General features: G+C 48.6%; 85 protein-coding genes and 1 riboswitch (1 of these 86 running past the window's edge). Of the genes, 59 read left to right on the forward strand and 26 right to left on the reverse strand.

Features of this window, described 5'->3' with window-relative positions; all coding sequences use genetic code 11:
* Positions 1-514: 514 nt before the first annotated feature.
* From B5G27_RS12680 to B5G27_RS12695, 3 genes are all read left to right on the forward strand, one after another.
* A complete protein-coding gene (locus B5G27_RS12680) occupies positions 515-1,189 on the forward strand; it encodes a DUF1287 domain-containing protein (RefSeq protein WP_087179237.1) in 675 nt (224 codons plus the stop codon).
* 137 nt (positions 1,190-1,326) lie between these two features.
* Entirely contained in the window at positions 1,327-2,508 is a 1,182-nt protein-coding gene (locus B5G27_RS12685) for an ABC transporter substrate-binding protein (RefSeq protein ID WP_087179238.1), read from the forward strand.
* A 410-nt stretch (positions 2,509-2,918) separates the two neighbouring features.
* On the forward strand, positions 2,919-5,990 hold the full coding sequence (locus tag B5G27_RS12695; RefSeq protein WP_242958320.1) for a family 20 glycosylhydrolase: 3,072 nt from the start codon (positions 2,919-2,921) through the stop codon (positions 5,988-5,990).
* Positions 5,991-6,363: 373 nt separating this feature from the next.
* On the opposite strand, the gene folK is transcribed toward B5G27_RS12695, so the two are convergent.
* From folK to B5G27_RS12720, 5 genes are read right to left on the reverse strand one after another with little or no spacing between them, the layout of a single operon-like run.
* A complete protein-coding gene (folK, locus tag B5G27_RS12700) occupies positions 6,364-7,242 on the reverse strand; it encodes a 2-amino-4-hydroxy-6-hydroxymethyldihydropteridine diphosphokinase (protein ID WP_087179240.1) in 879 nt (292 codons plus the stop codon).
* A gap of 41 nt (positions 7,243-7,283) precedes the next feature.
* Positions 7,284-8,102 carry a dihydropteroate synthase gene (gene folP, locus B5G27_RS12705; protein ID WP_087179241.1) on the reverse strand — a complete coding sequence of 273 codons (819 nt, stop codon included), beginning with the start codon at positions 8,100-8,102 and terminating at the stop codon, positions 7,284-7,286.
* Positions 8,099-8,590, reverse strand: coding sequence for an HD domain-containing protein (locus tag B5G27_RS12710; protein WP_087179242.1), 492 nt, complete (start codon positions 8,588-8,590; stop codon positions 8,099-8,101). Before B5G27_RS12710 ends, folP begins: the two co-directional genes overlap by 4 nt.
* A 2-nt stretch (positions 8,591-8,592) precedes the next feature.
* Positions 8,593-9,153, reverse strand: coding sequence for a GTP cyclohydrolase I FolE (folE, locus tag B5G27_RS12715; RefSeq protein WP_087179243.1), 561 nt, complete (start codon positions 9,151-9,153; stop codon positions 8,593-8,595).
* The gene (locus B5G27_RS12720; protein ID WP_087179244.1) at positions 9,150-10,541 is read right to left on the reverse strand and encodes a bifunctional folylpolyglutamate synthase/dihydrofolate synthase; all 1,392 of its coding nucleotides are present in this window, start codon (positions 10,539-10,541) and stop codon (positions 9,150-9,152) included. The genes folE and B5G27_RS12720 overlap by 4 nt, the downstream gene beginning before the upstream one ends.
* A 239-nt stretch (positions 10,542-10,780) precedes the next feature.
* On the opposite strand from B5G27_RS12720, the gene B5G27_RS12725 reads away from it, so the two are divergent.
* From B5G27_RS12725 to B5G27_RS12735, 3 genes are read left to right on the forward strand one after another with little or no spacing between them, the layout of a single operon-like run.
* Positions 10,781-11,173, forward strand: a complete 393-nt coding sequence (locus B5G27_RS12725) for a GntR family transcriptional regulator (RefSeq protein ID WP_087179245.1) — start codon at positions 10,781-10,783, stop codon at positions 11,171-11,173.
* Positions 11,151-12,053 (forward strand): ABC transporter ATP-binding protein, encoded by a 903-nt coding sequence (locus B5G27_RS12730; RefSeq protein WP_087179246.1) that lies wholly within the window; start codon positions 11,151-11,153, stop codon positions 12,051-12,053. Before B5G27_RS12725 ends, B5G27_RS12730 begins: the two co-directional genes overlap by 23 nt.
* Positions 12,028-14,220, forward strand: coding sequence for a DUF6449 domain-containing protein (locus B5G27_RS12735; protein ID WP_087179247.1), 2,193 nt, complete (start codon positions 12,028-12,030; stop codon positions 14,218-14,220). Before B5G27_RS12730 ends, B5G27_RS12735 begins: the two co-directional genes overlap by 26 nt.
* Before the next feature lie 12 nt (positions 14,221-14,232).
* On the opposite strand, the gene B5G27_RS12740 is transcribed toward B5G27_RS12735, so the two are convergent.
* A complete protein-coding gene (locus B5G27_RS12740; protein ID WP_087179248.1) occupies positions 14,233-14,811 on the reverse strand; it encodes a biotin transporter BioY in 579 nt (192 codons plus the stop codon).
* Between the two features lie 219 nt (positions 14,812-15,030).
* On the opposite strand from B5G27_RS12740, the gene B5G27_RS12745 reads away from it, so the two are divergent.
* From B5G27_RS12745 to B5G27_RS12795, 11 genes are all read left to right on the forward strand, one after another.
* Positions 15,031-16,191: a phosphopentomutase gene (locus B5G27_RS12745; RefSeq protein ID WP_442911430.1), complete on the forward strand. Its 1,161-nt coding sequence runs from the start codon at positions 15,031-15,033 to the stop codon at positions 16,189-16,191.
* A gap of 28 nt (positions 16,192-16,219) precedes the next feature.
* Positions 16,220-17,071, forward strand: a complete 852-nt coding sequence (locus tag B5G27_RS12750; protein WP_087179250.1) for a DUF5685 family protein — start codon at positions 16,220-16,222, stop codon at positions 17,069-17,071.
* The gene (locus tag B5G27_RS12755) at positions 17,052-17,729 is read left to right on the forward strand and encodes a J domain-containing protein (protein WP_087179251.1); all 678 of its coding nucleotides are present in this window, start codon (positions 17,052-17,054) and stop codon (positions 17,727-17,729) included. Before B5G27_RS12750 ends, B5G27_RS12755 begins: the two co-directional genes overlap by 20 nt.
* Complete coding sequence (locus tag B5G27_RS12760; protein WP_087179252.1) at positions 17,720-18,253, forward strand: hypothetical protein; 534 nt, start codon at positions 17,720-17,722, stop codon at positions 18,251-18,253. The genes B5G27_RS12755 and B5G27_RS12760 overlap by 10 nt, the downstream gene beginning before the upstream one ends.
* A 562-nt stretch (positions 18,254-18,815) precedes the next feature.
* Positions 18,816-23,681, forward strand: coding sequence for a sialidase domain-containing protein (locus B5G27_RS12765; RefSeq protein ID WP_087179253.1), 4,866 nt, complete (start codon positions 18,816-18,818; stop codon positions 23,679-23,681).
* 127 nt (positions 23,682-23,808) lie between these two features.
* Complete coding sequence (locus B5G27_RS12770; protein ID WP_087179254.1) at positions 23,809-30,012, forward strand: endo-alpha-N-acetylgalactosaminidase family protein; 6,204 nt, start codon at positions 23,809-23,811, stop codon at positions 30,010-30,012.
* Between the two features lie 171 nt (positions 30,013-30,183).
* Positions 30,184-31,539 carry an ATP-binding protein gene (locus B5G27_RS12775; RefSeq protein WP_087179255.1) on the forward strand — a complete coding sequence of 452 codons (1,356 nt, stop codon included), beginning with the start codon at positions 30,184-30,186 and terminating at the stop codon, positions 31,537-31,539.
* A gap of 101 nt (positions 31,540-31,640) precedes the next feature.
* Positions 31,641-31,775, forward strand: a riboswitch (FMN riboswitch).
* A 172-nt stretch (positions 31,776-31,947) separates the two neighbouring features.
* Positions 31,948-32,514, forward strand: coding sequence for an ECF transporter S component (locus B5G27_RS12780; protein ID WP_087179316.1), 567 nt, complete (start codon positions 31,948-31,950; stop codon positions 32,512-32,514).
* A 257-nt stretch (positions 32,515-32,771) separates the two neighbouring features.
* A complete protein-coding gene (locus B5G27_RS12785; protein ID WP_087179256.1) occupies positions 32,772-33,476 on the forward strand; it encodes a cell wall hydrolase in 705 nt (234 codons plus the stop codon).
* Between the two features lie 176 nt (positions 33,477-33,652).
* Positions 33,653-34,795 carry a glycerate kinase family protein gene (locus B5G27_RS12790; RefSeq protein ID WP_087179257.1) on the forward strand — a complete coding sequence of 381 codons (1,143 nt, stop codon included), beginning with the start codon at positions 33,653-33,655 and terminating at the stop codon, positions 34,793-34,795.
* 20 nt (positions 34,796-34,815) lie between these two features.
* Positions 34,816-35,307, forward strand: coding sequence for a GNAT family N-acetyltransferase (locus tag B5G27_RS12795; RefSeq protein ID WP_087179258.1), 492 nt, complete (start codon positions 34,816-34,818; stop codon positions 35,305-35,307).
* A gap of 95 nt (positions 35,308-35,402) precedes the next feature.
* Here the strand turns inward: B5G27_RS12795 and B5G27_RS12800 are convergent, their stop codons facing one another.
* Together B5G27_RS12800 and B5G27_RS12805 are read right to left on the reverse strand one after the other, a co-directional pair.
* Positions 35,403-37,043, reverse strand: a complete 1,641-nt coding sequence (locus tag B5G27_RS12800) for a hypothetical protein (RefSeq protein ID WP_087179259.1) — start codon at positions 37,041-37,043, stop codon at positions 35,403-35,405.
* 171 nt (positions 37,044-37,214) lie between these two features.
* Entirely contained in the window at positions 37,215-38,057 is an 843-nt protein-coding gene (locus B5G27_RS12805) for a YitT family protein (protein ID WP_087179260.1), read from the reverse strand.
* Between the two features lie 231 nt (positions 38,058-38,288).
* Between B5G27_RS12805 and eno the strand changes: the two genes are divergently transcribed.
* The 3 genes from eno (at position 38,289) to B5G27_RS12820 (ending at position 41,943) form a co-directional block, all read left to right on the forward strand.
* Positions 38,289-39,629 (forward strand): phosphopyruvate hydratase, encoded by a 1,341-nt coding sequence (gene eno / locus B5G27_RS12810; RefSeq protein WP_087179261.1) that lies wholly within the window; start codon positions 38,289-38,291, stop codon positions 39,627-39,629.
* Positions 39,630-39,823: 194 nt separating this feature from the next.
* Positions 39,824-40,306, forward strand: coding sequence for a PH domain-containing protein (locus tag B5G27_RS12815; protein ID WP_087179262.1), 483 nt, complete (start codon positions 39,824-39,826; stop codon positions 40,304-40,306).
* Positions 40,303-41,943, forward strand: coding sequence for a PH domain-containing protein (locus B5G27_RS12820; RefSeq protein ID WP_087179263.1), 1,641 nt, complete (start codon positions 40,303-40,305; stop codon positions 41,941-41,943). Before B5G27_RS12815 ends, B5G27_RS12820 begins: the two co-directional genes overlap by 4 nt.
* Positions 41,944-41,994: 51 nt before the next feature.
* Here B5G27_RS12820 and B5G27_RS12825 read toward each other — a convergent pair whose 3' ends face one another.
* The gene (locus B5G27_RS12825; protein ID WP_087179264.1) at positions 41,995-44,211 is read right to left on the reverse strand and encodes a DNA topoisomerase III; all 2,217 of its coding nucleotides are present in this window, start codon (positions 44,209-44,211) and stop codon (positions 41,995-41,997) included.
* A gap of 232 nt (positions 44,212-44,443) precedes the next feature.
* Between B5G27_RS12825 and B5G27_RS12830 the strand changes: the two genes are divergently transcribed.
* A complete protein-coding gene (locus B5G27_RS12830; RefSeq protein ID WP_087179265.1) occupies positions 44,444-47,479 on the forward strand; it encodes an insulinase family protein in 3,036 nt (1,011 codons plus the stop codon).
* A gap of 54 nt (positions 47,480-47,533) precedes the next feature.
* The gene (era, locus tag B5G27_RS12835; protein ID WP_087179266.1) at positions 47,534-48,430 is read left to right on the forward strand and encodes a GTPase Era; all 897 of its coding nucleotides are present in this window, start codon (positions 47,534-47,536) and stop codon (positions 48,428-48,430) included.
* Between the two features lie 130 nt (positions 48,431-48,560).
* Here the strand turns inward: era and B5G27_RS12840 are convergent, their stop codons facing one another.
* The 3 genes from B5G27_RS12840 to B5G27_RS12850 form a co-directional block, all read right to left on the reverse strand.
* Positions 48,561-49,229, reverse strand: coding sequence for a DUF2812 domain-containing protein (locus B5G27_RS12840; protein WP_087179267.1), 669 nt, complete (start codon positions 49,227-49,229; stop codon positions 48,561-48,563).
* A gap of 105 nt (positions 49,230-49,334) precedes the next feature.
* Entirely contained in the window at positions 49,335-49,646 is a 312-nt protein-coding gene (locus B5G27_RS12845; RefSeq protein WP_087179268.1) for a PadR family transcriptional regulator, read from the reverse strand.
* 194 nt (positions 49,647-49,840) lie between these two features.
* Complete coding sequence (locus tag B5G27_RS12850) at positions 49,841-51,220, reverse strand: IS4 family transposase (RefSeq protein WP_087179269.1); 1,380 nt, start codon at positions 51,218-51,220, stop codon at positions 49,841-49,843.
* Positions 51,221-51,571: 351 nt separating this feature from the next.
* Here B5G27_RS12850 and B5G27_RS12855 point away from each other — a divergent pair, with 351 nt between their 5' ends.
* Positions 51,572-53,008, forward strand: coding sequence for an ISLre2 family transposase (locus tag B5G27_RS12855; RefSeq protein WP_162611232.1), 1,437 nt, complete (start codon positions 51,572-51,574; stop codon positions 53,006-53,008).
* A gap of 275 nt (positions 53,009-53,283) precedes the next feature.
* On the opposite strand, the gene B5G27_RS12860 is transcribed toward B5G27_RS12855, so the two are convergent.
* Together B5G27_RS12860 and istA are read right to left on the reverse strand one after the other, a co-directional pair.
* The gene (locus B5G27_RS12860; RefSeq protein ID WP_087179270.1) at positions 53,284-54,021 is read right to left on the reverse strand and encodes an ATP-binding protein; all 738 of its coding nucleotides are present in this window, start codon (positions 54,019-54,021) and stop codon (positions 53,284-53,286) included.
* Positions 54,008-55,621 (reverse strand): IS21 family transposase, encoded by a 1,614-nt coding sequence (gene istA / locus B5G27_RS12865; RefSeq protein WP_143449723.1) that lies wholly within the window; start codon positions 55,619-55,621, stop codon positions 54,008-54,010. The genes B5G27_RS12860 and istA overlap by 14 nt, the downstream gene beginning before the upstream one ends.
* A gap of 295 nt (positions 55,622-55,916) precedes the next feature.
* On the opposite strand from istA, the gene B5G27_RS12870 reads away from it, so the two are divergent.
* The 3 genes from B5G27_RS12870 to B5G27_RS12880 are packed head-to-tail and all read left to right on the forward strand — an operon-like array spanning position 55,917 to position 63,600.
* Positions 55,917-61,976 carry a hypothetical protein gene (locus B5G27_RS12870; protein ID WP_087179271.1) on the forward strand — a complete coding sequence of 2,020 codons (6,060 nt, stop codon included), beginning with the start codon at positions 55,917-55,919 and terminating at the stop codon, positions 61,974-61,976.
* A gap of 15 nt (positions 61,977-61,991) precedes the next feature.
* Positions 61,992-62,579, forward strand: coding sequence for a hypothetical protein (locus tag B5G27_RS12875; RefSeq protein ID WP_087179272.1), 588 nt, complete (start codon positions 61,992-61,994; stop codon positions 62,577-62,579).
* A gap of 16 nt (positions 62,580-62,595) precedes the next feature.
* The gene (locus B5G27_RS12880) at positions 62,596-63,600 is read left to right on the forward strand and encodes a DUF2971 domain-containing protein (RefSeq protein ID WP_087179273.1); all 1,005 of its coding nucleotides are present in this window, start codon (positions 62,596-62,598) and stop codon (positions 63,598-63,600) included.
* 281 nt (positions 63,601-63,881) lie between these two features.
* On the opposite strand, the gene B5G27_RS12885 is transcribed toward B5G27_RS12880, so the two are convergent.
* The 6 genes from B5G27_RS12885 to B5G27_RS12910 all read right to left on the reverse strand — a co-directional run bounded on the left by B5G27_RS12885 (position 63,882) and on the right by B5G27_RS12910 (position 69,794).
* The gene (locus B5G27_RS12885) at positions 63,882-64,769 is read right to left on the reverse strand and encodes a radical SAM protein (protein WP_087179274.1); all 888 of its coding nucleotides are present in this window, start codon (positions 64,767-64,769) and stop codon (positions 63,882-63,884) included.
* Positions 64,753-65,445 (reverse strand): dTMP kinase, encoded by a 693-nt coding sequence (tmk, locus tag B5G27_RS12890; RefSeq protein ID WP_087179275.1) that lies wholly within the window; start codon positions 65,443-65,445, stop codon positions 64,753-64,755. The genes B5G27_RS12885 and tmk overlap by 17 nt, the downstream gene beginning before the upstream one ends.
* Positions 65,411-65,773, reverse strand: a complete 363-nt coding sequence (locus B5G27_RS12895; RefSeq protein WP_087179276.1) for a MazG nucleotide pyrophosphohydrolase domain-containing protein — start codon at positions 65,771-65,773, stop codon at positions 65,411-65,413. Before B5G27_RS12895 ends, tmk begins: the two co-directional genes overlap by 35 nt.
* A complete protein-coding gene (locus B5G27_RS12900) occupies positions 65,770-67,608 on the reverse strand; it encodes a metallophosphoesterase family protein (protein ID WP_087179277.1) in 1,839 nt (612 codons plus the stop codon). Before B5G27_RS12900 ends, B5G27_RS12895 begins: the two co-directional genes overlap by 4 nt.
* 5 nt (positions 67,609-67,613) lie before the next feature.
* A complete protein-coding gene (locus B5G27_RS12905) occupies positions 67,614-67,988 on the reverse strand; it encodes a hypothetical protein (RefSeq protein WP_087179278.1) in 375 nt (124 codons plus the stop codon).
* 426 nt (positions 67,989-68,414) lie between these two features.
* Positions 68,415-69,794 (reverse strand): IS4 family transposase, encoded by a 1,380-nt coding sequence (locus B5G27_RS12910; RefSeq protein WP_087179269.1) that lies wholly within the window; start codon positions 69,792-69,794, stop codon positions 68,415-68,417.
* 626 nt (positions 69,795-70,420) lie between these two features.
* On the opposite strand from B5G27_RS12910, the gene B5G27_RS16070 reads away from it, so the two are divergent.
* The 7 genes from B5G27_RS16070 (at position 70,421) to ppdK (ending at position 78,851) form a co-directional block, all read left to right on the forward strand.
* Positions 70,421-70,558 (forward strand): hypothetical protein, encoded by a 138-nt coding sequence (locus B5G27_RS16070; protein ID WP_162611249.1) that lies wholly within the window; start codon positions 70,421-70,423, stop codon positions 70,556-70,558.
* A 20-nt stretch (positions 70,559-70,578) separates the two neighbouring features.
* Entirely contained in the window at positions 70,579-71,295 is a 717-nt protein-coding gene (gene recO / locus B5G27_RS12915) for a DNA repair protein RecO (RefSeq protein ID WP_087179318.1), read from the forward strand.
* 269 nt (positions 71,296-71,564) lie between these two features.
* Entirely contained in the window at positions 71,565-72,965 is a 1,401-nt protein-coding gene (locus tag B5G27_RS12920; RefSeq protein ID WP_087179279.1) for a glycine--tRNA ligase, read from the forward strand.
* A gap of 108 nt (positions 72,966-73,073) precedes the next feature.
* The gene (locus B5G27_RS12925) at positions 73,074-73,841 is read left to right on the forward strand and encodes a transposase (protein WP_162611250.1); all 768 of its coding nucleotides are present in this window, start codon (positions 73,074-73,076) and stop codon (positions 73,839-73,841) included.
* 103 nt (positions 73,842-73,944) lie between these two features.
* Positions 73,945-75,333, forward strand: a complete 1,389-nt coding sequence (locus tag B5G27_RS12930; RefSeq protein ID WP_087179281.1) for an aminopeptidase — start codon at positions 73,945-73,947, stop codon at positions 75,331-75,333.
* 189 nt (positions 75,334-75,522) lie between these two features.
* The gene (locus B5G27_RS12935) at positions 75,523-75,987 is read left to right on the forward strand and encodes a DUF1307 domain-containing protein (RefSeq protein ID WP_087179282.1); all 465 of its coding nucleotides are present in this window, start codon (positions 75,523-75,525) and stop codon (positions 75,985-75,987) included.
* 230 nt (positions 75,988-76,217) lie between these two features.
* On the forward strand, positions 76,218-78,851 hold the full coding sequence (ppdK, locus tag B5G27_RS12940; protein WP_087179283.1) for a pyruvate, phosphate dikinase: 2,634 nt from the start codon (positions 76,218-76,220) through the stop codon (positions 78,849-78,851).
* Positions 78,852-79,099: 248 nt separating this feature from the next.
* Here ppdK and B5G27_RS12945 read toward each other — a convergent pair whose 3' ends face one another.
* From B5G27_RS12945 to B5G27_RS12960, 4 genes are all read right to left on the reverse strand, one after another.
* Positions 79,100-80,854: an IS1182 family transposase gene (locus B5G27_RS12945; RefSeq protein WP_087177592.1), complete on the reverse strand. Its 1,755-nt coding sequence runs from the start codon at positions 80,852-80,854 to the stop codon at positions 79,100-79,102.
* A gap of 259 nt (positions 80,855-81,113) precedes the next feature.
* Positions 81,114-81,464: a P-II family nitrogen regulator gene (locus B5G27_RS12950; protein WP_087179284.1), complete on the reverse strand. Its 351-nt coding sequence runs from the start codon at positions 81,462-81,464 to the stop codon at positions 81,114-81,116.
* 75 nt (positions 81,465-81,539) lie between these two features.
* Positions 81,540-82,778 (reverse strand): ammonium transporter, encoded by a 1,239-nt coding sequence (locus tag B5G27_RS12955; RefSeq protein WP_087179285.1) that lies wholly within the window; start codon positions 82,776-82,778, stop codon positions 81,540-81,542.
* Positions 82,779-82,927: 149 nt separating this feature from the next.
* Positions 82,928-83,203, reverse strand: coding sequence for a helix-turn-helix domain-containing protein (locus B5G27_RS12960; protein ID WP_087179286.1), 276 nt, complete (start codon positions 83,201-83,203; stop codon positions 82,928-82,930).
* Positions 83,204-83,315: 112 nt separating this feature from the next.
* Between B5G27_RS12960 and B5G27_RS12965 the strand changes: the two genes are divergently transcribed.
* The 23 genes from B5G27_RS12965 to feoB all read left to right on the forward strand — a co-directional run bounded on the left by B5G27_RS12965 (position 83,316) and on the right by feoB (position 112,202).
* Positions 83,316-83,855 carry a hypothetical protein gene (locus B5G27_RS12965; protein WP_087179287.1) on the forward strand — a complete coding sequence of 180 codons (540 nt, stop codon included), beginning with the start codon at positions 83,316-83,318 and terminating at the stop codon, positions 83,853-83,855.
* 62 nt (positions 83,856-83,917) lie between these two features.
* Entirely contained in the window at positions 83,918-84,478 is a 561-nt protein-coding gene (locus B5G27_RS12970) for a TetR/AcrR family transcriptional regulator C-terminal domain-containing protein (protein ID WP_242958315.1), read from the forward strand.
* A gap of 136 nt (positions 84,479-84,614) precedes the next feature.
* Positions 84,615-85,760, forward strand: coding sequence for a lactaldehyde reductase (gene fucO, locus B5G27_RS12975; RefSeq protein WP_087179288.1), 1,146 nt, complete (start codon positions 84,615-84,617; stop codon positions 85,758-85,760).
* A 128-nt stretch (positions 85,761-85,888) separates the two neighbouring features.
* Positions 85,889-86,182 (forward strand): HPr family phosphocarrier protein, encoded by a 294-nt coding sequence (locus tag B5G27_RS12980; RefSeq protein WP_242958316.1) that lies wholly within the window; start codon positions 85,889-85,891, stop codon positions 86,180-86,182.
* A gap of 14 nt (positions 86,183-86,196) precedes the next feature.
* Positions 86,197-86,745, forward strand: coding sequence for an inorganic diphosphatase (locus B5G27_RS12985; protein WP_087179289.1), 549 nt, complete (start codon positions 86,197-86,199; stop codon positions 86,743-86,745).
* Positions 86,746-86,749: 4 nt separating this feature from the next.
* On the forward strand, positions 86,750-87,127 hold the full coding sequence (locus B5G27_RS12990) for a phasin family protein (RefSeq protein WP_087179290.1): 378 nt from the start codon (positions 86,750-86,752) through the stop codon (positions 87,125-87,127).
* On the forward strand, positions 87,124-88,707 hold the full coding sequence (locus tag B5G27_RS12995; RefSeq protein WP_087179291.1) for an ABC1 kinase family protein: 1,584 nt from the start codon (positions 87,124-87,126) through the stop codon (positions 88,705-88,707). Before B5G27_RS12990 ends, B5G27_RS12995 begins: the two co-directional genes overlap by 4 nt.
* 79 nt (positions 88,708-88,786) lie before the next feature.
* Positions 88,787-89,167, forward strand: a complete 381-nt coding sequence (locus tag B5G27_RS13000; protein ID WP_087179292.1) for a diacylglycerol kinase family protein — start codon at positions 88,787-88,789, stop codon at positions 89,165-89,167.
* A gap of 73 nt (positions 89,168-89,240) precedes the next feature.
* Positions 89,241-90,011: an SseB family protein gene (locus B5G27_RS13005; protein WP_087179293.1), complete on the forward strand. Its 771-nt coding sequence runs from the start codon at positions 89,241-89,243 to the stop codon at positions 90,009-90,011.
* 104 nt (positions 90,012-90,115) lie between these two features.
* Entirely contained in the window at positions 90,116-90,535 is a 420-nt protein-coding gene (locus B5G27_RS13010) for a GNAT family N-acetyltransferase (RefSeq protein WP_087179321.1), read from the forward strand.
* 653 nt (positions 90,536-91,188) lie between these two features.
* Positions 91,189-93,423, forward strand: a complete 2,235-nt coding sequence (locus tag B5G27_RS13015) for a PTS transporter subunit IIABC (RefSeq protein ID WP_087179294.1) — start codon at positions 91,189-91,191, stop codon at positions 93,421-93,423.
* An 80-nt stretch (positions 93,424-93,503) separates the two neighbouring features.
* Complete coding sequence (locus tag B5G27_RS13020; protein WP_087179322.1) at positions 93,504-94,337, forward strand: PRD domain-containing protein; 834 nt, start codon at positions 93,504-93,506, stop codon at positions 94,335-94,337.
* 82 nt (positions 94,338-94,419) lie between these two features.
* On the forward strand, positions 94,420-95,097 hold the full coding sequence (locus B5G27_RS13025) for a response regulator transcription factor (RefSeq protein ID WP_087179295.1): 678 nt from the start codon (positions 94,420-94,422) through the stop codon (positions 95,095-95,097).
* Between the two features lie 71 nt (positions 95,098-95,168).
* A complete protein-coding gene (locus B5G27_RS13030) occupies positions 95,169-96,167 on the forward strand; it encodes a sensor histidine kinase (protein ID WP_087179296.1) in 999 nt (332 codons plus the stop codon).
* A gap of 107 nt (positions 96,168-96,274) precedes the next feature.
* Positions 96,275-97,402 (forward strand): GmrSD restriction endonuclease domain-containing protein, encoded by a 1,128-nt coding sequence (locus tag B5G27_RS13035; protein ID WP_162611251.1) that lies wholly within the window; start codon positions 96,275-96,277, stop codon positions 97,400-97,402.
* Positions 97,377-98,330 (forward strand): ATP-binding protein, encoded by a 954-nt coding sequence (locus tag B5G27_RS13040; protein ID WP_087179298.1) that lies wholly within the window; start codon positions 97,377-97,379, stop codon positions 98,328-98,330. The genes B5G27_RS13035 and B5G27_RS13040 overlap by 26 nt, the downstream gene beginning before the upstream one ends.
* Positions 98,331-98,340: 10 nt before the next feature.
* Positions 98,341-99,129, forward strand: a complete 789-nt coding sequence (locus B5G27_RS13045) for a hypothetical protein (RefSeq protein ID WP_087179299.1) — start codon at positions 98,341-98,343, stop codon at positions 99,127-99,129.
* Between the two features lie 129 nt (positions 99,130-99,258).
* The gene (locus B5G27_RS13050) at positions 99,259-100,023 is read left to right on the forward strand and encodes an ABC transporter ATP-binding protein (RefSeq protein WP_087179300.1); all 765 of its coding nucleotides are present in this window, start codon (positions 99,259-99,261) and stop codon (positions 100,021-100,023) included.
* Positions 100,020-102,086: an ABC transporter permease gene (locus B5G27_RS13055; protein ID WP_087179301.1), complete on the forward strand. Its 2,067-nt coding sequence runs from the start codon at positions 100,020-100,022 to the stop codon at positions 102,084-102,086. The genes B5G27_RS13050 and B5G27_RS13055 overlap by 4 nt, the downstream gene beginning before the upstream one ends.
* 197 nt (positions 102,087-102,283) lie before the next feature.
* Complete coding sequence (locus tag B5G27_RS13060; RefSeq protein WP_087179302.1) at positions 102,284-102,913, forward strand: cytidylate kinase-like family protein; 630 nt, start codon at positions 102,284-102,286, stop codon at positions 102,911-102,913.
* Between the two features lie 389 nt (positions 102,914-103,302).
* A complete protein-coding gene (locus B5G27_RS13065; protein ID WP_087179303.1) occupies positions 103,303-109,662 on the forward strand; it encodes a discoidin domain-containing protein in 6,360 nt (2,119 codons plus the stop codon).
* A gap of 270 nt (positions 109,663-109,932) precedes the next feature.
* Positions 109,933-110,160 (forward strand): FeoA family protein, encoded by a 228-nt coding sequence (locus B5G27_RS13070; RefSeq protein WP_087179304.1) that lies wholly within the window; start codon positions 109,933-109,935, stop codon positions 110,158-110,160.
* Positions 110,157-112,202, forward strand: a complete 2,046-nt coding sequence (gene feoB / locus B5G27_RS13075) for a ferrous iron transport protein B (protein ID WP_087179305.1) — start codon at positions 110,157-110,159, stop codon at positions 112,200-112,202. The genes B5G27_RS13070 and feoB overlap by 4 nt, the downstream gene beginning before the upstream one ends.
* A 57-nt stretch (positions 112,203-112,259) precedes the next feature.
* Here feoB and B5G27_RS13080 read toward each other — a convergent pair whose 3' ends face one another.
* Complete coding sequence (locus tag B5G27_RS13080) at positions 112,260-113,024, reverse strand: tRNA pseudouridine synthase A (protein ID WP_087179306.1); 765 nt, start codon at positions 113,022-113,024, stop codon at positions 112,260-112,262.
* Positions 113,025-113,259: 235 nt separating this feature from the next.
* On the opposite strand from B5G27_RS13080, the gene B5G27_RS16505 reads away from it, so the two are divergent.
* Together B5G27_RS16505 and B5G27_RS13090 are read left to right on the forward strand one after the other, a co-directional pair.
* Positions 113,260-113,886 (forward strand): hypothetical protein, encoded by a 627-nt coding sequence (locus B5G27_RS16505; protein WP_242958317.1) that lies wholly within the window; start codon positions 113,260-113,262, stop codon positions 113,884-113,886.
* Positions 113,887-113,890: 4 nt separating this feature from the next.
* Positions 113,891-114,373 (forward strand): acyl-CoA thioesterase, encoded by a 483-nt coding sequence (locus B5G27_RS13090; RefSeq protein ID WP_087179307.1) that lies wholly within the window; start codon positions 113,891-113,893, stop codon positions 114,371-114,373.
* On the opposite strand, the gene B5G27_RS13095 is transcribed toward B5G27_RS13090, so the two are convergent.
* Positions 114,374-114,859 carry a DUF5721 family protein gene (locus tag B5G27_RS13095; RefSeq protein WP_087179308.1) on the reverse strand — a complete coding sequence of 162 codons (486 nt, stop codon included), beginning with the start codon at positions 114,857-114,859 and terminating at the stop codon, positions 114,374-114,376. It lies immediately after the preceding gene.
* Positions 114,860-115,084: 225 nt separating this feature from the next.
* On the opposite strand from B5G27_RS13095, the gene B5G27_RS13100 reads away from it, so the two are divergent.
* Positions 115,085-115,343 carry the 5' portion of a GDSL-type esterase/lipase family protein gene (locus B5G27_RS13100; protein ID WP_087179309.1) on the forward strand. Its footprint extends 497 nt past the window's final position, so only the first 259 of its 756 coding nucleotides appear in the window; its start codon is at positions 115,085-115,087; the stop codon falls past the right edge of the window.

Raw genomic sequence — 115,343 nt, forward strand, 5'->3', positions numbered from 1 at the left:
GAGGTAGATAGGGCAGAGGTGGAAGTGCAGTAATGCATGGAGCTGACTGTTACTAATCGGTCGAGGGCATAACCAAAAGCAGAGCACTTAGGGAAGGCAAGCGAAGCGCAGGCTGAGCTTAGTGCGAGCTTTGTTCGAAGGAGCTTAGCGAGGTTCTTTCGAGCTTAGCGATCCGAACTTCCTTGTGTGCGGAACGCACGGTGATAGGTAAGATGGATGATGATTCTTTGTATGTAGTTTTGAAGGTATACGGATAATTTCACAGGAATGAGAGGGAGCGCCCGGAGGAGAAATCTTCCGGGCGCTTTTATCATACTGCTTTTCCATACTGTTGTTGACAGGGATATCCTTTCTTCCTAAAATATAGATGCGATTATTGTCAGACAGCCATACCGAAAGGGATTCTGTTCCGGTAATCTATAGGACTGATGAAAAAATCCCGGTGGGAATATTTTCCGGAGGGCTGGCAATTGATCTATACAATAATATGGAGCTGTAAAGGAGTTGATACCCCATGACAAAAAAGAAAATTATTATTTCAGCAGTTATCCTGATCCTGCTGGTCGTGGCCGGATGCATTGCATGGCGCTGCCGGTTCTATTTTATCGGAACAAGCAGCGCGCCGGTCCAGGCGAAAGAGAATGAAGATTTCGGTATAGCCGACTTCCACAGTTCTGTGGACAGGGACGGGGACGGGATAGACGATCAGACGGATATCCTGCAGGGAGCGAGAGCCTATATTGACACGATGCCGGTCTATAAAAGTAAATACTATCCTGCAGGATATCCTGACGACCAGTATGGAGTCTGTACGGATCTTGTGGCAAATGCACTGAGGGGTGCCGGCTATGATCTTATGGAACTGGTGAATGAGGACATTAATGCGCATCCGCAGGATTATGATATTGAGAAACCGGACATTAACATTGATTTCCGGAGAGTGACTAATCTGAAAGTATATTTCGCCCATACGGCGGTGCCGCTCACAACGGATATTTATGATATCAGCCAGTGGCAGGGCGGTGATATCGTGATCTTTGAAAACCATATCGGAATTGTTTCTGACAAGAGAAATGATGACGGTATCGCTTATGTGATCCATCACAATAGTCGTTTCCAGAAGTCTTATGAGGAAGATATCCTTGAGAAAAGGGATGATATTACAGGGCATTACCGCATTAGCGAATAGAGAGGCATGAAGAAAAGCTGAAAGAAAAGCTGCGAGGAAAACTGCAGAAATAGAGCGCGATCTGTTTTTGCCCTTGACAAATGCGCCCTCTGAGGTTACCATATTAGCGTTAGCATTTTAGTTAGGAGGAAGTTATTATGAAAATGTTAAAGAAGGCAGCAAGCCTTGCACTGGCATCAGCTCTCGTATTTTCACTGGCTGCATGCGGAAGTGAAGGCGGCAAGAGCGACAGCGGCTCATCTGATTCCGATGTATTCAGGATTGGCGGCATCGGGCCCACGACCGGAGACAACGCGATCTACGGGACAGCTGTAAAGAACGGGATCCAGCTGGCGGTTGATGAGATCAACGCAGACGGCGGTATCAACGGCTATCAGATCGAGTACTCATTTGAGGACGACCAGTCTGACTCCGAGAAGGCAGTCAACGCGTACAATACGCTGAAAGACTGGGGGATGCAGATGCTGGTAGGTACGGTTACTTCCACACCGTGTACAGCGGTTGTAGAGGAGACACATGCTGATAATATGTTCCAGCTCACACCGTCCGCTACGGCTGTAGAGAGTATCCAGTATGACAATGCATTCCGTATGTGCTTCTCCGACCCGAACCAGGGGAAAGCATCCGCTGACTATATCTCAGAGAACGGACTTGCATCCAAGATCGCAGTGATCTACAACAGCTCTGACACATATTCATCAGGTATCTACCAGAGATTCGTGGAAGAGGCTGAGTCAGTAGGGCTTGAGATCGTCGCTGCAGAGGCGTTTACGGCAGACAGCAAGACAGACTTCTCCGTACAGCTGCAGAAGGCAAAGGATTCCGGCGCTGAGCTGGTATTCCTTCCGATCTATTACCAGGAGGCATCCCTGATCCTTGCACAGGCTGACAAGATGGGATTTGCTCCGGCATGGTTCGGATGCGATGGTATGGACGGACTTCTCGCACTGGATGGATTTGACGCATCCCTTGCAGAGGGACTGATGTTCCTGACACCGTTCACCGCTGACGCAGAGGACGAGGAGACACAGACATTTGTCGCAGACTTTGAGGAAGCATTCGGAGATACTCCGAACCAGTTCGCGGCAGACGCTTATGACTGCATCTATGTGATCAAGGCAGCGGCTGAGAAAGCAGAGCTCACACCGGATATGGATATCTCCGAGATGTGCGACGCTATGAAGACAGCGATGACAGAGATCACTATCGACGGGCTGACCGGAAAACAGATCACATGGGGCGAGGACGGTGAGCCGTCCAAACAGCCGACAGTTGTGGTTGTTGAAGGCGGAGCTTACAAAGTGCTCCAGGCTGAGTGATCCCGGCAGAGAACACGGCGGTCCTGACCCGGTCAGAGTCAGGAGATGACGTATCCGGAATATGAAAAAAAACAAGAGAAGGCTTTGAGTCCGGAGAGGATTTCAGAGCCTTCTTTTTTGCACAAAATACAAATTAATGACATGTTTGTATTTTTTAGTAATGTTGCTGTCTGTAAGTTTACAGGTGGCATATTTTGTTTTAATTTTAAAGGTGGGAAAGTGGACCCAAAGATGCTGCGGTCCTGACGGTCACGCGCATGGCCAGACCTGGTCTGTGCACATTTAAACAGGTATCCATCAGAGAGAAAGGAGGGAGAGAGGATTCAGATTTTAAGATTTTCTAATCTTTATACAGGAAAGGAGAAAAAGTAACATGAAGAAAAAGGCAAGCAGATTTTTCAGAGCTTTTCATCCTCGACGTAGGCAGGAAGACATTTACATTAGACTATCTTGAGCAGGTCGTAAAAGAAATGTCCTGGTATAAGATGAATGACTTCCAGGTGCATCTCAATGACAACCTGATCGGACTTGAAAACAAAGAAGACCCGATGACAGCGTACTCTGCATTCCGTCTGGAAAATGACACAGTGAAAAAGGGCGGATACCTGACAGACGCAGAGGGGAATATCCTCGAAGTGGACGGCGAGCAGCTCCAGTACGAGCAGGATCTGACAAGCACAGACCTGTGGTACACAAAGGAGGACTTCAAAGATTTTATCCAGGAGTCCCGTGAGCTCGGCGTCAACATCGTACCGGAGATCGATACGCCGGCGCACTCCCTGGCTCTGACCAAAGTGCTCCCGGAGCTGAGATACGGCACGAGCGGACGGAATAATGACCACCTTGACCTGGTAGATTCCTATGACCAGTGTGTGGCATTCGTACAGGAGATCTTCAGCGAGTACCTGGATGAAGGGGTGTTTGACGAGGATACGATCGTACATATCGGAGCGGATGAGTACAATGCATCCTCAGAAGCATACCGTGCATTTGTAAACGATATGCTCGACTTCGTGGAAGGCACAGGAAGAAAGGCGCGTGTATGGGGAAGCTTCACACAGGCGTCAAAGGGGGAAGAGATCGACGCTGAGGGCGTACAGATCAACCTCTGGAACTTCGGTTATGCGAACATGGATCAGATGTACGAGGACGGCTTCGACCTGATCAACTGCAACGACGGAAACTACTACATCGTACCGAACGCAGGGTACTACTATGATTATCTGAGCGACGGCACAATGTACAACCTGGCGATCAACAGCATCAGCGGCGTGACGATCCCTGCCGGAGACGAGCAGATGGTCGGAGGGGCATTTGCGGTATGGAATGATATGACAGACTACCTGGACAATGGTGTCAGCGAGTATGATGTCTATGACCGTATCAAAAACCTTCCGCTCTTTGCGGCGAAACTCTGGGGCAAGGGAGAGCTCGACCTGGCAGGCGCACAGGAGCGTTCCGGCGAACTCGGAGATGCTCCGCGCACCAACTTCGGCTATGAGGTGGACAGCCAGACAGAAGAGTACATGAATGTACCGATGGATGAGCTGAAAGATACTTCTGCAAACAATTTCGCTGTGAGCGAAGGCGAGAATGCTGCGATCACAGAGGTTGACGGCAGGAACGCGCTGGAACTCAAAGGCGGGAAGAGCTACATCACGACCGGCCTTGAGACGGCAGGACTTGGAAATGACCTCCGTGTGAAAGTAAAACGCACATCCGACAGCACGGATGAGCAGATCCTGTTCGAGAGCCCGTATGGAAGCATCAAAGCTGTACAGAAGGGAACCGGACAGGTCGGACTCTCAAGAGAGATGTTTGACTATTCATTTAACTACACACTTCCAGTGAACGAGTGGGTAGAACTTGAATTCAAGAACCAGCAGAACACGATCTCACTCTATGTGAACGGCGAGCTGGTGGATACGCTGGGCGACGGCGAGCAGATCGAAGGACGCCCGATGCTGGCGACGATGATGTTCCCGATGGCAAAGATCGGAAGCGGGTCAAATGCATTCATCGGCTATGTGGACGATGTACGCCTCGGTGTGAACGATGACTTCGCAAGCACCATGGAGCTGGATTACGCACTGTGGACCGCATCCGCTGTCCTGGATGCGGATGATCCGGCAGTGGCTGAGCTGATCGCTGAGGCAAAGGCTGTGACAGCGCAGTACGATCCGTCTGCGGACGACATCACAAGGCTGACAGCAGAACTGAATGAGGCGATCGCAGGTGCGGGTGCGCAGAGCGCGGATTACAGCCGCATCGAAGCATACAAAAACCTCGTTTCGGATCTGTCCGCATTTACGGAAGAGAGCGCTGCAAATGTAACGCGCGTGCTTGATTCCATCAGATACGGGCTCCCGGCAGAACTGCAGGATGTTGTGGACGGATATGAGAGCGCCCTGGTAGCGGCGATCGACGCACTGGAGACAAAACCGCTCACAAACCTTTACTATGTGGACCAGTCCACAATGACTGCGACAGCTTCCAGTTATCAGCAGGACGGTTCGGGTCCGGCCAATGTACTGGACGGCAATCCGTCAACCATGTGGCATACAGACTGGAATATCACCACAATGCCGCACTGGATCGACCTGGAGATGAGCGGGCCGACTGAGATCAGCGGCATCGTCTACACACCGCGCCAGACCGGTTCCAACGGAAATGTCACGAACTACACGATCCAGGTAAGTGATGACGGTACAAACTACCGTGATATTGCGACAGGAACACTGGCAAATGACTCTACAGTGAAGACGATCAGCTTTGACCCGGTAGTGACAACGCATGTGCGGATCCAGTACAATGCGGCAGTCAACAACAACGGTTCTGCGGCAGAGCTGCAGGTAGTCCTGGCGAATATCGAAGTGGATCTGGACGGGCTTAAGGCAACAGTCAGCCAGGCGAAGGGCGTACTGGGCAGCCTGGATCAGGACGACTATACAGCTGAGAGCTGGGGTGCGGTTACCGCGGTGATCGCAGAGGCGGAAGAGCTGCTCGCACAGCAGGATCCGGATGCAAATGCGGTTGCCCAGATGATCTATGATATCCAGAAAGCGCTCACAGAGCTCCGCCTGAACGATGAGGCGGATACTGTGGACAAAGATGAGCTCTATGCCCTTCTCAACAAGTATGCGGGATACAATTCTTCCGATTATACAGCAGAGACATGGGGCCCGTTCTGGGAGGCTTATGAGCATGCCAAAGACGTATATGAGGATGCGGCTGCTGACCAGGCTGCAGTAAACGCGGCAGCGAAGGCTCTGGATGAGGCTGGGGAGGCTCTGGTAAAAGCTTCTGAGCCGACGGATCCGTCCAAACCATCAGGAAATGACGGACAGACAACAGAAAAGCCGCCGGTGACAGCTGTACAGACAGGCGTGACTGAGACTTACGGAATAATCTATGCAGCAATGCTGCTCATATCATCAGGAGTGGCCAGCGCTGTGATATGGAGAAAACGTACAGAAAGATAAAATCTGTATTTGCGGGGGAACAGGCCGATGGCTGAACGTCCGAAAACCGCCGGTTTGTTGCAGGATGTTTTCGCGGCGGACGGGGATATGGCTCAGGTTCCGGTTCCGTAATCTGGGAAAGACGTAAAAGGGAGAAAGCATGGCTAAAAGCAATTGTCCGGCGGAAGATTCGGCTCCGCCTCAGGCATCCGCCGGACAATTAACGCCACGCTTTCTCCCTTTAAGTCTTTCCGGCAGATTACTCCAAGTCACCGTCGCCATATCCCCGTCCGCCGCGAAAGGCGCATCAAAGGGACCTTCCGGCTTGAGTAAACCAGAAAACAGCGGAGCCCCGGAGCCGAAGCCACCCACACACCCGTGCTGAATACGTCTTCTATAACCGCGCTTCACTGTTTTCGGACGTTTTACTCTGACAGTAGCTCCCCCGCAGATCCAGATTTAACTCGTACACGGTCTTCCCATACACGGGATGCCTTTTATACGGCGCAATCTCGCAGAGCGGCTCCAACACGAATTTCCGCCTGTGCATATCCACATGGGGGATGCAGAGCGTATCCTCCTCTGAGACGAGATCGTCGTAGAAGATAATGTCCAGGTCCAGCGTGCGGGGACCCCAGCGCAGGATCCGTTCCCGCCCGGCGTCCTGTTCGATCCGGTGGAGCTCTTCCAGCAGTTCACCGGGAGTGAGGAGAGTCCGGAGTTCAAGGCAGCCATTGAGGAAATCAGCCTGGTCCGTCACCCCGTACGGAGGCGTTTCGATGAAGTGCGAGATTTTTTTTACAGTGCATCCCCGGATGGAGTCCATAGCCCGGACTGCATCGTCCAGGTATTTCTCCCTGTCGCCCATGTTCGAGCCGAGGGCGATGTATGCTGTATGCCAGCCGCGCTCGATTTCCACGCTCACAGTTTTTAAGGGGAGCCCGATCGGAGCCCAGGGCTTTTTGATCTCCAGCCGGATCTTCCTGAGCCCTTCTGTCGCGAGGAGAAGTTCTTCAGCCAGGGTTTCCGCAGCCCGTTCCAGAAGGCAGAAGGTGTGTCCCCTGAGATAGCGGTCGATAAAAGCGCAGACTTCGCCGTAATGGACAGAAGCGGTGAGGTCATCGGTCAGCCCTGCCCTGCGCGTATCGGTATAGAGGACAGCGGATACGAGGAATTTCTGCCCGAGTGTATTTTCCTCCGGAAATACGCCGTGGTTTGCAAATACTTCCAGATCTGTTATCTTAATCTTATCGAAATGCTCTTTGCCATACATGATGATTCTGTTCGTCCTTTCTTCCGGGCTTCTGCCGGATATCAGAGAAAGCGGTGTTCGTGCATCAAAGCCTGTGTCATACGGATGGCGCGCAGGTTTTTCGCCACATCGTGGACCCGGACAAAAGCGCAGCCCTTCTGCACGGCGTATACTGTGGTGACGAGAGTCCCCTCCTCGCGCTGGTCTGCCGGGAGGTCAAGGGTCAGTCCGATCACAGATTTCCGGGAGGTCCCGAGGAGGATCGGAAGCCCGAGTGTATGCAGAGTTTCCAGCCGGTTGATGACTGTCAGGTTCATCTCGTAAGTCTTGCCAAAGCCCACACCGGGATCCAGGATGATCTTATCCCTGGGGATGCCCGCCTCTTCCGCCAGTTTTACGGATCCTTCCATGTCTTTTGTAAAATCTGCCAGAAAGTCATTGTACTGCGCCTGCTGGCGGTTGTGCATGAGGCAGCAGGCAGCGCCGCTTTCCGCGATGACGGACGCCATCCTTCTGTCGTATTTCAGCCCCCAGATATCATTGACCAGATCAGCCCCTGCGTTGAGAGCGGCTTCGGCCACCGCGCTTTTGTAGGTATCGATGGAGACGGGGATATCAAACTCGCGTTTCAGCTGTTCGATGACCGGGACTGCCCGGCTGATCTCCTCCTCGTCGGAAATCTGTGTGTGGCCGGGGCGGGTAGACTCTCCGCCCACATCAATGATATCCGCGCCTTCCGCGATCATGGCGGCGGCGTGGGAGAGCGCGGCGTCCGGCGCATTGTGCCGCCCGCCGTCTGAGAAAGAGTCCGGCGTCACGTTAAGGATGCCCATGATGTATGTGTGGTTTTCTGTGTCAAATTCTCTGGCGCCTATGATCATAGTTGGATCTCCTTGTTTTTCTTTTCTTCATCCCAGCTGCATTCAGGTTCCGCGGGGCAGGCAAAGCACGCCCTGGAAGCTTTGTCGCTTTCGTACAGGAGACGTTCCAGGAGCTCCGGCTCCTTCCTGAGCCTGCGGTGTCCCCGGATCGCGGTGAGGATCTGCTCTTTTTCTGCCTCAGAGAATGCAGCCTCCGGGGGCAGAGTGCCGAGTATCTCAGCCGCGATCACGCAGCCGGATATCTCGTGCGGGATTTTCTGTTCATATTGGAGAGACTTCCCGATATCGTGGAGAAGGGCTGCCGCATAGACGACTTCTTTATCCAGGCTGCATCCTTCTTCCAGGCATCGGATGTAAGCGATCCGGGCTACATCGAGGAGATGCCCTGCCTGGTGGCGGCAGAAGGGGCGGTCCTGCTCCAGCTTTTCCAGACGATGGTAATAAGACTGATATACAGGGTGTCTGAGGATTGCGTTTACCCGTTCCATGATTACCTCCTGTCCATCATGCGGAAAAACCGTTCTTCCAGAGCTGGGTCCGTCTCAAAGACGCCCCGTTTTGCCAGGGTCACGGTCTGGCTGCCAGGCTTTTTGATCCCCCGCATGGTCATGCACATGTGCTCCGCTTCGATGAGTACCAGGGCGCCTTTTGGCTGCATGTATTCCATCAGCGCGTCCGCGATCTGCCCGGTGAGCTGCTCCTGGATCTGGAGCCTGCGGGCGAAGACTTCCACTGTCCGGGCGAGCTTGCTCAGCCCCACGACCTTCCCGTCCGGGATATATGCGATATGCGCTTTTCCGTAAAACGGAAGGACGTGATGTTCGCACATGGAATAAAAGGTAATATCTTTTTCAATCACCATCTCACTGCTGTCGGATGTGAATGTGCGGGACAGATGTATGCCCGCGTCATCTGACATCCCGCCGTACAGTTCCGCACACATCCTGGCGATCCTGGACGGGGTGTCTGCGAGCCCTTCCCGGTCCGGATCTTCCCCGATCCCCTCGAGCATAAGGCGCACTGCCTGTTCGATCTTCTTCTCATCTATCATAAAAGTTCCCTCCCTCTCGTACTATACGGGCGGGGTGAGCCGCCCTCTGTTCCTGTATGTGCCAGTGTGTGGAAATATGTATCCACTGTATGGGCATACGCATCTCTTACCTGGTGCAGATAAGACAGCGAGCCGAATGCCAGGATCACATCGTCAGGAGAAGCGGCGCACAGCGCATGTTCCACCGCCCTTCGGATCCCGTCTGCCTGGTCTGTACCCCCGGGGAAAGCGGTGACCTGCGGACAGTATGCGCGGGCTTCTCCGGCGAGAGCTTCGGCCGGGAGCCCACGTCCGCGGTCGGGCAGGTCCACTGTATATACAGCGGCGGCGAGAGGGCACATCGTCTCCAGGATCGCTCTGTGGTCCTTGTCCTGAAATACGCCGATGATAAAGAAAAATCTCCGGCGGGGGAAATAGCTCTCCACGGACTGCCTGAGGCGCAGCGCGGCGTCTGCGTTGTGGGCCCCGTCCAGGATAAAGACAGGCCTCTCCCCGATGCAGGTGAACCGTCCCGGCCAGGATGTCCGCTCTGTCCCCCGCCGTACTGCTCCATCGCTTATACAGTACCCCTGGGCCCTGAGCGCGCGGATGACTTCCAGCGCGGCGGTCAGGTTGTCGGTCTGGTAACTGCCTGCCATAGAGGTGCGGATATTGGAAAACTCCCTGTAAGAGAGGGAAGAGCCCTGACAGCCGGAGCTCAGGATGTGCGCCTGTTCCGGGGCTGCCTGGAAAAAGGAGCAGGAATTTTGCGTTGCCCGCTCCCGCAGGATCCTGGTGACAGCGGGGACCTGCGCTGCGGAGACTACGGTGCAGCCAGGTTTGATGATCCCTGCCTTGTTTTCTGCGATTTCCTCTAGCGTGCTGCCTATGACTCCGACATGGTCCAGGCTGATCGAGGAGAACACAGCGCAGACAGTATTAGTTATGATATTGGTGGCGTCCAGGGCGCCTCCGAGCCCTGCTTCCAGGACTACGAGGCTGCAGCACATTTCCCGGAAATATAAAAAGGCTATCGCCGTCTCAGCCTCAAAGACTGTGGGGACCGGCTTCCCGGCTCCCTCTAAACGGGCGATAGCATCTCTTACCTGTTCTGTCAGTTCTGCGAACATCTCTTCGGATATCCACTTTCCATCGACCTGGATCCGTTCCAGATAGGAGATGACTGTGGGTGATACATACCGCCCGGTCCTGTATCCTGCCTCACTTAAGATCGTTGAAGTGTATGCAAGCACAGATCCCTTGCCGTTCGTTCCTGCGATATGTATGAACCGAAGGCTCTCCTGTGGATCACCGAGTTCACGCAGCAGACCTCGAATCGCATCTAAGCCAAGTACACTTCCGTATTTGGACAGCTCGTCCAAATATACCCTTGCTTCTTTATAGGTCACGCTTTTTCTGTTCCTTTCCTGTCAGTTTCTTTCTGTCTTCTTATAAACAGAGATATCATAGCACTAAAAGAAAAGATGTACAAGCTTTTTCTTTCCCGGGGAAATTAAAATTAACCTTTTCTGAATGGCGCGGGCCGGACTGTTACTTAAGTATTGACAGCAGCGTGCTTTTATGATAGTTTAAGTGTACTACATGAAATAATACACTTAATACACACAGGACAGAGAAGAGGGATGCCATGATTTCAATTGATTATCAGAGCAAGCTGCCGCTCTATGAGCAGGTCGCACAAAGATTCCAGGCGCTGATCTTAAAGGGCGCTCTGCCGCCGGATACGCAGATGCCCTCAGTGAGGTCGCTGGCGGTGGAGCTGTCGATCAATCCCAACACCATCCAGAAAGCATACGCCATGCTGGAACAGCAGGGGTATATCTATCCTGTAAAGGGCAGAGGGAATTTTGTGTCAGACAGTTCCGCACTCATCCGGCAGAAGAAGCAGTCGCTTCTGGAAGAGGCGCTGCGACTGATCAGAGGCGGAAAAGAACTGGGGATCCGGCGCGGTGAATTTATCCGGGTGATCGACCGGATCTATCAAAAGGAGGATGCAGATGATCGAACTGAAGAATGTTGATAAAAAGTTTCGGGATATCCAGGCCGCGGACCATATTACCGCGTCTGTAAGAGAAGGGATGATATTCGGGCTGGTCGGTTCCAACGGCGCGGGGAAGAGCACGCTCCTTCGCATGATCTGCGGCGTCATAAAACCGGACAGCGGCGAGGTGCTGGCAGACGGCGCGCCCGTGTATGAGAATCCGGATGTGAAATCGCAGATCTGTTTTCTGTCGGATTCGCCGTATTACTTCGCCAATGCGGACATTGAGGAGATGAGGGATTACTATATGACGCTGTATCCTTCGTTTGACAGGAAGCTTTTTGACTCTCTGGTGAAGAAATTCGGCCTGGAGCCGAAGCGGAAGATCAGCTCCTTTTCAAAAGGAATGAAAAAGCAGGTTTCGATCCTCCTGGGGCTGTGCGCAAAGACGAAATATCTCCTGTGCGACGAGACGTTTGACGGCCTTGACCCCGTGGTGCGCCAGGCTGTAAAGAGCCTGTTCGCCTCGGAGATCATGAACCGCGACTTCACCCCTGTGATCTCCTCGCATAATCTCCGGGAGCTGGAGGATATCTGCGACAGCGTTGGACTTCTCCACAGAGGGAAGCTCCTTCTGACCCAGGAGCTGGACCAGATCAAGGCGAATATCTGCAAGCTCCAGTGCGTGATACCGGATCCGCACAGAGAGCAGGAGATGATCAGTGCGCTCCACATTATCAGGATGGAACGGACGGGGTCCCTGCTGACCATGACTGTGCGGGGCCCGAGGGAGAAGGCGCTCGCCCTTGCGCAGGACAGCGGGGCTGTATTTGCGGAGACTGTCCCGCTGACCCTGGAGGAGATATTTATCAGCGAAACGGAGGTGGCAGGTTATGACATCAAAGATTTCATATATTAAACTGATCCGGGCGGATATCCGCCACAGGGGATGGCTCGCCGCACTCACCGGGATCGGGCTGTTCCTCGGGATGCCTGTATTTGCGCTTCTCGATATAGACAGCCGGTCCGGAGGCACAGCGGTGGCAGTGGACGGCAGCGCCGCAGCGGATGCGAAGCTGTACATGCTGGAGCAGCTCCGCGGCCGGTTCCCGGGATTTATCAGCGGGAGCGCAATGCAATACCTGGCGGCTGCGATCGTTATCTGCGCTGTACTGTGCGCCCTGACCGGGTTCGGGTACATCCACTCAAAAGAAAAGCTGGATTTCTACCATGCGCTCCCGGTGAAACGAGTGCAGTGGTTTACAGTGAGGTATGTTTCGGGTCTTCTGATCTTTCTGGTGCCTTATGTGATCTGTTCCGGGCTTGTGGTCGCTGTGGGAGGAGCAAACGGGATCTTGAACGGAGAGGTGGCAGCAGAGTCAGCCATGGCAATGCTGGGCGGGATCCTGGGATTCCTGCTCATATACCATACGTGTATCCTGGCGGCGTCGCTGACAGGCCAGACAGTGACAGGACTCCTGGCATCCCTGGTGATCGCGGTATACCCGGCGGTCGTCGCCTATATGTATCCTGCGCTGCAGGGGACGTTCTTTGAGACTTATACCGGAGTGGGAGGAGATATCACTACTGCGCTGGCAGAGCGCCTTTCCCCGGCGGGAATGTTTGTCCGCCTGACAGAGGCGTCAGGAGCGGGGATGGCAGGAGCCGGAATGTTTATTTCTGCGGCAGTCCTTGCGGCTGTTCTCCTGGCAGGAGCCTGCATCCTCTATCGGATCTACCCGTCAGAAGCAGCGGGGAATGCGCTTGCGTTCCCACGGACAGCGCCTGTGTTTAAAGTGATGATCTGTATCCCTGCCGCACTGTTCTCCGGCTTTATCGTAAAGGCATTTATGGGGATAGCAGGCACGAGATGGATCGTTGTACTGAGTCTGCTCGCGGCGGTGCTGCTGTGCGTGCTTATCGAGTTTATCTACCAGCAGGATATGCGGATGCTGCTGAAAGGTTGGGTGTCTTCTGTGGTCTCCGTGGCTGGCGTGCTCATCATACTCTGCATCTTCAGTCTGGATCTGTTCGGATATGACACATGGATGCCTGATGAGAAAAAGGTCAGCAGCATCGCGTTCAATCCGGCTTCATTTGACGTGTATTTTGAATATCCGGAATATTATGTCAAGGGCGGGAGCCCGATGGTGCTTTCCGGCGGCAGCAGCTCTGATGAGGAGAAGGAAGTGCTGTACCGGCTGGCACAGACCGGGGTGGAAAACCTGCGCGGAGGCATGACGCCCGGTGAGCTGGATCTGGCGGACTCAGACAGTGAGATCGCGGAGGAGTATGTGAATACGGTGTTCCGTTACCAGATGGGCGGAAGAGAAGTGTACCGCAGATACTGCCTGGGTCGGGAAGACCTGCGGGAAGCGCTGGATGAGCTTGGAAAGAGCGAAGAGTTCCGAAAAGGGATATTCCCGGTCTTCCATGTAGACAGTTCCAACGTGGAGTCAGTGTCATACCGTGATCTGTACGGGATCCCGGCTTCGGCTGAACTCAGCGGAGAGCAGATCGGGAAACTCCTGGACGCGTACAAAAAAGACGTGCTGGCAGCAGATATGGATGTCTTTATCGACGGGGATCCTCTCGGCGAGATCATACTGGATATCCCGCAGGGAGCAGGAGATGAGATCCGTGATACGGTTGATGCCGCGGACGCAGACTGGCAGTGGGGAATTGCAGGAGAGAATGGCACGGTGAGTGTGGGAAGTTTTTACGTCTACGGAAGCTTTGCCAATACTCTTGAGTGCATGGAAGGATTTGGATATACGTTCAGGACGGAGATCGCGCCTGAGGACGTGACTGCGGTTGATCTACATTTCTCGGGGGAATCCATGCGAAGCGGAAGGTATAAAGAACTGCTCTCAGCGCTCCCGCAGGATGTTGAAAGGATAAGTTATGAGGATGGGGCAGAAGATATCACGCTCTGGTCTCCCGAGGACATCCGCGCTGTGCTTGGGAGCCTGGAACCGTACAATGCAGGATTGCTGGGCAGCCAGAGATGGACGGGAGATTATGCGGATATCCAGTTCGGAGAGGGAGTCAGCAGCTATTCATATGAGATCAGAGAGGTGCCTTGACGAAGCTGCCGTTCAATATGGCAGTCCGGAGTTCCGCTGTATGGCAGAGACCAGCTTCGGGCCTGCGGCAGCAGCGATGGCGATCTTTATCCCATCTCCCGGAAGGTAAGGCAGGGCGCCGGCCGTCAGGGCAGCGGGAAATGTGAGTTCCATCTGGAAAGCGAGCCAGGCTGTGCCGAAAAGATAGCACACAGCCATGCCGAGGACCATGCCGGCGACAGCGGCAGCGGTTTTCCCGGGGAAACATTTCATCAGGAAGCCCTGGATCAGGGCGAGGAAAATAAATCCTATGAGATATCCCCCTGTGGGACCGGCAAGTTTGCCGAGCCCGCCGCTGAAGGAAGAAAATACCGGGAGCCCGACGGCGCCGAGACAGAGATACACAAGGAGGCATACAGTGCCTCCTTTTATTTTGAGCAGATATACAGCGAAGAAGACAGCGAGGTTTGTAAGTGAGATCGGCACCGGGCTGAACGGCAGGGGGATGGATAATGGCCCCAGGATGCAGAGCACGGCAGTCATAAGCCCTGCCAGAGTGAGACGGCTGATCCTTGTTCCTGTATTTTGCTGCGGGTTTTCTGCTGGTTTCATAATGAGATCACTCCTCTTTCAGTCGGATTTTACATACCGGGTCATGGGTATGTCATGCTCAGAGTATAAGCCGGGGATGGACGATTGTCAACTTGAAAATTATATTAGTTTACAATTGTGGCTGATATCACAGGATGATATGCTTGCATAAGTGAACAGCCTGCGGTAAAATAATGGGAAACTTAGAGGTGAGTTTAAAGGAAAGCAGTGGTCGGAATGATGAAACGTATATTTTTGATCGTCCTGGACAGTTTTGGGATCGGCGCGGCTCCGGACGCCGCAGACTTCGGGGATGAGAACACCAATACATTAGGCAGCGTAGTAAAAAGTGAAAAGTTTTCCTGCCCGAACCTGCAGGATCTGGGACTGTTTAATATCGATGGCGTGACCTGCGGGACGCCGGCTGACAGGCCGAAGGGCAATTATGGGCGGCTCAGGGAAAAAAGCCGGGGCAAGGATACCATTATCGGACACTGGGAACTCGCGGGGATCATCAGCAATCAGGCAATGCCCGTATTCCCGGATGGGTTTCCAGAGAGATTCGTAAAAGAGTTTGAGAAGAGGACCGGGAGAAAGTGCATATGCAACAAGCCTTATTCCGGGACAGAAGTGATAAAAAAATACGGAGAGGAACATTTAAAGACCGGTGACCTGATCTTGTATACAAGTGCTGACAGCGTGTGCCAGATAGCGGCTCATGAGGCAGTTGTCCCTGTGGAGCAGCTGTATTCGTACTGCGAGACAGCGAGAGAACTGCTGACCGGTGACCTGGCGGTGGGTCGGGTGATCGCGAGACCGTTTACAGGGACGTCAGCGGATAATTTTAAGCGTACATCCAACCGACATGATTTCGCTTTGTCGCCGCCGTCGCCTACGATGCTGGATATATTGGAAAAGCATGGGAAAGATGTCATCTCTATCGGGAAGATCCGTGATATATTTAACGGGAAAGGGATCACCTGCTCCTATAAAACGACGGGGAATGCAGATGGTATGGACAGGATCAGGGAAATAAGCCGGAAGGATTTTTCAGGACTGTGCTTTTTGAACCTGGTCGATTTTGATATGCTGTACGGGCACAGGAGAGATGTAGACGGATACGCGCAGGCTCTGACAGATTTTGACAGGTTCCTGGGCGGTTTTATGGAGGATATGAAGCCGGATGACCTGCTGATGATCACTGCGGATCATGGATGCGATCCGGCATATATGAAGACGACCGACCATACAAGGGAAGATGTCCCGGTGCTGATATATGGCAAAAGCATTCCGGGCGGAAGAGATTACGGCGTCCGGGATGGCTTTACCTGTGTGGCAAATACAGTATGCCGCCAGTCCGGGCTGGAAAGTGATTTTTACGGAGGTGCGTTAGAGTTATAGCATCCCGCTTTATTGACAGGAGAAAGAGATGTTTGGTTATGTGACGATCTATGAGCCGGAGCTGAAAGTAAAAGACCTGAAGAAGTACAGGGCTTACTACTGCGGGCTGTGCCGCACGCTCAAAGAAAAATATGGATCCATGGGGCAGATGACGCTGACATACGATATGACATTTGCGGTGATCCTGCTGTCATCCCTGTATGAGAGCGCTGCCGGGACAGAGCGGCACCGCTGCAAAGTGCATCCTGTTAAAAAGCAGACGATGCTCAGAAATGAGATCACAGATTATGCTGCGGCGATGAATGTCCTGCTGGCATATCATCATATGGAAGACGACTGGCAGGATGACAGGAAGGTCACGAGCCTCATGACGAAAAGCCTGATACGCGGGAAGGCAAAACAGATCGCAGCGGCGTATCCCAGGCAGAGCCGGGCGATACGGACAGCGCTTGCTGAGCTGTCCGCCTGTGAAAAAGAAAAGAGTACGGATATCGACCGGACAGCGGGATGCTTCGGCAGGCTGATGGAGGAGCTCTTTGTATACAGGGAGGATATCTGGGAGCGGGGTCTCAGGAGGATGGGGTTTTTCCTCGGGAAATTTATCTATATCATGGACGCCTATGAAGACCTGCCCGAAGATATGAAAAAGGACAGGTATAACCCGCTGCGGGGGATTTACGGGGCGGAAGATTATGAGGAGAGGATGAAGCAGATCCTCTGTATGATGATCGCGGAGAGCACGGCGGAGTTTGAACGGCTCCCGTGTCTTCTTGATGTGGACATTTTGCGCAATATATTGTATGATGGAGTCTGGAATCGTTATAATAAGATACAGATGAAGAAAAGTGAGGATCAGAATAATGGCGAAAAACCCATATGATGTGCTCGGCGTATCGCCCAGCGCGTCGGATGATGAGATAAAGAAGGCATACCGTGACCTGACGAGAAAATACCACCCGGATGCCAATGTAGATAACCCGCTCGCAGACCTGGCTGAGGAAAAATTCAAAGAAGTGCAGGAAGCGTATGACACGATCATGCACGAGCGCCAGGCAGGCGGTTCCGGAGGGTATTCATACGGCGGGTCATCCTATGGCGGCTCCGGCGGATACTCGGGATACGGGTACGGCGGGTCATCCGGCGGCTATCAGAACGCTCAGGCTGATCCCAGGCTCCAGGCGGCGGTGAATTATATCAACAGCAGGAGATTCCGCGAGGCGCTCAATACCCTGGATCAGGTGCCGGAGAGATCCGCGCTTTGGTACTATCTGAGCGGCTGCGCCAATGCCGGTCTGGGCAACAATGTGCTCGCAAGGGACCACGCGGCGCAGGCAGTCAATATGGAGCCGAATAATCTCCAGTACAGACAGCTCTTAAACCAGCTTGAATTCAGCAGCCAGAGATACCGGAACAGCGGGTACGGCTCAGGCTATGGCATGGGCGGCGGTTCGTGCGGTACAGGGAACCTGTGCTGTGACCTCTGTATAGCGGACCAGCTCTGCGAATGTATGGGAGGGGATCTTTGTTCATGCATGTAAAAGCGAGGACACTGGCATTCGGCGGACTGCTTCTGGCTCTGACAGTTGTTTTCATGGCGCTGGGAAGCATTATCGAGACGAGTACACTATTTCTGCTCGCAGCAGCGTCCTATTTTGTGGGGATCGTTGTCCGGGAATTCGGCCTGAGGGCAGGCGCGGCGTTTTATATCGCGGCGGTGCTGCTCGGCTTTATTACAGCGCCGAATAAGTTTTATGTGCTCACATTCGCGGCGATGGGATTTTATATCTGGGGGATCGAAGCGGTGTGGAGATGGTTGGAGAAGCGTCCGCAGTACAGGAACCGCCGGATGATCTTCTGGATCTCCAAATATGTCATTTTTAATATCGTCTATATCCCAATTGTGATCGCTTTCCGGGAGATGCTCTTTGCCCGGGCGGTTTCGGATACAATGATGATCATCGTAGTCCTCGGCGGACAGATCGCTCTCTTCATATATGACAGGGCGTACGATTACGTGCAGGCCCATCTGTGGGGGAAGCTGCGCGGGAGGATGATGGGGTAGACCAGATCATAAAAGGGGTAGACCAGATTATAAAATACGGATCATAAAGACAGGGATCAGATTCTGTAAAAGGAGTCTGATCCCTGTTTTGCTCTGGCGAAAATGGGCGGAAACATCATCTATTTATATAGAAAGAAAACTTTTTACTTATATAAAAAGGAAGAGTCACGTAAATTAACGTGACTCAAAGGGGGAAAAAGTTTATGAAAAAGTGTTCTTCTTCAAGAACAACTTTAGTATAAGGAAGAGTTGTGTAAAAAGTGTGATGAAGTTTTGAATGGATTATGAACAAATAGATAAAAAAGTATGAATCCGGTTTCTTTGTCGTACAGAGATGTATTTTGGCGAAAACATGCGGAGTGGGAGAAAATTATTTTAGATATATTTTGGACTTTTTGCAAATTATAGTCTTTTTGACAATATTTACAAAAATCCCATTGTTAATAGTATTTGGATAATATATAATAACTAAAAATAAGGGGAAATAAAATTTCAATGCCAGAAAAATAGATAAATATAGGGAGTGCTGGAATCGGTATTGGAGGAAAGGTGGAAAAAGCAAGTGAAAAAGAAACGAAGAAAACTGCTGGCGGCGATACTTGCTGCGGCAATGCTGGTTCCGCAGTCGATCCTTCCGGCCAGTGCGGCGGATCTGTCAGCCGCAGAGCCGGTATATGAGGTGAGCGGTCTGGAAGCTGCTGATGTGCAGGATGTGTCTGCTTCGGTTGAACGTGTTTCCGCGCTGGAGCATGGCACTGTCAACATCCGGTATCGGATGGCAGCGCCTAATTCAGGCCTGACAGCGCTCTATTCAGTGTCGGATCAGTCTGAGGGAGCCTCGTATGCTGCGTTCTATGTGAATAACAGCACAGTAGGGCTGGAACTGAGGAGCGGCGGGTCACAGCTCAACACATTTACAGCAGCAGACCAGGATGTCAATGACACGGACTGGCATACACTGACATGGGTGTTCGGAGATACATCTACTATATTATATGTAGATGGAGCCAAGGCGGCGGAAGCATCCACTACAGCATTTTTCTCATCCATCGCGGGTGCGGATGCAATGGCAATCGGCGGATTGCTGCGGAGCGGGACGAACTGGCATCATGATCTGAGCATAAGCGAGATTTCTGTTTATGAAGAACAGTTTACAGCTGAAAATGTGACGGAATATGTGGATGCATTTGACCAGACAAAGGCGGATACAGCTTATGAGGTCCGGGGAGTGGATCTCACGGCAGGAGCGCCGCAGGATGTATCAGAGGGGCTGTCAGATGTCGCCGGACTGTCAAACGGAACAGTGAATATCCGTTATCGGATGAATGCGGCTGACAGCGGCCTGACAGGGCTCTACAGTCTGTCAGACCGTTCGACGGGCACAACCGATGCGACTTACGCGGCATTTTATGTAAACAATAATACCGTGGGATTAGAACTCAGACAGGCGAATGCCCATCTTAACAGTTTCTCTGCGAGTACTTATGCGGACGGGGAAGCGATCAGTATCAATGATACATACTGGCACACACTGACATGGGTGTTCGGCGAAACAGATACAAAGCTTTACGTAGATGGGAAGCTGGCGGCTGCGTCAGCGAAAACAGAGTTCTTCGCCTCGCTCAGTGATCTGGATACGATGACACTGGGAGGAGTTATCAGAGACAGTGTGAGCGGAACCTGGTATCATCCCTGTGTAATAGACGAAGTGTCTGTTTACAGCGAAGTGTTTACGGCAGAGACTGTTGAAAAATATCATGCGGCTACCCAGTGGACCGCAGAACCGGAACTGGATATGGAGAACGCGTACAAGTCTGAGACGATCGACCTGTTCTACCCGGGATATAAAAATTCCCAGTACAGGATCCCGTCCCTGCTTACCACGCAGGAAGGGACCCAGCTCGCGTTTATAGATGAGAGGAATTCAGGGACACAGGACGCCGGAAATATCGATGCTGTGGTGCGCAGGAAGGAAGCGGGGGAAACTCAGTTCGCGGATTCGGTTACCCTGATCGACCTGCCGAATAACGGAGGTTCAGCCGCATTTACGATAGATATGGCGACAGTGCAGGAGCAGGAGTCGGAAAGGATCTTTGCCTTTGTGGATATGTTCCCGGAGAGCAGCGGCCTTATGAATACAAACCTGATCCAGCCGGGGGTCGGCTATAAAAAGGTGGACGGCGCTGACTGTCAGATCCTGTATACAAACCCGGAAGAAAAAGAAGAGTATGGTTATATTTCCGATGTGGAAGACGGGATCGGCCATGTGCTGGACAATAACGGAGAGGATACAGGCTATACGGTCATCGTATATCCGTATGCCGCAGGAGTCTCCCTGCAGGAGAAAGGCAATCTCTATAAAGACGGTGAGTATCGGGGCAATATCTATATGAAGAGCGGTCCGGATGCCGGGGAACTCAGAGTGCTGAATACGAGCTATCTCTGGCTGGTTACTTCGGACGACGACGGTAAGACCTGGTCAGACCCGGTGGATATCACACCGCAGGTAAAACCGGAATGGTGCGTATTCTTCGGCACAGGCCCCGGAGTGGGAATCCAGCTCCATACAGGGGACCATGAAGGCAGGCTGGTAGTGCCGGTCTACACAGCAAATAAAAATGTAGGAAGTTCCCAGTCGTCTGCAGTAATATACAGTGACGATAACGGACAGACATGGCATCTGGGAGAATCACCGCAGACTGTCAAAGGGAATGACCGTGCGACGATGAACAGCGGCGGTATGCTTACGGAATCGCAGGCGGTCCAGCTGGATAACGGCGATGTGCTTCTCTTTATGAGGACAAACTGCAGCGGCAGCAAAGTATACGTGGCGGTCAGCAAAGACGGCGGCGCGACATGGGCTTCCGCAGATACGATTGAAATCAAGGAAAACTATTGTCAGCTTTCCGTGATCCATTACACCAAGGCGGACGGGACCGAGTGGGTGCTCCTGAGCAATGCAAGCGGCAATGGACGTATGAACGGAAGGATGTATCTCGGACAGGTACAGGCTGACGGAAGCATCAGCTGGGATTACAACCGCGAGATCAACGGCGCGGATGAAAAATTTGCGTATTCCTGCCTGACGCTTACAGACAGCGCGGCAGATCCTGAAAATCCGAAATTTGCCATTATGTATGAGGATGATACAGACGGGTCAATGCGCCTGAAATATTTCGAGTTTGATGAGAATTATCTCAAGGCAGGCACAGTGACGCCTGAGGAGATGGATGCCCCGCAGCTCGTATCGCATGACGTACAGATCAGAGGGGAAGGCACGGCAGAGATCGCCCTGACATTTGACCAGGTGATCATGGCAGCCGGAGAACCGCAGCTCACTCTGACAATGGGATCAGAGGAGATCACAGCAGATTATGTCAGCGGATCCGGTACGGATACGGTAGTATTCACAGCTGCGGTGCCGGCAGGAACTGTCGGCATCCTGAGGCTGACAGGGCCGGACCTGGAGAACGGAATGCTTGAAAATATCCAGGGTATGAGCCCGGCGCTGACAGCGATGGTCCTGTTTGCCAACACGGAGATCGATCTTGCAGGGACAGAGGTCACATATACTACACAGCACAGCAGCAGCACAGCGGAAAATACTGACGGAGCGGCTGTCAACGTGATAGACGGAAACCCGGCTACCTATTGGCATTCCACATGGGGGAATGATGAGATCACTCTTCCCCAGTCCGTAACTCTGAAACTTCCGGAAGCAAAGACGATCTATAAAGTAGATTATCTTGCGCGCCAGAACAGTTCCAGCGGACGCATTAAGGAATACGGCATTGAAGTAAGTACAGACGGTACGGAATTTACGGAAGCTGCCCACGGCATGCTGGCGGATACTAAGGCATGGCAGGAGATCGAGTTTGTGCCTGTGGAGGCGCAGTATGTACGCTTTATCGCGTATGAGGCATACAGTTCCGGTACGGAAAGCTGTTCCCTTGCGGAGCTTAAGCTCCATGAGTACAGCGATGGGGTGATCACACCGGGAAATACAGAGGAATTACAGGCGCTTGCAGACGGGGCGGCAGATCTGGAAGAAGAAGATTATTCTGACGTTACATGGTCTGTTTATGCGGAAGCGCTGGCAGCGGCAAACGCAGTGCTGGATTCGGAGATGCCGGCATCCCAGAGCCTGATCGACCGGACAGCAGATAACCTGAAGGACGCGCAGGAAGCGCTCACAGATATTTCAAGGGCAGCAGCCCGTTTTGATGAGATCAGGAAGCAGGAAGCAGAGTATACACCGGATTCATGGGCTGCATTTGAGGCGTGGATGAATGAGAATGAGCCCAAACTGCAGGAGGCAGAGTCATCCAGGGAAGTGACGGACCTGATCGCTGCGCTTGTTTTCCGGACAGGAAATCTGGTGGAAAAAGCAGACAAAGAAGCCCTTCGGGATCTGTGGACACAGTATACGGTTACAGACCCGTTAGCAGAAGACGGATATGACAAAGAGAGCTGGGAGCAGTATGAGCAGGCGCTCGGCAGAGCGGAAGAGGTATTGGCGGATGAGAATGCGGCCGCAGACGAAGTGGCTGAGGCAATACAGGGACTGACAGATGCAAGGACTGCACTGAAGGCGGATATGTCGGAGCTTAAGACTCTGTATGACCTCTATTCCGGGTGGACGACAGACCAGTACCTGCCGAACGGCGCATGGGATACTCTGCAGGATGCTCTGGGCAGGGCGGCAGAGATGCTGGAAGCAGGCGCAGCAGCTCCGGCGGATGTAAAGGCCATGATCGGAGATCTGACGGCAGCGGCTGAAGATGTGGATGCCAGACCGGATACGGGAGGGCTGAAGGCATTGTATGAAATCCTGACAGCAGAGCTCGGCGATCTCTCCGCTTATATGAGCGAAGGGGCGGAAGCGATGAAGACAGAGCTTGAAAATGCAGAAAAGGTGCTCAATGACCCGCAGACCGAACAGCAGGTAGAGGATCAGAAAGCAGCCCTGGAAGAAGCTTACACCGGCCTTGTCCTGAAGGCAACGGAAGAACAGATCCTGGAGATGACAGGACTTGAGGAGTCTCTGGGACAGAAAGACCTGACAGGCCTGAGCGAAGGACAGCTCGGCCAGGTGAAGGAGATCAGGGATGCGCTTTGGGAAGCGATCAATGCAGACGAGATTTCCGCAGAAGATGCGGCAGAACTGATAGAAAAAGCGGAAGAGGCAATGAGCCTGAGCGGTCAGGAAGACAAGCCTCAGACACCGTCGGAAGACGAACCGCAGACACCGTCGGAAGATAAACCGGCAGACGGAAAGCCGTCCGCTTCCGACGACAAAAATGATGCAGGGGATCAGGCAGTGCAGACAGGAGATACAGCGGGATACGGCTGGATCATCCTGATGCTGGCAGCAGGCACGGCAGCCGCTGCGGCGGCAGTCCTCCGCAGACAGAACAGGAGAGCATAGATCTCCGTCATACCAAGTTATGACCGGGGCGGGGGACCGGACGGCCCCCGCTCCGGATTATAACGGCTGAGGCGTACAAAAGTACGGATCAGCCGGAAATAAATAATAAAAAAGAAGGGAGAATGTTATGAAAAGAGCATGGAAAAGCCTGGCATCTGTGATGCTGGCTGCCGCTATGGTGGTCACCACCGTAATGGCATATCTTCCGTCGCTGGAAGTGCTTGCTACGCCGATCATGAAAGAGATGGCGCACTTAAAGTCCGGCAGCGGAAATGCCAACGGACACTTCGGCAGCGCAACGCCGGAAGCGTTTATCTTGTCGGATAACACAGATGTTACAGGCGAAGACTTCAGTTTTACGCTGAAAATGGGAAGCACGAAAGATGACACCCGTTTCCGCTTTGTGAACAAATATGTGGATGATAACAACTGGTCATTCATCGCATATGACGGAATGGCGGACAACTGGTTTGTCCAGTATGCGGCAGACGGGGCAAGTGCATATCCCGGATTGTCAGGGCTTCCGGCCCTGAACCAGAACGATGTCGTGGAGTTTTCCGGAAGTTATAAGGACAGCGGACTTGAGCTTACGGTAAACAATACGACAAGCGGAGAGTCAGGAACCGCATCGGTTACGGATGCATCTTTTAATTCACTGAAAGATGAGGCCGGACAGATCGGTTTCGGAGCAGCTACATACAGCACGTCTTATACGGACATTTATTTCGCGGACCTTGTTGTCGGAGAACGCGAGTATACGGCGGCTGACTACAGGAACTGGTCTCTGTACAAAGAAGACGCAGAAGGACAGACCTGGGAGCCGTCTGTATCCGTAGAAGTCGGCGATGACGGCGAAGGCGGGGATACACCGGACCCGGATCAGAAGGGAAGAAAATGGATCACCGTACAGGGAGGTTCCAATAACGGCGGCGGGCATGCCTACGGAAACGCCAATACAGCGGCTCCGGCGCTTCTGCTGGATCAGGACAGGACAATGCCGGTTGACGGTACGCTGTCCCTTACATTCCGTCCGGTAAACAGCAATAACTTTGGTATCTTCTATATGTATAAGAATGACAGCAACTGGCTCTATATCGGATATGATTCATCCAGCAAGTGGTACTATCAGTACAATCTGAACGGAAGCGGAAGCTATCCGCAGCTTGCAGGCCTCCCGGCTCCTGAGACGGGCGAGGAGATGACGATCGAAATCTCTCTTTCCAGGGAGCAGCTTGCGGTCTCCGTGAACGGCACAAGGACAAGCGTGTCCGCGCCGAACCTGCTCACACTTGCAGAGCAGCTGAACGGCACGGGAAAATTCGGCGTTAAGACAAACGGCGCGACAAAAGTCGAGTTTGCCGATCTGAAAGTAAACGGTACAGACTGCATGGAAGATAACTGGGACTGGTGCGCAGAGCGTAACGGACAGGTGACGGATACATATTACACAGCTGTTGAGGATGTATCCGGAACAGTGAAGAACGCAGACGGCGAACCCATCCAGGGCGCAACCGTCCGTTTCGGCGTAAATGCTTCCGAGACAGACGCGAGCGGTACATACGCATTTGCAGCTCTTGAAGTCGGAGAGTACAATGTGGCAGCAACCGCGCCGGGATATCAGGCATATGAAGAGACGATGACAGTAGAAGAAGGCGGAGCGAATGTATTCGATATCCAGCTGGAGGAGAAGACGCCGATCAATCTTGAGGATTATGACTCCATCGCATCTGACTACATGACAGTGTATGTGGGGAAAGAATTCCCGCTCGTGGCAAGATACGTGCTGAAGGATAAAGAAGAGACGATCTTCCGCGCGCAGGAGACGAAGCTCAGTGAGATCATGATCAACGGCGCTGCGATCACACCGGAAAATGTAAAAGTAACAAATGATAAAACATCACAGACATACAGCATGTCCCTGGCGGATGAAGAAGAAGCGATCGATCTGTCCATGACAGTGAAGATCAGTGTGGATGACAACGACCTGACATGGGAAGTGACAGAGCTTACGAAGAATGACGGATGCGCTGACATCGCATCGATCGACATCCCGCAGCTCAATCTTATCTCCGTGGACGCGGTAGAGGCAGACGCGGTGTTTAACGGCGCGAAAGCATCCAACTCTACAGTTACAAGCGGCGATAAAGAGATCACATGGGAGAAAGGGTTCAACCCGTCAACAACAGACGGATACCTCTATGCTTTCCTCACAAACGGGAACTTAAGCGCCGGCCTCTGGAGCAATTCTGAGATCGAAGGCGATGAAAGAGTCGTCCTGAACAGCGGCGCAGATACCATGAGCCTTGCAAGCGCAAAATGGTATTATGAAGACGGAGACGCGAACGCTCAGAAAAAGAGCGATTATGAGTATCCTGTAAGCGAGCTTCCGTGCGCGAAAGTCTGCATCGCAGGCGACATAAATGAAGACGGTGACCTTGACTGGAACGACGGCGCTCTGGCATTCCGCGACATCATGAATGTCCCGCAGGATGCAGAGGATATCAAAAATCTTGTCAATTACCGCATTGTCATGAACTTTGCAAGTATGGTATCCAATCCGTACATGACGACAGCAGACAATATCAAGAAAGTTTACCTCGCGACAGACGGACTTCCGCAGGCAGTTATGCTGAAGGGATACGGAAGCGAGGGACATGACTCCGCGAACTCTGAGTACGCGCACATTGCGGACAGGGAAGGCGGCGTGGAAGGATTCCAGGAACTGATCAGGATCGCTCATGATTACGGCGCAGAGATCGGTATCCATATCAACGCGCAGGAGTCCTATCCGGAGTCCAAGTCATTTAATAACACAATGGTATCCAACGGTTCCGGAAACGGCTGGGGATGGCTGGATCAGTCCTATGTCATCGACAAGCTGTGGGATCTCGGAAGCCAGGCAAGATACAAGAGAATGGTGCAGCTGTTCGACCGTATCAATGAGACTGATTTCTACAGCGGAGACTGGGATAAGGGCGAGTATGTCGGAGAGTCCGAAGGAACACTCAACGCGACCATGGATGAGATCGCAGAGTATGCAGCAGGGCTGGAAGACAATATGGACTTCATCTATCTGGATGTATGGTACCAGGATGCCTGGGAGACCAGAAGGATCGCTGAGCAGATCAATTCTCTCGGATGGAGATTCACGACAGAGTTCCCGTACGAGGGCGAGTATGACTCCACATGGTCCCACTGGGCGACAGACGCGGCTTACGGCGGCAATACCACAAAGGGATACAACAGTGAGATCATCCGTTTTATCCGCAATGACCAGAGAGACGTCCAGGTCATCAACTACCCGTCCTTCGGCGGCGCGGCAGACAATCCGCTTCTCGGCGGATTCAGGCTGTATGGCTTTGAAGGCTGGGGCGGCGACCAGGATTTCAACAAGTACATCAGAGAGACATTCACAGAGAACCTTCCGACGAAGTTCCTGCAGCACTACTATGTGACTGACTGGGAAGACTACGAGGACGGGGAGTCTCCGGTAGGCAACCAGGAGAAGCAGATCACTCTGAAGAATGATGACAACGACACTGTAGTAGTGACAAGAAACGAAGAGCAGAGAGCGGACAGCTATATTGAGCGTACGATCACTCTCAATGGCAAAAAGGTTCTTGACGATGTAGAGTACCTGCTTCCGTGGGCAGATGATGAGACAGGCGAAGAGAAGCTGTATCACTGGAACCTGGAAGGCGGCACGACGACATGGGAGCTCCAGGACGACTGGGCAGGACTTGCGAATGTAGTCGTATATCCGCTGTCTGACCAGGGCAGAGGAGAGGCTGTAAATGTTCCGGTTGAGAACGGTCAGATCACTCTGACAGCAGAGGCAGAGACAGCTTATGTTGTTCTGAAAGGCGAGGCATCAAAGACACTCAAAGATGACTTCGGTGACCAGTATGTGACAGATCCGGGCTTCAACGGCTATGCAGGCGCAGGCGAATCCCTTGACGGGGCTGACTGGATCGGAGATATCGATGATCCGGCAGTGGTGGTAGAAAAAGCTTCCACAGGAGACCAGAGGCTTGCGTTCAACAGCCCGTCAGCGGATGTGGCAGTAACGACTCAGATTTCCGGGCTTAAGACAGGCGTGGAATATGTGGCGGAAGTATATGTGGACAATGCAAGTGATTCAAAGGCGGAGATCGCTGTCAATACAGGAAGCAGCAGCGTTTCCAATTACACGATGAGGTCGATCGCGGCCAACTATGTAAAGAGCGACCAGAAGCACGGTACGAACATGCAGCGCATGCAGGTATCCTTTACAGCGGAAGGACCGACCGCGAACCTGACTCTTTTCAGGGAAGCAGGACCGGGATCCACATATATGGATGATATCCGTATCGTAGAGATCACGCTGAATAATTTTGATGAAAACGGTAGCTTTAAACAGGATTTCGAATCTGTTGTCCAGGGTCTGTATCCGTTTGTGCTCAGCTCAGCCCAGGGTGTTTCCGATCCGGTAACCCATCTGGCAGAACTCCACGCTCCATATACACAGGCAGGATGGCAGAACAAGAAAGCGACAGATGACGTCATTGACGGCGAGTGGTCGCTGAAGCATCACGGCGCGAATACGGGGATCATCTACCAGACGATCCCACAGAATTTCCGCTTCGAGCCGGGTAAGGTCTACACGGTTGAGTTTGACTATCAGTCAGGACCGGACAGGGCATACGCCATGGTAGTCGGAGACGGCACGACATATACACTGCCGTCGGAAGACCAGTACCTTGCACAGAAGACCGGCGGCGGAGAGGCGAATACAGGCCATGTAACGATGCAGGTGATCGGAAGCGGCAGCGGCCAGACATGGATCGGTCTCTATGAGAACGGCAGCCGTGCGACAGGCGCGACTGCAACCGGCCAGAACGACTTTATCCTCGACAACCTGGTGATCACAGTGGATGAGGATGCCGTTGCGGCAAGCATTGACAAGACAGAACTGTACAAGGGCGAGACGGCAGCGATCTACGGAAGCAACCTTGAGAAAGTAGAGTGGACATGCACTGGCGATGAAGGAGTCGTAGATTTCGATCAGGAGACTCTCACCATCGGAGCGATCGGAGCAGGTAAAGTGACGATCACGGGTACAGTGGGTGAAGAAACCATCGCAGAGTTTGCGATCACAGTGACCGATCGGGTGATCGTGGAGATCGCAGACCAGCTTGAGATGTCCGCGACAGCGAACACAGAGGAGACTGGTACGGCAGCGTATGCAGTCGATGGGAATACTTCAACAAGGTGGCACTCCAACTGGAGCACCACAGGATTTAATGTAAGCCCGGACAATCCGGCGATCCTTACGATCGATCTTGGGGACACGGTTTCCTTTGGCGGATTTAACTTCCTCCAGAGAAATGACGGTAATATAAACGGAAGGATTTCCCAGTACCGTTATGTGATCCTGGACGCAGATAATAATGAGGTCTATGCGAGCGAGTCCATTACAGTGCCGGATGAACTGTATACATCCGGAGCGTGGGTGACGACGGAGTTCCCGGAGACGCTGACAGGAAAATATCTTGTAATCTATGTTGAGCAGGGCGGCAATAATTTTGCAAGCCTTCAGGAAGTAGTTCCGTTTGAAATCCAGAAGGTAGCGGATTCCGCTTCTCTGGAAGACGCGGAGATCAGCGTTGGAGAAATGATTGCCCTTGAAGTGGGACACGAAGAGGGGACGCTGCTCAAAGGTCTCGTGTGGAGCTCATCCGATCCGGAGACAGTGTCTGTTGACAGTTTTGGAAACGTCACAGGACTGAAAGCAGGAGAAGCAGTTATCACTGTATCGAATGCAGCCGGATTAGAGGCTGAGTGTACGGTGACAGTCAAAGGCTCCCAGGTTGAGCCGGGTGGGGATACAGAAGCCCCGACCGTTCCTGAGAAACTCGAGGCTAAAGAGGTTACTTCCTCTACAGTCACAGTCAAATGGTCCGCGTCGAAAGACAATGAAGGCGTGGCAGGGTATGTGATCTATGTAGATGGCCTGGAGATCGGAAAAGTGGCTGACACAGAGGCAGTCATCAAAAACCTGAAGGCAGATACAGAGTATGAGATCAGCGTAAGGGCTTATGATGAAGCTGGAAATCTTTCGGAAGCTGCAGTGATCACAGTACGGACAGAGAAGGCATCCGGCTCCGGCAGTGAAGGAGCAGGCGGCACAACAGGAAGCCCGACTGTGGAAGCAGTGCAGACTGGAGATGCAGCTCCGATCGTGATCATGATCATCATGGCGGGCGCTGCGGGCGCAGTAGTAATGGCAATGATGAGCCTCAGGGCGAAAGCTGCCAGAAGAGCGCGCAGGAGAAACAGAAGGACAAGATAAGGCAGGATAAGATCCTGTATGATCTGTTCAGATGAAACAGGGATATCCTGTAAGAAAAATAAAAGAAATACCCCGTCCGAAATGGCGGGGTATTTTTAAATTATAGATGTATAGCGGCAGATACTCTGGTATAATAAAGAAACATGAAAGTCTTAGGTCAGGAGGAAACAGATGTACCTTAAAAGAAAGATATATGACAGACTAGTACAGTGGAAAGATACTGCCGACCACAGTACGCTTGAGGTAAACGGCGCCAGACAGGTTGGAAAGACATATCTGATCAATAAGTTTGCTGATGAAAATTTTACACACAAGATTTATGTCAATTTGTTTGAGCTGAGCGGCAAACAGTTCATGGAGTGTTATAAGCAGGCTACAGAGTGGCAGCCGGGCCAGAAACGCCCGGAGCATCCCCTGCATGATGCCTTTCGTCTGTATGAACCGGATTTTCAGGATACGGATGATACAGTTATTATCATTGACGAGATTCAGGAATCAGCAGAGATTTATAATCGGATCAGAGAGTTTACGAGACAGTTCCAGTGCCATTTTATTGTGACAGGAAGTTATCTGGGCAGAGTGTATGAGCCTGAGTTTCGGTTTTCGAGTGGAGATGTGACAAAGATTACGATTTATACGCTGTCGTTTGAAGAATTTCTGGAAGCATACGATGAAGAGGTTTATGAAAAGTATATGCAGATTTCAGCGGATATGCAGGATTTTTCTTTCTATGACGGGCTGAAGGCGATTTATGATATTTACTGTCAGGTGGGAGGTTATCCGAAAGTTGTACAGACATATCTGGAGTCAAAAGATATACAGAAGGCGCAGGGAGAACTGGTAAAGATCATTGACACTTTTACAAATGAATCAATCCGATATTTTACCGATATTTTAGACAACAGAGTCTTTACTCAGATTTTTCTCTCTATATGCCGGATACTGAACCGCGAGAAAAAGGGACTTGCAGAAGACAGTATCAGTGAGGAACTTCAGAAGATCGTTACAAGAGACTATTCAAGTAATATAACAAAAGCAGCCTGCAACAGAGCGATAAGCTGGCTTTATTTCTCCGGGATCATTGGTTTCTGCGCTAAGATAACCGAACTGGATATTATGGATTTTAAGGCGGCGGGCAGATGCTATTTTATGGATCTGGGGGTAGCAAATTATTATTTGAAGAGGACAGGTACAGACGAGCGTGCTCTGAGAGGAACACTCAATGAAAACTATGTATTTATTAATCTGAAAAAAAGACAGGATTTCCCGCCGGAGATTGCTTTTGAAACTCCTGCCTTTGCAACATATAAAGGCGGTGAAATAGATTTTGTCGTCCAGAGTTTAGAAGGAAACAGACGCTGTCTGGTGGAAGTGAAGACCGGGAAAGGGAAGGCTGAAACCGCGGTGAAAGCATTGCAGTCAGGAAAGGCGGATCGGCTTCTGTATCTGAAAGGAGATACCAAGGGTGGAGAAAATGGTAAAATAATAACGATTCCAATTTATATGCTGGAGAGATATAAGTTCTGAGACATAAATGAGACATCAATTATAACAAAGTTTATAGCAAAGTCCCGAAAACCTCTTGAAATCCTCCTTCTAAAGAGTTATATTTATACTCGTAAAAGGAATAAGATCTTCGGGGTCGGGTGCAAGTCCCAACCGGCGGTATAGTCCGCGACCCGCACGATGTGCGGCTGAACCGGTGACTCTCACATGAGGGGATTCCGGTACCGACAGTATAGTCTGGATGAGAGAAGAGAACATACTTATCGGAACGCAGTTGTTTCATAAGCAGCTTCGCAGAGGAAGAGCTGAAAGCCCCGGACATTGATGTCCGGGGCTTTTTCTGCGTCGCTGTCTCTCCTTGGAAGAAGTTCCTTTTTCATAATAAAAAAAGCCCTGGGAAAGGGGCGGAAAAAGAAGGAGAGGTTCAATATGACAGAACACACAGGCCAGCAGAATATGGCAGCGGCAAGCAAGACACTGAAAGTAGTGAAGATGGGAGTGATGGTGGCGATTTCGGTCGCACTGGTGTACCTGATCCATTTCCCGATCTTCCCGGTCGTATCCTTCCTGGAGTATGATCCGGCAGACATCCCGATCCTGATCGGCACATTTGCCTTTGGCCCGCTGGCGGGGCTTGTCCTGACAGTGGTGACATCCGTGGTGCAGGGGCTGACAGTGAGCGCGGGCAGCGGACTCTATGGCATCCTGATGCATGTGATCGCCACAGGAGTGCTCGTGGCAGTGTCAGGCGGGATCTACAGCAGGAACAAGACGAGGAAGACAGCAGTCATCGCACTCGTGTGCGGTATGGCGGCGATGGCAGTCGTGATGATGGGCGCGAATATGGTCATCACGCCGATATTCATGGGAGTTCCGGCGAGCGCGGTCTGGGACCTGATGCCCTTTATCGTAGGCTTCAATGTGATCAAGGCAGGGATCAACGGAGCGGTCACGTTCATCCTGTATAAGAGGATCGCAAACTTCCTTCGCAGATAAAGTGTGAAAAAAATGTGAACGGGGTCAGACCCCGTTCATTTTTTGTTTACAGCAGAGAAAAAAATAAAAAGTACAACAGCGGACAGTGCAGTGGAGGAGGCGGATAAAGAAAGTAAATAAAAAAGTTGACAAGCGGTAGATCCTGTATTATAATGCCATCCGTAACACTTTTGTAATATCTGTAATATTATTTAAAATATGAGCATATATTTTAAAAGATATCGTAATGATATTGCAACAGGTTAGAGGAGGAGTATATGAAACATAATCACAACAGGCGTGTCCTGCTGTCTCTGTATGCAGCAGCGGCAAGCGCCATGCTGCTGACGGGATTTACAAGTCTGGCGGCAGAAAACGACAGAAATGCAGACCAGAGCACATACATTCAGGATGAGATTTTCCAGTGGGACTTTGCCGGGACAGCCGGCGGGATCCGCGGGGAAGCTGTACAGGATACAAAGGAAGCTGTCAACGCGGCACATACGGCATATCTGATCAGAGTTGAAGAAGAGCGCAAAGCGGCGGAAGAAGCTCAGAGGATCGCTGAGGAGCAGGCAGCGGCGGAAGCAAGGGCAGCAGAAGAGGCAGCGGCCGCTCAGGCGGCAGCAGAGGCACAGGCTGCAAGTGTAGCTGCTTCCGAGCAGGAACTGCTCGCCGCGCTGATCTACTGCGAGGCAGGTAATCAGCCTTATGAGGGTCAGGTCGCCGTGGGAGCGGTGGTCATGAACCGGGTAAGGAGCGGTTCTTATCCCAATACGATCACAGAAGTGATCTATCAGTCCGGACAGTTCGGACCTGCCATGACAGGCTGGCTGGATTCTGTGCTTGCCAGTGGGAGTTATTCGGACACGGCAAGACAGGCAGCGGCGGATGCCATCGCAGGAAGCAATCCGGTTGGTGACTGCCTTTACTTCGGAAACGGAAACTGGGGAATACAGATCGGGGATCACTATTTTCATTAATGAACTTAATACAATGATTTCTGTGCAAAGCGAAGGGCAGCCGGGCGGCTGTCCTTTATCTGTGCCATGAGCGGGCTGTTGGCTTTTCCCCGCTGAGGTGGTATGATAATCAGAAAGAGCCCGGGGACAGGCAAAAGCCAGATGAAACATGGGACAGAGGATTGGGGGACAGCGGCATGAAATTTTTATTTGCATCTGATTCATTCAAGGGAACCCTTACATCGCGCAGGACAGCGGAGCTTCTTACTGAGGCTGCGCGGGAGATTTTCCCTTCCTGTGAATGTGTCGGCGTGGAGATGGCTGACGGCGGCGAAGGGACAACGGAAGCTGTCATCGCGGCGGCGGGCGGGAGCCGGATCGAGGCAAGAGTACATGGCCCGCTCTGGGACATACGGACAAGCTGTTACGGGAAGCTCGATGACAGGAGAGCGGTTATGGAGATGGCGGCAGCATCCGGTCTGACTCTGGTCCCGCCGGAGATGAGGGATCCGCGGAAAACTACTACATTTGGTACGGGAGAGATGATACGGGATGCTCTGGACAGGGGATTCCGTGATATTTCTGTCGCGATCGGCGGTTCAGCTACAAATGACGGCGGGATCGGCTGTATGAAAGCGCTCGGGATCCGATTCCTGGACGCTGACGGGAAAGAAGTGGACGGCTGCGGGGAAGATCTGATCCGTATCCGCGACATTGACGGATCGGGATTGGATCCACGCGTTTCCGAGTGCAGGTTCACGGTTATGTGTGATGTGTCAAATCCCCTGTGCGGGGCGGACGGCGCGACATATACCTTTGGGCGGCAGAAAGGCGGTACGCCGGAAATATTGGACGGGCTGGAAGCAGGGATGCAGAATTACCGGGATATTATAAAGAAGAAATACGGGATCGATATGGACTCGATACCGGGAGCGGGAGCGGCGGGCGGACTGGGCGCCTCGCTCATGGTATTCTTAAAGGCGGAACTGCGGTCAGGGGTTGAAACAGTTCTGGATCTGGTCCGGTTTGATGAAAAGCTGGAGGGCGTATCCCTGGTCGTCACCGGCGAGGGCGCGACGGACTGGCAGTCTGCTTTCGGGAAGGTGATCCGGGGAGTTGGCATGAGGTGTAAGGCAAAGGGCATACCCGCAGTGGCCCTGTCCGGGAGCATGGGCAGGGGAGCGGAAGATATCTACGATCATGGGATCGAGTCCATCCAGACTGCGGTAAACGCTCCTATGCCTCTGCCGGAGGCAATGGACCGGGCGGAAGGACTATACCTGAATGCAGCAAGACGGCTGTTCCGCATGTTAAGGGCAGGACAGAAAATGAAAATATAAGACAGAGGGAGATACAGGAAATGGATATCAGGATAAGACCATATGAAATGAAATATCTGAAAGACGCAGTCATGATCTGGAACCAGGTTGTCGAGGATGGCGCGGCATTTCCGCAGACAGAGACATTGACCGAGGAGAGCGGGCACGCATTTTTTGAGGAACAGTCTTTTACGGGGATCGCATGTGAGGAAAGCTCAGGGGATGTCCTGGGGATCTATATCTTACATCCCAATAATGTCGGACGCTGCGGTCATATCTGCAATGCGAGCTATGCGGTGCGCTCGGATGTGAGGGGGAAGCATATCGGAGAAATCCTGGTAAGACACTGTATGCAAAAGGGGAGAGAACTGGGATTCCGTATCCTTCAGTTCAACGCCGTGGTCAGCACTAATACATACGCGCTGAGGCTTTATAAAAAGCTGGGCTTTGTGCAGCTCGGGACCATACCGGGCGGTTTCCTTATGAAAGACGGGCATTATGAGGATATCATCCCCCACTACCGCCGGCTGTAAAGGACTCGGGATACATGGAAAAGCCGTCCGCTCTGTCAAAGTCGGACGGCTTTTCCGTATCATTCATGCCTTTTCGTTTTACGCGCCAGGCTGTATTAAGCTGTCATACGTCTCCTGATCAGATAAATGCTGACCGTGCCGGCTGCGATGAGGCCGAGGATGAGAAGCTCTGCATGGCAGCTGTCTCCTGTGACCGGGATGCCAGCCTTTTCAGCGTAAAGTTCGGAGTTCCTGATGATATTCACGTCTTTTGCGATGGACCCGAACAGAGACTCCAGATATGCCAGAAGCGCATCTTCATCGCCCGCATCGATCAGGTCATTGATCTTTTCCATGATCGCATCCAGGTCTATGGGGCCTTCTCCTGTCGCCAGGATCGCGCCGATCACAGAAGCTGCTGCGTCCGGGTCATCCCCGATCACTGCGATAAGGTCGCGTACGTTAACGCCTTCCGGAGATACGATCGTGCTTCCATCGATGGTGATCGTCCCGTCGCGCCCGACTACGAGCATGGATGCAAAGGAACCGATGGATCTTACGTTGGAGTTATCGATCACAATGCCTGCCAGGCAGTCTGCGTCAAGGTCAACGAGGCTTCTGCTGTCACGTGATAACAGCCCGATGCCCATCTGTAAGATCTCGTCTTCGAGAGAGATCTTGCCGTCGGCAGATGCAGTGACATTGGAATCAATGATGCTGATCTTTCCCTGATCAGCCAGGATGCCGTAATGAGTCACATCTCCATCGCCCATAGCCGTGCTTTTCGCTGTGACATTAGCGCCGTTGATGATGTTGATGTCACCATAAGCATAAATCCCGCTGTTGTCATATAACTCATTTGAATATACGTCGATATTTACATCCGCGCCGTCGATCGTAATATTTCCCTCCGCGTTGTAGATGCCTTCATAGTAATACTCTTCTGCGTTGTATTCTCCGGCTTTGTTGGAAATAGTCAGCGTCCCGTCGCCCTTGATCGTGAGGTCCCCGTTGTATATATAGATCCCTTCGGAGTTGGCGCCTACGATGATCGCGTTATCCCCTTCGAGGATGATGATAAGATCCCCGTAAATGTTGATGCCGCCTACCCAGCCAAGTCCGGGATCCACTTCGATCTGCGCATCTTTGAGGATAAGAGTCTCCCCGTCATACTGATAGGATCCTTTGCCCTCGCCGAGAGAAACAAAAGAATCAGACTGGGTCAGGTTCTCGCTGCCGGCGATGGATACTTCTGTCGGCTCTTCTTCAACTTCTGTTACTTCTGCGACCAGTCCGCCCTCTGTCTGTCCGCCGTCATTTGGGATATCCCCCTCCGATGGCAGTGTACTGCCGTCAGTATCGTTATCCGGAGTTTCCGTATCGTCATTGAGAGGAACGGTATTGTCCGGGGCAGAGGGAACGTCAGGTATATCATTGGTGGAAGCTGTTTCTGGCCCCGCAGGGTCATCTGCCGCCGGCACGGATCCCGTGGGTGTTGTGCCCGCCGGTACAGGTTCCGTGAGTGTTGTATCCATCGGCACAGGTTCCGTGACTGTTGTATCCGTCGGAACATCCGGGTCAGGTTCCGTCACTGTCACCGGTTCCGGGATTCCAGGCTCCGTGTCGGCGGCTTCAGCGGCTGGGACAGGTTCACCGGGGACCGTGTCATCTGCCGCAAAAGCAGTCATGCCAAACGTCATTGAGAGCGTCATTGCTGCTGCGAGAAGAACAGCCAGTTTTTTTCTACTTTTTCCCATGTTCATACCTCCATTCATTTGAGAATCATTAAAACTGATTTAATTATAGTCTCAAACAAATAGATTGACAAGAGAGCGAAGAGATTAAAAGTTCACAAAAAATTCACAGATAATTTGTTGAAAAAATAGAAATTATAGATTTTGCACAAAATTAAAATTGACAATTTGAGATTACACGCTGTGGAATCCTTTCCCTATGATCTCACTGGTATTAGAGATCAGTATAAAAGCTTCTTTGTCATTTTCCCGGATAAAATTTCTCAGCCTGACTGCCTGTACCCTGTTCAGCGCGGTCAGGATAATATACTTATCCCTGCCGGAATAGGCGCCTTTTGCATGGCAGACGCTGGCGCTGCGCCCGAGAGTGTGCACGATAAAATCACAGATCGGTTCCGGGTGGTCGCACACAACGTTAAAATATTTGGACAGATTAAAGCTCTCGATAAAAGTATCGATCATGAAAGAGCGGATCGCCAGGCCGAGAAGAGAATACAGTCCGGTCTCTATATCAAATACAAAGAATCCGGCTCCTGTGATCAGAGCGTCAGATACGAGCAGGGCGCGCCCGATATCAAAGCTGGAATATTTCTTCAGGATCATGGCAACGATATCAGTACCTCCGCTGGAAGCCCCGATGTTAAACAGGATGGCAGATCCGAGCGCCGGGAGCACGATGGCAAAGCACAGCTCCAGCATCGGCTGGTCAGTGAAAGGCCCGTCCATGGGGAAAAAGCGCTCCATCGCTGAGAGGGAGACTGAGAGAAGGATGCTGCAGTAAGCAGTCTTTGCGGCAAATCCTTTCCCGAGGATGACCAGACCGATCACCAGGAGGATCATGCTCATGATAAGGTTGAAATCACCCGCGGAGATCACTCCGGTCTTTGCCACGAGCACAGCGAGGCCGGTGATGCCGCCAAAGGTGAAATTGTTTGTAAACTTGAAAAAATAAGTGCCAACGGCGATGAGAAGTGTGCTGAAAGTCAGCATGAAAAAATATTTGAATCGGTTTTTCATAGAAACCTCCTGTCCTTCCCGCCCTGTGTGGACGGGAAATTGTTTTTCTGTCGGTGGAACAGGGCTTTTCAGTCCTGGAGAAAATGCATAAATTACCGTCTATCCGAATTGTAATCTCTGGAATATAAAAAGTCAACGCATTAAGCGGGCAGAGAGCGGAGAGACTATGCCATACAGGTTACTGTGAACAGTGATCCATACAGAGAGTTTACAGATAGGAGGATACAGGCCATGGAGAGACAGTTGTTGATCAGGGATGTATATGCAAGAGAGATACTGGACCCTGCGGGAAATCTGACTATTGAGACAGAGGTGCTGGCCGGGGAGGATGCGGTCGGAAGGGCATCGGCGCCGTCCGGCGTCTTTTCCGGCCGGTATGATACGGCAGGGCCGCGGGAAGAGGGCGGGCCCGGCGGGGAACGATACTGCCAGGAGCAGCGCAGCCGGGACCAGCATCGCCGGGACCAATGCTGCCGGGACCGCGGCGTCAAAGAAGCGGCGGAGAATATAAACAGCAGGCTCGCGGACGAGATCATCGGCATAAATGTATTCTGCCAGGATGAGATCGACCGGATCCTGACCCGCGCGCAGCGGGATGCGGCTAGAAGCCATATGGAAACAAATGCCCTGCTGAGCATTTCCGTGGCAGCGGCGCGGGCGGCGTGCATGGCGCTGAAGCTTCCGCTGTACCGTTATCTGGGAGGCATACAGGCTGTAAAGATGCCGGCGCCTGTGATGAACTTAATTAACAGTGGATCATGCGGGAGCGGTACTGCGGGTATCCGGAAGTTTCTGATCGTTCCGGCAGGAGCGGGCGTCCCTTTCTGCGCACAGCTCCGGATGTGCGCGGGGGTATATCGTTCGGTGGAAACGGTGCTGCGGGAGAGGGGATATCCTGCTGCCGTGGGGGAGGACGGAGCGTTTATCGCGGATGTGGCTGAGGCGGGAGAGGCTCTGCGGATGATCCGGGATGCGGCCGGCCGGATCGGATACCGCATGGGGCGGGAACTTTTATTTGCGATCGGCGCGGAGGGTTCCGGGATATATGACCCGCAGCAGCAGGTTTATATCCTGGGCAAAGGGAAAAACAGGCCGAAGACAGCCGAAGAGATGATAAAATACTATGAAGAGCTGACTGCGGAATTTCCGGTCTGTTCCATTGCGGATCCATTGGACCGGGAGGACTGGAAAGGCTGGCAGATGCTGACGGAGCGGATCGGGAGCAGCGTACAGCTGGCAGGCGGCGCGCTTTTTGACGCGGACGCAGAGCGGATCAGAAAAGGAAGCCGCCTGGGCGCTGCGAATGCGGTCCTGATCAGACTGGACCGGATCCCCACGCTGACGGAAGTGGTCAGGGTGGTAAGGACGGCTCAGGAAGCCGGTTACCGGGTGGCTCTTACCTGCTGTCCGGGAGAGACGGAAGATGTGTTTGCCGCGGATATCGCGGCAGCGCTGGGGATCGGACAAATATGGGCAGGGGCGCCCTGCCATTCTGAGCAGACGGCAAAGTATAACCGGTTCCTTCGGATTGGGGAGACGCTGTGGCAGCCGGGAGCAGCAAAAGAGCTGTGAGAACAGGAGCAGAAAAGAGCTGACCTGGGCCGGAACAGAAAAGAGCTGGCCTGGGCTGGAACAGAAAAAGCGCTGTGCGTGGGCAGGGGGCAGAAAGACATTGACAGATAAGGGGGTATCCCGTATTATTGTATTAAATTCATAGTACAATATGCGGGATGCTTTTTATTTCCGCAGAAACGGAGGAAACTACAATGTATGAGAACTTATCGAAACGTGCCCTGTACTGTATGTATGTGGCGGGGATCATCACCGGCGTGGTCGTCCTGGCGGTCATAGGCGCGGTGGATTATTTCTGGATCTTTCCCGAAGATCTGACTGCGGGAAAATGGATCTCTCTGGTCCTTGCCGTGCTGGTCCTTTTTGACGTCGCGGTCAGCCCGTATTTCCGCTACAACCGCTACCGGTACAGCATCAATGACGAATGCATTGACATTATAGAAGGATATCTGTTCGTGAAACGCAACATTGTCCCGATCGAGCGCCTGCACAAGCTGCAGACAAAGAAAGGGCCGATCGACCAGCTGTTCGGCGTGGCAAAAGTGATCGTGACCACAGGGGGCGGCGATGTGACGCTGGAATTTCTCGAGGAGGAGCGCGCAGAGCAGATCGCGGAGACCCTGCGCAGGAGGATCAATGAGATCGCGGCAGGGCAGAGGGCAGGTGAGAGTGAATGAATGTGAGAGACAAAGAGAATCCGTCAGGCGGACAGGCGAAGATGCAGACTGAGAAGTCGCAGACAGAGAAAACACAGGGCATGCGGTTCCGCAATCACATTTCTATCATCGCGGAGCAGACGGGCGGGCTTCTGATCGCGCTTCTGATCGTGCTGGTCCCGTCCCTGCTGGAGAATATCGATGAACTCATGGAAACAGGGCTGGAATTCATGGACGGGAAATGGCTGCTGGTCAACCTGGGGCTGATCCTGTTTTTCCTCGTCATCATCGCGCTCCAGTTCGCCGTCTGGTCAAAGACTTACATATCTCTCCAGGACAATGCGGTCGTGATCGAGAGGAACACTTTGAATAAGAAGAAAAATACCATTGGCATCCGGAATATTTCCAATATTAATACCGAGCAGAATCTCTTTGAGATGCTCCTGGGCACGTGCAAGGTCAAGCTGGATACAAACAGCCGTTCCACCGCGGACAGCACGGATGTGAAGATCGTCCTGAAAAAGGCGGATGCCCTGGCGTTTAAGCAGGAGGTGACGAGGCGGATCCGTGACGCGGAGTCGGGAGCCGGGAAGGGGTTTTCTGCTGGTTCTTCGGCTGTTTTTTCTGCCCGGCGGGCAGCAGGCGCATCGGAAGACATCCTGAGAGAAACGGCGCTGGCGTCGTCCGGGGATGCGGCTGAGACTGAGGATTATGATGTACGGTCAGATCTGGGCGATATCCTGCAGCATGGCTTTTTCTCGGTGAATATCCTGTCTGTGGCGGTCATCATACTCGGTATCGCCGGGGCGGTCCGCACGGTATTCCAGATTGTGGGTGATCCGGATGCGGCTCAGACACTGATCGGCGCGGCGTCAGGTGTTCTTGTGGCAGCCCTGATCGTGGCGTCCGCCCTGTGGGATACGGTCAAGGACTTTGTCAGGTATTATGATTTCCGTGCGAAACGGCGCGGGGATAAGATCTACATCCGATACGGATTTCTCAAGAAAGTGGAGTACACGGTCCCTGTGGATAAGATACAGGCGCTGCGGCTGAAGCAGTCCTTTGTCGCGCGCCTCGGGAAACGGTACATGGCGGAGATCGTCAATGTGGGGATGGGCGATGACAATGATGAGAAGAATTCCTTCCTCATCCTGTATTCGACAGAAGCGAAGCTGAATGAGAAGCTCTCAGTCCTGCTCCCGGAATTCCTGGATGCGGCGGGCGCGGCGGTGGAGCGCCAGCCTTCCTCTGTCTGGGCGGCTTGGTCTGTCCCGGCGCTGATCTATACGGTGATCGTGGCAGCCTGCGCGGCAGTGTGCGCTTCCGCGATGCCGGAATACGCCATTTGGGCAGCTGCGGGGGCGGCAGTGCTTGAAATCTGCCTGGCGGCGGGGATGATCCTGAAATATCTGACAGAAGGCTCGCTGGCGGGAAACGACTTCCTGAAGCTGGCGAAAGGGTATTTCGCAAGGACGTACCTGATCGTGAGATACCGGAAGATCCAGTACGTTCGCTTTTCCAGAAACCCTCTGGCAAAGGCGTGCGGCATCCGGAAAGGAGAGATACATCTGCTCGCTTCGTCCGCCAATACATCGCATTCGATCCCGTATTTTAAAGGGAACGGAGAAGAGATCATAAAAGAAGGGATGCTCCGGTGAGGACATCCCTTTTAATATTGCGGCGAAGATATTGTGGTGCACGATTATGTTTTATAACTTCAGATTTTTAAAAGCTTCTGCGAACGCATTGTTGATCGGCGCGTTCGTTTCTTTTTCCTGCTTCCGCATATAGGCGGCCACATCCCGTTTGCCTGCACCTTTTCCTTCCCTCTTTTTCCGTTCCTGGAAGGCGCTCAGTTTCTCTTTGTGTCCGCAGGAGCAGACGAACCGCTGGGCATCCCCTTTTCCCACGAGCTCCATTTTCTTATGGCAGACCGGGCAGCGGGCGTTGGTGCGGCGGGAGATGGTTTCCCGGTATCCGCATTCGCGGTCCTGGCAGACGAGCATTTTTCCGTGTTTCCCGTTTACTTCCAGCATGAGCTTCCCGCACTGGGGGCATTTATGCCGGGTCAGGTTGTCGTGCCGGAATGTTCCGTCCGCGTTCTTGATCTGGCTGATCAGTGACCGGGTGTAAGTTTCAATTTCGGACATGAATTTTTTATCGGACTCTTTTCCCTGGGCGATGGCTTTCAGGCGCAGTTCCCACTGGGCGGTAAGCTCAGGGCTTTTCAGGTCTGCGGGCACCAGAGAGAGGAGCTGTTTCCCTTTGGAGGTGAGGTGGATCTCGCTGCCTTTTTTCTCCATGAGGAAGCCGGCAAAAAGTTTCTCGATAATGTCGGCCCGGGTGGCGACGGTCCCGAGACCGCCGGTCTCTCCGAGGGTTCGGGCCAGGGTGCGGTCCTGGTGCTGCATGTAGCGCACCGGATTTTCCATGGCTGCGATCAGGGTGCCTTCGGTAAAATAAGCGGGCGGTCTGGTCTGTCCCTCCGTGATCCGGATGGCGTCTACCACAAGGTGCGCCCCTTCTTTAAATGGGATGGCTGCTTTCCCGGAGAGCGGGCTGTCTGCCGGATCATTTTCAAAGCCCTCTTCATCATCCGACTCCGGATCCTGCCAGCCGGAGCCATAGATCTCCCGCCATCCGGCCTTCAGGATCACATTTCCCTTTGCGCGGAACGTTTCACTTCCAATCGCCCCGGTCAGGGCTGTCTCCTCGTATTCGCATGCCGGGGAGAGGACGGCAAGGAACCGGCGGACGACCAGATCATAGATCCTTCGCTCTTCGTTTGACAGCTGCTCCAGGCGGATGAACTGCTCGGTCGGGATAATGGCGTGATGGTCCGATACTTTTGCATTATTGACAAAAGATTTATCCGCCCGGATCTCATGCCTGGCAAGTTGTGCCGCGGTCTTTCTGTAAGGGCCGACGGCGCAAGCCTGAAGCCGTTCTTTCAGTGTGGGCACGATATCGGAAGTGAGATAGCGGGAATCCGTGCGCGGGTAGGTCAGGACCTTATGATTCTCGTACAGGCGCTGCATGATGTTCAGCGTCTCTTTGGCAGAATATCCGTACCGCTGGTTCGCTTCCCGCTGCAGCGCGGTCAGGTCGTAAAGCGCCGGGGCGAAGGATTTTTTTGCTTTCCTCCGGATCTCCGTGACATGCAGTTCTTTCCCGCGTACCGCTTTCTGGACAGCCTCCATCCGGGCTTTATCAAAGGTCCGGTCTGAGTTGGATTTCGCGTCGTTCCAGATGAAAGTGATTCCACCGGAAGAGATTTTTAATCCATAATAAGATTTCGGAATAAACTTTTTGATTTCTTCTTCCCGGGCTGCGATCATTGCCAGGGTGGGGGTCTGTACCCGGCCGCAGGAAAGCTGGGCGTTATATCTGCAGGTGAGCGCGCGGGTGGCATTGATGCCTACGACCCAGTCGGATTCTGCGCGGGCCACGGCGGCATGATACAGATTTTCGTAATCTTTCCCCGGCTTCAGGTGAGCGAAGCCTTCCCGGATCGCCTTGTCGGTCACGGATGAGATCCAGAGACGCTTCACCGGCTTTTTATTCCCGGCCTTCTCGAGGATCCACCGGGCGACCAGCTCGCCTTCCCGCCCGGCGTCGGTGGCGATGATGATATCCGATACATCCCTGCGGAAGATCTGTTCTTTCACGGCGCGGTACTGGCGGGCGGTCTGGCCGATGACGACCAGCTTCCAGGGATCGGGAAGCATGGGCAGTGTATCCATGCTCCAGGTCTTATACTGACTGCCGTATTCTTCCGGATCGGCCAGCGTGACCAGATGGCCAAGCGCCCAGGTAACAACATATTTTTCCCCTTCCATACAGGAATTGTTCTTCTTTCCGCAGCCGAGTACCCGGGCGATGTCGCGGCCGACGGAAGGCTTTTCAGCAATGACAAGATGCTTCATCTCAAATTCTCCGTTTCGATCGATGTTTTTAAATTCTGCTATCCGAATTGTAATCTCTGGAATATCGAAAGTCAACGGAAGAAATGTTGAAAACCGAGATGCTCGTCTTTTAAACATGTGAAGATAGTGCTATACTAATAGAGCGATGCGTGGAAGAGATCCGGATATGCACGGGGCAGAGCGGATCCTGAACGGCATCCTGTGAGCAGAAAAAGAACAAGGAGATTTGGATATGAGCATATATGACCTTACATCCTATGAAGTGATACAGGATAAGGACCTTGCGGACCTGAAATCCCGCGGCGTGCTGCTGCGGCACAAAAAGAGCGGGGCAAGAGTCCTTCTTATGGAAAATGACGACGAGAACAAGGTGTTTGCCATCGGCTTCCGGACACCGCCCTCAGACAGCACGGGAGTGCCGCATATCATGGAGCATTCTGTGCTCTGTGGGTCAAGGGAGTTCCCGGTGAAGGATCCGTTCGTGGAGCTGGTGAAAGGTTCACTGAACACATTTTTAAATGCCATGACTTACCCGGATAAGACGGTGTACCCGGTGGCAAGCTGCAATGACAAGGATTTCCAGAACCTGATGCATGTGTATATGGATGCGGTGTTTTATCCGAACATCTATCAGAGCGACAAGACATTCCGCCAGGAGGGATGGAGTTATAAGCTGGACAGTGCGGACGCGGACCTGGAGATCAGCGGCGTGGTCTACAATGAGATGAAGGGAGCGTTCTCCTCGCCGGAGGGCGTGCTGGACCGGGTGATCCTGAACTCTCTTTTCCCGGATACTTCCTATGCAAATGAGTCCGGCGGTGATCCTGAGGTGATCCCGGAGCTGACCTATGAGCAGTTCCTTGATTTCCACAGGAAATATTATCATCCGTCCAACAGCTATATCTATCTCTACGGGGACATGGATATGGAAGAAAAGCTGCGGTGGCTGGATGAGAAATATCTGTCAGACTTTGACCAGATCCAGGTGGATTCCCAGATCCGGTATCAGGAGCCATTCACAGAGATGAAGGAGATTGTCCAGGAATATTCCATAGCAAGCGATGAAAATGAGGCGGATAATACCTACCTTTCGTACAATAAGGTGATCGGTACTTCTCTGGATGAAAAGCTGTATCTGGCGTTCCAGATCCTGGATTATGCGCTCCTGTCAGCGCCCGGCGCTCCTCTGAAAAAAGCGCTCCTTGATGCGGGGATCGGAAAGGATATCATGGGCTCTTATGACAATGGGGTCTATCAGCCGATCTTCTCTGTGATCTCGAAGAATGCGAACATGGAGCAGAAAGAAGATTTTATCCGTGTGATCGAAGAGACACTGCGGGGGATCGCGGACAACGGCATCGATCAGAAGGCGCTGCGCGCGGGGATCAATTACTATGAATTCCGTTTCCGTGAGGCGGATTTCGGCAATTACCCGAGGGGGCTGATGTACGGGCTCCAGCTCTTTGACAGCTGGCTCTATGATGAAGAGAAGCCATTTATCCATATGGAAGCGATCCCGACTTTTGAATTCTTAAAAGAGCAGGTGGATACCGGTTACTTTGAGGGGCTGATCCGCACATATCTGCTGGACAACCCGCACGGAGCTGTGGTGATCATCCGCCCGGAAAAAGGGCGTACCGCCCGTATGGACAAGGAGCTGGCAGACAGGCTGAAAGCGTATAAAGAGAGCCTGTCCGCAGAAGAGGTGGAAGCTCTCGTGCAGGCAACGGAAGACCTGGAAGCATATCAGGAAGAGGAGTCCGCGCCGGAGGACCTGGCGAAGATCCCGGTGCTCAGGAGAGAGGACATTTCCAGAGAGACCGCGCCAATCTATAATACGGAGATGGATGCGGACGGAGTGAAGATGGTGCATCACAATGTGGAGACGAACGGCATCGGATACGCGACGCTCATGTTCGACCTGTCCGGCATTGCGGAAGACAAGCTTCCCTATGTGGGCATCCTCCAGAGCGTGCTCGGCATCATTGACACAACGAATTATGAATACGGCGCGCTGTTTAACGAGATCAACGTCCACACCGGCGGGATCGGCACATCACTGGAGCTGTACCCGGATGTTACAAGGGTAAAAGAAAAAGAATTCCGCGCCACGTTTGAGATGAAGGGAAAGGCGCTGTACCCGAAGATGGACGTGCTCTTCTCTATGATGCGGGAAATCCTGATGGAGTCAAAGCTGGATGACGAAAAGCGGTTAAAAGAAATCATCGCCATGCTCCGGTCCAGGCTCCAGATGTCCTTCCTCTCCTCGGGGCATACGACGGCTGCGCTGCGCGCCCTGTCATACACGTCGCCCATCGCCAAGTTCAAGGACGATACGGACGGCATCGGATTTTATGAAGTGGTGAAAGCGATCGAAGAAGATTTCGACGGACATAAGGAAGAGCTGATCCGGAACCTGAAAGAAATTTCCGCGAAGATCTTCCGCGCGGACAACCTGATGGTCAGCTACACGTCCGCGGAGCAGGGGCTGGAACCGATGCTGGCGGCGTTCGGCGCGGTGAGGGACAGCCTGAATGACCACTCCGGGACAGAGGCGGCAGCAGGTTTACGGACAGGAGAAGGCGTGCAGGCGGGAGAAGGTGTGCACGCGGGAGAAGGTGCCCGGACAGGAGACTTGCAGGCGGCAGCAGACGTAGATCCGGAGACTGCGTGCGTGATCCACTGCAGGAAGCGCAATGAGGGATTTAAGACCTCTTCCAAAGTACAGTACGTTGCAAGAGCCGGTAATTTCATCGACGGCGGCGCGGAATACACCGGGGCGCTGCAGATCCTGAAAGTGATCTTAAGCTATGATTACCTCTGGCAGAACATCCGCGTCAAAGGCGGCGCCTACGGCTGCATGAGTAATTTCAACCGCATCGGAGAGGGATACCTGATCTCCTACCGTGACCCGAATCTGGAGAAAACCATGGAGATTTATGAGGGCGTTGTGGACTACCTGGAGAATTTCAATGTAGATGACCGCGACATGAACAAATTCATCATCGGCACCATCAGCAATATCGACCGCCCCATGAACCCGGCGGCAAAAGGCAGCCGCTCCATGAACCTGTACATGAACCACGTGACAGAAGAAATGATACGGGAAGAAAGAGAACAGATCCTGACAGCAGGACAGAGCGACATCCGTGCGCTTTCAAAAGTGCTCAGGGCAATGCTGGACGCGGAACAGATCTGCGTCATCGGAAGCGAAGAAAAAATCGAAGAATGCAGAGAAATGTTTGGGGAAGTGAGGACATTAAGCTAATTGTCTGACAGCTTACCCAAAAGGGGTCTGACCCCTTGCACAAAAGGAGATGCTATGAACGAAAAGTACAAATCCGGCTTTGTCACACTGATCGGCAGGCCGAACGTGGGAAAATCTACATTAATGAATCATCTGATCGGGCAGAAGATCGCGATCACATCGAATAAGCCGCAGACGACCCGCAACCGGATCCGGACGGTCCTGACAACAGAAGAAGGGCAGATCATCTTTGTGGACACGCCGGGCATCCACAAAGCGAAAAATAAGCTTGGAGAATATATGGTGAATATCGCGGAGCGTTCGCTGAATGAGGTGGATGTGGTGCTCTGGCTGGTAGAACCGTCTACGTTTATCGGCGCGGGTGAGCGGCATATCATTGACCAGCTGAAGAAGGTGAAAACGCCTGTCATCCTTGTCATCAACAAGATCGACATGGTGAAAAAGGAGGAACTGCTCCCGGCGATCGACATGTACCGGAAGGAATATGATTTCGCTGAGATCGTGCCCGTGTCTGCGAGAAGCGGAGACAATACGGATGAGCTGGTGAAGGTGATCATGAAATATCTTCCATACGGCCCGCAGTTCTATGACGAGGATACGGTGACTGACCAGCCGGAGCGGCAGATCGTGGCGGAGCTGATCAGGGAAAAGGCGCTGCACTGCCTGAATGAAGAGATCCCCCACGGGATCGCGGTCGCTATCGACCGCATGAAGATGGAGCGAAAAGTCATGCACATTGACGCCACGATCATCTGCGAGCGGGATTCCCACAAAGGGATCATCATCGGGAAGCAGGGCGCTATGCTCAAGAAGATCGGCAGTACGGCGAGATATGAGATCGAGCGCCTGCTGGACTGCCGGGTCAACTTAAAGCTGTGGGTAAAGGTGCAGAAAAACTGGAGAGACAGCGATTACCTGATGAAGAACTTCGGATATCGGGAAGACGAATAAAAGAGAACGATAAAAGAGAACGAAAAAGAAGATAGAAAGTAAGGGAAAAGCCAGAAAATGCCGGCAGCAGAAGGCGTGACATCGAGAGTCCATGCCAGGATGCTGCCGGCATTTGATTTACTTTACCGATTTACTTTACCTTTCGGGACAAAGTGTATGCTCTTGCTATGCAGTAAAGCAGAAGAACAAGGGTAAACAGTGCAAGAGCCAGTATTAAAAGGTTCAATGCGCCGCTCCTTATCAGTGCAAACGGTGTTTCAAAAATCAGTGCAGACCAGAACTCGATCCCTTCCATCTGCCAGAGCCCGGGCGTCAGATACTGTGCTTTTATATTGAGCAGATCCTGAAGGTGAAATGGCATTGACAAAAAGCAGGAAAAGGAACAGGCGGCCAATACAAAGAGCGAGGCAAGCCATATTTTTGCCTGCCGCATATAGCGGGCGGATTTTGAGGCATCATCGGAGAAAAGCTCTTCTGATGCATTGGGGCTGATCCGCTCAAAATAGTGAGTATCCTGCTTCCAGTCTCCTTTGATGTGTCTCCATCCGGCGTCCAGAAGAAATGTAATATATTCCTGGAAATCCGTTCTGGTTTTAAAGCTTCGCGCGTCGCAGCGGACAAGAAATGCGTTCTCATCCGGCTCGGTTTCACCTGGTCTTAGTGCGGTGTCAGTTTTTTTAGAAATGAATTCATATCGAAAAAAACTAATCCGTTTTAATCTCCATCCCTGCCGAATGTATCTGTTGATCCAGTTCTCTTCTTTTTCAAGGTCAATAAAGGGAATATGATATTTGACCATAATCTTGCCTTCTCCTTCCTTTTTCCAAACTCATATTTGAATTCCGGCTGCAGGACGCAGCAGGTAAACGTAAATCATCATGAAAAAGTATAAAAATATTATGTGTTACAGGTTCAGCCTGTCGGCAACACCGGCGAGATATCTCAGACGCTCTGCTTCTGAATGGAGGACTTCCCGGCCTAAAGGGGTCGTCTGGTACAGTTTGCGTCTTTTGTCCGGACCGGGGACGGGAGTGATGAGTCCTTGTGATTGGAGATTCTCGAGAGCTCCGTACATCGTTCCGGCGGCGACCCGTACTTTTCCGGAACTGAGATTTTCTATCTTCTGCATGACTGCGTATCCGTGTCCGGGAACCAGCAGTGCTGTTAATATATAGAATGTGGTTTCCGTGAGCGGCAGATATTTATTTCTGTTCATCGAAAACAAACTCCTCTTGTAAATACTTATCATTTAACTTTTATAAATACTTTGTCCCTGCCGGGGAGTCAAAGATATATACAGCACAAATATACAGTTCAACTGTATATTGTAACTATATAACTAAGACTTCCCATACCTGAAATGGGCTTCGCTCCTTGAAAATTCAATATTTCAGCTGACAAAATAGTGATTTATGCCCCTATAGCCTCAGGATGGAGTGCGTTACGCAGATATTTCGGCAGTCTTGCTTCAAAATCAGCAGTAAAAGCTGTCAATTGCTCATCGCTGAGTTTTAAGATTTCCTGAAGGCTTGCCATCAAGGCATCCATTAGGATGCCAAGTGATCTATGGAAAGTAATGTCCGCCATTTCATCAACAAGGAAAAAGAACAATTCGCCAAGCGTCCTCTGATCTTCATTTTGGCGCTGTTCCATTGCGAGTAACATGTATCTGGTAAACACGATAGCTACGTGAGCTGTCAGTGCATCATAGGATAAGCTGCGGCATTCTCCAATCAGATTCAGCATAGATTTGCAGGTCTTGAAGAAAACCTCAATCTGCCAGCGCTTTCCATAAACACGGATAATCTCTTCTTCGGAAAGGGTCGTATCTGTACAGATAAAAGCAAGCCAGTCCTTGCGATTTGCTTTATTCCTTACGCAAACGATTTTCGCCGGAATAGGATTCTCTTTTCCTACCATGACGTCAACAGAAAGCAGATACTTTGATCTGCCACGGCGTTTTTTGTTCCTGGAATAGATCTCTTTGATATTCAGCTGTTCACCACAGTATGAATACTTGATGCGGCTGCTTTTCTTGAGCATAGCAATCACATCCATCCCCTTTGAATGGATGGCTGTGATCTGTGCCGGGTTGGAAAACCAGGAATCAAAAAGGACATAATCAGCCTTTAGTCCTGCACTGAGAGCAGTATCCAACAAGGCCATCATTGCTTCAGGTGCTTTTGTCTGGGCAAGCTTGCGCCTTTTTCCTGCAATGGTTCTGTTATCAAAGTTCTTTACCGGACCGATAATATTTGCTTCTTTTGCAGATGCTAACAGACAGCTGTTTACCGGGATCAGTGTATTTCCGTCACTCCAGCTTAATGTAAGCATCCGAAACCCTTTTTTGAAATGCATATCGGTGTGGTCGAATACTTTTGATCCCAGTTCTGTTTTCTTGCAGCTGGTTCGACTAAAAAGGCTGTCATCAACAATGAACACATTTTTCCTGCTATCGTCCGTTAGATCTTTGAGATCATTATTGACGATATCAGCAGCCAGAAGAGAAGTAAAACGGAGCCAGTTTGTTTTTGCCGAATTTAGGAACCGATAAAAAGTGTTCTTTGAAAAATCTTCCTTAAAAGAGCCAGTTCGTTGCTGCATATACATGCTTCTTCCGACAAAAATGTTGCTGAGCTTGTAGCGGAGCAGAGAAACAGGTGAAACACCTTTTTCTTTCATCCCATTGCATTTGGCGAGAAGCTTGCCGACATGATGCCTGGAAAAAAATCTCTGAACACAATCAATTAACTCGTTCTCATCGCAATAGTTTTGTGGTATACTGGACATGGCATAAATCTCCTTTGTATAGATGGTTTTTCGTCAATTCCATTATACCAAACGGGACAGGTTTATGCCTTTTTTATTGGCTGAAATATTGAATTTTCAAGGTTCAACACACCGTATTGGTGTGGGAAGTTTTAGTAACTTATTTTTTCTTAGAAATTCATTGGCATATGGCAGGCAAATATATTTTTACCGTTTAAAACTGGTAACTGTCAAAGGTTAGTGTATAATTATTATTGGCAAAAATAGGAATTATTCCTAAATAAAAAGGGAAGCAGAGAAAATCCCCACTTCCCAATCATACAGTTTTTCTTTATGATGTTAGTTGCGAACAAAACACGTAAAGGAGACTGTATGATGAAATCTATTGTAGAAGAAAAAATGGTATCTTTCAAGGTGCTGGAGCAGAAAGTTTTTTCCTATGTTTGCGAGTTGGGTAGGATGATCACCCAGATCATTCTGGAAAACTATGATGACGAACTGGCAAAAGAGAGAGATAAAAAGGCTTACAGGAACAAAGGCAAACGGGAAACCTCGATCAAAACTGTATATGGGGAAGTGACCTATTCCAGAAGAGTTTACCGGACAGAACAAGAGGACGGAAGGACCGCCCACATCTATCTTCTGGATCAGGCGATGCAGATGGAGAAGATTGGGCTGATCTCTACGAACCTTGCAGAAAAGATTGCCCTTACAGTAACAGAATCCCCTTATCGTGTCAGCGCAGATATAATAAGTGATACCTGCGGGCAGACGATCAGCCATGGGGGTGTCTGGAACCTGATCCAACAGCTGGGAGAACGGATCAGCGAAGAGGAGGAATACGCGGTACAGCAGATGGAAGCAGATCTGGCGGAAGGGAAAAGAGCAGTTGGTATTCTTTTTGAGGAGATGGATGGTGTGTGGCTGCGGATGCAGGATTCCACGCATAGAAAGGCACCGAAGCAGGAAATGAAGGTTTTCACGATGTATGAAGGGTGGGATTCGGATAACCCGAAAAGGAGCAGCCTTGTGAACAAGAAGATGCTGGCGGGGATGGAGAAAAGCGGTCAGTTCCATCAAAAACGGGAAGCACTGATTGAAAAGATCTATGATGCAGATGAGATCGGTCAGCGTATCCTGAACGGAGATGGAGGAAGCTGGATCAAAGAGGCCTATGACCCGGAGGTTATCTTCCAACTGGATCGGTTCCATATTTATAAGGAGATTAAAAAGAATATCCGGGATGTAGAAGCTCAGGAACGGATCAAAGAGCTCCTGGAGCAGAAGAAAGTAGAGGAGATGCTGGAATATATCCAGGTCTATGCAGACAGCATAGAGAGTGATGATCCGAAAGATAAGGGGAGCAAAAATGCAAGGGAATTATACAAATATCTGTGGAATAACCGGGAGGGGCTGATTCCATACCAGGAAAGGGGAATTGAGTTGCCTGACGCACCAGAAGGGATCATATATAAAAACATGGGAGTGCAGGAGAACCAGAACTGTACGGTGGTCACAATGCGGATGAAGCATCGGAGGATGAGATGGTCCGTACAAGGGGCAAATAACATGGCAAAAGCCCTGTATCGGAAGGAGAACAGGGAACTGATCGATACGATCGAACGGTATACAGATGGACTGATATTCACGATGCAGATGGAGGAAATCGTCAAAACGCTGAGTGCTGCGAAAGCACCGAAGAAAGACGGGAAAGGGAATCCGTATATAGATGCCATCACACATCATATGCCACTCCTGGATGCAATGCGGACAGCATCAAGAAGAGCTTTTGAAAAAGCCTTCTGTTAAAAGAAAGAAAGGTGAGCGGAAAAAATCCAGGGAAAATTATCTGAAAATAGCAGAAATAAACTGACATCAACAAATAAGAAAAAGTGCCAACGATTACTTGACACATACCTGTCAAAGTTAGTTGTGAATCTCTGCCAGATATGATATTATAATTACGTGGTGAACAAAGTTTTCTTGGAGTACTGCATTCTGCGGAGCCCAGCGGACTCCGATGCGTTTCAGAGCGGACGCTGTGCGGAGCATAACGGACGCCCTGAATCGCCTATTATAGTCAGTTAGTTTCTGGGCTGGATCACTACGGTATAGTGCTTTGTTGCCCGTTTCAGTATCGCATTGGCTGATACCTCGTCATTGAGGATCATCGATGCCCAGCTGTTTGGCTCTCTCTGAGAGCATACAATTGTGCACCTTGACAATTCACTACGTTTTTCCATGACTTCAAAGAGAACTTTGATCTCACGTTCATCTGTTATGGTGTGAAGCAGGAAATCATCCAGTATCAGCAGATCCAGCTTCAAGTAGAAGCGTACCTTCTTCTGATATTTCGAATAGTCAGCCTGTTTCAGGGCGACCATTGTTTCAAGGAATTCTTCACAATGGTGATACATTGCCCTGTAATTCAGACAGGCCTGTATTCCAAGTGCTTTGGCCAGATACGATTTCCCGCTGTCGGAAGATCCGAGAATACAGACGTTGAGACCTTCACGGATAAAATCCAGTGATGACAGCGTAGCGTTGATATCGGAAGGCAGATAGATCCTTTCCTTAGAATCTTTACACTTATCCAATGATTGAGGTCCTCCTGAAAGATGCGCACGTTTCAGTCTGTTCTGAAATCTCTGCGATGTTTTGTTCTGGTATTCCGGCCCGATCACCTGCTCAAGCAGCGATACGGCATCCAACTCATCAAAGGATTTCGAGTGATACAGCGAATCAAGCGAAGCGGCCATACATCCAAGCTTCAGTTCATTGAGCTCATCTACAAGTTCATTGATTCGATCAAGCTTCTTCATCACGCACCTCCCCGGCAAGTTTACTGCTCTTGGAGAGAAGCCGGTCAATATCCCCGGCATGCGGGCTCATGACAAACGCCCCTTTGTTCCGTTCTTCGTTGAGCTTTGTATTGAAACCGGCACTTCCGATTTCTTCAGCGACGGCAGCAATTGAATTCTTAATAAAAGAATACGAGATATGATTCGTATCAATTGCCAGTTTGCAGCAATCTTCCAGGGCAAGCTTGCTGTACTTCTTTGTGTAGTTGAGGATACCTATACACAGGCGGTACGTCTGAACTTCATGCTCACGGCTTCTCAGGATGTGTTCTATGACTTTGACCGTATTCGGACCTACTGTCATAGCTTTCCTGGTAAAGTAAGTGGCATTCCATTCTGACATCTGTTTGTAGCTTTCGGGCAGATGTGCAGGATCTGTCAGCCATTCACCCTTGCGGGAAGCCCTTCGCCAGCTGACGATGAGTTCGCCTTTCATGGAATAGATATTAACTGTTGTTGCAGAGGCAGCAATCAGAACACTCTTGTGCAGATATGCTTTATCCACACTGTAATAAGCATTATCGAAGCGCACATGAAAATCCGCAGATACTTTTGCAGTCCGTCTTTCCATGTATTCGTAGGGGACAGCCGGAAGAGGAAGCAGCTCACTGCGTTCTTCCAGCCATTGATCATATCTGCTGTAATCCTTCTTTTTGAAGTTTTCATGGTTCAAAGCATCCAGTTTCTCCCAGAGATCTTTGTTGAACTGCTCCAGAGAAAAATAACGGTTTTCTTCTAAATCATGGAAAAAGCCTTTTTCAAGAATGCCTACAGCGTTTTCCACACTGCTTTTCCATTTAGGTTTACGGACTTTGGCTGGCAGTATCGCGGTGTGGTTATGATCAGCCCATGCAGCATAATCCTTATTCAAATCCGGATCGATCCAGTCTTTATTGGCGGTAACTGCCTGTTTACAATTATCACAAACAACAATCGTAGGCACGCCGCCAAAATAGGCAAGAGCGTGGTTATTGACCTCAATCCATTGCGGTTCACAGGAAGATACCATCCCTTCTGCATAGATGTACTGCGAATAGGGCAGAACAGCTACAAATACAACAATGGTCGTAATCTCGCCAGTAAGTTTATCGGTCAACTCAAAGGTTTTACCTGCAAAATCAACTTCCATCTTCTGACCGATTACAGCCTGGATATGCAGGGTTTCACAGTTCTCTCTGCACCAGCGACCATACAGTTCACAGAACTGTCGATACTGGTATGGCTTTGCCGCTTTTGTTATACAGTCTTTTTGGTAGCGGCTCCACAAGTAAACGAGCGTCATGTTCTTCCGCTCATTCATCTGTTTAAAGATAGTTGGGAAATCGGGTTGTTCATAACCGTCATTCCGTCTGTTGGTTCCCGGCTCATGACCGTATACCAGCTCATAGATCGCATAATTCGTGATCCCTTCCGGAAGCGGATACGACAGCTTCTCACACCTTTCAAAAGCGCGGATGAAGTCGTTGATTCCGGATTTACTTGCACTGAATTCTTCAGCCAGTTCCTTGTAGCTCAGGCCCAGTGCGTACCGTTTGATAATGATGCTCTTGTAATCTAACATAAGGCATCCTCCTTAAATGATTCGTACCATTTTCCAATGGCCTTAATCATTATAAGGTACCCTCAGATTTCAATATCTACAGGTTAAGTCCGCTCGCTCCGCATCGCGTCCGTTTTGCTCCGCAAAACAGTCTGTTGGAGTCCGCTGATTGCAGAGTACAGGGAAACTTTGTTTTTTATATTGAAAAAACAATTCTTTTGTGTTTACTATACAGTTTTTAGTAAGTTTTTATGTAGTATTTCCAGAATTTGTAGGGCTCTAAAAAATGAGAAGGAGGAAAGAGCATATCGGTTTCGTGTATGCTTATACGAATATAATGTTAAAAATAGTTGTATTTACAGGGAATAATGAAGATAATTTTTTTGTTGAGGCAAACAAAATAATATATGGCCTTGAAAATCGGAAAGAAATGGAAGATTATACAGGTTTTAATATTAAAATGGGATATATATGTAATGCTAATGAAAATACGTTTGATTCTAAGAAAATCCCTGATTACCTGAAAGCACAACAACGTTTTGATTATTGCATGCTAAAAGAACTGATCAGTGAACAAAAAAAAGATTACTGCTATTTGTTGCATATAGAAGGAAAAGAGACCAGAGCCGATTTCACATATAACGTAATTCCATTGAGGCTATTTACGATTTTAAGGAGAGAATACAGAGGGAAAATATTTTTAAGTATAGATTTGGATAATAAGGATTTTGGAAATGCTGCAAGAATAGCAGGCTACATGTTGATTGACAATTTAAGTGAAATGTATTCTTGGGAAAGTGAATGGGAGTTGGCAAAAAATAAAAATGAATTCCAATTACATATAAAGTCAGACAGTCTAAAAAATAACCCGTTATATAATCAGGTATATATTAATACAGAAAAGATAAATCGTCTTCAAATACATGGTGTGGGCAGCTTAAATAAAATTCTGCCCTGTATATATTGGGATTGGGAATGGCAAATGATGTTCACTTCCAGTGTAAATGAAATCTATAAAGACTTTCGGGCTGTGGAAACTGAGAGCCGAAAGGGGATCCCGATTAAAAATGATTATATTTACAAACTCCAGAAAGGATTATGGGAATTTGCAGGCAGCGGAGATGTATTACAGGAAACATATAGTAATACTATGTCTGAAAACGAGTGGAAAAGATATTTCTATAAAACTATCATTTGTGATATATGCCTTGATAATTTGAAGGATAGTGGAGTGCTAAAGGCTACGAATGCACCAGAAGTATTCGCGCTTTGCGAAAATATGTCTGTTTTATCCTTGCTGTTATTCAGTGCTTTCTGTCACTTTGTATATGAAACAAGTAAAAAAGAACTTGAAAAAACTCAAATTAATAATTTATGTCAATCTGCTCAGGATTTTGCAGACGGACTATTACAGTTAATGGAAAATACGTTAGACTATGCTCAGGGAGGTTGCTTAAGTTTTCGGATTCATTCTGGGAATAGCAAATATTTTGAAAATCATTATGAAAACTTTACAATTAATGATCAATTATTTTATCTGGAAGTACTGATCACTGATTTAAATTATAATGAATCAATCCCGCAAAAATTTATCTCTAATCTGGAAAAAAGAGCGCTTACTGATGAGTTGTCAGAGGAACTCAAGGACAAGCTAGCAGATAAAATTACATTACAGGGTTTTTTTAAACCTGACCGAGATATGGAAAAGCTTTGGAATGAATATTATATGATTGCGGAAAATATTACCAATCATTATGGACTTCAACTTTTTAATACTTTGGTCAGTTATTATCAGGGGTATTTTTCTGTCTCAAGCGGAAGAAACAGTCTAGATCCATCATCTTATTTTGTCGTAAATTATGGAGAAAAGAAGGGGAAAGACATATATTCCAGAATGAGACAATGGCTGCCGGGGACACAATACTCTATCTTATTACCTATAAAAAAGCAGGAAGAACAAAAACGGGTCGGTATTGATATATATCCTTCGTTTGACGATATAGCATTAAAAAACAGATGGGGAAATACAAGAATCCGCTTTGATCAGTTGCTGAATGGTATTGAAACGGAAAAGGATAGTAGAGAAAATAAAAAAGAAAATATAAAAAAAATAGCAGAAAATTGTCATCAGAATTATAAAAAGAAAGAAGTTTTTGTTATCGATTTGAGAGGGTGCGCATGTATCAGATATGTAGAACTGTTGGCTAAAGCGATGATTACATTTATTTTACATCACCAAGGTGATAAGTTACGTGTAGCTATAATAAATGCCAGTCATGAATTTATGGTGGGTTTTACTAGGTTTTTTGCTATTTTCTACAATAAGAATGCAAGATGCACCTCAATGAAAAATGTACAGCTTTTTTTGTGTGACGATAGAAATAAGGCAGAAATAACCTTTGCGGGAGAGTCACTGGCAGCTGCTTACGCTGCCAATGAATTATGGGCAAATTCAAAAGGGGAATATAATGAATGCCTTGAAATATTACAGATTATTTTAGAACAGAGAATGGTAAAATCGTCACAGAGAAAAAAGGCATTTAAAGTGGCGCCATTTGAACTATTGATACGTGATGAAAATAATATAACGTTGTTTGAACAGCGGGTTCGAAACGATTTAATGCAAAATATCCAAAAGGAGGAGTTTGGATGTCTATTAAGTGATATCCATATGAGAGTCGGTGCGAAAATGCATGTGACTGATCATTTTTTTGAAACATTTCAATTATTTAATTCTTCGCTGTATAATTCGCGTTTTGCATATTTAATTGCCCATAATATAAAAAGTAAAATCAAAAATAGAATAAGTAATGATCTGGTGATTGTCGGGTATGATACTTACTCGGAATTACTAATACTAGAAACACAGAAAATTTTAAAACAAGTATACAATATTTCTGTGAGATGTTTGGTCTATGAACAATTTCCTCATCCCAGATTTCGAATGTGGAAAGATAATATGAAAAACAGCCAATTTGTAATTATCGTTCCTACAAGTACAACACTGACAACACATGGGAAAATAACCGTAGAATTAGCAAATCGGGTAGGGCACGATATTAGTGGACAAATCTTGATGAATATTGCTTTGATTCTAATTAGAGATTCTTCGGAAAAAACTGAAGAGGGGGATCCTGGAGATGCCGAAAACCCATTACAAAAGAATCTTTCAGTGGTTGAGCAAAATTATTGGTATTCCATTGATTCTGCCGAGCGTAGAGTCAGGGTAAAAACAAGTAAGCCGGAGACTATTGTATACAATGTTTTGGTAGAAAGTAAATGGCAAGAGCCTATGCGCTGCAAATCATGTTATCCAGCCAAATTGACAGATGAGAAACCAATCATTGAAGTGGATAGAGCCTCCGTTGTTCCGATGATTATGGCAGGTCCTCAGGAAAGCAGTCTCTCGCTAACTCCAAATATTTCTACTGATGAAGATGATTTAATTATACTAAAGGACGCCATGCTGTATGGACATATTAAACGAGAAAATAATCATTTTCAATATTATTTTAAAACAGATGAACTTATGCAGAATATTTTAGGAAACGAGTCTTATAAAAAGAGATATGATGAATGGCTGGAAAAAGTTAGATTAAAAGTATCAGCGCAGAAAGATGAGGTTAGAGAAATAAGAAAACATGAACAAATACCTCATGTCTATAATATATTAGTTGCACCGATCCATGAGACTAATGCTGCATTTTTAGAAACAATCAATAATGAGATCTTTCAGGGAGTTCCGATAGTATTATATATTGACAGCGACCGTGAATATCGTGAGAATATCCAAAGTAAATACAGTAATCTTACTGCATTATATAATAATATATCACATACAGGAAGGGCGGCTATTATTAATTTTCACTATGTTGACGATACGATTAACTCCGGTATTTCAATAAGAAGAACATATAGTCTATTGAAAAGTTTATTTCCTGAGCAGGCGTATAACCGAGACTCTCAGGTCAAAGTTAACCTTTTCCAAAATATTTTTCTGCTGTTAAACAGAAGTTCCAGGAGTACGGTTTCTGGGTTGCCATGTAAAGGTGTTTTTTTTGCATTTTTTAATTTACAGATATCAGGATTGAGAAATCATCATGAAAATGCCTGTGCATTGTGCTCTGAAGTCAGCAACTATGAAACACTAAAGATTAGAACTGTCACAAATGAGTTGACTGCATATTGGGAAAAGGCAATTGAAGACAAGAGAGTAAGGGGAGTACCTGAGGTGGAATACGGTGCTGAAAGACAAGAAAGATATTTCAGAAGACTAATTTGCACACATGAAATAAATCAAATGCTGCTTCGAATGAATTGGAATAGAAATCGTGACGAGAAAGTGAAGGATGAGTTAAAGGAAACAATTAAAAGACGTTTGACTATGCCGAATTATTCTGCTGATATGAAAATAGAGTATGTCATGGCATACTTTACAGTGCTTTCCCGCCCATATCTTTCTTATAGAAAAAGTATTTTAGATGTTGTTTTTCCATTTTTATTAGAAACAATGGAAGCAGTATTATCACTGTATGATAAAGGAAAGCAAAATATTGAAGGTACATTGACAAAGGATATCTATATCAATACATTTATAAAAGGATCAGCGAAATTAAAAAAAGATTTTATAAAGGTAATGATAGGAGCAATTTCCAGATTAGGTGCGTGTTATCTTATACGAGCTAAAGTAATTAACCGATTATTTAGTCTTGCAGAAGAACTTGAATTTGATCCCAAAGAGTTTGAATTGTTTTACGGTGCAGCTATAAAAAGGTTAATAACATTAGGAAAGGATGAGTCCGTCGGATTGTGGCTTGAATATCTCATTCTCACCGGCAAAGAATATGGACCCCAGAATGGAGAAAGGTTGAAAATAAATAGCAATTTCAGAGACTTTCTTTTTTATGAAAACACGTATATCATTGCCGATGCAGTAGACGAATTAGTATATAAGAAAATCAAGGTAGCCGATGAAATAACAAGCTATTTTGACAAATACTATTTTGATAATTTCAGGAAATTAATGTCTATAGATTATTTCGGAGAATTATCCGGGAAGTTATCCGAAACGGAGAATAATGAAATCAGGAAAATTTTATGGGGATTAGTTCGTTTTAAAAATCACTTAGAAGGTCAGGTGACAGATTCCGAAGCGGATAACTATTATGTATCTTTAATAAATATTATCAAAGACATCACTAATGCATCGTACCTGTGTATTTATGGAATAGATAATAATGACCAAATTTATATTATCAGCAGTCTGATCAGAGATTATTATTCTACGGGTTATTTTAGAAAGATTGAACAGGAGAGAAAGAAGCATATTTCGGATACGAATGATTGGAATGATACTGTATATTTTTACAAAAAGAACACTGTTCTGGTCTGTATTATGGGAAAAGGAGTAGATTGTGAAGAAAAGTCAGCAAGTAATGTATCTGTGAATAGAAATTCAAGAAATAATAATGATTTAAATTCAGATTCAATATGGATTATGCTGGAGTTTACAGAAGGAGATGCATTTTCTACAAAGACCGTGGCAAGTATGAAATTTGCTATTCGCAATATCCTAGTTTATAAGTATTTGTTATCAGAGCGTATCAAAGATGATTTCCGTAAAAATACCTTTAGCAGAATTAAAGAGCTATTTGTAAAAAATAAACTTTTAAGTAATCCTAAGACGGGGACGCACACACCTGATGAAATTCTGAAAAAAATTGAATTTGAACTAAAAGCCATCAAAAAAGAAGATATACAGGACAAAAGCATTCTTAAATGGGCTGGATTTTTGTTGCAAATGGCAGCCGACAGTCTAATCAGTAAGCTTTATGTTGAAAGTATAGTAGCGGGTTATGTAGAACAGGAACGTGTCCAAGAAAGTAATCAGGAAAACCTGCAAAATAACAACAGAATTGTTGTTCAGCTCTCTTTTGAAAAATTTGTTTTTACTGATGAAATCGAAGGGTTATTAATGCAAATGGAGTATCTTAATAAAGATCAGGAGGATCCTACATTAGCAAATATAAGCGTAGATAAGACAGCGGAAAAGTTTAACTTTTCTTGTCCGCCAGGGAGCAGATATTGTAACTTATTGATACTTGCGGCAATAGTTCAAAACGCAGTAAAGCATGGCCGAGTTGAAAGTAGTAATAGAGTACGAGTGGAAGTTTCTTCGGCTGGAAAATACCTGATTGTTAGGAACAAAATGAAAGAGATGGATGAGGTGAAGGGAGATGAGGCAGAGCAATCTGGGATAACTATTCCAGCATTGAAACATTATTTTATGAAAAATTTTGGCAGTGAATTGAAAGTCAAAGAGGATAAAAAAGCGGGTACGTTTGAAGTTCAACTGCCGGTCGTAAGATCTGAATAAGGAGGATGATGAAGGATGAAGGATCAAATACCGGTTTTATTTATTGATGATAAGAAAATCGAATTCAAAAAATTACGCGAAGTGTTCGATAGGCAAAAATATTTCCGCTTGATCAATGATACTCCTATATGTGATGAAGAAAGCAGTCGTATTTATAGTCGTGATGAACAGAAGAAGAAGATCATAAAGTTGATTGAAGAAAAAAAGGATGAGTACAAAATTATTTTGTTTGATTTGTCTATGAGAAATGAGACGGATAGAACTATTTTGGCAGAAGCCCTGGATAATTTGCTATGTGTTGAAATATATGAAGAAAAAAAGGAATGGTTCAAACAAGAAGGAAAATTATTTGTGTTTGTTTCGGGTTATGAATTTCCTGCCAATAATCGTAACATACGTGATCCATTCGATGTATTACAGGAGCGTTTTCCGCAGGCAAAATGCCTGAAAAAATCAACGGATCCCGAAGAATATTATGGTGGATGCGTAAGGTATGATGATGAGATGAATTCTTTGTGTGGAGGAACGTTTAAAAATTGCAGGAGGGATGAGTGCTTCAATAATATTTTAAAAAAATTTGCACAAGAAAGTGGAATTATATAAGAATAGGAGGTTACATATGGATTATAGTAAATATATTGAGGAATATCTAATACGACCAGACTCAAAATTTCAAGGGGAAGGGAAATACTTTCATTACACTTCTTTGGAGAGTTGTATCAATATGCTTAAACATACAGATGGAGAGTTTGAAATATGGGCGTCTCATTTGTCATTTCTAAATGATAAAGAAGAATTGATAAACGGTATGAAACTTATTGATCGGAAAGTTGAAGATTTATTGTTAAGCAAGGGGGATACTTTAAGCGATTGGATAGAGGAATATCAAGAGGGAAGGATGAATGAAGATAATTTGTTAGACGATATATATGTTGTATGTTTCTGTAGTAAAAGAAGCCTCTTGAGTCAATGGAAGTATTATGGCAAAAACAGTGGAATTGCAATAGAATATAATCTTGATTTTTGTGAGTATTCAGGTTATATTGCCAGCAATATCCCTTTTAAAAATATGAATCAGGAGTATCTTCCTAATTATGTAAATAAAGTCATATATGATAATATGGAAAAACAGGAAATCATTGATGCTTTTATAAAGGAACATATTTATAAAATTTATAATTCGGATGCTGAGCAGAGCGATATAGAGAAGAAGCGATGTATTTATAGGCAAATGGATAAATTGTATTCATTGGCTCCATTATTTAAACATGACTCTTTTCAAGAAGAAAATGAGTCTCGATTACTATTTTTCCCGCTTAGTATAAAGGGCTGTGAGACAGGAAAATTAGTAAACTACCGTAGTAGCGATGGTAAAATAGTCCCATATATGAAAATAAAAATTCGAGGACGGATGGAAGGCACAAAAAGAGAATCTGTGATTAAATCTTTAACGGTAGGGCCAGGGCAAAATCAGGACTTAATATTTGAAGCTTTAAAACATCTTGTGATAAACAAATTTCCTAAAAAAAATAGTAGATTTCAGATGATACAAAGGAAGGATTATTCGTACGTAAACGTAAATGGAATTGAAATAAGGAAAGTATCAACCCCTTTCAGAGGATAAATTAATAGTTTGTAAGGGAGGGAGTATCCCAAAGTTCGTTTTAATTCGTGTCGCAACAGTTTAGAATTTAGGCATTCAAAACTGTTGCGGCCATACATACAGCCCGCTTTTCAGCTTATTTACCTTCCCGAATATTCTCGTGCGGGCGAGTCCGAAATTGATTTTCGCTAAAGCTCTGAATATCATCACTACAACACCAAAATCCTTATCAAAAATCTACTCTCTACACGATTTTCTTATAATAAAAACAATACACCTGCAATTTTAGCTGGTTTACTGAGTTATTTACAAAGTATTTTCCCATCTAATTTGGTTTGGAATAAATTCCAATTTTTAACTATATCCATCTCACTAATATTTCCTATTTTATATTCTACTTTCCTTTTAACACTCGCACAGGGAAAAATATCGCCATTATTTGTGACATAAATTAACCATTTCCCAGCCGGACAGGTTTGAATATTACAACCATGCCTGCAGGGTAAAATATCTATTGCTCCGGAAGCTGTTATTCGAAGTTTATTTCTTCTTTTCATAGCATTCTGTATAACATTTTTATAATTCTGTTCGGTAACGCCTATGTCTTCCCAGCACTCCTTTGCCCTTCCTTGCCTGATCAGCTTAAGTATTCTTACTTCGGTTGCTCCTATACTTTCGGCAAACTCTATGATCTTATTAAAAGAAGACATATTCCTATTTGTAACCACAGAATTAAACCTAATCTCAATTCCTACAGCTCGTAAATGACTTATCGATTCTTTAATCATTTTGTATGATCCTTGTAATCTTGTCATCCAGTCATGTTCCTGTTCCAAATGACTGTATACAGACAAATAACATACTTTAAGACCACATTCTGCTAATTTTTCTGCATACTTTTGAGATATTGGCTTTGCCTGTCCTGAATCCGATATAATGCCGGTTGTAAATATTCCCAAACTGATGTCCGTTATCTGGGTTTGCAGATCATTGAGCATCCCGTCAAGATTTGTATATAAAAGTGGTTCTCCTCCTGTCAGAAAAACCTCTTTTTCCCCCTTTATGGCTTTTAGCAACTTAATCATATCCTGTTTAGAGTATTCCTTCTCCAACTTCAATTTCGACGCCATTGATGAACAATGTCTGCAACTTAATAAACATTGATTTATTATTTCAAAATGAATCTCCATTCCTATCCATCATCTTTCCATCTTCAATAAAATATTTTTTTACTTCATTCCAAATATCCTCTGCAATTTCATCTTGAGATTTATTTCCGTCAATAATAACATAATTTTCTTCGTCCTTTAATTTTTTGAACGCCTCTAAATACTTTTCTCTCACTTTTATCAATCTTGATTTTTTTTCAAATAATTCCTGATGGAACCTATTTTTTGCAATTCTTTCAACAGCAGTGTCCGGATCCACATCAATAAAAATGGTAATTGTTGGCTGTAATATCTCTTTACTTTGTGCGTTTGCCTGAATTACCCATTCCATTGGCATATCAATACTGTGATACGCATAAGAAGAGAAATAATATCTATCGGTAATTACTGTTGTCCCCTCCAAGATTTGCGGCAAGACTCCATCCACATCGTTTAATAAATGATCCAGTCGATCAGCAACAAACAGTCCAGCAATTACTCTATTATCAGTTTTTATCCTTCCGGTCATGATCTGATGAATCAATGAACCAATCGGCGAGTCTGTTGGCTCCATTGTCGTGTAACAATAAATTCCCAGATTTCTTAATTTATTTGATAATAATTGAATCTGAGTACTTTTTCCGCTTCCATCAATTCCTTCAAAAGCAATAAATTTTCCCTTTTTAACCTTCTGCCTCTTTTGTTCCCTGTTTTTCATAATTTAAAAACCTTTCTCGATTTTTTCCCATCTTTGCCATATATGCTTTTTCCAAATCTATATCTAATTGATAAGATAGTTTCATAAGATAGATAAAGACATCTGCCAATTCCTCTTGTATATCTGATTTCCTTTCGCTTAGTTTAAAATCTCCTCTTACAATTTTCTTTACAATATTAGCAACTTCACCTACTTCCCCAGTTAAAGAAACTAGTAAAAATTCCAGCATTTCGATATTAGAATCGGTAACTTTGCTGTCCCATTTAAAGTTGCCTCGATGCTTACCGTCAAATTCTTTTTGTAATTCTATTAATTCTTGTAAAGTCATGAAACTTCCACCTCTTCAAGCTCATTTATACTATTTATTATTGTTTCTAATAAATTATCTATATTTTCTGCATAAGATTTTTCTATATCGCTTTGAATCGACATAGTTTTATGTATTTTATCCAGTTCTTCATATACATCTAAAACTTGTTTTAAAAGTCCAATAAGCTCTTCGCTATATATTTCTTTTTCACCACTCTTTTTCATTGCTTTATTAGATGCTTTCATTGCTTTGTAAATAATCTCAAGCCCTTTCGTTTTTATAACGGTTTCCTGCCCATCTCTTTTTTCTTTAATCAACTGCGACAACTTCAAGAAATCCTTATAGTTTACAGCTGTGATAAGATCTGTTGAATCCATCACATCAATTTCTGACTTTAAAAAACAATGAAACTTATCTATCTTTTGTACTCTAAATGCCGATATTACAATTTCCACATTTTCAAATGTAATACCATTGTCTATTAATTTCTTCAATAAATAATCTATTTCACAAATATTTATTTTTAAAAACTGTTTTGCCTCTAATGCACGCAAGTGCATATGAACAATCAATTTTGTTTCGTGTTTTCCAAATTGAATCGATGCAAGTGATGGCAAATAATTCTTATCATCCAATGACTTCATTATATTTTCCATATTATATGTCGGCAATACTATTCGATTACTTGTGGGTTTTTTCTTCAATGCCTCAACGACATAGTCTATTCCACTCGTTTCTCCCATTTTATAATAAGAGCCATGATTAAAATATAACTCATCTGGCACCTCATCGGCTTGCCACAACTTGCCCAAATCAAAATATGACCATTCCTTATCTCCTATTTTCAGTTTATCTTCATAGAAAAATTTTTCTAAATCCTCAGCAAATTCTCTATATGTGGTTTTAAGTTCCATTCGCATATTATAAATTGGTGTCATCACATTCAATGTATCCATCAATTTCCGATATGCTTTTGAGAAGGTATTGCCTGAAAAAATATTACTTATTTCACAATTGTTCAAATCTTTTATATCCCACGGATCATTGCCTCCGTCTGCAATATATCTGCAATTTAAAATCTTTAGAAAAATATTATTCTTTAACTCAATAATATTAAATTGGGAATTCACGTTCGGATTATTTCTACTCAACAGTGCACCGGTTCCAATAATTTTACACTGATTTTGTCCTAAGCTTAAAATCTCTCTGCCGTGAATATGTCCATGCAAAACACCTATTACATCAAATTTGTCAATCAAATTAACTAACTTTGCTGCATTTCTAATAGGTGAACTATCCTCCTCAAACATGCTCATAACCGTATGATGCAGAACAATTATCTTTTTATTATCCTGTCCTAAATTTATTAATTCTTGTTCAAGCGCATCAAAGTCAATACATCCTTTTTCATACTGATCCCCTTCACAAGAATTCACAAAAATAATTTTAGTTTCCAAGCCCTCAATTTTAACCGAATAACACTTTCTTAATTTTGTTTTAGAAGGATGCGTATCATCTACTTTTGATATAAACTCCCACAAATCATCTATATGCGTTGCATCATGATTACCGGGACAACATTTTATAATAACATTATATTCATTTTCAAGCCCATTCTTAAAATCATTAATCAGATTTTCGGCTTTCTCATATCTTTTTTTTGTTTCTTCGCTCGAACCTGCTAACACTTTTTCACTGTCTATAATATCCCCACATAAACATATTAGAATTGTTTCATTTGAAGGAATCTGATTTTTTATTAACTCTACACTTTTCAAAAAAAGAGCTTTTTCTTCTGGCATTGTCCGTGAAGACGAACCTATGTGTAAATCTGCCATTTGTACAATATACATACTGATTATTTTCCCCCTTTGTAGAAAACCGGATATTCCGGATATTTAAATCCACCTAATGCTTCAAAATCATATAATGCGTTCATCCCCACTGTTTTCAGTTGTTCTTCAATCCCCTCTTCAGAAAGCCAACTATTTTGTTGTTCCAATGGTATTATCTCAACATCAACTTGTAATTTCCCAACCATATTTGCTGCAATCATTTCATAATTTCCATTCCAAATAAAATAATATCCTCCAAATTCAATAACTTGAATTAATGGCATATCTACTCCGTTTTTTATCTCATATACAACCTTCTGTAAAGTATCTGGATTAATTGATGCAATTGTTGTCATAGGATAAAGAACGTTAGGGCTTACACTTTTTATTTCATTCATAGACATTCCTCTTTTCTCATAAAATCATGATGCGAATTTTTCAATTGTATACATTTTACCACACTATTTATTTTTATAGTACTAATTTTTATATTTAATACCCATTCTAGAAATTTGGCAAAAAGGCAAAAATTTTTGCCATAACAATTGCAGCTCCTTTTTCGTAAATGTCAAATTCTTCGCTCTAAAACGCTTATAGGACGGTTAGTTTTTAGGCCGAATCACTACTTTATAGTATTTGTCTTCCTTCCTATAAGTATCGCATTGGTCAATACTTTATCACTAAGGATCATTGAAGTCTAACTGTCCGACTTTCTCTAAGAAGAAACAAAAGCGCATCCTGATAATTCACTAACTAAGACTTCCCATACCTGAAATGGGCTTCGCTCCTTGAAAATTCAATATTTCAGCTGACAAAATAGTGATTTATGCCCCTATAGCCTCAGGATGGAGTGCGTTACGCAGATATTTCGGCAGTCTTGCTTCAAAATCAGCAGTAAAAGCTGTCAATTGCTCATCGCTGAGTTTTAAGATTTCCTGAAGGCTTGCCATCAAGGCATCCATTAGGATGCCAAGTGATCTATGGAAAGTAATGTCCGCCATTTCATCAACAAGGAAAAAGAACAATTCGCCAAGCGTCCTCTGATCTTCATTTTGGCGCTGTTCCATTGCGAGTAACATGTATCTGGTAAACACGATAGCTACGTGAGCTGTCAGTGCATCATAGGATAAGCTGCGGCATTCTCCAATCAGATTCAGCATAGATTTGCAGGTCTTGAAGAAAACCTCAATCTGCCAGCGCTTTCCATAAACACGGATAATCTCTTCTTCGGAAAGGGTCGTATCTGTACAGATAAAAGCAAGCCAGTCCTTGCGATTTGCTTTATTCCTTACGCAAACGATTTTCGCCGGAATAGGATTCTCTTTTCCTACCATGACGTCAACAGAAAGCAGATACTTTGATCTGCCACGGCGTTTTTTGTTCCTGGAATAGATCTCTTTGATATTCAGCTGTTCACCACAGTATGAATACTTGATGCGGCTGCTTTTCTTGAGCATAGCAATCACATCCATCCCCTTTGAATGGATGGCTGTGATCTGTGCCGGGTTGGAAAACCAGGAATCAAAAAGGACATAATCAGCCTTTAGTCCTGCACTGAGAGCAGTATCCAACAAGGCCATCATTGCTTCAGGTGCTTTTGTCTGGGCAAGCTTGCGCCTTTTTCCTGCAATGGTTCTGTTATCAAAGTTCTTTACCGGACCGATAATATTTGCTTCTTTTGCAGATGCTAACAGACAGCTGTTTACCGGGATCAGTGTATTTCCGTCACTCCAGCTTAATGTAAGCATCCGAAACCCTTTTTTGAAATGCATATCGGTGTGGTCGAATACTTTTGATCCCAGTTCTGTTTTCTTGCAGCTGGTTCGACTAAAAAGGCTGTCATCAACAATGAACACATTTTTCCTGCTATCGTCCGTTAGATCTTTGAGATCATTATTGACGATATCAGCAGCCAGAAGAGAAGTAAAACGGAGCCAGTTTGTTTTTGCCGAATTTAGGAACCGATAAAAAGTGTTCTTTGAAAAATCTTCCTTAAAAGAGCCAGTTCGTTGCTGCATATACATGCTTCTTCCGACAAAAATGTTGCTGAGCTTGTAGCGGAGCAGAGAAACAGGTGAAACACCTTTTTCTTTCATCCCATTGCATTTGGCGAGAAGCTTGCCGACATGATGCCTGGAAAAAAATCTCTGAACACAATCAATTAACTCGTTCTCATCGCAATAGTTTTGTGGTATACTGGACATGGCATAAATCTCCTTTGTATAGATGGTTTTTCGTCAATTCCATTATACCAAACGGGACAGGTTTATGCCTTTTTTATTGGCTGAAATATTGAATTTTCAAGGTTCAACACACCGTATTGGTGTGGGAAGTTTTAGTATATAATAGTTGCACACAGATGAATAGTTGCACACAGATGTCAAGACTATTATTCTATGACCGAAACAGTTAGGTAACCAGGCTGTACGGGCGAGAAAAACGTGCCTGTATGATTTTTCAACCGGTCAGCCGGATGAATTGAGCACCTGTTAATGAGGAAAACGGCGGCAGCCTCGATCAGCACATCAGTGCGGTCTCCCGAATGGCACGGCTGTGTTCTATGCGATCCGGAAAAATTAGGGGAAAATGTTGTCTGTCAAGGCATTTTCGGGTAAAATAATATGGTATTTTTTATACAGTATAGTGTCCGATGGATCGGAGAACCTAATATATATAACCATCTTCGAAGAAAAGTTTGACAAAGGGGAACTGAAACTGAGAAAGTGGGATCACATAAGACGAGGTGAGCTGATGCAGGACACATATTGGAAGCAGTTTATGATGAGCGGGAAAATAGACGATTATCTGAATTACAAAAACAGCCGAACAGATGATACGGATGACAGACCGTGTCATAACAGAAACAGGACGGAACAAACAGAAAGACAGCCATATGAACCGGATCAGTCTCACGGCCGGATGGGCAGGCGGTGAGGAAGATGAGGTGCGGCAGAAAGGAATCGCGTGAACCAGATCGTACTGACAGGCATGGTGCTTTCCACCATGCCGGTAGGGGAATATGACCGCAGGGTGGTCATACTGACAAAAGAACAGGGCAAGATATCAGCATTCGCGAAGGGATCCAGGCGCCCGAACAGCCCGCTGGTGGGCGCGGTGAATCCGTTTTCTTTTGGGACATTTACTATGTATGAAGGGCGTTCGTCGTATACTATCCAATCTGCTGATATTTCCAATTATTTTGCGGAACTCCGATCGGATATGATAGGCGCGTATTACGGGTTTTATTTTCTTGAGTTTGCCGATTATTATACGAAAGAATTTAACGATGAGAGGGAAATGTTAAAACTTCTGTATCAGACTATGCGTGCCTTGATCAATCCTCATATTCCGAACAGGCTTATCCGCTACATATTCGAACTGAAGGCGCTGACTGTCAACGGGCAGGGGCCGCAGGTGTTCCAGTGCGTCACCTGCGGGAATAAGGACCGGCCGGCTGTGTTCAGCGCCGCGAAAGGCGGGCTGGTGTGCAGCGAGTGTGACAGGGACGTGATCGACGGAATGATACTGGACAACTCGACTTTATATAGCATGCAATATATAGAATCCAGCAGTATTGAAAAATTATATACATTTACGGTTACGGATAAAGTGATGGATGAGCTGGGGAGGATCATGGGCCGGCTCATGGAGATTTATGTGAATAAGAGGTTTAAGTCACTGGAGATACTGGAGACGCTGCTTTAAAATCTAATGAATACAGTACAAAAGAAGGTAAGGAAATGAGTTTGGAGAAACTGATACAGGGCGGATTGATCTATGAATTTGAAGAGATTTCTGTTGGTCCGCGTTCTAGTAAATTCTGTTTCGTATTAGGAGCGGGGCTTCGAAAATGTCCGTGATAAAAACAGGGCAGGAATATACCCTGTGTGGATTCTGTCTGATGCAGGTTTACAAAAACGTCCCTACCCGTTATAATAAGTACCGATTGAAAAAAGAATGTGAGGAACATAACTATGGTTGAAAAGACAATGGATAAGATCGTAGCTCTTGCTAAGTCCCGCGGATTCGTATATCCGGGTTCCGAGATCTACGGCGGGCTCGCGAATACATGGGATTATGGCAATCTCGGCGTAGAGCTGAAAAATAATGTAAAGAGAGCATGGTGGAAGAAATTCGTACAGGAGAATCCGTACAACGTTGGGGTTGACTGCGCGATCCTGATGAACCCGCAGACCTGGGTGGCTTCCGGACATCTGGGCGGCTTCAGCGATCCGCTGATGGACTGTAAAGAATGCCATGAGCGCTTCCGCGCTGACAAACTGATCGAAGATTACTGCGAAGATAAGGGCATTGCGCTGGACGGATCTGTGGACGGATGGTCACAGGAGCAGATGACAGCGTTTATTGAGGAGCATCAGATCCCGTGCCCGACCTGCGGCAAGCATAATTTTACAGATATCCGTCAGTTCAACCTGATGTTCAAGACATTCCAGGGCGTGACAGAGGATGCGAAGAATACTGTGTATTTAAGACCGGAGACTGCGCAGGGGATTTTTGTGAACTTTAAGAATGTGCAGCGTACATCCAGAAAGAAACTGCCTTTTGGTATCGCGCAGATCGGAAAATCCTTCCGAAACGAGATCACGCCGGGCAACTTTACATTCCGTACAAGAGAGTTTGAGCAGATGGAGTTGGAGTTCTTCTGCAAGCCGGATACAGACCTTGAGTGGTTTGATTACTGGAAGAGCTTCTGCCTGAACTGGCTGTCATCTCTCGGCCTGAAGGATGATGAGGTACGCTACCGCGACCACGATAAAGAGGAGCTTTCTTTCTACAGCAAGGCAACTACGGACGTGGAATTCCTCTTCCCGTTCGGATGGGGCGAGCTGTGGGGTATCGCGGACCGTACAGATTATGACCTGACGCAGCATCAGAACGTATCTGGTCAGGATCTGACATATTTTGATGATGAGGTGAAAGAGAAATATATCCCGTACGTGATCGAACCGTCTCTCGGTGCGGACCGTATGGTGCTTGCGTTCCTGTGCAGCGCCTATGATGAGGAGAATATCGGTACAGAGGAAAAACCGGATATGCGTACAGTACTTCATTTCCATCCGGCGCTGGCTCCGGTGAAGATCGGCGTGCTGCCGCTCTCCAAGAAGCTGAACGAGGGCGCGGAGAAGATTTATACAGAACTGTGCAAGTATTACAACTGCGAGTTCGACGACCGCGGCAATATCGGGAAGCGCTACCGCAGGCAGGATGAGATCGGAACGCCGTTCTGCGTGACATATGACTTTGAGTCAGAAGAAGATGGGGCGGTGACTGTCCGTGACCGCGATACCATGGAGCAGGAGAGGATCAAGATTGAAGATCTGAAAGCATATTTTGAGAAAAAATTCGAGTGGTAACTGTATTCGGGGACGTAGTAAAATCGCATTTGTCTACGTCCCCAATTAAGAATGAGTGTGTCCCCGATTGAATTTTGCCCTGTCCCAAATCGGGAAAGGGGTGACAGGATGCCGCGTATCGCACGTCGGAGAAGTAACACAGATTTTTATCATGTGATAGCGAGAGGGATTAACAAGGAACCTATTTTTAAACAGAAAAGAGAGAAGAACAATTTCTTGAGGCTTCTTTTGAAGCATCTTAAAGATCGCGAAATTGAAATATATGCGTATGCGGTCATGTCTACGCATTTTCATATTTTGCTTCGCGCTGATCTGAAACTCTTATCTAATTATATGGCCATTGTCTTGGCAGAATTTGCAGAATATTACAACTTTAAACACAATCGTAACGGACATGTTTTTCAGGATAGATTCAAAAGTGAATGCGTGGAGGACCGGCAGTATTTTTGGAATTGTATACGCTATATCCACATGAATCCTGTGAATGCAAATGTCGTAAAAGCACCGCTAAACTATAATTTTTCGAGCTTAAAAGAATATGAAACAGAGAAATGCCGGATAATACATCCTAAAGCGATAGAACTGTATCAAGCAAAGTTTACAGATTTTGAGGATTTTCTGGATTTTCACGATAAATCAGTCAAACATATTTTTACCGATGTACCCGAAGAAATGGAGATACAGTTTATGCAAGCCGCACGCAGGCTGCTTGAGCAGGAAGCACATCTTAGGGGATTAAATGAATCCAGAGAACTGCTGGAAGATCTAGAGCTGAGGAATATGTATAAAGAAAAGCTGCAGAAGGAATTGAACATAACCAAGGCAAAATCTGAACGATTGTATCGAATGGTAAAAAGTTGTATAATTGGTAAATGATAAAAGGGGACAGGGCAAAATTCAATTTGGGACATATTTAAAGCGAATCGGGGACGTAGTAAAATCCGATTTTACTACGTCCCCGAAGAAGAAAGGAGTTAATATGAAACAGACTACATGGATAACTTATACTCACGAACAGATGCAGGAGCTCAAAGACATCACCGAGCGATATAAATCCTGTCTTGATGCCGGCAAGACGGAACGCGAATGTGTGGAGCTGAGCATACGAATGGCAGAAAAGGCCGGATACCGTGATCTGAAAGCGGTGATGGCAGCCGGGGAAAAACTGAAAGCCGGAGACAAGATCTACGCGGTGAATATGGATAAGATGCTGGCATTATTCCGCATAGGGGAAGAACCGCTCTCAGCAGGAATGAACATCCTGGGTGCTCACATTGATTCGCCCCGCATTGATGTGAAACAGAATCCTCTCTATGAAAACGAAGGATTTGCCTATCTGGACACCCATTACTACGGCGGCATCAAAAAATATCAGTGGGTGGCGCAGCCTCTTTCCCTGCACGGAGTCATCGTGAAAAAGGATGGTACTGTACAGAAAGTAGCCATCGGGGAAGATGAGAGCGATCCCGTGTTCGTGATCACGGACCTTCTCGTGCATCTTGCACAGGAACAACTTGAGAAAAAGGCGTCCAAAGTCATTGACGGAGAAAAGCTTGACCTGCTCATCGGCAACTGTCCTCTGGACGGAGCGGTCGAAGATAAAGAGCAGAAAGAAGCTGTCAAAGCAAATATTCTTAAGCTGTTGAAGAATAAATATGACATGGATGAGGAGGACTTCTCTTCCGCAGAGCTGGAGATCGTTCCGGCGGGAAGGGCAAGGGACTGTGGCATGGACCGCAGCATGATCCTCTCCTACGGGCAGGATGACCGCGTGTGCGCATTTACCTCGCTGTTTGCGATGCTGGATGTGACAGAGGCGAAAAAGACCGGGTGCTGCCTGCTTGTAGATAAAGAAGAGATCGGCAGCGTAGGCGCGACGGGCATGCATTCCCGCTTCTTTGAGAATACAGTTGCAGAGTTGGTGGCAATGACAGAGGGTGAGTCTGAATTGAAGGTGAGGAGGGCACTTATGAACTCCCGGATGCTTTCCTCAGATGTAAGCGCGGCCTATGACCCTATGTTCGCGGAAGCGTTTGAAAAGAGAAGTTCCGCATTTTTTGCAAAAGGGATCACCTTTAATAAATTTACAGGGAGCAGAGGAAAATCCGGTTCCAATGACGCGAATGCAGAATATATCGCAGCGCTTAGGAAAGCAATGGATGACGCGGGGGTGGCATACCAGTTCGCGGAACTCGGGCGGGTGGACCTCGGCGGCGGCGGAACCATTGCATATATCATGGCCAATTACGGGATGGAAGTTATCGACAGTGGTGTCGCTGTATTGAACATGCATGCGCCTTATGAGGTATCCAGCAAAGCGGACGTGTATGAGGCTGTGAAAGGATACCGGGCGTTCCTGAGAATGTAGCAGAATGGAATCCCACCTGAAAAAGGCAGAGCACAGCGCCTGAAACCGGATATAAACGTAAAACCGGATCAGGCATAAGATCATGTGTGAAACAGAGATCCAAACAGAAGTGAAATAAGGATAAAACAGTTGAAGTCCCTGCTAGTGGGTGGTAAGATAGCGGTATCATACAAAAAGGGGGAAGCTATCATGAAAAAACAAATGTGCGCGATTATGGCAGGCGCGGCAGTGCTGTGCCTTACAGCATGCGGCGGCGGAAAAGAAGTCCAGAATGCAGCGACAGCGACTCTGGAGCAGAATGGCGTGACAATGACCATGTCTTTTGACGCAAAAGGCGATGTGGTGACAAAGATCACCCAGGAGTCTGTGATCGACCTTTCAGGATATACGGATGAAATGATCGATACGCTCAACAGCACCGTGGAATCCGCGGAAGAGACTTATGCGGATGTGGAAGGTGTCGAATACAGCTGTGAGCAGGAAGATGGGAAACTGGTGGAGAAGATCGTGATCCCTACGGATAAAGATACACTCCAGACAGTGGTAGAACAGGGGCTGCTTCCGGTAGATGACGAGAATGTGACCCAGCTTTCTCTGAAAGCCACGACCGATAATCTGGAAGCGTCGGGCTGGACAGTAGAGACTGCCGAGTAAGATTAGGATAGCAGAACAGAAATAACAGGGATGTCCTTTCCGCGAATGGACCGGATTCGCGGAAAGGGCATTTTTTCTGTTCGAAATCAGGCAAAGAACAAGCAGATTTATGGTAAAGGTTATGCATATTTACTGATAAAACGCTTGACGCATGTCTGCAAAACCATTAAAATATTATATGCGAATTATTGCGAAAATATTTGCAAATTTTTTAAGGAGGTCATTGGAACATGGCAACAAAATGGGTTTATATGTTCAAAGAAGGTAACGCGACAATGAGAAACCTTCTTGGCGGTAAAGGCGCCAACCTTGCAGAGATGACAGGCCTGGGCCTTCCGGTTCCGCAGGGATTCACTGTTACAACAGAGGCTTGTACACAGTACTATGAGGACGGAAGACAGATCAACGATGAGATCATGAGCCAGATCATGGACGCAATGGCAAAACTCGAGGAGATCACAGGAAAGAAATTCGGAGACAAAGAGAATCCGCTTCTCGTTTCCGTACGTTCCGGTGCAAGAGCTTCCATGCCGGGTATGATGGACACGATCCTGAACCTTGGTCTGAACGAAGAAGTAGTTGAGGCGCTGGCGTCTGCATCAGGCAACGAGCGCTGGGCTTGGGACTGCTACAGAAGATTCATCCAGATGTATTCTGACGTAGTTATGGAAGTAGGTAAGAAATACTTCGAAGAGCTCATCGACAAGATGAAAGAAGAAAAAGGCGTGAAACAGGACGTTGAGCTGACAGCAGAGGATCTGAAGACTCTGGCAGGACAGTTCAAGGCTGAGTACAAAGAGAAGATCGGCGCAGACTTCCCGTCTGATGCGAAAGAGCAGCTGATCGGTGCTGTTAAGGCTGTATTCCGTTCATGGGACAACCCGAGAGCAAACGTATACCGTCGTGACAACGATATCCCGTATTCATGGGGAACAGCTGTCAACGTACAGATGATGGCGTTCGGTAACATGGGTGACGACTGCGGTACAGGTGTTGCGTTCACACGTGACCCGGCTACAGGAGCAAACGGACTTTTCGGTGAGTTCCTTACAAACGCACAGGGCGAGGACGTTGTTGCCGGCGTTCGTACACCGATGCACATCTCCGAGATGGAGCAGAAGTTCCCGGAAGCTTTCGCACAGTTCAAAGATGTGTGCAAGACTCTGGAGACACACTACAGAGATATGCAGGACATGGAGTTTACTGTAGAGCACGGTAAGCTGTACATGCTTCAGACACGTAACGGTAAGAGAACAGCTCAGGCTGCTCTGAAGATCGCATGCGACCTTGTTGACGAGGGCATGAGAACAGAGGAAGAGGCTGTAGCTATGATCGATCCGCGTAACCTTGATACACTGCTTCACCCGCAGTTCGATGCAGCGGCTCTGAAGGCTGCTACACCGATGGGCAAAGCGCTCGGCGCTTCACCGGGAGCTGCATGCGGTAAGATCGTCTTCACAGCAGACGATGCGGTAGAGTGGGCTGCAAGAGGAGAGAAAGTCGTTCTCGTTCGTCTTGAGACATCACCGGAAGATATCACAGGTATGAAATCTGCTCAGGGTATCCTGACAGTCCGCGGCGGTATGACATCACACGCAGCCGTTGTTGCACGTGGTATGGGTACATGCTGTGTATCCGGATGCGGCGATATCGTTATGGACGAGGCGAATAAGAAATTCACACTCGCCGGAAAAGAGTTCCACGAGGGAGACCCGATCTCCATCGACGGATCCACAGGTAACATCTACGACGGTATCATCCCGACAGTAGACGCTACGATCGCAGGTGAGTTCGGACGTATCATGGGCTGGGCTGACAAGTACAGAACAATGAAAGTCCGCACAAACGCTGATACACCGGCTGACGCTAAGAAGGCTCGCGAGCTGGGCGCTGAGGGTATCGGTCTCTGCCGTACAGAGCATATGTTCTTCGAGGGCGACAGGATCGACGCATTCCGCGAGATGATCTGCTCTGAGACAGAGGAAGAGAGAGAGGCAGCTCTTGAGAAGATCCTTCCGGAGCAGCAGGGAGACTTCGAGAAGCTGTACGAGGCTCTTGAGGGCAACCCGGTAACGATCCGTTTCCTTGATCCGCCGCTTCACGAGTTCGTTCCGACAGAGGAAGAGGACATCAAGAAACTGGCTGACGCTCAGGGCAAGACAGTTGAGCAGATCAAAGCGATCATCGACAGCCTGCACGAGTTCAACCCGATGATGGGCCACCGTGGATGCCGTCTGGCAGTCACATATCCGGAGATCGCTAAGATGCAGACAAAGGCTGTTATCCGCGCGGCTATCAATGTGAAGAAAGCTCATCCGGACTGGAATGTAAAACCGGAGATCATGATCCCGCTCGTAGGCGATATCAAAGAGCTGAAATACGTGAAGAAATTCGTTGTTGAGACAGCAGACGCTGAGATCGCGGCAGCAGGCAGCGACCTTGAGTATGAAGTTGGTACAATGATCGAGATCCCGAGAGCTGCCCTTACAGCTGACGAGATCGCAAAAGAGGCGGACTTCTTCTGCTTCGGTACAAACGACCTGACACAGATGACATACGGATTCTCCCGTGACGATGCTGGTAAGTTCCTTGACGCTTACTATGACGCGAAGATCTTCGAGAACGATCCGTTCGCTAAGCTGGATCAGGTTGGCGTAGGCAAGCTGATGAAGATGGCGATCGACCTCGGCAAACCGGTTAACCCGAACCTGCACGTTGGTATCTGCGGCGAGCACGGCGGAGACCCGAGCTCTGTTGAGTTCTGCAACAGCATCGGACTTGACTATGTATCCTGCTCACCGTTCCGTGTGCCGATCGCAAGACTGGCAGCAGCGCAGGCAGCGATCGCTCAGAAGAACGCGTAAGCAATACTGGCTGATATCAAATTGCAAAGCATGATAAGATAAAAGGCTGTGGACCAGCAGCCTGACATAAAAAAGGGGCTGTCGGTTAATACCGATTTTTGACTCCTGACAAACAAGACGGAGACAATCCCGAAGAATATGGACATTTTTTAATCCATAATTCTGTCGGAGATTGCCTCCGTCTTTTTGCAAGCGCTATTTTAGGGCGCAATAACCCCTTGGCTGGATTTTTCAGAGCACTCCTTTGGTTAAGCCGCTTCCTGCTCCTTTTTCCCTTCAAATTTTTCGATTTCCTGATGTAAAAACCGATGATATTTCATGATGTTCCGCCCTATGGCATACAGCATGAACTCTTTATATACTTTCTCTTTCGAACGGTAGTTAAAACGACGGAAGTTTTCGTTCTCTTTGATATCTCCAAAGTGACCCTCTGTCTGGATCGACCGTGTCTGACGTTTCAGGATCCCTTCTTCACTCTGGATATTCGTGTTGGACTCCTCCCTCAGTTCTTCCCAGCGTTCATTGATCTTCATGACCTTGTTCTGGTCCGGATTCTTTTCGGGATTGTATTTATAAAGACATTTCGATTTATATTCACATTCACTGCAGTCCGCACAGCCGTATACCTCTACTGTCTGTGTGTAGCCGTCCTGTTCTTTGCTTTCTGTCCGGATATGGTGCAGTTCTCTTCCGTCATGGCAGATATAATAGTGCTCATTCTCAAAAACGGCGTATGTCATGTTGTAATACTTCCCGATGTCTTCTTTGTATGCCCGTGTCTTCCTCTTCTCATGGTCCTGCAGCTTGATGAAGCTGCGGATCCTGTTCTCTTTCAGATACAGCAGGTTCTTTTCACTGCAGTAGCCGCTGTCGGCAGTGACTGCCTCCAGCTTATCCCCAAACGCTTTCCTGTGTTTTTCCAGAACTGGGATCAGCGTGTTGTAGTCTGTCCGGTCATTGCTTACATATCCGTGGACAATAAAGTAATTTTCTACTGCGATCTGGACGTTATAGGCAGGTTTTAACTGCCCGTTCATCATATGGTCCTCTTTCATCCGCATGAATGTCGCTTCCAGATCTGTCTTAGAATAGCTGTTGCGGTCTTTCCCCATGATCTTAAAGCATTCTTTATACTCCATCAGGCGCTTTCCGCATTCTTCCAGTCCCTCATAAAGTTTCTGGATCTCCGGCTTACGCATTCCCTTCCCGAAAACAAACTCAATCCCTTCTCCCTCTGCAATCCGCATCAGGTTCTTCTGCAGTTTCCGGATTTCAAGCGGGGAACAATGATCGATCTCGATTATGGTATTATTAGGGATCTTCTTATGCTTTGTCAGTTTCCGCTCCCTGTTCTTTTGGATGATCTTCCTGACTTTGTCCATCCCCTCAATCACAAACATATGTGCATCCCCAAGGTCATATTTCGGGCCATACCCATTGTCCAGCAGGAAAGCGTTGTACTTTGTATAAAGGGCATCAATCGTATCCAGCAGGCCTGCAAGATGGTAATTCAGGCTGCCCCGCCAGACAAAGGTATATCTGTTGGCATTTGCCTCCAGTTTCGTTCCATCGATATAAAGTTCTTTCAGTGTAAGAAACCCTTCTTTTTCCAGGCGGCGCATGAACTGGTAATTCAATTCATCCAGGACTTCCCCTGTGAGCTTTTTGCCTTTAAAATCGTAAAAAACATCCCTTTGAGGCTTCTGCCCTTTCGTCAGCCAGATAAAAGCAAGGTCTCTCTGGCACAGATCAACAATCCGGTCAACGGCCCGGACTCCGCGCATGTTTGCGTAGGTAACGACAGCATACAGCATGATTGGGTTAAACCCGGTTCTTCCCTTGTTTGGATAACAGGCCAGCAGGCCTGAAAAATCTAATTCCTCCATCACTTTTTTCAGGGTATAGACTGGATCGTCATCGGGTAGACTCAATTCGAAGAAACTGAAGTTAATTTTCTGTTGCCCAATTTCAAAAAAGTCGTTATAATAATCTTGTTTTTGCATAGTTCCATTATAACATGGAACGGAGAGAAAGATGGTTGTCGTTAGCCATCTTTTTCTCTTTTTACAGGATAAATTTCAGGGGCAGTTGTGACTCATGCGAGTCACAACTGCCCCTGTTTTGGACTATCTATTTCCCGACAGCCCCTTTTTATGTCTGTATAAGATTATTTTAAACTTTATACAATAAACTTAAACCGAAAATGCCTGCTGCGGTTTCCGTAAGGCTGCATCACTCTCTCAGCCCTGTAGTGCAACTCTCTCAGCCCTGCAGTGCATCATATCCGGTCTCTCCGGTACGGATCTTCATTACGCTGCGGATCTCATAGCTGAAGATCTTTCCGTCCCCGACTTCGCCGGTGAATGCGGCCTTTTGTATCGCCTCGATCGTCTTTTTCTCCCATTCTTCCGAGGAGACGACGATCTCGAACTTGATCTTGGGATGCATGAAGATCTCGACTTCCGAGCCTCGGACTACTTCTTTAAAGCCTCTCTGGGCGCCGAAACCCATGACCTGGGAGACGGTGATACCGTTGACTTCTATGTCGCTTAAGGCGGCTTTCACATCCTCAAATTTTTCTTCCCGTATGATCGCTTCCACTTTTATTATCATAGGAACATTCCCTCCTGTTTCTGTAATCCTGTTTCTATCAAATAGATTATTTTACCTTTGATCGGAGCCTGTCTGTCAGTCGAGCCCGTTGAAGGACGGGTAAGCGCTCTCGCCGTGCTGGGTGATATCAAGGCCGATCAGCTCTTCCTTCGGCTCTACCCGCAGTTTTGTGAATATGCGGACAATACCGATGCAGATGAGCGTACCCACGACTGCGACTGCGATGGTGACCAGGATGCTGATGACCTGAGCGGTAAAAAGTCTGGTCTCGCCGAATACAAGGCCGTCCCAGCGCGCTACGGAGTTGATGGAGCTCTGTCCGAAGAGTCCGGTGGCAATGCCGCCCCATACACCGCCGATCCCGTGGCATCCGAACGCATCCAGCGCATCGTCGATCTTCAGCTTATGTTTCACGAGCTGCATTGTAAAATAGCAGATCGGGCTGACCAGCGCGCCGATGATAAAAGAGGACCAGACCGGGACGAAACCAGCTCCCGGCGTGATGGCGACGAGGCCGATGACCAGGCCCGTGCAGGCGCCCACAAGCGTCGGCTTGCCGTTTTTGACCGTGTCGATCAGCATCCAGGAGAGAAGTGCGGCCGCTGCGGAGATGGAGGTTGTCATGAATGCGTGCGCTGCCAGGCCATCCGCTGCGAGAGCGCTGCCGGCGTTGAACCCATACCATCCGAACCACAGAAGCGATGCGCCCAGGGCCACGAAGGGAATATTGTGGATGCGGTAGGAAGTCTGCTCGTATCCCTTTCTCCTGCCGAGATAAATGGCGAGTACAAGTGCGCTCACTCCGGAGCTGATATGTACCACGTTGCCCCCTGCAAAGTCTACAGAGCCGATAGATGCGAGGAATCCGCCTTCGCCCCAGACCATGTGTGCCATCGGGTAATAGACGATGACAGACCAGAGTGCGATAAATGCGAACAGCGCTTTGAATTTCATCCTGCCGACCACTGCGCCTGTGATGAGTGCCGGAGTGATCATGGCGAACATCATTTGGAATGCCGCGAATACAAGATGCGGGATCGTGTCAGAGTAAGGCCCTGCCTCCCAGCCTACGCCGTTTAATGCCGCCCATCGGAAATCTCCGATGATCCCGCCGTGGTTCCCGCCGAAGGACAGCGAGTAGCCGAAGAGCGTCCACATGACAACGGACAGTCCCATGATCGCCACACATGCCATCATGGTGTTGCATACATTTTTCCTGCGTACCAGCCCGCCGTAGAAAAAGGCGAGTCCCGGCGTCATGATAAATACAAGCGCCGTGCAGATCATCATAAATCCAGTGTTTCCTGTGTCCATACAAATACCTCCCGTTCCTTTTGGAATAGATTTTTATATAGAAAAAGACGCCTGCCGCGGATCGGGGTGTCCCGTCTCCGTTGTCAGACGTCTTTGTCATGCCGTAAGGATAGCAGAAGAAAAAATGAATGTCAAGAAAAAATTGTCGGTCAATTTTCGTTTTGCTGTGAACTGTGTGATGATCTTCCGTCGATCAGCTCTTCGTAAGTGACCCCGAAGACTTCACAGAGCGCTTTTAATTCAATATCAGTTACATATCTTTTATTTGTCTCGATCCGGGTGATGACATTCTTGTCCATATCGTATCCGGCGAGCTGAAGTTTGTAAGCGAGGAGCCGCTGTGATATGTGATGAGCCCGCCTGAGCTCGATCAGGTTTTTGGCTATCAGATTCTTCTGTCCGGTCGATGTCTTTGGCTTTGGCATAGTATAGTCCCTACCTTTCTGAAATGTCTCATTTTCTGCACTGTTTTTATTGATTTTATTATCCCGGACTCTTATAATCGGTTGTAAAAGTGATACAAAATGGAGCATGGTGATGAGAAAGCAAAGAAATGTTGACAAAGTATATCGGGATAAGGGGAATAAATGGGCAAGAGAACGGAAAAGCAGGCGGAATAGGAAGCGGAAGGCAGCGGTCATCCTGATCGCGGCATTCTTTCTTCTGTGCGGAGCAGGCAGCTGGTACAGGAGTTGGCAGGCGGAACATACGGGGATACCGGATGCGGTGAGCAGCCGGACAGAAAACGGGGAATGTTTTCTGGATGTTACAGCAAATGCGGACCGGATCGAAGATACAGAGGGATTTGCACGGACTGTGATACAGATGTGCAGGGAGAATTCTTTCCGCTCGATCCGTTTGTCCACTGATCTGTACGGCTATCCGGAGCGTCTGGAGATCAATGTCTATCTGCACCGGGAGGAGGTCAATAAAGAGGAGCCTGTGATGCGGATCAGGTATGAGCCGGCGGAGGATCCTGTGGAAGGAGAGGGCGGGGAAAAATATAATATAAAAGACCATGTGGGAAAATATAAGCTTTATGTGGATGGGAAAGAGATTCCATGCTATTATTATTGATGAAATGAATGGCTGAGAATGTTGAAAGATTAATGAATATCCGGATAATGGGAGAGACTTGCATGGAAAGAACCCGTGAAAATATGAAATACTATCTTGCAGATGCGCTGAAACGATGTATGAAGCGGGCGCCCCTGGAGAAAGTCACAGTAGGAGAGATCGCTGAGGAGTGCGGTACATCCCGGCAGACTTTTTACCGTCATTTTAAAGATAAATACGACCTTGTAAACTGGTATTTTGACAAGATCCTTCAGGAATCTTTTGAGCATATGGGGGAAGGGCGTACGATTTTCGAGGGGATTGTCAACAAATTTCAATATATTGAAGAGGAACGGATGTTTTTTAAAGCGGCATTCAAAAATGATGCCCAGAATAATCTGAGAGAGCATGACTTTCATCTCATTTTGGCGTTTTACACAGAGAGGATCGAGGGGAAGACCGGGATGAAGATGCCGGATCATCTGCGGTTCCTTCTGGAAATGTACTGCCAGGGCTCTATCTACATGACTGTACAGTGGGTCCTGGGCAAGATCAAAGGCAGTCCGGAGGAGATGGCGGAGGCCCTGGTAGATGCAATGCCGGCCGAACTGGGAGAGGTGTTCAGGAGACTGGAGCTATTGTGAAAGGAAAGCGATATTTCAAGGTCTGAGAAAGAGGGCCGGTCTGTCCGAAATGAGGTGACAGATCGGCCCTTTTGTAACTTTTCATTTGTTCCCTGGATTGTTAAAATATAGACAGAAAGAAAGGAGACTGATACCAATGGCAAACAGAATCATGCTTAATGAGACATCTTATCACGGCGCAGGCGCGATCAGTGAGATCGCTGCGGAGGCAAAGGCAAGAGGATACAAAAAAGCTTTCGTATGCTCAGATCCGGACCTGATCAAGTTCGAGGTAACTAAGAAAGTTACCGATGTACTTGACAACGCAGAACTTGCTTATGAAATTTATTCGGATATCAAGGCGAATCCTACGATCGAGAATGTACAGCACGGGGTACAGGCATTCAAGGACGCGCAGGCAGACTATATCATCGCGATCGGCGGCGGTTCCTCCATGGACACGGCAAAAGCGATCGGCATTATCATTGCAAACCCGGAGTTTGAGGATGTGAGGAGCCTGGAGGGCACGGCACCCACAAAGAATCCGTGCGTTCCCATCATCGCTGTGCCGACCACAGCCGGGACAGCGGCTGAGGTGACGATCAACTATGTGATCACAGACGTGGAGAGAAAGAGGAAATTTGTATGTGTGGATCCTCATGACATGCCGGTGATCGCGGTCGTTGACCCGGATATGATGGCTTCCATGCCGAAAGGCCTGACCGCTTCTACCGGAATGGACGCTCTTACGCACGCAATCGAGGGTTATACTACGAAGGCTGCATGGGAGATGACAGATATGTTCCACCTCAAGGCGATCGAGATCATTTCAAAATCTCTGAGAGGCGCTGTGGCAAACGAAAAAGAAGGAAGAGATGGAATGGCACTGGGCCAGTACATCGCGGGAATGGGATTCTCAAACGTAGGTCTCGGCATCGCCCACTCTATGGCTCATACACTGGGAGCTGTATATGATACGCCCCACGGAGTCGCATGTGCTATGATGCTCCCGATCGTTATGGAGTACAATGCGGACTGCACGGGCGAGAAGTACCGTGAGATCGCAAGGGCAATGGGAGTCAAAGGCGTGGACGATATGACAGTAGAGGAATACAGAAAAGCGGCTGTGGACGCAGTACAGCAGCTCTCCATTGATGTAGGCATCCCGACAAAACTGGATGCGATAAAGGAAGAGGACCTTCAGTTCCTCGCTGAATCAGCACACGCAGACGCATGTGCTCCGGGCAACCCGAAGGATGCCAGCGTGGAAGACCTGAAAAATCTGTTCAGGAAGATCATGTAAAACCTCTGTCTCAGCAGGATAAAAGCCCCTGCCCGGGAAGGCCGCAGAATGCGGAAAGATCCGGGGCAGGGGCTTTTTTTGCCGTTCCGGTACTGGACGGAATGCCCCGGAAGAGGTAAAATCATAGTATGAAACTGGCAGTGCCAGAGAAGGGAGATGACCGGATGAGATCATTTGTCTATGTTATCAGAGACCGGGCGGGAATCCATGCCAGACCCGCGGGGATCGTGGTGAAAGAAGCAAAGAAACACAGCTCTGAGATCACAGTCAGCCTTGGAGAGAAACAAGCAGACGCAAAGAGCCTGACAGGGCTTATGTCCATGGGGATCCGCTTCGGGGATGAGATCAGAGTGGAAGTCAGCGGCGGGGACGAGGCGGCTGCGTCCGCGGCCATGGAAGCCGTATTGCAAGAGCATCTGTAAAAAGGGAGGAAGTTATGGGAAATATTTGGCATGATATCAGTGAAGAGAGGATATTCCCGACGGATTTTATTTCTGTGATCGAGATATCGAAGGGAAGCAAGAAAAAGTACGAGCTGGATAAAGAGACCGGATATATCATACTGGACCGGGTGCTCTATACATCGACCCATTATCCCATGAATTACGGCTTTATCCCGCGAACGCTCGGGGACGACGGCGATCCGCTTGACGTGCTCGTCATGTGCTCGGAGCCGCTGGAGCCGCTGACGCTCGTGCGCTGTTATCCCATCGGAGTGATGAAGATGACAGACGGGGATGCGGGGGATGAGAAGATCATCGCGATCCCCTGGGCGGATCCTACATACGAGGCGTATACCGACATATCCGAGCTGCCGCGGCATATCTTTGATGAGATCCGCCATTTCTTTACCGTGTACAAGGATCTGGAAGGCAAGAAGACTGCGGTAAATGAGTTCGACGGGGCGCTGGGCGCTGTCCAGGTCATCGAGGAATGCATTGACAGATATAAGGAAAAATACGGGACACAGACAGAGGAGGCATAGCATCATGGAAAAATTCAGTGATAACATTAAGAAAGTGATCCTTGCCGGGATCGGCGCGGTCGCAGTAACAGCAGAAAAATCAAAAGATCTTCTGGACGAAATGGTGGAAAAAGGCGAGCTGACCGTGGAGCAGGGCAAGGTGCTCAATGAAGAGTTAAAGTACAATATCAAAAAGACAGTGAAAGAGAAAATGGGCGGCGCAAAGCCGGGGACAGACGATCTGGCTGACATGCTGGACCGGATGACGCCCGGGGAGATCGAGGCGCTGAAAGAACAGATCAGGAAAAAAGAGGCAGAGGCCGCCGGACAGGATGGATCAGACCAGGACGCACCAGACCAGGGCGCATCAGATCAGGAGGCTTCCGATAAAGAAGAGTCATGAGCAGGATAGAACCGATCGAATATAATTCAAGGCTCAGGGAGATCACGGCAGTGCTCCGCAGGCATAACATCACCCGCGGAGTGACGCCGAAAAAACTCCGGGCCATCCTGGAGGACCTGGGCCCGACCTTCATTAAGCTGGGGCAGATCATGTCCATGCACTCGGATATCCTGCCGAAGAGGTACTGCGACGAGCTCATGAGGCTGCGGACAGAAGTCACGCCCATGCCCTTTGAGGAAGTGATCTCCGTGATCGAGGAATCCTACGGAAGATCATGGAAAAGGGTGTTTGCCTCCATAGAGGAAACGCCTCAGGGGTCGGCCTCTATCGCGCAGGTGCACCGGGCAGTATTAAGAAGCGGCGAGGAAGTCGTGGTCAAAGTCCAGCGCAGAGGGATCTATGAGAAGATGGCAAGAGATATCGCTCTTCTCCACAAGGCGGTAAAGCTCATGCCTCCCGTGAGCATCAAAGGGATGGCTGACCTGGACCTGGTGCTTGACGAGCTGTGGTCCGTTACCCGCGACGAGATGAATTTCCTCACGGAAGCTGCCAATATGGAAGAGTTCGCCCGCAGGAACAAGGATGTGAACTTCGTGGGCACGCCTGCTCTGTACCAGCAGTATACGACGGTGAATGTGCTGGTGATGGAGTATATCGACGGGTGTGGGATCGATGACAAGGAAGCGCTGACCGAGCAGGGGTATGATCTAAAGGAGATCGGGAGCAAGCTGGTGGACAATTACATCAAGCAGGTCATGGACGACGGTTTCTTTCACGCGGACCCGCATTCCGGCAATGTGAAGATACGGGACGGCAAGATCATCTGGATCGATATGGGGATGATGGGCCGGCTCACGGAGCACGACCGGGAGATGATCGGAAAGGCTGTACAGGGTGTGGCACTGGGCGATGTGGGACTCATCCAGCAGGCTGTGCTGGGGATCGGCGAGTTCAAAGAGCGGCCGGACCAGAGGAAGCTCTACGAGGATATTGACGGACTGCTCATGAAATACGGAAGCGTGGATATGGGGAAGATCAATGTGGCGGAAGTTATGACGGACCTGATGGATGTCATGAAGGACAATAAGATCAAGATGCCCCACGGGCTGACCATGCTGGCGAGGGGCCTGACCCATATGGAGGGAGTGCTGGCGGATATCGCGCCGGATATCAATATGGTCGAGATTGCCACAGCGCATATGTCCGGGGAATTCTTCCGTCATCTGGATATAAAAAAGGAATTAAAGAGCAGCGGGAAAAGTGTCCTTCGTTCCTTCCGAAAGGCGCTGGACATCCCTTCCATGATATCTGATATGATGAGCGGATACCTGAAAGGGCAGGCAAAGATCAACCTGGACTTACAGGTCACGGATAATCTGGCAAACCTGCTGCGGAGACTGGTACGCAATATCGTGATGGGGCTGTGGGTCATGGCGCTCCTGATCAGTTCCAGTATCATATGCACTACGGACATGACGCCGAAAGTGCTGGGGATACCGGCTCTGGGCGCCTTCGGATACATGCTTGCATTTGTGATCGTGATGTATGTATTTATCAAACATCTGCTTTCCAGGAAATAAGGATGAGAATAAAATTAAAAAGTGACAAAAGAAACTATAAAATATAAAAAGACAGATTAAAGTAGAAAGACAGATTAAAATGGATAAAGACAGAAAAAATCCTCTGATACAGAGCTTTGGATATGCGTTTGAGGGCATATGGGCATGTATCCGGAAGGAGAGAAATATGAAGATACACTGCCTGGCGGTCATCCTTGTCACACTGGCAGGGACCCTGTTTCAGATCACAGCATCTGAATGGTGCGTCTGCCTGCTGCTTTTCGCGCTGGTGGCGTCGCTGGAACTGGTGAACACTGCGATAGAGGCAGTGGTGGACCTTGTGACAGAAGAAAAGAAGCCTCTGGCAAAGCTGGCCAAGGATACAGCGGCCGGGGCAGTGCTTTTCTCTGCGATCGTGTCCGTGATCGCGGGATGCATTATTTTCCTTCCATACCTATTGGAACTGGCGGAGAAGTTGTGATACAATAGCAGAGTATGAAAGCGGCAGGGCGGACCGTGAAATCCCGCCTGATATGGAAAGGAAAGACAGGACAATGAATGAGAACAGTACAACAGTGACAAAACAGGAGACTCTTGCAGCTCTCAAGAATCCAGGCGAAATATATGTGATCATGTCAGGGGCGACAAGGCTGCCTTTCGTATCCTGTGATGAGGAGACATTTGACGACGAAGTTTTCCTGTATTACAGAGTTGAGGATGCAAAGAGCAAGGCGAAAGAACTCCTGGAGAAAAAATATGCAGCGGCAGTGGTGAAACTGGAGGATAAGCAGCTCCTTGCTTTTTATACAAGCCTGTATACAATGGGAGTAAACTGTCTCGCTGTCAACAGCGGCACAGATACCCAGATCAACATACAGCTCTCAGATCTTGTGATCCGCAGGAAACCCGAAAATATGCCGGAGGGGAAACAGCCAGTGGAGAACCCGGCCCTGCATCTTACCGCGATCTATTTTATGCAGGAGATGCGCAGGCAGGCGCAGCCGCAGCCGACAGAAGAGTTGAAGGAATTGCAGGAGGAGCTGCTGGCGCACTACGGAAAAGGGACTTTTGTCATTGCAGTCCGGGAGGACGGACAGCTTCCGATCCTGAAACAGAAGGACGGAACGGTATACCAGCCATTGTTTACGGATATGCTTGAATTCCAGAAATTTGCCCGCGGAGAGAAGATGCGGACAGCGGTGGTCCCTGCGGCGAAGATCCCGGAGATCCTCATCAACGAGGCAAAAGGAGTGGTCATCAATCCTTTCGGGGTCAATGTACAGCTCCAGGTAGCGAAAAGGAAGCAGCCGGCGCAGGAAGCATGAGAAACAGCCAGGAAGCATGAGACCGGGTGCATGAGGAAGCGAGACGCGCTGGAGGCGTACAGTAAGTGCGTCAGGAGAACAGCTATACCAGACGGGAGGAGAAAATGTCGATACCAGTATACATACGGAAAGAATATTTCAGGGCAGTAGATCTTACGGACAAGAGTGCTCATATACTGGAATTCCATTACCGTCCTGAGACAGTGGATGTATATGAGAAGGGGCTTTCTGTCTTTCACATGCAGTATTATCTGGAAAGCCGGACACGAGCTGAGATCATTGAATTTTATCTGACAGATTTTTCACTGAGAGGGAAGGGATACGGGACAGCCTGTATGAATGAGATCATTGACCAGTTCGGGAAAAAGGGGGTGACAAAAGTTACTGCTCCGAATGGCTATGAACTCGCTCCCCTCGGATATACCGGACCGGACCAGTACCGGGAGCTGATCGCAGGCTTCTATGAAAAGACAGGATTCTCTGTCAGCGGAGACGGGGACATAGCAGTGAAGATCCTGGGATGAGGACGGCAGAAAATCTGTGAAAACTGCACATTTTTCCAACGCGAATTTAGGCAATAATCCCAGATTGACATATGAGTGAATGATTCTTATACTAGACATGTAAATCGAATACGCGCGATAGAGTGTTACTGTAAGGCAGGCATAAACTATCCTTTTATTTAACAGACCCGACACAAGGTCAAAAAGAAAAGGAACAGTTTATGCTTTTTTTACGTGTAAGCACAAAGCCGTGCGCCAAAAGGAAGAAATGCGTCGGAAAGCTCGCTTTCCAGAGCATTTATTCCTTTTGGCATAGGGCGTGAGCCCGCGACCGAGATGTAGCGGAGCGGAATCGAGGTACGCACGGCTGTATGGAGCCGGGCCCCCATAGGGCGTGAGCCCGCGACCGAGATGGAGCAAAGCGGAATCGAGGTACGCACGGCTGTACGGAGCCGGGGCCTATAGGGCGAGAGCCCGCGACCGAGATGGAGCGGAGCGGGATCGAGGTACGCACGGCTACATGGAGCCGGGCCCCCATAGGGCGTGAGCCCGCGACCGAGATGGAGCGGAGCGGAATCGAGGTGCGCACGGCTGCATGGAGCCGGGCCCCCATAGGGCGAGAGCCCGCAGCGTGTGTTCGAGAAAATGACATTCTATATAGGAGGAAAAGAAGTATGAAAGACAAGATTTTCGGAGTGCTGCAGAGAGTCGGACGCAGCTTCATGCTCCCGATCGCCATCCTGCCGGTGGCTGGGCTTCTGCTCGGGATCGGAAGCTCGTTTACAAATGCGACCATGATCGAAACCTACGGGCTCCAGGCGGTGCTTGGAGAAGGGACGGTCCTGCACGGTCTGCTTACGATCATGAGCAAGGCAGGGAGCGTGATCTTTGACAACCTGCCCCTGATCTTTGCAGTCGGCGTTGCCATCGGGATGGCGAAAAAAGAAAAGGAAGTTGCTGCGCTTGCAGCGATGATCTCATTTTTTGTCATGCATGTATCGATCAATGCCATGCTCGTACTCAGGGGAGATATCCTCGCGGACGGAAGCCTGGCGGACCATGTCCTGGGCGGGACAGTGGCAGAGATGTGCGGTATCCAGACGCTCCAGATGGGCGTATTCGGAGGGATCATCGTCGGGCTCGGCGTGGCAGCCCTGCACAACCGGTTCTATAAGATCCAGCTGCCCAATGCGCTGTCGTTCTTCGGCGGTTCAAGGTTTGTCCCGATCATTTCCACGATCACGTACGTGGGCGTGGGGATCGTGATGTATTTCCTCTGGCCGTTCGTTCAGGATGGGATCTATGCGCTTGGCGGCCTGGTGACAGGGACGGGATATTTCGGCACGCTGATCTTCGGTATCATCAAACGCGCGCTGATCCCGTTCGGCCTGCATCATGTGTTCTATCTCCCGTTCTGGCAGACAGCGGTGGGCGGCTCCATGGAAGTGGCGGGACAGCTCGTGCAGGGCGGACAGAATATCTTTTTCGCCCAGCTGGCAGATCCGAGTACCGTACATTTCAGCGCGGATGCGACGAGATATTTCTCCGGCGAGTTTATCTTCATGATCTTCGGGCTTCCGGGAGCAGCGCTCGCGATGTACCGCTGCGCGAAGCCGGAGAAGAAAAAACAGGCGGGAGGGCTCCTGCTCTCAGCGGCGCTTGCGTGTATGATGACAGGCATCACTGAGCCCCTTGAGTTTTCGTTCCTGTTTGTCGCTCCGGTGCTTTTTGGAGTGCAGGTCGTTCTGGCAGGGGCGGCGTACATGATCGCGCATATACTGAATATCGCGGTGGGGCTGACTTTCTCGGGAGGGCTGCTGGACCTCTTCCTGTTCGGGATCCTCCAGGGCAATGAGAAGACGAGCTGGATGCTGATCATCCCGGTGGGCGTGATCTATTTCATCCTGTACTATGTGATCTTCTCCTTCCTGATCAAAAAGATGAATTTAAAAACTCCGGGGCGTGAAGATGATGATACAGAGACAAAGCTGTTTACAAAAGCTGATTACCAGGCAAAGCAGGGCGCAGCGGGAAGTGCTCCGGGAAGCGCCGCTGGAAGCGGGGAAGACAGCGGAGACACAAAGAGTGCACTGATCACAAAAGGGCTGGGCGGCAAAAAGAATATTTCCGATGTGGACTGCTGTGCTACAAGGCTCAGGTGCACAGTGGTGAAGCCGGAGCTTGTAAATGAAGGTATCCTGCGCGCGACCTCTCCGTCAGGCATTATCCGCAAGGGCCAGGGCATCCAGATCATTTACGGGCCGTCTGTATCCGTGATCAAGTCAGATCTGGAAGACTATCTGGAAAAGGCGCCGGATGAAGAATATATCCCTGAAGCCGGGGAAGAAACCGACAGTGCAGAAGGTGTAAACAGGGAAACTCCGGATGTGGGAAATCGGGAAGACGGAAGTGGAGCGGAAGTGAAAGCAGGCGTTCAGGGCGGAACTGTGAAGAAGACGCTTTTTACGCCGGTGAGCGGGGTGACGGCTCCGATCACAGAGGCTTCTGACGAAGCATTTGCCGGAAAGATGATGGGAGACGGTTACATCGTAAGACCTGAGGAAGGGATGGTCTATGCGCCGGAGGATGCGGCAGTATCATTCGTATTCCCGTCAAAACATGCGGTGGGGCTGATGAGCGATGATGGAGTGGAGTATCTCATCCATGTCGGCGTGGATACCGTAAATCTGAACGGAGAAGGTTTTGAAGCTTTTGTAAAAGACGGAGACCGGGTAAAAAAGGGTGACAAACTGATCGGTTTTGATATAGAATATATACGGGAGCACGCGAAGTCCGACGAATGCATCATTGTATTTACCAGCCTGAAAGAAGGCGAGGAGATCCGGCTGACAAAGCCCGGAAAAGCAGAAAAGATGGATCCGGCGGCTGAGATCGTATCTTTTAACTGAGACGGCATTACCCCCTGCTCCTGCTGCATAAGCGGCGGGAGAGGGGGATTTTCTATATGGAACATGGGGGGACAATGTTTATGTATCGCATCATAAAAGTATTGAACAATAACGGGATCCTTGTGTATGACGATCATACCGGCAGGGAGATGATCCTGCTTGGGAATGGCGTTGGGTTTGGAAAGCGGCCGGCCCAGCAGATCGGCAGCCTGCCCGGGGCGAAAGTTTACACCCTTGTGAACCGGCAGAAGGAGCATTCGGTCCTTCAGGTGGTAAATGGGATCCGGCCGGAATTTATAGAGGCTGCGGGGCGTATCATAGACGAAGCGGATAAGATGTTTCAGAATGTCAGCAGGGATATCCTCCTGCCTATGGCGGACCACATCGCACTTGCGGCGAAACGGGCGGCGGAGGGGCGCCAGATCCCAAATCCATTTACCCCGGACATCCGGGTCCTTTTTGAAAAGGAATACGCGGCGGCCCTGAAAGGCAGGGAGATCATACGGGAGCTGGCAGGATGCGAGATTTCGGACGATGAGGTAGGATTCATCACACTTCATATCCACGCCGGGCTGTCTGACGAGCAGGTGTCCGAGGCGCTGGAGACGACCCGGATCATTGATGAAGGGATTGTGATGATCGAGAAGGCGTTCGGGCAGGAGTTTGAAAAAGATTCCCTGGCGTACACAAGGCTGATGAGCCATCTGTATTACATGATAGCAAGGACGCGGAAAGGGGAGTCCACGAAAGCGGACTTCAATGAGTTTATCTTTGCCAATTATCCGTACACAGGACAGGTGGCTGAGGAAATATGCGCCCATATGTCGCGGCAGCTGAAAAAAGAGGTGGCGCGGGAAGAGATCGGCTTCCTGGCGATCCATATCCAGAGAGTAGTCGATCCGGACGCAGTGTAAGGCGGGTTAAGCGGTGCGAAGGCAGTCGGGAAGAAATGGTGGGAACGGTGACAGATAAGAAAGGCAGAACAAGGAGGACATCATGTATAAAATACTGATCGTGGAGGATGACCTGCCTATGGCGCAGGCGATACAAAAGGAGATGAAAATGTGGGGGAATGAGGCGGAGTACGTACGGGATTTCCAGAATGTACTGACAACGTTTACGGAATATGATCCCCATCTTGTCCTGATGGACATCACGCTCCCGTTCTATAACGGGTACCACTGGTGCAGTGAGATCCGCAGGATCTCCAACGTGCCGGTCATATTTATCTCGTCCGCGTCAGACAATATGAATATCATCATGGCAGTCAACATGGGCGGCGATGATTTTATACCAAAGCCCTTTAATCTGAGCGTGCTTACGGCAAAGGTGCAGGCAGTGCTCCGCAGGACCTATGACCTGGCGGGGAAGATCCCGGTGCTGGAGCACAGAGGCGCGATCCTGAACTTATACGATACGACGCTGGTCTACGAAGGAGAAAAGATCAGCCTGACAAAGAATGAATTCCGGATCCTTCAGACGCTCATGGAGAATAAGGGCAGGCTTGTGAGCCGGGAGACTCTGATGACCAGACTGTGGGAGACGGATAATTATATAGAAGAAAATACACTGACCGTGAATATCGCCAGGCTCAGGAAGAAGCTGGAAAAGGCGGGGCTTAAGGACTTTATCACCACAAAAGTGGGCGAAGGGTATATCATACAGCAGTTATAAAGACGCTGGGAGAAGCAGAAAGAAGCAGGAAAGCAAGAAGATAAAGATGCAGGAGAGGCAGGACGGAAGCTATGAGACGGTTTTTCAGATATTTCTATGACTACAGGGGCGTGTGCATCTGGATGTGCCTGAGCGGCGCAGTGTTTGCCGTGGTATTTGCCATGTACGGGATCACCCTGGAGGCTGTGTGGTACCCTCTTCTGATCTCGGCGCTCTTCGGTGCGATCATGCTGGCGGCAGGTTTTGCACACAGCAGGAGAAGGCGGCGCGGGATGGAGCAGGTCCTGGCGTCCGAAGCTCTGTTCCCTGATGTGACGGACATCCTACCCAGGGCGGGAAGCCTTGCCGAGGAGGATTATCAGGCGCTGGTCGGGAAAATGGAAAACGCCTACAGGGCGAAAAAGGGAGAGTGGGACGCTGCCCGCAGGGATATGGCGGACTATTATGCCACATGGGTGCACCAGATCAAAGCGCCCATCGCGGTCATGAAAGTCATGCTCCAGCAGGAGGATACGCCGGAGAACCGGGAACTCTCGGCAGAGCTTTTCCGGGTGGAGCAGTATGTAGAGATGGCGCTGTGCTATGTGCGGCTCGGAGAAGGCGCCTCGGATCTGGTCATCCAGGAGTATGATCTGGATCCGGTCATACGCAAGGCAGTGCGCAAATATGCAGGGCAGTTCATACGCCGGAGGATCCGGCTTGTCTATGAGGGGACGGACGTCCGCGTGCTGACAGATGAGAAGTGGCTGTCCTTTATCATCGAACAACTTTTGTCCAATGCGGTCAAATATACGGCTGAGGGTTCTGTCACGATCTCAGTCGATAAGGGAAAGAAGCTCTCGGTCACGGACACTGGCATCGGGATCTCCCCAGAGGACATGCCCCGTATCTTTGAGAAAGGGTATACCGGGTATAACGGCAGGCTGGACAAGAAGTCCACAGGGCTCGGGCTGTATCTGTGCAGGAAGGCGGCTGACAGGCTGGGACATGTTCTGACAGCGGAGTCTGAGCCGGGGAAGGGCAGCAGGTTTACGATAGATCTGGAGTCCTATCCGTTCCGGGCGGAATAAAAGTAAGGGGCGGGTATTATATTCCGATTGTATTGTATGGGAAAAACGGTTACAATCTGAGTTAGATGGAAAGGCATATATTTATAAGGATCGAGGAGTATATAGATATGAACAGAAAGTATACGGCAGATAGCCTGAAGGGCGTTACGATTCAGCAATACAAAACAGATATAGGTTTTCGGACGCTTGTGGAAAGTGTAGATGAAAATTTATATATTATACCTAAATATCAGAGAAAATATCGTTGGACCAAAGCTCAGGTGACATCTTTGGTTGAATCGCTTATATGTGGACTTCCTATTCCGCCTATTTATACATGCAGAAACAATTTGAACCAACTGGAAATCCTGGATGGGCAGCAGCGTATCATGAGTCTGTTTTTTTATTATATAGGTTACTATTTAAATAAAAGAAAAAACAGTAGTGTTGATTTTTCTGAGCTGGTTACAGATCAAAAATCTTTTAAAGAAGCACTGTTCAGCCAGTATGAACTTGAAGAGCTCCATATTAATTTACAGGGATCAGATGGCAAAGAAAAAAATGTCGATTACAAGACTCTGCCAGTTGAATTGAAGAGGCAAATTGACTACACTCCGATCACAGTGATAGAGATAAAAATAAATGATGAGAAAAGAAAATCGGAAGTATTGAGACAGATTTTTGCAAATTTAAATAGAGGAGGATCACTTTTATCACCACAGGAGCAGAGAAATGGTATCTATGTATGCTCATTTTATGATAAGTTACAGGAGTTTAATCGGAATAATAGTAAATGGAGACAATTATGGGGGAGAGAAGATGCTAAAGAAAAGGATATGGAAACCCTCCTCAGATTATGTGCTTTAAAACGTTATGCTCGTGTGAGAAAAAAACTGGTGGATTATGAGTTTGTGATTAAGGGATATAGAAGCTCCTATGGGGAATTGCTGGATCATTTTTCAGAAGAAGCAATGTGGTTTGAAAAAAAAGAAATTGATGAATATATAAATAGTCTTTCTGATTTTCTGGATTTATTTCAAATGAGTGGAAAACCAGCTTCTAAAGTGGCGCTATTGGAAAGTTTTTATATTGTCCATGAAAAAATGAATGTCAATAAACCGATCACGTCCCATATATATAATGCGGTTTTAGAAAATCCACGGTATAAGCAGTATGCAAGGCAGGGAACTGTAAAGATGAAAAGCATGAATGAAAGGTGGAAAACAGTCTATGAAATTTGGACGGGAGCAGATTGAAGATATAGTAAGAAAAATATCTGCTAAGGAATTGAATTACATTGATTCGGTTGTCGTAGGGGACAATTCAAGCGGGAAGTCTTTGCTGCTGAAAGAATTTGTACAGCAGGTAAATTCCAGCGGAGCGGAAGTCTATTTCATAGATGCAGTAAACAGGAGTTTTAATGTAAAAGAAGTACCGGTCCTGCCGGATGAAAAACCTGAGTATAAGCCTGTGCTCCTTGAGACCCGGATGAGGGAGGACTATTTTAATCTGAAGGATTCGTTCAACTGCTATGGAACGCTTACCGAGACGGCAGAGAGGATTTATCCGATATATGAAGCTGAGGTTCAGGCACTGTTTTATGAGCTTACCGGGACGAAATTTACATTGATGCCGGAGGATCCTTTCGGAGAGGTTAGATTTCAAGAGGGAAAAGGTCTTTTGTCAAGCGGCTATCAGGCAATCGTGCGGATCCTGCTGGAACTCCTTTATTATGATGACGCTGTGATCGGAGAAAAAGGCGGGCGGAAAGCATGGGTGGTGATCGATGAGCTGGATGAATTCCTCTCTCCCAGGTATTCAGCCAGGATCCTGGAGTTCCTGAAGGAAAAATTCCCGTGGGCTGACTGGCTGGTCAGTACGCACTCCTGCGACCTCATCGCAAATTCATCGGATGCTAATTTGATCGTTTTGGATGATGGGGAGTGCGAGGTGATCGATATCAACGATTATTCTTCAGTATCAGAAGTCCAGATTATTTTTGAAAGACTGTTTGGAAGGATAAAGAATGAAGAAGATGCCATTGACGGGAAGCTCCGCCGGCTGCTCAACAATAAAATCAATAATGCATGGAAAGATTCGGACGAAGAACTGTTGAAAGGATTACAGCAGGAGCAGCTTACGGCTTCCCAATCAGTTATTTTACGCCAGATACAGGAGTGGTGAGTATATAGGAATGGAAGATAACCTGATTTTACAGATGCCTTTGTTTCGGCCCCGGTATAAGAAGTGGAAGAAATACGGGTATACAAAGAAAGACGAAAAAGAGAATTTGAAAGAGGTTCTCGAGGAAAGCTCCGGCGGGTACTGTATGTATTGCTATACAAGGATCCGGGTTGATGGGAAATTATATGCAAATCTGGAACATGCGATAGAAAAGTCAAATTCAGCAAAACTGAGAGAATGTATACCGAATATCGGCATCGCATGTCCGCAGTGCAATCAGTCTCTCAAAAAAGCCGGAGAAAGAAAGAGAAAACTGCCATCTGAAATAATAGAAAACTATGAAAAAGAAAGCCGCTGTTCATTGGAAAAAAGAAAACAGTGTACCGTGGCATGCAAAGCGCTCCGCAGATTACAGAAAGCATGCTGCAACAATTGTGAAGGGAAGATAATCCTGCAGCCAATGGGCGTAAAAGGAGAGGACACAGGGCAGCCGCTGGCATTGCAGTATGACATACTGCATATGGAGTTTCAGCCGGCAAAGGACAGATATACATATTCAGGTGCAGAAAAGGAATTTATCGAAGCGCACATCAGGCGTTTCCGTCTGAATGATCCGGTTTATAAAACACGGGGGATTTATGAGTTTATAAAAAATGTGATCAACGGCAATGGCGTCATACCTGAATATGAATACAATAACTGGATCGTAGATAAATTCCGGGAACAGCTGTCGGGAAAATCCCGGGAAGAAATTTTGAAAATATGTGAAAGTATCTTTAAGATCATATTCAGGATCTGAATCATACTATAAGAGGCCATATTACAATAATGTCACACAGGACAGGCGGAATGTCACCGGATTCGATGTCATCCGCCTGTCTTCCTTTGCTATACTGTCTCCAGACAAGAAAAAGGAGGAGCATAATACATGGCAGTTTTGGAAGTGAAAAATCTAAAGAAAATATACAGGCCGCGGTTCGGCGGCAATCAGGTGCAGGCGCTCTCCTGCGTGAATTTCTCTGTGGAGGAGGGCGAGTATGTGGCGATCATGGGCGAGAGCGGTTCCGGAAAGACCACGCTTTTGAACATCATGGCTGCCCTTGACAAACCGACGGAAGGAACGGTCTGTCTGGACGGGAAACCGCTTTCGGATATTAAGGATAAGGACATCTCGGAATTCCGCCGCGATCATCTGGGCTTTGTGTTCCAGGAGTTTAACCTGCTGGATACGTTTAATGTAAGGGATAATATCCTTCTGCCCCTGGTGCTCAAAGGCGTGCCGCACAAGAAAATGCTGGAGCGCGTCACTCCGCTGGCGAAGGAACTGGGGATCACCGCGCTCCTAGACAAGTACCCATACGAGATTTCGGGCGGACAGAAACAGCGGGTGGCAGTGGCGAGGGCTCTCATCACAGAGCCGAGGCTGATCCTTGCGGATGAGCCCACGGGCGCGCTGGATTCCCGTTCCACTGACGAGCTGCTGTCCCTGTTTGCCAAGATCAACGGGAAAGGGCAGACCATACTCATGGTGACCCATTCGGTAAAGGCGGCAAGCCGCGCGGGAAGGGTGCTTTTTATCCGGGACGGAGAAGTGTACCATCAGGTGTACAGGGGCGCCATGTCGGATGAACAGCTCTACCAGAAGATCTCCGACACGCTCACAATGCTTGCGACAGGTGGTGACAGGCGATGAGGAGAGGATTCTATTTAAAACTGGCAGCGGAAGGAATTTCTAAAAACCGCAAATTCTATTTCCCGTATTTTCTGACCTGCATCTGCATGGTTATGATGTTTTATATTGTGGCGTACCTGTCTATGAGCGCGGATTTTTCGGGAATATTCGGCGGGGATATGCTCCAGTCCATGCTTGGGTTCGGCGTTTTTGTGATAGGGATCTTTTCCCTTATCTTCCTGTATTATACGAACTCCTTTCTGATCCGCAGGAGGCAGAAGGAATTCGGGCTGTATAATATCCTGGGAATGGGGAAGAGGAATCTGGTAAAGATCCTGCTTTGGGAAAATATACTGACTGCTGTGGTATCTATTGCGGCAGGTCTGGTGTTCGGCATCTTATTTTCCAAGCTTGCCGAGATGGCAGCGGTAAAGATCCTGGGAGGAAAGACCGGATTTGATATGAATTTCGCAGCCAAGCCGGTCATGTGGACGGTCATTCTCTTCCTGGCGATCACCCTGCTGATCATGCTGCGGATGGTGGTCTCCATCTTCCGGCTCCGCCCGGTGGAGATGCTCCGCAGTGAGAACACGGGAGAGAAGCCGCCGAAGGCAAACTGGCTGCTCGCCGTCCTGGGGGCAGCGCTGCTCGGGGCTGCCTATTATCTGGCAGTGGCTGTCCTTGACCCAATGGCGGCGATGGTCCTGTTCTTCCTGGCGGTGGTCATGGTCATCCTTGCGACGTATTTCCTCTTTATCGCAGGGTCAGTGGCACTCTGCCGCCTGCTCCAGAAGAATAAGAGATACTACTATAAGACAAAGCATTTTATCTCGCTCTCATCCATGACATACCGCATGAAACGCAACGGGGCAGGGCTGGCGTCGATCTGTATCCTGTCCACGATGGTGCTCGTCACAGTGTCGTCCACGACCTGCCTGTTCGCCCAGTCAGAGGATGCGGTGGGCAAGCGGTATCCAAAGGATCTGTCAGTGCAGATCAGCTTTGCCGACCAGACCACTCTGAGTGAGGAAGATACAGAGCCGTATATCAGTGCGGTGGAAGAGATACTGGACGAACATGGGGAGGCCGCGGAAAACCTTGAAGATTACCGCATGTACAGCCTGACCGTCTATCAGGCCGGGGCGGAATTTATGATCGACCTGGCTGCAGGGGAGCAGAGCGGGCAGATAGATACAGATACCGGAGAATTCCGCGGAGTTTATGTGATCCCTCTGGAAGATTACAACAGACTGTCCGGAACGGAGACAGAACTGTCAGACAATGAGGCGCTCATCTATCCGTACAAGATGGAGTATGCGTATGATACCGCGCACTTTGAAGGATTCGATACATGGAAAGCAGAAAAGATGGAAAAGGAACCCTTCCGGATCGGGGAGGCGGACGCAAATGCAAGGGGATGTCTTCTGGTTGTGGCAAAGGATGTATCCGTGCTGGAGCAGATGTGCCGGATCAAAAATGATTCTCTTGAAGGGGAAGGCGTCTCTTCCATCAAGAGATGTTACAGTTTTGACATGGGCTGCGGGGATGAAGAACAGTCCGAGATCTATGATGAGATAAGAGACCGGTTCATGGCCCTGTCAGAAGAGGATGATTCCGGGAATTATGTATACTGGTATGCTGAATCAAAGGCTGCGAGCCGGGCAGAGTACGTTGCCCTTTTCGGCGGGCTCTTCTTCCTGGGGATCCTCCTGGGAGCGGTATTCCTCTTCGGGACCGTGCTGATCATGTATTACAAGCAGATCTCGGAAGGCTATGAGGATCAGGACCGGTTTGATATCCTGATGAAAGTGGGAATGAGCCGGAAGGAAGTGAAGCAGAGCATTAATTCCCAGGTGCTGACCGTATTCTTCCTGCCGCTGATCGCCGCGGGAGTACATCTGGCGTTTGCCTACCCGCTTATCTCCAGGATCCTGAATCTGATCTCAGCCGGGACGGATGAAAAACTTTTCCTGTTTGTGACTGCCTGCTGTTATCTGGTGTTTGCGATTTTCTATGTGATTTTATACTGGGTGACGTCAAAGAGCTATTATGGGATCGTCAGCGCGAAAGAGAAGGAGCGGTAAAAGAGCATTCGGAAACATTACGGAAAATCTTGTAGGAACTAAAAATAATATTCGGGCAGGCGGAAATTTTTCCGTCTGCATTTAATTGGCTGAAAAAATCAAATTTTTATCAGATCGCAGGTTACTGCCCAAATCCGACTGAGTTATGGTATAATATATCCATAAAAATCAGCGATCCGCAGGGAGGAGTGACAGATATGATGCAACACACGATAATCACGATCGGAAGGCAGTTCGGGAGCGGCGGGCATGAGATTGGAAATCAGCTGTCAGAGCGTCTCAACATCCCGCTCTACGACCATAACCTGATCCGCATGGCAGCGCAGGAACTTCGTATCAGTAATGAGGACGCGACCAGGGTAGATGAGACAGTGCTCGGAAGGTTCCTGTCAGCTTATGCAGCCAACAGCCTGGAATACCGGGCCTTTGTTACAAGCGACGAGTCCGGGAAGCCTCTGACAGACCGGGTATATGAACAGCAGTCAGCCATCATCCGCAAGCTGGCGGAGAAGGGGCCGGGCATATTTGTCGGGCGGTGCGCGGATTACATCCTCGGCGATTATACAAACTGTATCAACACCTTTATCTATGCGTACAAAGAAGACCGCATCCGGCGCATCATGAAGCTCTATAAGCTGGAAGAAAAACAGGCGCTGGACAAGATCAAAAAGACTGACCGGGAGAGGAAGCTGTACTACGAAGCCCGGACCGGACGGGAATGGGGAGGGATCGAGGCGAACAGCATGATGTTCAATGCGAGCCTGCTCGGGATCGACGGAGTGGTGGACGCGCTGGAGGCGATCTACCGGAAATGGGAGACGAGATAAAATATTCCAAAGCATTAAGTTATAAAACACAGAAAGGCAGCCCGTTGCGGCGGCCTTTCTGTGTTGTTTTGCTGTTTTAAGTTGAACTGCATAAAGAGAATTGATATATTTGTACTATTTAGATTGTTTGCACTATTTAAATACTTTAGCATGGATGGATGGTAAAAACTGAAAAAAGGGTGTAGAATAATACATAATATCTGCCAGAATTTTAAATTGATTGTGAAAAATATACAAAATCTGGCGGATGAGTAGTATGCCACACAAAATATTTTGAGTAAAATGCACAAGAAATAGCGGCATCTATTTCGGTGGCAGGAAAGGAGGGGGTGCGGAGAAGAAGATAAAAAACGAGGGGAAATGGGGAAGTAAAGAAACAGGAGGAAGAAATGAAAAAGAGACAGAAACAAATTCTGACCGGCTCAATGGCATTTGTGATGACGTTCACAACTGCGGCGTCGATGCTGCCGGCAGATGTATTTGCCGCCCCGGAAGAGTTCAGAGGGCAGTTGTCATCCGTGACAGATGTAAAGGATGACGGTAATGTTGTTTATGTGGAATTCAACGACGGCGCAGTTGAAGCGAAGATCACATTCCTTGAGGAAGGTATCTTCCGCTACAATGTTGATCCCACAGGTGAATTTTCCAAGTATGCTGCACCAAGATCAGCAAGCCATAAAGGAAGGATTCAGCAGCGCCCGGATGAGTCTGGTGACTACTCTCACCCGGCAGCAAAGGTAACTGAGGATGGCGATAATGTGACGATCACAGCTGGGACTACATCTATCGTGTTTGATAAAGGTACAGCCCTGATGACTGTGAAAAACGGCGATCAGGTCGTGATGCAGGAGAAAGAGCCGCTCCGGATCAATGATTCATCAACGGTCCAGACACTGGTCAAACAGGATGCAGAGGATTTCTTCGGAGGCGGAACGCAGAACGGCCGCTTTGTGCATACTGGAGAATCTATTAACATTGTAAATGAAAGCGGCTGGACAGATGGCGGAGTGGCTTCGCCGAATCCGTTCTATTATACGACCGGCGGATACGGCGTGCTGAGAAACACGTTCGCAGACGGATGGTATGATTTTGGCGAGGACAGCGCTGACACAGTTACTACTGAGCACCGCGAAGCAGAACTGGATGCGTACTACTTTGTGTCCGATACAGCGGACAAGACATCCACAGTCCAGAACCTGCTCCAGGATTATTACACAGTTACAGGTAATCCGGTGCTCCTTCCGGAATATGGATTCTATCTTGGGCATCTGAACGCGTATAACCGTGATTCCTGGGATACAAATTATTATGAAGAAACCAATGCGGAAACTGAAACTACATACAGAGCACAGGCATGGACCACAAAGGGAACGGATTCTTCTGACTCGGAAGGAACGACTGTCTATGAGAACGGACGTGCTGCAGGATATGTCCTCTCAGGAGAGTATGCGGCGGAGACTCTGAACGGACACGGACCGTCAGTTGCAGCAGAAAACTTCCCGGCAGGTACTGAGACACCGTATGAGTATTCCGCGCGGCACGTGCTTGATACATATCAGGAATATGATATGCCTCTCGGATTCTTCCTGCCGAATGACGGGTATGGAGCAGGATACGGACAGAATGGTTATTACAAGACCGGCGGTGTTGACGAGGATGGCAGCAGCAGTGCTGAAAGACTTGCAGCCGTAGAGGCAAACGTAGAGAACCTTGCAGAGTTTACAAAATATGCAAACAGCAAGGGTGTAGCGACTGGTCTGTGGACTCAGAGCTACCTTGTGCCGGATTCAAATCCGAATACATACTGGCATCTGCTCCGCGATTTCGCGGCGGAGGTAAAGACCGGCGGCGTTACAACTCTGAAGACAGACGTTGCATGGGTAGGAAACGGATACTCTATGCAGCTTGACGGAGTTAAGATGGCTTATGAGACTGTGACGACATCTGTCGGAATGAGACCGAATATCATCTCGCTTGACGGATGGGCTGGATCCCAGCGTTACAACAGTGTTTGGACAGGCGACCAGAGCGGCGGACAGTGGGAGTACATTCGATTCCACATCCCGACTTATATCGGACAGTCCTTAAGCGGTAACCCGAATATCGGAAGCGATATGGACGGTATCCACGGCGGCGCGCCGCTGATCGCGGCAAGAGATTACCAGTGGAAATCCATGACTCCGCAGATGCTGGATATGGACGGCTGGGGATCTTATGTGAAGGCTCCGTACACACACGGTGATCCGTATACAGGTATCTCCCGTATGTATCTGAAGCTGAAAGCCCAGATGATGCCGTATACATACACAAATGCGTACGCAGCGGCAAACATCGATACAGGCAACGGCGATACAGGCCTTCCGATGGTACGCGCCATGTTCCTGGAATTCCCGGAAGATGACTATGCGGCAAGCAAGGCAATGCAGTATCAGTATATGTACGGCCCGAGCCTGCTGGTAGCTCCGGTATACCAGGATACGGAAGCGGATGCCGAAGGAAATGATATCCGCAATAATATCTATCTGCCGAATGATGACGGGGAAGAAACAGTCTGGATCGACTACTTTACCGGCGAGCAGTACCAGGGCGGCCAGGCGGTCAACGGATATGACGCTCCTCTCTGGAAGCTTCCGCTGTTTGTAAAGAACGGCGCGATCATCCCGATGTACGAAGAGAACAACAATCCGGAAACAGATCTGGACAAGTCAAACAGGATCGTAGAATTCTGGCCGGCTGGTTCTACAGAGTACACCGTGATTGAGGATGACGGAAGCACGATGACAAACGAGACGACAGAAGACGAGGAATATGGAACAATCGATCATATTTCTTATGGCGGCCATGTTTCTACGAAGCTGACATCTGTTGTGGAGGACGATACGGTTACTTTGACAGCCGAAGCATCTGAAGGCTCTTATGTTGGATATGACAAGAATAAGAACACAGAGTTCATTGTAAACGTATCCGAAAAGCCGGAAGGCATTGTTGCGAAGAATGGCGATCAGGAGCTGAAGGTTAAGGAAGTTGATACTCTGGCGGATTTTGAGCAGACAGTGCCGGGTGAAAAGGAAGTTGTATACTTCTATGACGCTTCTCCGGCGATCAAGACATACATCCCGGATGAGAGCAAGGAGCAGAAGCTTCAGGAAATGGTAGCAGATGTCAAAGTTGCTCCGAAGCTGCACGTGAAATTTGCTGAGACAGATGCAAGTAAAAACGCGCAGACACTGGTGATCAACGGATTTGCAAATGACGGCGAGTTCGGAAAGGATCAGCTGAACGAGAACCTTGCAGCACCGACACCGACAGCGCCGGAGGAAAGCAAGACTCCTACCAGCATTCATGTGACATGGGAGCCGGTTGCTGATGCGGAAAGCTATGAAGTCATGGTTGACGGCATTATCAACAGCGTAGGAAGCAACACATATTTTGACCATGTGGATCTGGTTTACAACAGCGAGCATACATATCAGGTCCGCTCAAGAAATGCGGAAGGCTATTCAGAGTGGAGCACAGAACTGAAGACAAACTCTCTGGATGACCCGTGGAGGAATGTGCCGGATGCAACAGTGAGTTGGTCTGGTGGAGATCAGTGGGGTGCTCTTGCGAACGCGACTGACCACAATACTGCTACAATGTTCCATTCTACAGGAAATGTAGTAAATGACGCTGTTCCGTTTATCTTAGACCTCGGACAGGGATATCGCCTGGATGAGTTCAGGTATTATCCGCGTGGAGAAGGCCAGGGCGGTGACGGCAATGTTGGCGTAAACAGCAACGGTACGGTTCAGCAGATGGATGTCTATATCTCGCTGGACGGACAGAACTGGAAACAGATGCATGTGGGGGCGGATGATCCGTGGTCATATGTGGAAGATACAAGCATAGATGACAATGTGAAGACAGTTGAGCTTAACGGTGAGTTTGCCCGTTATGTGAAGCTTGTTGTTACAAGGTCTAACGGTGGATTTTTTGCGGCAAATGAGCTGGCAGTGTATAAGGTTGACGGCTCGAAAGGCTTTGCGGTAGGAAGTATCGCGATCAACGGTAATTCCGAGGTGACAGATACAGATTTTACTAATTTGGCTAATTATCTGGGTATCTGTTCTGAAGCACCGGCGTTTGCTACACAGGTAGCTCAGTATGGTCTGGATATCAACTACAATAATGTATATGATGTATATGACTATGCATATACCCTGTTCAAACTGGACGGGGGGACAAAGAAGACAGGTTCCGTAGCAGGAAATGCTCTTCTGCTGGCAAGCGCAGAATCCTTGAATACAGGTGACACTCTGACAATCGATGTTTACGCAGATAATGTGGAGAATCTGAATGCTTTTGGTGAAGTGCTTTATTATGATAATGATCAGCTGGAGTTTGCTAAGATCGAAGGCGGAGCAGCTACCATTGACATGGAAAATCTTTCCATAGCTCAGAGCGGATATGAGAATCCATATGTAAACCTGGCATTTGCAAACAGAGGCGACAAGGATCTTTACAGTGGAAGCGGCATTCTGGCAACGATTACTATGACTGCGAAGACGGATATTGAAAATGTTGCGGATGCGATCGATCTTTCATCTGTTATGCTCATCGGACCGGATTACAGTGTGATCACAACGGACGCAGGCAATGTTCCGACGATCCCGGAGGTTCCGGAGGGGACAACAACAGAATACGGCGTGAGTGATTTCACGATCACAATGACGAACGAGTGGCTTGAAGAAGATGATGGCACGAACGTCCAGAAGATCGTACAGGGGCAGAGCTATGATCCGCTGTTTAACGGGACAAAAGGACGTGAGTTCGAATTTAAGTATACGGCTCAGAGTGAAGATGCAGAAAAGCTTCCGGATTATGTACAGCTTCCGACAACGATGCATTTTGCATTCAATACTCCAAGCCCGCTTACGAATTTCGTTGTTTACAATGCAGAATCAGGTACAAATGGATATCTTACGAGTGTGAAGGCGGTTGTTACGTTTGAAGATGATTCGACGAAAGAGATATCCTTTGATTCTGAAGCTGCATCATATGATTTTGCTGTGGGTTCAGACCAAAATGTAAAGAATGTAGATATTACATTCCTTAGTTCAAAGGGAACGGCTACATATGATGAGCCGCAGGAAAACAGAATGCTGACACTGGGCGAGATTGATTTCCTCTATACTGATACTATAAAAGTGACAGGCATCGCTCCGGCAGAGGATAACGTAACAGAGCTCTATGTGGGATATCTTGCAGATGTAAATGCTGTGATCACACCGGAGAATGCTCCAAACCAGTTCTTCAAGGTGGAGAGCAGTGATCCGTCGGTTGCAAGCATTCTCACACTTGCAGATGAAAACGGTTATCCGATCTACAAGGTCCGCGGTATGTCAGAAGGTACAGCTAAGATCAAACTGATCTCCGCTGCTGATGAAACTATCACGGCTGAGTATACGGTCAATGTCAAAGCAGGCGTTGACAAGTCAGCGCTCCAGGCAGTATATGATCAGTATAAGAATACACCGGAAAGCCTGTATACTGAGGAATCTTATCAGGAGTTCAAGACAGAGCTTGACAATGCGGCTGCGATCCTGGCGAAAGTGGATGCTACCCGTTCAGAAGTTGAGACGGCAACAGTGACTCTGGAGCAAAAATATAAGGCTCTGGAAGTTGTGCCTGTAGATGACAGCCTGGCGCTTGATTCTGAAATTGTTGCGAGTGCAGACGGGCCTTACAGCGAGTCTAATACGGCGGACAAGATGTTTGACGGCGACATTAAATCTTTCTGGGAATCCCCGTATGGAGGATCGGATGCCAATCTTCCGAAAGATGTGATCATTACTCTGGATGATATTTATCGTCTGGAACAGGTATCCTTCACCTCACATACGATCCAGAACGGTGGTGTCACGGAATATGAAGTGGCAGTGAGCGTGGATGGGCAGACCTGGACAAAGGTTGCTGCAGGCAGTGTTGATCCGGAAGAGTATAAGCAGGGCAGAAATGTTACTGTGGATGCAAGATTCCTTCCGGTGAACGCGCAGTATGTGAAGTTTACTGTGCTCGGAGCTGTGGGACGTGTTCCGGCAGAAGATAATATGTATGGACGCATCGCAGAGATGCAGCTCTTCGGTACATCACAGTCAGCGATCGATAAAGAGCAGGCTCAGGCAGAACTCCAGGCAAAAGTAGATGCCATGAAAGCGAAACCGAATCTCAATTATACAGTTGATTCCTGGAATGCATTCCAGGCGAAGATTGCAGAGGCAGAGGCTATGCTCGAGAATCCGGGCGAGTACACTGCACAGAATATGAGAGATATGGCGACAGTGCTCGACAATGCATTTGCGGCTCTGAAAGTAAATGATCAGCCGGGTGAGACGACTCCGAAGGAAAACCTCCAGGCAGCGGTTGACGCTCTGAAGGGGCTGGATGAGAATCGCTACACAGCTGATTCCTGGGCGGTATTTAAGAATGCTCTGGATGCTGCGCAGGCAGTCCTGGATAAGGAAGGGGCTTCTGATCAGGAATATACAGATGCGCTTGCAGCGCTTGATGCGGCTTACAGAGGTCTGATCGAGAAAGAAACACCAGTCGGTCCGTCCAAACCGGGCAGCGGCAGTGCAGGCGGAAGCAGCACTGACGGAGACAAAGCAGTCCAGACAGGAGACGCCGCAGTACCGGCAGGACTCCTCGCGGTACTTGCGGTCTCCGGCGGAGCAGTCGTAGTGCTTGCACGCAGGAAAAAAGTAAGATAAAACAAAAACAAAACACGTGGTAAAATATCAGTTTATTGCTGATATGTGTTCTCCCTTCCGAGGGGCGGGGTTATAGGACCTGTCTCCCGGGAGGGAGTTTTTTGCGTTTTGGGACAGGTTGAAATCGGATTGGGGACGTAGTCAAATCGCATTTGACTACGTCCCCGATCCGATTTCAACCTGTCCCTGAATTGACTTCTCTAATTGAAGTGTATATAATGACTGTTGAGAAATATTATCAATAGCACACATACGAAGGAAGACGAGTACATGAGACTGAAAGAAGGAAAGAATCACCATACATATGTGGTCGAGAGGATCGAGACCGAGCTGGACCTGGAGCGCAGGCTTGAGGCGCTTGGCCTGACAGAAGGCTCAAGGATCACGATCTTAAATAATGATAAAAAAGGTGCTATGACCGTGAAATTCCGCGGGACGCGCTTCGCGCTCGGGAGACGTATTGCAGACAGTATCTTCGTAAAGGAGGATGCGGCATGAGCGGGAAAGTGATCAATGTAGGCTTTATCGGTAATCCGAACTGTGGGAAGACGACTCTTTTTAACGCGTACACCGGAGCAAACTTAAAGGTCGCGAACTGGCCCGGCGTTACCGTGGAGAAAAAAGAAGGGAAGACAACATATAAAGGGCAGGAGTTCAAGCTGATCGACCTGCCGGGCATTTACAGCCTGACGTCCTATACGATGGAAGAGAAGGTGTCCAGAGAGTGTATCATGAGCGATGAGGTAGATGTGATCGTGGACGTAGTCGATGCGTCCAGCCTGGAGAGGAACCTCTACCTGACACTCCAGCTCATCGAGCTGGGCAAGCCGGTCGTGCTGGCTCTGAACATGATGGACGTGGTCGAAGAGCGGGGCATGGAGATCGACCTGCACCGTCTGCCGGAGATGCTGGGGATCCCCGCGATCCCGGTTTCCGCCAGGAAAAGGAGCGGGCTGGAGATCCTGATGCACGCGGTGGCGCACCACAATGAATACGCGAAGCCGGGTCCCTTTATCCACCATCACCCGGACAAGACCGGGCACAGGCATGACCACCACAGTGAATATGCCATGGTATATGACGATGTGATCGAGGATAAGATTGACGCAGTCATTGAGAAATACCGCGCAAAATACCCGGACATGCAGAACATGCGCTGGCATGCGATCAAAGTTCTGGAGCAGGACCAGTCTGTACTGGAGCGTTATCCGGTGGACCTGGATGGTATCGTGGACCGCAGTTATGAGAAGGATATCATCAATGAAAAATATGATTTTATAGAAGAAGTGATCGAGGAGACGCTGGTAAATAAGAGCGAGAAGGAAGAGCGGACAGAGCGTGCTGACCGGTTCATGACCGGGAAATGGCTGGGGCTTCCGATCTTTCTGCTCATCATGGCTCTTGTGTTTTTCCTGACATTCGCGGTGGGCGACTGGCTGAAAGGATATTTTGAGACAGGGCTGGAACTGTTCAGCGGCTTTGTGAGTAATGGGCTCCAGGCCGTGGGAACATCGCCTCTGCTGGAATCCCTGATCGTGGACGGGATCATTTCCGGCGTGGGCGGTATCCTTACGTTCCTGCCGAATATCTTCATCCTCTTCCTGGCGCTCGCGTTTCTCGAGGACAGCGGGTACATGGCCAGGGTAGCATATGTGATGGATGACATTATGGGGCATCTGGGACTGTCGGGAAGGGCGTTCCTGCCTATGCTCCTGGGATTCGGCTGCTCCGTGCCGGCGGTCATGGCGTCGCGGGCGCTGGAACACAAAAAAGACCGACTGAAGACGATCCTTGTGACGCCATTTATGTCGTGCAGCGCAAGGCTTCCGATCTACGTCCTGTTTTCCTCTATGTTTTTCGGGAAATATGCGATGCTTGCCTGCTATTCCATGTATCTCCTCGGTATCGTGATCGCGATCCTGACCGCGTATATCATCTCCAAGATCGATGGGAGCAAGGCGGAACACGCGCTCCTGATCGAGCTGCCGGAATATAAGGCGCCGAATGCCAGGACGATCGCGGTGTATGTGTGGGAGAAGGTAAAGGACTACCTGACAAAGGCAGGGACAGTCATCTTTTTCGCGTCCATCGTTATGTGGCTTTTGTTAAATGTCGGTCCGTCCGGTTTTGTGACTGATATCACGGAGAGCTTCGGGGCTGTGATCGGGAAAGCTATCGTGCCGTTCTTCAGGCCTCTGGGGCTCGGGTACTGGCAGATCGTCGTCGCCCTCATCTCGGGGATCGCGGCGAAAGAGGTGGTCGTATCCAGCTGCAGCGTCCTCTTCGGGATCCAGAATATCACGACCGCTCATGGTATGGACAGCTTCGTGGCGACGCTGGGGGCGATGGGATTCGGCGCGGCGAACGCATATGCGCTGATGGTATTCTGTCTCCTGTATGTGCCCTGTACGGCGACGATCGCTACGATCCGCAGGGAAGTGGGAAGTACGAAGACCACGGCAGGGATCGTGCTTTTCCAGCTTGCAGTGGCGTGGGTAATAAGCTTTATCGCATTCCATGTGGCAGGTCTGTTCATGTAAAAAGATCAGAGAAGAGCCCCTGGGACTTAGCTGCCGCATTATATACAAAGCAGGTTTTCAATATTTTATGGAAGTGAGCAGAAGACCTTTTGCATCACAGGTAACAGCAGACGTTTCCTTCCCGGAAAAAATAAGCGGGATGACGTCTGCTGTCCGTTTTTGCATCCCGATTTCAAGAAGCACGCTGACAATGCGCAGCGGCATCTGATAGAGAAAATCATCTGCGGTGAGAGAGATGACCAGGGTGTCCGCATCGTTGGACGCGGGGGATGGCGTTTCTTTGATGTGTTCAAACCGGATGTCATAAAGAGTTTTTTCCGTCCCTTTTTTCTTCCGGGCACCGGAAAAAGAGCCGAAGTCATGCGTGCCTTTCAGCAGGCCGGCGGCTGTTTCCATTAGGCTGATATCAGGACAGGGAGATATACTGGCGGTGTAAGCTGATGTAAATATGTCATACACAGGTGCAGTGCAGATGTGGTATCCGTAAGTGCGGCGCTTTGCGTTCAGATCCGCCCGGAAGCGCTCCGGCTCCGCTTCGGCTGACAGGACAGAGATATCCTGAGGAAGGAAGCGGTTCAGTTCAGCGCGGAACTGTTCTGGTGTCAGCGCTGCTTCAGTGTGGAAACTGACAGTCTGGGAGAGTGCGTGGACTCCTGGCTCAGTCTTTGCGCCTGCGTAAAGCACAATATCCTCTCCGGTCATCCTGCACAGCGCAGAGATTATTTTATAGGAAACTGTTTTTTCAAAACCGTCTTTCGGCGGGCGCTGCCAGCCAAGATAACGTGTTCCTTTGTACTGAAGGGTGAGCCTGATATTCTGCATGAATTTCCTCCTGGTCTGTGGTTTCAGATTTTAAGCCTGCCTTTAGCAGATTGGTTTTCTGGATGTAATTGTAACAGAAGACAGAGAAAATTCCCAGATTTTATGTTATACTGATTTTGAAAACATGGTGTACTGACCTGATAAGAGGAAATATCCTGATAAAGGGAAATTTTCCGTAAAGGCGGGCAGAGATACGAAGAGCAGTGGCCGTAAATGAGTAGGAGAATGAGCGAAGATGAGGAAGGATGCGTTATTAACTGGCATGATGGCTTTGGCAGCAGTGTCGGTCCTGCTGACCGGGTGTACAGATGTAACAAATGAAAAGCCTGTGATCTATCTTTATCCGGAGCAGGTGCAGGAAGTGTATGTGCAGCTTGAACTTGACGGAGAATTTACATGTACTTACCCGGAGTATGATAACGGATGGAAAGTAAAGGCATATCCTGACGGGACACTTCGGGATCAGGACACAGGAAAAGAATATAATTATCTGTTTTGGGAAGGCACATCCGGGACTGAATATGACCTCAGCAGGGGTTTTGTCGTTGAGGGAAAGGATACGGCGGGATTTCTGGAGGAAAAACTGGCGTACCTGGGCTTAAATGAAAAGGAAAGAAATGAATTTATTGTTTACTGGCTTCCCCGTATGGAGGATAATAAATATAATCTGATCACTTTCCAGGGGGAAGATTATACAGAACATGCAAAGCTGAAGATCAGCCCGGAACCGGACAGTATCCTTCGTGTATTCATGGTTTATAAGCCGCTTGATAAAGCGATCAATATACCTGAGCAGGAGTTGGAACCGTTTGAGAGAGAAGGCTTTACTGTCATTGAGTGGGGCGGAGCGGAAATGGAGTGAAATTATGAATGTTATAGAGGAAAGAAAAGTTTCAGACTCAATGGTAGAGACCGTGCACATGGTCAGGCCGAATCATATGAACGCGGCGGGCAGGCTCTTCGGAGGCATGCTCATGCAGTGGCTTGACGAAGTGGCCGGGTTAGTGGCAAAGAGGCATACAAGGTCAAATGTCATCACAGCGTCCGTTGACAACCTGCATTTTATCCATGGGGCGTACCAGGGCGAGATGGTCGTGATCATCGGCAAAGTCACTTATGTGGGAAATTCATCCATGGAGGTGCGGGTGGACACTTATGTGGAACATCTGGAGGACGGGATGCGCCATGCGATAAACAGGGCGTATTTTACGATGGTGGCACTGGATGAGAACGATAAGCCGAAAAAGGCGCCAAGGCTCATACTGGAGACAGAGGCCGAAAAGGCAGAGTGGGCGGCCGCGGAGAAACGGCGGGAAATGCGGATGAGGAGAAAAAAAGAAGGGTTCTGATCACATCTTCTCGAATGCGATCTGTTTCTGCTCCAGGAATTTTTCTACCGTTTCGTCCCATGCATGTTCCAGTGTCTTATCCATTGTGAATGTTTTGAAAGATGTTCCGGTCACACAGGACAGGCGTGTGCCGTCGAACTGGATGTTCATGTAGAGCCCCTGTACGCTGTCCGGGTCCAGCGAGGGTGTGCTCTGCGCGATCAGGCGGCTGATGTTCCTGCGCGACAGGCTGAATATGAATCGAAAGCTTAACGGGGTGCGTTTCCCTTTGATCACAGAGAAGCAGAAGTCCCGCACATTTTTCCAGGGGGAGTACTCGGGCAGATCCGCCCCGGTGTCAAAGAAATCTTTCTGTATAAAACCATCGATCCTGAATGTGTTAAATGTGACGATCTCCCCTTCGATAAAAGAAAAGTGATCGAATGTATCCGCGAGAAGCAGATGGGACATAAATTCTTTTGTGTTTGTCAGGGCAAATGCGATCATGGTGTGCTCCTTTGGTTGAATATTTTCAGTAACAGCTGACCCGTTGGGCTGTCTGTTTTCCAGGACAGCGCGTCCGGACTGTTACCCATTGTACCACAAAAGAGGAGTGCCGTCATTGACTTTTAGGATTAAAAAAAGTATTATTAATAGATGATACGGCGGCGGGGTTCTGCCGCGTGTTATCTGACAGTCAGAGTAGATTCACACAGAGAGCAAGAGTGATTTATGGACAGGATAAGACAGAGAACGAAAAGGCGGATCGTCCTCGGCGTGTGTATCGCGGCAGCTGCTGCGGCGGTCATCCTTATCGTGCTGGCGGTGAGAGGCCTCCTGCATAAAGGGGCGGATACATCGGCCGGGGTAGAATACATTAAGGCTGAGGAGGCTGGGGATATAACGGCGATCGAAAAAAAGATCAGCCTGCTCGAGCAGCAGGACGGCAGTGGAGAAGAAGGGCGCAGCATTAAGGAGAGATTTGCAGGGG

Origin of the sequence: Lachnoclostridium sp. An76 (assembly GCF_002161355.1) — a bacterium.
In the GTDB taxonomy this organism is placed as follows: domain Bacteria; phylum Bacillota; class Clostridia; order Lachnospirales; family Lachnospiraceae; genus Mediterraneibacter; species Mediterraneibacter caccavium.

Bases quoted from the DNA above. Each gene is read 5' to 3' on its own strand.
- B5G27_RS12680 (WP_087179237.1), top strand. From the start codon at position 515: ATGACAAAAAAGAAAATTATTATTTCAGCAGTTATCCTGATCCTGCTG.
- B5G27_RS12685 (WP_087179238.1), top strand. From the start codon at position 1,327: ATGAAAATGTTAAAGAAGGCAGCAAGCCTTGCACTGGCATCAGCTCTC.
- folK (WP_087179240.1), bottom strand. From the start codon at position 7,242: ATGTATGGCAAAGAGCATTTCGATAAGATTAAGATAACAGATCTGGAA.
- folP (WP_087179241.1), bottom strand. From the start codon at position 8,102: ATGATCATAGGCGCCAGAGAATTTGACACAGAAAACCACACATACATC.
- B5G27_RS12710 (WP_087179242.1), bottom strand. From the start codon at position 8,590: ATGGAACGGGTAAACGCAATCCTCAGACACCCTGTATATCAGTCTTAT.
- folE (WP_087179243.1), bottom strand. From the start codon at position 9,153: ATGATAGATGAGAAGAAGATCGAACAGGCAGTGCGCCTTATGCTCGAG.
- B5G27_RS12725 (WP_087179245.1), top strand. From the start codon at position 10,781: ATGATTTCAATTGATTATCAGAGCAAGCTGCCGCTCTATGAGCAGGTC.
- B5G27_RS12730 (WP_087179246.1), top strand. From the start codon at position 11,151: ATGATCGAACTGAAGAATGTTGATAAAAAGTTTCGGGATATCCAGGCC.
- B5G27_RS12735 (WP_087179247.1), top strand. From the start codon at position 12,028: ATGACATCAAAGATTTCATATATTAAACTGATCCGGGCGGATATCCGC.
- B5G27_RS12740 (WP_087179248.1), bottom strand. From the start codon at position 14,811: ATGAAACCAGCAGAAAACCCGCAGCAAAATACAGGAACAAGGATCAGC.
- B5G27_RS12745 (WP_442911430.1), top strand. From the start codon at position 15,031: ATGAAACGTATATTTTTGATCGTCCTGGACAGTTTTGGGATCGGCGCG.
- B5G27_RS12750 (WP_087179250.1), top strand. From the start codon at position 16,220: ATGTTTGGTTATGTGACGATCTATGAGCCGGAGCTGAAAGTAAAAGAC.
- B5G27_RS12755 (WP_087179251.1), top strand. From the start codon at position 17,052: ATGGCGAAAAACCCATATGATGTGCTCGGCGTATCGCCCAGCGCGTCG.
- B5G27_RS12760 (WP_087179252.1), top strand. From the start codon at position 17,720: ATGCATGTAAAAGCGAGGACACTGGCATTCGGCGGACTGCTTCTGGCT.
- B5G27_RS12770 (WP_087179254.1), top strand. From the start codon at position 23,809: ATGAAAAGAGCATGGAAAAGCCTGGCATCTGTGATGCTGGCTGCCGCT.
- B5G27_RS12775 (WP_087179255.1), top strand. From the start codon at position 30,184: ATGTACCTTAAAAGAAAGATATATGACAGACTAGTACAGTGGAAAGAT.
- B5G27_RS12780 (WP_087179316.1), top strand. From the start codon at position 31,948: ATGACAGAACACACAGGCCAGCAGAATATGGCAGCGGCAAGCAAGACA.
- B5G27_RS12785 (WP_087179256.1), top strand. From the start codon at position 32,772: ATGAAACATAATCACAACAGGCGTGTCCTGCTGTCTCTGTATGCAGCA.
- B5G27_RS12790 (WP_087179257.1), top strand. From the start codon at position 33,653: ATGAAATTTTTATTTGCATCTGATTCATTCAAGGGAACCCTTACATCG.
- B5G27_RS12795 (WP_087179258.1), top strand. From the start codon at position 34,816: ATGGATATCAGGATAAGACCATATGAAATGAAATATCTGAAAGACGCA.
- B5G27_RS12800 (WP_087179259.1), bottom strand. From the start codon at position 37,043: ATGGGAAAAAGTAGAAAAAAACTGGCTGTTCTTCTCGCAGCAGCAATG.
- B5G27_RS12805 (WP_087179260.1), bottom strand. From the start codon at position 38,057: ATGAAAAACCGATTCAAATATTTTTTCATGCTGACTTTCAGCACACTT.
- eno (WP_087179261.1), top strand. From the start codon at position 38,289: ATGGAGAGACAGTTGTTGATCAGGGATGTATATGCAAGAGAGATACTG.
- B5G27_RS12815 (WP_087179262.1), top strand. From the start codon at position 39,824: ATGTATGAGAACTTATCGAAACGTGCCCTGTACTGTATGTATGTGGCG.
- B5G27_RS12820 (WP_087179263.1), top strand. From the start codon at position 40,303: ATGAATGTGAGAGACAAAGAGAATCCGTCAGGCGGACAGGCGAAGATG.
- B5G27_RS12825 (WP_087179264.1), bottom strand. From the start codon at position 44,211: ATGAAGCATCTTGTCATTGCTGAAAAGCCTTCCGTCGGCCGCGACATC.
- B5G27_RS12830 (WP_087179265.1), top strand. From the start codon at position 44,444: ATGAGCATATATGACCTTACATCCTATGAAGTGATACAGGATAAGGAC.
- era (WP_087179266.1), top strand. From the start codon at position 47,534: ATGAACGAAAAGTACAAATCCGGCTTTGTCACACTGATCGGCAGGCCG.
- B5G27_RS12840 (WP_087179267.1), bottom strand. From the start codon at position 49,229: ATGGTCAAATATCATATTCCCTTTATTGACCTTGAAAAAGAAGAGAAC.
- B5G27_RS12845 (WP_087179268.1), bottom strand. From the start codon at position 49,646: ATGAACAGAAATAAATATCTGCCGCTCACGGAAACCACATTCTATATA.
- B5G27_RS12850 (WP_087179269.1), bottom strand. From the start codon at position 51,220: ATGTCCAGTATACCACAAAACTATTGCGATGAGAACGAGTTAATTGAT.
- B5G27_RS12855 (WP_162611232.1), top strand. From the start codon at position 51,572: ATGATGAAATCTATTGTAGAAGAAAAAATGGTATCTTTCAAGGTGCTG.
- B5G27_RS12860 (WP_087179270.1), bottom strand. From the start codon at position 54,021: ATGAAGAAGCTTGATCGAATCAATGAACTTGTAGATGAGCTCAATGAA.
- istA (WP_143449723.1), bottom strand. From the start codon at position 55,621: ATGTTAGATTACAAGAGCATCATTATCAAACGGTACGCACTGGGCCTG.
- B5G27_RS12875 (WP_087179272.1), top strand. From the start codon at position 61,992: ATGAAGGATCAAATACCGGTTTTATTTATTGATGATAAGAAAATCGAA.
- B5G27_RS12880 (WP_087179273.1), top strand. From the start codon at position 62,596: ATGGATTATAGTAAATATATTGAGGAATATCTAATACGACCAGACTCA.
- B5G27_RS12885 (WP_087179274.1), bottom strand. From the start codon at position 64,769: ATGGAGATTCATTTTGAAATAATAAATCAATGTTTATTAAGTTGCAGA.
- tmk (WP_087179275.1), bottom strand. From the start codon at position 65,445: ATGAAAAACAGGGAACAAAAGAGGCAGAAGGTTAAAAAGGGAAAATTT.
- B5G27_RS12895 (WP_087179276.1), bottom strand. From the start codon at position 65,773: ATGACTTTACAAGAATTAATAGAATTACAAAAAGAATTTGACGGTAAG.
- B5G27_RS12900 (WP_087179277.1), bottom strand. From the start codon at position 67,608: ATGTATATTGTACAAATGGCAGATTTACACATAGGTTCGTCTTCACGG.
- B5G27_RS12905 (WP_087179278.1), bottom strand. From the start codon at position 67,988: ATGAATGAAATAAAAAGTGTAAGCCCTAACGTTCTTTATCCTATGACA.
- B5G27_RS12910 (WP_087179269.1), bottom strand. From the start codon at position 69,794: ATGTCCAGTATACCACAAAACTATTGCGATGAGAACGAGTTAATTGAT.
- B5G27_RS16070 (WP_162611249.1), top strand. From the start codon at position 70,421: ATGATACGGATGACAGACCGTGTCATAACAGAAACAGGACGGAACAAA.
- recO (WP_087179318.1), top strand. From the start codon at position 70,579: ATGGTGCTTTCCACCATGCCGGTAGGGGAATATGACCGCAGGGTGGTC.
- B5G27_RS12920 (WP_087179279.1), top strand. From the start codon at position 71,565: ATGGTTGAAAAGACAATGGATAAGATCGTAGCTCTTGCTAAGTCCCGC.
- B5G27_RS12925 (WP_162611250.1), top strand. From the start codon at position 73,074: ATGCCGCGTATCGCACGTCGGAGAAGTAACACAGATTTTTATCATGTG.
- B5G27_RS12930 (WP_087179281.1), top strand. From the start codon at position 73,945: ATGAAACAGACTACATGGATAACTTATACTCACGAACAGATGCAGGAG.
- B5G27_RS12935 (WP_087179282.1), top strand. From the start codon at position 75,523: ATGAAAAAACAAATGTGCGCGATTATGGCAGGCGCGGCAGTGCTGTGC.
- ppdK (WP_087179283.1), top strand. From the start codon at position 76,218: ATGGCAACAAAATGGGTTTATATGTTCAAAGAAGGTAACGCGACAATG.
- B5G27_RS12945 (WP_087177592.1), bottom strand. From the start codon at position 80,854: ATGCAAAAACAAGATTATTATAACGACTTTTTTGAAATTGGGCAACAG.
- B5G27_RS12950 (WP_087179284.1), bottom strand. From the start codon at position 81,464: ATGATAATAAAAGTGGAAGCGATCATACGGGAAGAAAAATTTGAGGAT.
- B5G27_RS12955 (WP_087179285.1), bottom strand. From the start codon at position 82,778: ATGGACACAGGAAACACTGGATTTATGATGATCTGCACGGCGCTTGTA.
- B5G27_RS12960 (WP_087179286.1), bottom strand. From the start codon at position 83,203: ATGCCAAAGCCAAAGACATCGACCGGACAGAAGAATCTGATAGCCAAA.
- B5G27_RS12965 (WP_087179287.1), top strand. From the start codon at position 83,316: ATGAGAAAGCAAAGAAATGTTGACAAAGTATATCGGGATAAGGGGAAT.
- B5G27_RS12970 (WP_242958315.1), top strand. From the start codon at position 83,918: ATGGAAAGAACCCGTGAAAATATGAAATACTATCTTGCAGATGCGCTG.
- fucO (WP_087179288.1), top strand. From the start codon at position 84,615: ATGGCAAACAGAATCATGCTTAATGAGACATCTTATCACGGCGCAGGC.
- B5G27_RS12980 (WP_242958316.1), top strand. From the start codon at position 85,889: ATGAAACTGGCAGTGCCAGAGAAGGGAGATGACCGGATGAGATCATTT.
- B5G27_RS12985 (WP_087179289.1), top strand. From the start codon at position 86,197: ATGGGAAATATTTGGCATGATATCAGTGAAGAGAGGATATTCCCGACG.
- B5G27_RS12990 (WP_087179290.1), top strand. From the start codon at position 86,750: ATGGAAAAATTCAGTGATAACATTAAGAAAGTGATCCTTGCCGGGATC.
- B5G27_RS12995 (WP_087179291.1), top strand. From the start codon at position 87,124: ATGAGCAGGATAGAACCGATCGAATATAATTCAAGGCTCAGGGAGATC.
- B5G27_RS13000 (WP_087179292.1), top strand. From the start codon at position 88,787: ATGGATAAAGACAGAAAAAATCCTCTGATACAGAGCTTTGGATATGCG.
- B5G27_RS13005 (WP_087179293.1), top strand. From the start codon at position 89,241: ATGAATGAGAACAGTACAACAGTGACAAAACAGGAGACTCTTGCAGCT.
- B5G27_RS13010 (WP_087179321.1), top strand. From the start codon at position 90,116: ATGTCGATACCAGTATACATACGGAAAGAATATTTCAGGGCAGTAGAT.
- B5G27_RS13015 (WP_087179294.1), top strand. From the start codon at position 91,189: ATGAAAGACAAGATTTTCGGAGTGCTGCAGAGAGTCGGACGCAGCTTC.
- B5G27_RS13020 (WP_087179322.1), top strand. From the start codon at position 93,504: ATGTATCGCATCATAAAAGTATTGAACAATAACGGGATCCTTGTGTAT.
- B5G27_RS13025 (WP_087179295.1), top strand. From the start codon at position 94,420: ATGTATAAAATACTGATCGTGGAGGATGACCTGCCTATGGCGCAGGCG.
- B5G27_RS13030 (WP_087179296.1), top strand. From the start codon at position 95,169: ATGAGACGGTTTTTCAGATATTTCTATGACTACAGGGGCGTGTGCATC.
- B5G27_RS13035 (WP_162611251.1), top strand. From the start codon at position 96,275: ATGAACAGAAAGTATACGGCAGATAGCCTGAAGGGCGTTACGATTCAG.
- B5G27_RS13040 (WP_087179298.1), top strand. From the start codon at position 97,377: ATGAAATTTGGACGGGAGCAGATTGAAGATATAGTAAGAAAAATATCT.
- B5G27_RS13045 (WP_087179299.1), top strand. From the start codon at position 98,341: ATGGAAGATAACCTGATTTTACAGATGCCTTTGTTTCGGCCCCGGTAT.
- B5G27_RS13050 (WP_087179300.1), top strand. From the start codon at position 99,259: ATGGCAGTTTTGGAAGTGAAAAATCTAAAGAAAATATACAGGCCGCGG.
- B5G27_RS13055 (WP_087179301.1), top strand. From the start codon at position 100,020: ATGAGGAGAGGATTCTATTTAAAACTGGCAGCGGAAGGAATTTCTAAA.
- B5G27_RS13060 (WP_087179302.1), top strand. From the start codon at position 102,284: ATGATGCAACACACGATAATCACGATCGGAAGGCAGTTCGGGAGCGGC.
- B5G27_RS13065 (WP_087179303.1), top strand. From the start codon at position 103,303: ATGAAAAAGAGACAGAAACAAATTCTGACCGGCTCAATGGCATTTGTG.
- B5G27_RS13070 (WP_087179304.1), top strand. From the start codon at position 109,933: ATGAGACTGAAAGAAGGAAAGAATCACCATACATATGTGGTCGAGAGG.
- feoB (WP_087179305.1), top strand. From the start codon at position 110,157: ATGAGCGGGAAAGTGATCAATGTAGGCTTTATCGGTAATCCGAACTGT.
- B5G27_RS13080 (WP_087179306.1), bottom strand. From the start codon at position 113,024: ATGCAGAATATCAGGCTCACCCTTCAGTACAAAGGAACACGTTATCTT.
- B5G27_RS16505 (WP_242958317.1), top strand. From the start codon at position 113,260: ATGAGGAAGGATGCGTTATTAACTGGCATGATGGCTTTGGCAGCAGTG.
- B5G27_RS13090 (WP_087179307.1), top strand. From the start codon at position 113,891: ATGAATGTTATAGAGGAAAGAAAAGTTTCAGACTCAATGGTAGAGACC.
- B5G27_RS13095 (WP_087179308.1), bottom strand. From the start codon at position 114,859: ATGATCGCATTTGCCCTGACAAACACAAAAGAATTTATGTCCCATCTG.